The 115343-nt window shown below is 66.1% G+C and carries 103 protein-coding genes and 1 riboswitch (1 of these 104 running past the window's edge); of the genes, 48 read left to right on the top strand and 55 right to left on the bottom strand.

Annotated features, from left to right (window positions below; genetic code table 11):
• The 3 genes from AL3_RS06810 to AL3_RS18330 all read right to left on the bottom strand — a co-directional run.
• The coding region (locus AL3_RS06810; protein ID WP_157075243.1) for an alcohol dehydrogenase catalytic domain-containing protein at positions 1-250 on the bottom strand (250 nt) is incomplete at its 3' end.
• Positions 247-1740, bottom strand: coding sequence for a cytosine permease (locus tag AL3_RS06815; RefSeq protein WP_066298518.1), 1494 nt, complete (start codon positions 1738-1740; stop codon positions 247-249). The genes AL3_RS06810 and AL3_RS06815, both read right to left, overlap by 4 nt.
• The gene (locus AL3_RS18330) at positions 1737-1907 is read right to left on the bottom strand and encodes a hypothetical protein (protein ID WP_157075244.1); all 171 of its coding nucleotides are present in this window, start codon (positions 1905-1907) and stop codon (positions 1737-1739) included. The genes AL3_RS06815 and AL3_RS18330 overlap by 4 nt, the downstream gene beginning before the upstream one ends.
• A 143-nt stretch (positions 1908-2050) precedes the next feature.
• On the opposite strand from AL3_RS18330, the gene AL3_RS06820 reads away from it, so the two are divergent.
• The 4 genes from AL3_RS06820 to AL3_RS06835 all read left to right on the top strand — a co-directional run bounded on the left by AL3_RS06820 (position 2051) and on the right by AL3_RS06835 (position 6731).
• Positions 2051-2848, top strand: a complete 798-nt coding sequence (locus tag AL3_RS06820; RefSeq protein ID WP_066298520.1) for a nitrilase-related carbon-nitrogen hydrolase — start codon at positions 2051-2053, stop codon at positions 2846-2848.
• A gap of 739 nt (positions 2849-3587) precedes the next feature.
• Positions 3588-4043, top strand: coding sequence for a DUF3817 domain-containing protein (locus AL3_RS06825; RefSeq protein ID WP_066298522.1), 456 nt, complete (start codon positions 3588-3590; stop codon positions 4041-4043).
• A gap of 11 nt (positions 4044-4054) precedes the next feature.
• The gene (locus tag AL3_RS06830) at positions 4055-5137 is read left to right on the top strand and encodes an AraC-like ligand-binding domain-containing protein (RefSeq protein WP_066298524.1); all 1083 of its coding nucleotides are present in this window, start codon (positions 4055-4057) and stop codon (positions 5135-5137) included.
• Positions 5138-5351: 214 nt separating this feature from the next.
• The gene (locus AL3_RS06835; RefSeq protein WP_066298525.1) at positions 5352-6731 is read left to right on the top strand and encodes an amidase family protein; all 1380 of its coding nucleotides are present in this window, start codon (positions 5352-5354) and stop codon (positions 6729-6731) included.
• Between the two features lie 38 nt (positions 6732-6769).
• Here the strand turns inward: AL3_RS06835 and AL3_RS06840 are convergent, their stop codons facing one another.
• The 3 genes from AL3_RS06840 to AL3_RS06850 all read right to left on the bottom strand — a co-directional run bounded on the left by AL3_RS06840 (position 6770) and on the right by AL3_RS06850 (position 9563).
• Entirely contained in the window at positions 6770-7624 is an 855-nt protein-coding gene (locus AL3_RS06840; RefSeq protein WP_066298526.1) for an SDR family oxidoreductase, read from the bottom strand.
• A 268-nt stretch (positions 7625-7892) separates the two neighbouring features.
• Positions 7893-8594, bottom strand: coding sequence for a type 1 glutamine amidotransferase domain-containing protein (locus AL3_RS06845; RefSeq protein WP_066298528.1), 702 nt, complete (start codon positions 8592-8594; stop codon positions 7893-7895).
• Positions 8595-8678: 84 nt separating this feature from the next.
• Positions 8679-9563, bottom strand: coding sequence for an aldo/keto reductase (locus AL3_RS06850; protein ID WP_246168721.1), 885 nt, complete (start codon positions 9561-9563; stop codon positions 8679-8681).
• Between the two features lie 122 nt (positions 9564-9685).
• Between AL3_RS06850 and AL3_RS06855 the strand changes: the two genes are divergently transcribed.
• A complete protein-coding gene (locus tag AL3_RS06855) occupies positions 9686-10060 on the top strand; it encodes a VOC family protein (RefSeq protein WP_066298529.1) in 375 nt (124 codons plus the stop codon).
• On the opposite strand, the gene AL3_RS06860 is transcribed toward AL3_RS06855, so the two are convergent.
• The 13 genes from AL3_RS06860 to AL3_RS06920 form a co-directional block, all read right to left on the bottom strand.
• Positions 10050-10817: a glucosamine-6-phosphate deaminase gene (locus AL3_RS06860; protein ID WP_083521584.1), complete on the bottom strand. Its 768-nt coding sequence runs from the start codon at positions 10815-10817 to the stop codon at positions 10050-10052. The two genes, AL3_RS06855 and AL3_RS06860, sit on opposite strands and share 11 nt — an antisense overlap.
• A gap of 2 nt (positions 10818-10819) precedes the next feature.
• Entirely contained in the window at positions 10820-11899 is a 1080-nt protein-coding gene (locus tag AL3_RS06865; RefSeq protein WP_205054174.1) for an amidohydrolase family protein, read from the bottom strand.
• A 10-nt stretch (positions 11900-11909) separates the two neighbouring features.
• The gene (locus tag AL3_RS06870) at positions 11910-12845 is read right to left on the bottom strand and encodes a carbohydrate kinase family protein (RefSeq protein ID WP_066298530.1); all 936 of its coding nucleotides are present in this window, start codon (positions 12843-12845) and stop codon (positions 11910-11912) included.
• On the bottom strand, positions 12842-14332 hold the full coding sequence (locus tag AL3_RS06875) for a lyase family protein (protein WP_066298534.1): 1491 nt from the start codon (positions 14330-14332) through the stop codon (positions 12842-12844). Before AL3_RS06875 ends, AL3_RS06870 begins: the two co-directional genes overlap by 4 nt.
• 2 nt (positions 14333-14334) lie before the next feature.
• A complete protein-coding gene (locus AL3_RS06880) occupies positions 14335-16167 on the bottom strand; it encodes an ABC transporter permease (RefSeq protein WP_246168722.1) in 1833 nt (610 codons plus the stop codon).
• Complete coding sequence (locus tag AL3_RS06885; protein ID WP_066298536.1) at positions 16164-17258, bottom strand: ABC transporter ATP-binding protein; 1095 nt, start codon at positions 17256-17258, stop codon at positions 16164-16166. Before AL3_RS06885 ends, AL3_RS06880 begins: the two co-directional genes overlap by 4 nt.
• 78 nt (positions 17259-17336) lie before the next feature.
• A complete protein-coding gene (locus AL3_RS06890; RefSeq protein WP_151724079.1) occupies positions 17337-18410 on the bottom strand; it encodes an extracellular solute-binding protein in 1074 nt (357 codons plus the stop codon).
• A 67-nt stretch (positions 18411-18477) separates the two neighbouring features.
• Positions 18478-19683, bottom strand: a complete 1206-nt coding sequence (locus tag AL3_RS06895) for an ROK family transcriptional regulator (RefSeq protein ID WP_083521529.1) — start codon at positions 19681-19683, stop codon at positions 18478-18480.
• Between the two features lie 279 nt (positions 19684-19962).
• Complete coding sequence (locus AL3_RS06900) at positions 19963-22773, bottom strand: FAD-binding and (Fe-S)-binding domain-containing protein (protein ID WP_066298539.1); 2811 nt, start codon at positions 22771-22773, stop codon at positions 19963-19965.
• 47 nt (positions 22774-22820) lie between these two features.
• The gene (locus tag AL3_RS06905) at positions 22821-23510 is read right to left on the bottom strand and encodes a response regulator transcription factor (protein WP_066298542.1); all 690 of its coding nucleotides are present in this window, start codon (positions 23508-23510) and stop codon (positions 22821-22823) included.
• A gap of 53 nt (positions 23511-23563) precedes the next feature.
• Positions 23564-25240: a sensor histidine kinase gene (locus tag AL3_RS06910; protein WP_066298544.1), complete on the bottom strand. Its 1677-nt coding sequence runs from the start codon at positions 25238-25240 to the stop codon at positions 23564-23566.
• 91 nt (positions 25241-25331) lie between these two features.
• A complete protein-coding gene (locus AL3_RS06915; protein WP_083521530.1) occupies positions 25332-26117 on the bottom strand; it encodes a FadR/GntR family transcriptional regulator in 786 nt (261 codons plus the stop codon).
• Between the two features lie 272 nt (positions 26118-26389).
• Positions 26390-28114: an L-lactate permease gene (locus AL3_RS06920; RefSeq protein ID WP_066298546.1), complete on the bottom strand. Its 1725-nt coding sequence runs from the start codon at positions 28112-28114 to the stop codon at positions 26390-26392.
• Positions 28115-28312: 198 nt separating this feature from the next.
• On the opposite strand from AL3_RS06920, the gene AL3_RS06925 reads away from it, so the two are divergent.
• Genes AL3_RS06925 through AL3_RS06935 form a run of 3 tightly spaced genes read left to right on the top strand, consistent with a single transcriptional unit; the run spans position 28313 to position 31265 of the window.
• On the top strand, positions 28313-29113 hold the full coding sequence (locus AL3_RS06925) for a (Fe-S)-binding protein (protein WP_066298549.1): 801 nt from the start codon (positions 28313-28315) through the stop codon (positions 29111-29113).
• Complete coding sequence (locus AL3_RS06930; RefSeq protein ID WP_066298551.1) at positions 29110-30633, top strand: LutB/LldF family L-lactate oxidation iron-sulfur protein; 1524 nt, start codon at positions 29110-29112, stop codon at positions 30631-30633. Before AL3_RS06925 ends, AL3_RS06930 begins: the two co-directional genes overlap by 4 nt.
• Positions 30630-31265 (top strand): LutC/YkgG family protein, encoded by a 636-nt coding sequence (locus tag AL3_RS06935; RefSeq protein WP_066298554.1) that lies wholly within the window; start codon positions 30630-30632, stop codon positions 31263-31265. The genes AL3_RS06930 and AL3_RS06935 overlap by 4 nt, the downstream gene beginning before the upstream one ends.
• Before the next feature lie 157 nt (positions 31266-31422).
• Here the strand turns inward: AL3_RS06935 and ligM are convergent, their stop codons facing one another.
• Positions 31423-32832: a vanillate/3-O-methylgallate O-demethylase gene (gene ligM / locus AL3_RS06940; RefSeq protein WP_066298557.1), complete on the bottom strand. Its 1410-nt coding sequence runs from the start codon at positions 32830-32832 to the stop codon at positions 31423-31425.
• Positions 32833-33028: 196 nt separating this feature from the next.
• Between ligM and AL3_RS06945 the strand changes: the two genes are divergently transcribed.
• Positions 33029-34018, top strand: a complete 990-nt coding sequence (locus AL3_RS06945; protein ID WP_066298560.1) for an ABC transporter substrate-binding protein — start codon at positions 33029-33031, stop codon at positions 34016-34018.
• An 87-nt stretch (positions 34019-34105) separates the two neighbouring features.
• Here AL3_RS06945 and AL3_RS06950 read toward each other — a convergent pair whose 3' ends face one another.
• The 3 genes from AL3_RS06950 to AL3_RS06960 form a co-directional block, all read right to left on the bottom strand.
• Positions 34106-34957 carry a methylenetetrahydrofolate reductase gene (locus tag AL3_RS06950; protein ID WP_066298562.1) on the bottom strand — a complete coding sequence of 284 codons (852 nt, stop codon included), beginning with the start codon at positions 34955-34957 and terminating at the stop codon, positions 34106-34108.
• A gap of 205 nt (positions 34958-35162) precedes the next feature.
• Positions 35163-36638, bottom strand: coding sequence for a DUF5129 domain-containing protein (locus AL3_RS06955; protein WP_066298564.1), 1476 nt, complete (start codon positions 36636-36638; stop codon positions 35163-35165).
• Between the two features lie 28 nt (positions 36639-36666).
• The gene (locus AL3_RS06960; RefSeq protein ID WP_151724080.1) at positions 36667-37737 is read right to left on the bottom strand and encodes an alpha/beta hydrolase; all 1071 of its coding nucleotides are present in this window, start codon (positions 37735-37737) and stop codon (positions 36667-36669) included.
• Between the two features lie 126 nt (positions 37738-37863).
• On the opposite strand from AL3_RS06960, the gene hpaH reads away from it, so the two are divergent.
• Positions 37864-38649, top strand: coding sequence for a 2-oxo-hept-4-ene-1,7-dioate hydratase (hpaH, locus tag AL3_RS06965; protein ID WP_066298570.1), 786 nt, complete (start codon positions 37864-37866; stop codon positions 38647-38649).
• Positions 38634-39446 carry an aldolase/citrate lyase family protein gene (locus AL3_RS06970; RefSeq protein ID WP_174522123.1) on the top strand — a complete coding sequence of 271 codons (813 nt, stop codon included), beginning with the start codon at positions 38634-38636 and terminating at the stop codon, positions 39444-39446. The genes hpaH and AL3_RS06970 overlap by 16 nt, the downstream gene beginning before the upstream one ends.
• A gap of 48 nt (positions 39447-39494) precedes the next feature.
• On the opposite strand, the gene AL3_RS18900 is transcribed toward AL3_RS06970, so the two are convergent.
• The 5 genes from AL3_RS18900 to AL3_RS06995 all read right to left on the bottom strand — a co-directional run bounded on the left by AL3_RS18900 (position 39495) and on the right by AL3_RS06995 (position 45891).
• Positions 39495-40877 (bottom strand): L-lactate permease, encoded by a 1383-nt coding sequence (locus tag AL3_RS18900; RefSeq protein ID WP_066298576.1) that lies wholly within the window; start codon positions 40875-40877, stop codon positions 39495-39497.
• A complete protein-coding gene (locus AL3_RS06980; RefSeq protein WP_151724081.1) occupies positions 40832-41461 on the bottom strand; it encodes an L-lactate permease in 630 nt (209 codons plus the stop codon). The genes AL3_RS18900 and AL3_RS06980 overlap by 46 nt, the downstream gene beginning before the upstream one ends.
• 213 nt (positions 41462-41674) lie before the next feature.
• The gene (locus AL3_RS06985; RefSeq protein ID WP_066298584.1) at positions 41675-42214 is read right to left on the bottom strand and encodes a GNAT family N-acetyltransferase; all 540 of its coding nucleotides are present in this window, start codon (positions 42212-42214) and stop codon (positions 41675-41677) included.
• A gap of 459 nt (positions 42215-42673) precedes the next feature.
• Positions 42674-44536, bottom strand: coding sequence for an HNH endonuclease (locus tag AL3_RS06990; protein WP_066298585.1), 1863 nt, complete (start codon positions 44534-44536; stop codon positions 42674-42676).
• Between the two features lie 653 nt (positions 44537-45189).
• Entirely contained in the window at positions 45190-45891 is a 702-nt protein-coding gene (locus tag AL3_RS06995; RefSeq protein ID WP_066298587.1) for a YoaK family protein, read from the bottom strand.
• 225 nt (positions 45892-46116) lie between these two features.
• Between AL3_RS06995 and AL3_RS07000 the strand changes: the two genes are divergently transcribed.
• Complete coding sequence (locus tag AL3_RS07000; protein WP_066298588.1) at positions 46117-47079, top strand: L-lactate dehydrogenase; 963 nt, start codon at positions 46117-46119, stop codon at positions 47077-47079.
• Positions 47080-47127: 48 nt separating this feature from the next.
• On the opposite strand, the gene AL3_RS07005 is transcribed toward AL3_RS07000, so the two are convergent.
• The 6 genes from AL3_RS07005 to AL3_RS07030 form a co-directional block, all read right to left on the bottom strand.
• The gene (locus tag AL3_RS07005) at positions 47128-48276 is read right to left on the bottom strand and encodes a nitrilase-related carbon-nitrogen hydrolase (protein WP_083521531.1); all 1149 of its coding nucleotides are present in this window, start codon (positions 48274-48276) and stop codon (positions 47128-47130) included.
• A gap of 45 nt (positions 48277-48321) precedes the next feature.
• Positions 48322-49815: a gamma-aminobutyraldehyde dehydrogenase gene (locus tag AL3_RS07010; RefSeq protein WP_066298592.1), complete on the bottom strand. Its 1494-nt coding sequence runs from the start codon at positions 49813-49815 to the stop codon at positions 48322-48324.
• Between the two features lie 68 nt (positions 49816-49883).
• A complete protein-coding gene (locus AL3_RS07015) occupies positions 49884-50342 on the bottom strand; it encodes a cupin domain-containing protein (protein ID WP_083521532.1) in 459 nt (152 codons plus the stop codon).
• 93 nt (positions 50343-50435) lie between these two features.
• Positions 50436-52199, bottom strand: coding sequence for an amidohydrolase (locus AL3_RS07020; protein ID WP_246168655.1), 1764 nt, complete (start codon positions 52197-52199; stop codon positions 50436-50438).
• Positions 52200-52552: 353 nt separating this feature from the next.
• Positions 52553-53926, bottom strand: coding sequence for an aspartate aminotransferase family protein (locus AL3_RS07025; protein WP_066298594.1), 1374 nt, complete (start codon positions 53924-53926; stop codon positions 52553-52555).
• 20 nt (positions 53927-53946) lie between these two features.
• Entirely contained in the window at positions 53947-55437 is a 1491-nt protein-coding gene (locus tag AL3_RS07030; RefSeq protein WP_066298596.1) for a CoA-acylating methylmalonate-semialdehyde dehydrogenase, read from the bottom strand.
• A 157-nt stretch (positions 55438-55594) separates the two neighbouring features.
• Here AL3_RS07030 and AL3_RS07035 point away from each other — a divergent pair, with 157 nt between their 5' ends.
• Entirely contained in the window at positions 55595-57223 is a 1629-nt protein-coding gene (locus AL3_RS07035) for a PucR family transcriptional regulator (RefSeq protein ID WP_083521534.1), read from the top strand.
• A 31-nt stretch (positions 57224-57254) separates the two neighbouring features.
• Here the strand turns inward: AL3_RS07035 and AL3_RS07040 are convergent, their stop codons facing one another.
• The 3 genes from AL3_RS07040 to AL3_RS07050 are packed head-to-tail and all read right to left on the bottom strand — an operon-like array spanning position 57255 to position 60518.
• Positions 57255-58640, bottom strand: a complete 1386-nt coding sequence (locus AL3_RS07040; protein WP_066298599.1) for an NAD(P)/FAD-dependent oxidoreductase — start codon at positions 58638-58640, stop codon at positions 57255-57257.
• Position 58641: 1 nt separating this feature from the next.
• Positions 58642-60057 carry an aspartate aminotransferase family protein gene (locus AL3_RS07045; RefSeq protein WP_066298601.1) on the bottom strand — a complete coding sequence of 472 codons (1416 nt, stop codon included), beginning with the start codon at positions 60055-60057 and terminating at the stop codon, positions 58642-58644.
• Complete coding sequence (locus tag AL3_RS07050) at positions 60054-60518, bottom strand: Lrp/AsnC family transcriptional regulator (RefSeq protein WP_066299335.1); 465 nt, start codon at positions 60516-60518, stop codon at positions 60054-60056. The genes AL3_RS07045 and AL3_RS07050 overlap by 4 nt, the downstream gene beginning before the upstream one ends.
• Before the next feature lie 246 nt (positions 60519-60764).
• Here AL3_RS07050 and AL3_RS07055 point away from each other — a divergent pair, with 246 nt between their 5' ends.
• The 4 genes from AL3_RS07055 to AL3_RS07070 are packed head-to-tail and all read left to right on the top strand — an operon-like array spanning position 60765 to position 64863.
• Positions 60765-61976 carry an ABC transporter substrate-binding protein gene (locus tag AL3_RS07055; RefSeq protein WP_066298603.1) on the top strand — a complete coding sequence of 404 codons (1212 nt, stop codon included), beginning with the start codon at positions 60765-60767 and terminating at the stop codon, positions 61974-61976.
• A gap of 5 nt (positions 61977-61981) precedes the next feature.
• Positions 61982-63136 (top strand): ABC transporter ATP-binding protein, encoded by a 1155-nt coding sequence (locus AL3_RS07060; RefSeq protein ID WP_066298605.1) that lies wholly within the window; start codon positions 61982-61984, stop codon positions 63134-63136.
• Positions 63136-64056 carry an ABC transporter permease gene (locus tag AL3_RS07065; RefSeq protein ID WP_066298607.1) on the top strand — a complete coding sequence of 307 codons (921 nt, stop codon included), beginning with the start codon at positions 63136-63138 and terminating at the stop codon, positions 64054-64056. Before AL3_RS07060 ends, AL3_RS07065 begins: the two co-directional genes overlap by 1 nt.
• Positions 64057-64065: 9 nt before the next feature.
• Positions 64066-64863 carry an ABC transporter permease gene (locus tag AL3_RS07070; protein ID WP_066298609.1) on the top strand — a complete coding sequence of 266 codons (798 nt, stop codon included), beginning with the start codon at positions 64066-64068 and terminating at the stop codon, positions 64861-64863.
• Positions 64864-64870: 7 nt separating this feature from the next.
• Here the strand turns inward: AL3_RS07070 and AL3_RS19100 are convergent, their stop codons facing one another.
• Positions 64871-65092 carry a DUF72 domain-containing protein gene (locus tag AL3_RS19100; RefSeq protein WP_083521535.1) on the bottom strand — a complete coding sequence of 74 codons (222 nt, stop codon included), beginning with the start codon at positions 65090-65092 and terminating at the stop codon, positions 64871-64873.
• Here AL3_RS19100 and AL3_RS07075 point away from each other — a divergent pair.
• From AL3_RS07075 to AL3_RS07095, 5 genes are all read left to right on the top strand, one after another.
• Positions 65091-65573: an SRPBCC family protein gene (locus tag AL3_RS07075; RefSeq protein ID WP_066298611.1), complete on the top strand. Its 483-nt coding sequence runs from the start codon at positions 65091-65093 to the stop codon at positions 65571-65573. The genes AL3_RS19100 and AL3_RS07075 overlap by 2 nt on opposite strands.
• Positions 65574-65718: 145 nt before the next feature.
• Positions 65719-66708, top strand: coding sequence for an LLM class flavin-dependent oxidoreductase (locus AL3_RS07080; RefSeq protein ID WP_066298612.1), 990 nt, complete (start codon positions 65719-65721; stop codon positions 66706-66708).
• Positions 66709-66802: 94 nt separating this feature from the next.
• Positions 66803-67273: an acyl-CoA thioesterase gene (locus AL3_RS07085; RefSeq protein ID WP_246168657.1), complete on the top strand. Its 471-nt coding sequence runs from the start codon at positions 66803-66805 to the stop codon at positions 67271-67273.
• 140 nt (positions 67274-67413) lie between these two features.
• A complete protein-coding gene (locus AL3_RS07090) occupies positions 67414-67959 on the top strand; it encodes a DUF421 domain-containing protein (RefSeq protein WP_066298613.1) in 546 nt (181 codons plus the stop codon).
• A gap of 207 nt (positions 67960-68166) precedes the next feature.
• Complete coding sequence (locus AL3_RS07095) at positions 68167-68370, top strand: cold-shock protein (protein WP_055240158.1); 204 nt, start codon at positions 68167-68169, stop codon at positions 68368-68370.
• 86 nt (positions 68371-68456) lie between these two features.
• On the opposite strand, the gene glsA is transcribed toward AL3_RS07095, so the two are convergent.
• Positions 68457-70271 (bottom strand): glutaminase A, encoded by a 1815-nt coding sequence (gene glsA / locus AL3_RS07100; RefSeq protein WP_066298615.1) that lies wholly within the window; start codon positions 70269-70271, stop codon positions 68457-68459.
• Positions 70272-70481: 210 nt separating this feature from the next.
• Here glsA and AL3_RS07105 point away from each other — a divergent pair, with 210 nt between their 5' ends.
• From AL3_RS07105 to AL3_RS07155, 12 genes are all read left to right on the top strand, one after another.
• Positions 70482-70685: a cold-shock protein gene (locus tag AL3_RS07105; RefSeq protein WP_066298618.1), complete on the top strand. Its 204-nt coding sequence runs from the start codon at positions 70482-70484 to the stop codon at positions 70683-70685.
• Between the two features lie 195 nt (positions 70686-70880).
• Positions 70881-71309 carry an HhH-GDP family DNA glycosylase gene (locus tag AL3_RS07110; RefSeq protein WP_066298621.1) on the top strand — a complete coding sequence of 143 codons (429 nt, stop codon included), beginning with the start codon at positions 70881-70883 and terminating at the stop codon, positions 71307-71309.
• A gap of 81 nt (positions 71310-71390) precedes the next feature.
• A riboswitch (SAM riboswitch) is annotated at positions 71391-71517 on the top strand.
• Between the two features lie 28 nt (positions 71518-71545).
• Positions 71546-71671 (top strand): hypothetical protein, encoded by a 126-nt coding sequence (locus AL3_RS18910; RefSeq protein ID WP_255220890.1) that lies wholly within the window; start codon positions 71546-71548, stop codon positions 71669-71671.
• Positions 71668-72093, top strand: a complete 426-nt coding sequence (locus tag AL3_RS07115; protein WP_066298622.1) for a PIN domain-containing protein — start codon at positions 71668-71670, stop codon at positions 72091-72093. The genes AL3_RS18910 and AL3_RS07115 overlap by 4 nt, the downstream gene beginning before the upstream one ends.
• An 87-nt stretch (positions 72094-72180) precedes the next feature.
• Positions 72181-73485 carry an Nramp family divalent metal transporter gene (locus AL3_RS07120; protein ID WP_066298623.1) on the top strand — a complete coding sequence of 435 codons (1305 nt, stop codon included), beginning with the start codon at positions 72181-72183 and terminating at the stop codon, positions 73483-73485.
• Positions 73486-73686: 201 nt separating this feature from the next.
• Positions 73687-75171 (top strand): serine/threonine-protein kinase, encoded by a 1485-nt coding sequence (locus tag AL3_RS18785; protein ID WP_066298626.1) that lies wholly within the window; start codon positions 73687-73689, stop codon positions 75169-75171.
• 42 nt (positions 75172-75213) lie between these two features.
• Positions 75214-75609, top strand: coding sequence for a YchJ family protein (locus AL3_RS07130; protein ID WP_066298628.1), 396 nt, complete (start codon positions 75214-75216; stop codon positions 75607-75609).
• Between the two features lie 145 nt (positions 75610-75754).
• Entirely contained in the window at positions 75755-76810 is a 1056-nt protein-coding gene (locus tag AL3_RS07135; protein ID WP_066298634.1) for a zinc-dependent alcohol dehydrogenase family protein, read from the top strand.
• A 103-nt stretch (positions 76811-76913) separates the two neighbouring features.
• Positions 76914-77939: a zinc-binding dehydrogenase gene (locus AL3_RS07140; protein ID WP_246168659.1), complete on the top strand. Its 1026-nt coding sequence runs from the start codon at positions 76914-76916 to the stop codon at positions 77937-77939.
• 224 nt (positions 77940-78163) lie between these two features.
• Positions 78164-78577, top strand: coding sequence for a YybH family protein (locus AL3_RS07145; protein ID WP_066298641.1), 414 nt, complete (start codon positions 78164-78166; stop codon positions 78575-78577).
• Positions 78574-80121, top strand: coding sequence for a purine-cytosine permease family protein (locus AL3_RS07150; protein WP_066298644.1), 1548 nt, complete (start codon positions 78574-78576; stop codon positions 80119-80121). The genes AL3_RS07145 and AL3_RS07150 overlap by 4 nt, the downstream gene beginning before the upstream one ends.
• A gap of 179 nt (positions 80122-80300) precedes the next feature.
• Positions 80301-81359: a HoxN/HupN/NixA family nickel/cobalt transporter gene (locus AL3_RS07155; RefSeq protein ID WP_066298646.1), complete on the top strand. Its 1059-nt coding sequence runs from the start codon at positions 80301-80303 to the stop codon at positions 81357-81359.
• 212 nt (positions 81360-81571) lie between these two features.
• Here AL3_RS07155 and AL3_RS07160 read toward each other — a convergent pair whose 3' ends face one another.
• The 7 genes from AL3_RS07160 to AL3_RS07190 all read right to left on the bottom strand — a co-directional run bounded on the left by AL3_RS07160 (position 81572) and on the right by AL3_RS07190 (position 86926).
• Positions 81572-82393: an urease accessory protein UreD gene (locus AL3_RS07160; RefSeq protein WP_066298648.1), complete on the bottom strand. Its 822-nt coding sequence runs from the start codon at positions 82391-82393 to the stop codon at positions 81572-81574.
• A 49-nt stretch (positions 82394-82442) separates the two neighbouring features.
• Positions 82443-83189, bottom strand: a complete 747-nt coding sequence (gene ureG / locus AL3_RS07165; protein ID WP_066298650.1) for an urease accessory protein UreG — start codon at positions 83187-83189, stop codon at positions 82443-82445.
• A 7-nt stretch (positions 83190-83196) separates the two neighbouring features.
• Positions 83197-83967: an urease accessory protein UreF gene (locus tag AL3_RS07170; RefSeq protein ID WP_066298653.1), complete on the bottom strand. Its 771-nt coding sequence runs from the start codon at positions 83965-83967 to the stop codon at positions 83197-83199.
• Positions 83968-83978: 11 nt separating this feature from the next.
• Complete coding sequence (locus tag AL3_RS07175; protein WP_066298655.1) at positions 83979-85685, bottom strand: urease subunit alpha; 1707 nt, start codon at positions 85683-85685, stop codon at positions 83979-83981.
• A gap of 2 nt (positions 85686-85687) precedes the next feature.
• Positions 85688-86008, bottom strand: a complete 321-nt coding sequence (locus tag AL3_RS07180) for an urease subunit beta (protein ID WP_169795744.1) — start codon at positions 86006-86008, stop codon at positions 85688-85690.
• Entirely contained in the window at positions 86005-86307 is a 303-nt protein-coding gene (locus tag AL3_RS07185; protein WP_066298662.1) for an urease subunit gamma, read from the bottom strand. The genes AL3_RS07180 and AL3_RS07185 overlap by 4 nt, the downstream gene beginning before the upstream one ends.
• 94 nt (positions 86308-86401) lie before the next feature.
• Entirely contained in the window at positions 86402-86926 is a 525-nt protein-coding gene (locus AL3_RS07190; RefSeq protein ID WP_083521536.1) for a hypothetical protein, read from the bottom strand.
• 275 nt (positions 86927-87201) lie between these two features.
• On the opposite strand from AL3_RS07190, the gene AL3_RS07195 reads away from it, so the two are divergent.
• Positions 87202-88098 carry a phosphodiesterase gene (locus AL3_RS07195; RefSeq protein ID WP_066298666.1) on the top strand — a complete coding sequence of 299 codons (897 nt, stop codon included), beginning with the start codon at positions 87202-87204 and terminating at the stop codon, positions 88096-88098.
• Positions 88099-88234: 136 nt separating this feature from the next.
• Here the strand turns inward: AL3_RS07195 and AL3_RS07200 are convergent, their stop codons facing one another.
• A complete protein-coding gene (locus AL3_RS07200) occupies positions 88235-88660 on the bottom strand; it encodes a pyridoxamine 5'-phosphate oxidase family protein (RefSeq protein ID WP_066298668.1) in 426 nt (141 codons plus the stop codon).
• A 143-nt stretch (positions 88661-88803) separates the two neighbouring features.
• On the opposite strand from AL3_RS07200, the gene AL3_RS07205 reads away from it, so the two are divergent.
• Entirely contained in the window at positions 88804-90453 is a 1650-nt protein-coding gene (locus AL3_RS07205) for a catalase (RefSeq protein ID WP_066298671.1), read from the top strand.
• Between the two features lie 93 nt (positions 90454-90546).
• Here AL3_RS07205 and AL3_RS07210 read toward each other — a convergent pair whose 3' ends face one another.
• Entirely contained in the window at positions 90547-91992 is a 1446-nt protein-coding gene (locus tag AL3_RS07210; protein ID WP_083521593.1) for a stealth family protein, read from the bottom strand.
• A 343-nt stretch (positions 91993-92335) separates the two neighbouring features.
• Here AL3_RS07210 and AL3_RS18730 point away from each other — a divergent pair, with 343 nt between their 5' ends.
• The 3 genes from AL3_RS18730 (at position 92336) to AL3_RS07220 (ending at position 94834) form a co-directional block, all read left to right on the top strand.
• Positions 92336-93067 carry a hypothetical protein gene (locus AL3_RS18730; RefSeq protein WP_174522124.1) on the top strand — a complete coding sequence of 244 codons (732 nt, stop codon included), beginning with the start codon at positions 92336-92338 and terminating at the stop codon, positions 93065-93067.
• Positions 93068-93341: 274 nt separating this feature from the next.
• Positions 93342-93929: a DUF6318 family protein gene (locus AL3_RS18350; RefSeq protein WP_255220893.1), complete on the top strand. Its 588-nt coding sequence runs from the start codon at positions 93342-93344 to the stop codon at positions 93927-93929.
• Positions 93930-94483: 554 nt separating this feature from the next.
• The gene (locus AL3_RS07220) at positions 94484-94834 is read left to right on the top strand and encodes a hypothetical protein (RefSeq protein WP_255220891.1); all 351 of its coding nucleotides are present in this window, start codon (positions 94484-94486) and stop codon (positions 94832-94834) included.
• A gap of 26 nt (positions 94835-94860) precedes the next feature.
• Here AL3_RS07220 and AL3_RS07225 read toward each other — a convergent pair whose 3' ends face one another.
• Genes AL3_RS07225 through AL3_RS07235 form a run of 3 tightly spaced genes read right to left on the bottom strand, consistent with a single transcriptional unit; the run spans position 94861 to position 96790 of the window.
• Positions 94861-95649, bottom strand: a complete 789-nt coding sequence (locus tag AL3_RS07225; RefSeq protein WP_066298681.1) for an MSMEG_6728 family protein — start codon at positions 95647-95649, stop codon at positions 94861-94863.
• Positions 95650-95652: 3 nt separating this feature from the next.
• A complete protein-coding gene (locus AL3_RS07230) occupies positions 95653-96219 on the bottom strand; it encodes a GNAT family N-acetyltransferase (RefSeq protein ID WP_066298686.1) in 567 nt (188 codons plus the stop codon).
• Positions 96206-96790: a DUF1684 domain-containing protein gene (locus tag AL3_RS07235; RefSeq protein ID WP_246168661.1), complete on the bottom strand. Its 585-nt coding sequence runs from the start codon at positions 96788-96790 to the stop codon at positions 96206-96208. Before AL3_RS07235 ends, AL3_RS07230 begins: the two co-directional genes overlap by 14 nt.
• 71 nt (positions 96791-96861) lie before the next feature.
• Between AL3_RS07235 and AL3_RS07240 the strand changes: the two genes are divergently transcribed.
• From AL3_RS07240 to AL3_RS07250, 3 genes are all read left to right on the top strand, one after another.
• Complete coding sequence (locus AL3_RS07240) at positions 96862-97614, top strand: sulfite exporter TauE/SafE family protein (RefSeq protein ID WP_066298694.1); 753 nt, start codon at positions 96862-96864, stop codon at positions 97612-97614.
• 941 nt (positions 97615-98555) lie between these two features.
• A complete protein-coding gene (locus AL3_RS19170) occupies positions 98556-100325 on the top strand; it encodes an HNH endonuclease (protein WP_502685929.1) in 1770 nt (589 codons plus the stop codon).
• 444 nt (positions 100326-100769) lie between these two features.
• Positions 100770-102092, top strand: a complete 1323-nt coding sequence (locus tag AL3_RS07250; protein WP_066298698.1) for a cell division protein PerM — start codon at positions 100770-100772, stop codon at positions 102090-102092.
• Positions 102093-102395: 303 nt separating this feature from the next.
• Here the strand turns inward: AL3_RS07250 and AL3_RS07255 are convergent, their stop codons facing one another.
• Positions 102396-102839: a hypothetical protein gene (locus AL3_RS07255; RefSeq protein ID WP_066298702.1), complete on the bottom strand. Its 444-nt coding sequence runs from the start codon at positions 102837-102839 to the stop codon at positions 102396-102398.
• A 39-nt stretch (positions 102840-102878) separates the two neighbouring features.
• On the opposite strand from AL3_RS07255, the gene purN reads away from it, so the two are divergent.
• Positions 102879-103466 (top strand): phosphoribosylglycinamide formyltransferase, encoded by a 588-nt coding sequence (gene purN, locus AL3_RS07260; RefSeq protein ID WP_066298707.1) that lies wholly within the window; start codon positions 102879-102881, stop codon positions 103464-103466.
• A 73-nt stretch (positions 103467-103539) separates the two neighbouring features.
• Here purN and AL3_RS07265 read toward each other — a convergent pair whose 3' ends face one another.
• Positions 103540-104892, bottom strand: a complete 1353-nt coding sequence (locus tag AL3_RS07265; protein ID WP_066298710.1) for an MFS transporter — start codon at positions 104890-104892, stop codon at positions 103540-103542.
• Positions 104893-105560: 668 nt separating this feature from the next.
• Here AL3_RS07265 and purH point away from each other — a divergent pair.
• Positions 105561-107174, top strand: coding sequence for a bifunctional phosphoribosylaminoimidazolecarboxamide formyltransferase/IMP cyclohydrolase (gene purH, locus AL3_RS07270; protein WP_066298713.1), 1614 nt, complete (start codon positions 105561-105563; stop codon positions 107172-107174).
• A 175-nt stretch (positions 107175-107349) separates the two neighbouring features.
• A complete protein-coding gene (locus tag AL3_RS07275; RefSeq protein ID WP_083521538.1) occupies positions 107350-108570 on the top strand; it encodes an NADP-dependent isocitrate dehydrogenase in 1221 nt (406 codons plus the stop codon).
• Positions 108571-108649: 79 nt separating this feature from the next.
• Here the strand turns inward: AL3_RS07275 and AL3_RS07280 are convergent, their stop codons facing one another.
• The gene (locus tag AL3_RS07280; protein WP_161599354.1) at positions 108650-110125 is read right to left on the bottom strand and encodes a serine hydrolase domain-containing protein; all 1476 of its coding nucleotides are present in this window, start codon (positions 110123-110125) and stop codon (positions 108650-108652) included.
• Entirely contained in the window at positions 110118-111434 is a 1317-nt protein-coding gene (locus AL3_RS07285) for a M20/M25/M40 family metallo-hydrolase (RefSeq protein ID WP_066298718.1), read from the bottom strand. Before AL3_RS07285 ends, AL3_RS07280 begins: the two co-directional genes overlap by 8 nt.
• A gap of 245 nt (positions 111435-111679) precedes the next feature.
• Between AL3_RS07285 and AL3_RS07290 the strand changes: the two genes are divergently transcribed.
• The 3 genes in view from AL3_RS07290 to AL3_RS07300 are tightly spaced (at most 7 nt apart) and all read left to right on the top strand, a layout consistent with a single transcriptional unit that may run on beyond the window.
• Entirely contained in the window at positions 111680-113551 is a 1872-nt protein-coding gene (locus tag AL3_RS07290; protein WP_066298720.1) for an ABC transporter substrate-binding protein, read from the top strand.
• Positions 113552-113558: 7 nt separating this feature from the next.
• On the top strand, positions 113559-114593 hold the full coding sequence (locus AL3_RS07295) for an ABC transporter permease (RefSeq protein WP_066298723.1): 1035 nt from the start codon (positions 113559-113561) through the stop codon (positions 114591-114593).
• Positions 114590-115343, top strand: partial view of an ABC transporter permease gene (locus AL3_RS07300; protein WP_083521540.1) — the 5' portion only. Its footprint extends 188 nt past the window's final position; only the first 754 of its 942 coding nucleotides appear in the window; it begins with the start codon at positions 114590-114592; the stop codon falls past the right edge of the window. The genes AL3_RS07295 and AL3_RS07300 overlap by 4 nt, the downstream gene beginning before the upstream one ends.

The following is a 115343-nucleotide window of genomic DNA, read 5'->3' on the forward strand; positions in this document are numbered from 1 at the left end:
CGGCAACGTCCTCGACACCTTCGCCGATGGCTTCCACGGTGCCCGCACCCTCGTGGCCCATCACGGTGGGGGAGGGCAGCTGCCAGTCGCCGTCGAGCACATGGCGGTCGGAGCCGCAGACGCCGGAGGCGCCAAGGCGGACAAGGACCGTGCCCGGGCCGGGCGGGGCAACCTCAATGGTGCGGATGTCCAGGCCCGTGGAGGTGCCGTCGTGGATGGCGGCGCGGGCTTTGCGGGGAGCGGGGTTCATGCGGGATCCTTTACTGCGGTTTTTGCTGCGGTGGTGGCTTGGGAAGCAGATGCTTCCGGTACGTCCCGGAAACCGCCCATGTTCCGCCACTTATAGGCCAGCGACGCGAGCAGGTAGTAGACGGCGCCGGCGAGCAGGGCCGCCGGTAGGGACGCGGTGGTGTAGCTGAAGACCGGAAGGGTCTCCAGCGTGACCGGGTTGTAGATGCTGAGGTAGAACGCGGCACCGGCGGCGACGGCGGCCAGGCCGGCCCAGTTCAGCCCGCCGGAGAAGTGATAACGGCTCGCGGCACCGGGCTTGAAGATGTCCGGCAGGTTGATGTGCTGCCGGCGCAGGATGAAGTAGTCGGCGATGATCGCCCCGCACATGGCGGACAGGAACGCGCCGCTGATGGTCACGAAGACCATGAACTGGTCGTACATAAAACCGGGGAAGAAGGCAAGGATCGCCGGAAGGACAAAGAACCCGGCGCAGAGCAGCGGCCACGGAGCTTTGGCCAGCAGGCTGCCGCTGGCCTGGCGGAGCGCCAGCACGGTCGAGTAGACGATTGACGAGGTGCTGGTGATGTTCGCGAAGGCGATGAACAGCAGGATCGCCGCACCCAGGATCGGCCCGCCGAAGGGCAGCATCCACACCGTCGGATCGGAGTCGCCGAGGGTGAGCGCGGCGCCCATGCCCACGGCCTGGGCAATGATCGTGGCGACGAACAGGCCGCCGAACGCCGGCCAGAGGGCGGCCTTGGGCGACTTGGTCAGCCGGGCCAGGGAGCCCATGACCGGGTACCAGGAAACCCCCACGCCGGCGTTGAATTCCACGGCCAGCATGAAGTTCAGCCGGTCGTCTTCGAAGGGTGCCAGCGGAGAGGCGGTCAGCAGCGCGTCCCAGGAGGTGTTCAGGATCAGGAAGACCATCAGGCCTGCCGTGATGACCACCAGGCCGGGGGCGATGAACTTGTTGAACCGGCCGATCATGACCGGGCCGCGGGAGAGGATCCACCAGGCGGCGGCGATCGCGAGCAGCGCCACTACGGTGACCATGACCGATTCCGGACCGAAGTCCGTGCCGAACGCTTCGTTGGAGACCTGCGTGACCGCCCGGCCCACCATGATGGAAAGCAGTGAGGACCAGCCCATCTCGGTCACCAGGATGACGGTGAACACCAGGATGCCCACGCCAACCAGCCCGAACACGGGCCGCAGCATGGTGTACTGCTCGCCGCCGTGGCGCTGGCTCGACACGACGGAGGCCAGCACCATAAAGGACAGGCCGATCGCGTTGCCGATGACCATCGCGGCCAGGCCCTGCTGGAAACCGACCAGCAGCGCCGTGGATCCGCCGACCAGGAAGGCCCAGGTGGCGATGGCCAGGGAGACGTTCACCCAGGTGAACTCGGCGCCGCTCCAGATGCGTTCGCCCTTGAGGAGGGGGAAAGACCCAAGGGAGGCGCTTCGGGATTCAGCGGGCGCAGCCGTGCGCTTGCCGCCGCTCACAGCACCATCACCAGCAGTCCGACGAGGCAGAGCGCGACGGCGGTGCCCACGTAGGCGGCGAGTTCGCGGGTGGTCAGGGCCCGGCGGGACGGGTCCTGATGTTCATCTTCAGCTATTGTGCGCAGGCGGTCGGCCAGCTCGTCACCGCGCGTCGTTCTCGGGTCCACATGTCTCCTCAGTTCTGAAAACCAATAACCGAATCACATTCGGTTTGGAGATCATGCTTATGCCTATCATGTGAAGAGTCAACGGTTTTTGTGATTGTGACCACCACATGACGTGGCGGCGCATCCGCTGGACAGGAGTGGAAATGGTCCGCATAGCAGTGCTGCAGGCAGGCGCGGAGTTGAATGATCCGGCCGCGAACCTGGCGTTGATCCGTCGCTTTACGGCCCAGGCGGCCGACGCCGGCGCGCACCTGATTCTGACGCCGGAACTTTTTGCCACCGGTTATGCCCCCGCCCGGGTCCGCCAGTCCGACGGCGCCGCGATCCGGACGGAGCTGGCGGGGATCGCACGCGGGGCGGGCATCGGCGTCGTCGCCTCCACCGTGGAGGACGACGGCGGCACCGGGTACATTTCCGCCTCGCTGTTCGACGGCTCCGGCACGGAGCTGCTCCGCTACCGCAAGGCCCACCTGTTCGGGGACGAGGAACGCGGTTCCTTCGCTCCGGGTGATGGCGTGCCGCAGGTGGCGGAATTCCAGGGCCTGCGGATTGCCCTGGGAATCTGTTACGACATCGAGTTCCCGGAGTACGCCCGCTGCGCCGCCCGGGCGGGTGCTGATCTGCTGTGCATTCCCACCGCCGTGCCGGCCACCGGCGACGTCGGGGGGACGCAGCCGCTGCTCACGTACAACGCGGAACGGATCTCCACACTGCTGGTTCCGGCCCGCGCGCTGGAGAACGGCGTCTACATCGCCTACGCCAACCACACTGCACCGGACTTCACCGGCGCCAGTGTGATCGCCTCGCCGTACGGCACGCTGCTGGCGGCCGCCGGTGCGGAGGAGGACCTTCTGTTCGCCGACATCGAGGCCGGCGAGGTGCAGCGGGCCCGGGAAATCAACACCTACGAACACGATGCCCGGCCGGGACTCTACCGGTAGAGCTGGGGGTGGGCCGGGGGCGTGGCCGGTAGCCGGGAGGTGGCTGGGGCGGAACTGGTGCTGGGGCCGGGAGGTGGCTGGAACCGTGTCGCGCCGTCGGGACCCGGTGCTGGGCGATCGCTCTCCGGGTCGGATGTGGAACCGTCTCGCTGCGTCGGGGTCCGGAGTCAGGGCGCGGGTGGCGTGATTGCCGTTTCCGGGGCTGTTGCTCCGCTTTGGGAAAAATCCGCCGGGTTGTGATTGATTTCGCTCCGCTTTGGGAAAATCCTGCCGAACCGTGTCGTGATTTCGCTCCGGTTTGGGAAAACCCTGCCGGTTTGGGAAATCCCTCCGCTGCGCAGGGGAAGGGAATTCCCAAACTGGTCGATTTCACCCAATACGGAGGGTTTCGGCAGGGATGGCCAGGTCCGAATCCCGCAGGTAGGTCCGAAGCCGGACCTTCGAAGCCTTGAGTTGGGAACCTGGCCCCGGATCTTCGAAGCCCGGATCCGTGATCCTGCAGCCCCCCGAAGCAGGCCCCCCGGACCCCCCGGAGCCCGGACCTTCGAAGCCCTGACCCCGGACCCGCGAAGCCTGACCCCCGGCCCCCCCCGGAGCCTGGAATCTATCCCCCCCCCTGGAGCCCGGCTGGCGGGCCAGCGGGCGGGGCGGCAGCCGGCCAGGAAGGCACCGAGTTGAGCGCTCCCGGCCCATCCTGACATACTGTTGGCAAACCCCCGAGGGAAGGCTCCACACCCAGATGCAACCCCGTACCCTGTTCCGCGCCCTGGCTTTCGCGGAGGCCGTAACCTGGACGCTGCTGATCGCGGCGATGGTGATGAAGTACGGCTTCGGGCAGGACGCCCTGATGGGCCCGGCCGGCGGCACCCACGGCTTTATCTTCCTGTCCTATGCTGCCAGCACGGTCTTTGTCGGCGTGAATCAGAAGTGGAAGTTCGGCACGATCGTGCTGGGCCTCGTCACCGCCGTCATTCCCTACGCCACCATTCCGTTCGAGAAGTCCATGGACAAGCAGGGCAAGCTCGACGGCGGGTGGCGCCTGGCTCCCGGCGGAGACCAGCCCGCCGGCTTCGTGGAGCAGGTGCAGGCCTTCATCCTCCGCCGACCGGTGGTCTCCGTGGTGGGTGTGCTGATCGCGATCGTGGCGGTCTTCTCCGTGCTGCTTTACCTGGGCCCGCCGGTCGACTTCAGCTAAGTTCCACGCGGGTGCATCCTCCAACCTGGTTCTCGGCCCGGACCAGTCCCGCCGACGCCTCGGCTGATCGGTTCCGGGACTGGAGCCGGATCATCGGCCATGCCTTCGGCACACAGCAGGCGCTGCCGTTGAAGGACCCGGAAGGATTCTACGGGCACTTCCGCCACGCCAGCCTTGGTTCCTACGCGTTGTCCACGGTGGTTTCCGGGCCGGAGGAAGTATTCCACTCCGCCGGCAACGCGCCGGAAAGCGAACCGTACTTCCATCTCAACTTTCTCGCTTCGGGCAGCGGCGGGCAGGTACGGCAGGGCGGAACGCAAAGCGCCCTCGAGCCTGGCTCATTCGTGCTGACCGATGCCAACCAGGACTACTCCTTCCGGTTCGACGGACCCATGAAGCTGGTGGTTCTGCATCTGCCCCCGGCCCGGCTCAGGTCTGCCCTTACCGATCCCGGCCAGGCAACCGCCGTCGCCGCCGCAGGGGACACCCCGGAGTCTGCCCCGCTGCGCGCGCTGCTGGACAGCCTGGCCGCGTCCCCGGCCGGAGGAAACACCTCAACACAGTTCCTCGCCAGCGCCGCTGTGGACACAGCCCTGGCCGGGCTGATCCGGGTCCTGGGAACAGAAACAGCAGCAGAAACCACGCGCGAAGCCCACGTGGGCCGCATCAAGGCGCACATTGAGGGCAACCTGTCCGACCCGGCGATGACCCCGTCCTCCATCGCCAAGGCCGTGCATCTGTCCCTCCGGCAGCTCCACAGCGTCTTTGAACCGGAGGGAACCACCGTGGCCAAGTATGTCCTGCAGCGCCGGCTGGACCAGGCTGTGCTGCTCCTGGCTGAGCCACGGCTGCGCAACGTCAGCATCAGCGACATTGGCGGCCGGGTGGGATTCGTGGACGCCTCCCACTTCGGCCGGGCCTTCCGCCGCCAATTCGACGCGGCTCCCGGCTCCTTCCGTGCCGGCCAGTCCCACGCACCCGGCCAGTCCCGCATACCCGGCCAGTCCCGCGCCGGCCAGATCCGCGCCGGCCAGGAGCCCCTGCCCCCGGACCTCGGCACAAACCGCACTGAGGGGCCAGACGGACCGCACTGAATGCACACCGGGATGAGCCGCCGGTCACTAGGATTTCAGCAGGATCGATGCCGAAGCCGTGTCCGGGCCTGGACTGGATTGGCCCGGAGCGGCCTGGACCGGACTGGATTGGCCCGGGCCTGCCCGGACTGGATTGGACCCGCCTGGATTGGAACAGCCGGCGTCGATGCCTGCCCCCAACACCGGGGGATAAGGACCGGAAAGAGAATGGCTTATGAAAAACGGCTTCAGCACCCCCTCCATCTCCGCGGCGCGGACGGCCATCGATGCCGGTGAAACGTCAGCGGAGGAGTATGCGGACAAGGTCCTGTCGGCCATCGCCGGCGCCAACCGCGGCGCGCTGGTAGCGGTCCGGGATACGGCAGCTCCGCTGGCCGTTCAGCCGGATCATGAGCCCGGTCCGCTGCAGGGCATTCCAATTGTCGTCAAAGACAACATCCACGTGGCGCACCTGCCCAATACCGCCTGCACACCTGCCCTGGCTGGATTTGTTCCCGACGCCGATGCCCCGGTTGCTGCGCGCCTGCGGTCCGCGGGGGCCGGCCTTGTTGCCAAAGCCGGCATGCATGAACTCTCGCTGGGCGTGACCGGCATCGGGCACGGATTCGGTACGGTGCGCAATGCGGTTGATCCCGCTTTGATGGCAGGCGGCAGCAGCTCCGGCGTCGCCGTCGCGGTGGCACTGGGCGCCCCCGCCGGACTCGGGACCGACACCGGCGGCTCGGTCCGGATTCCTGCCTCACTGAACGGTGTGGTGGGCTTCCGCCCCAGCACCGGCCGCTATCCCAGCGGGGGCATCACCCCGCTCTCGGACACCCGCGACACCCCGGGGCCCATCACTCACAGCGTGGCCGATGCTGCCTTCCTGGATGCGGTCCTGAGCGGTGCGGCTCTGCCCGGTACCGAAACGGAACCGCAGCGGGACGCCGCCGGGCTGATCCTTGGCATTCCGGAGGACCTGGGGCCATTGGACGCCCGCACTGAAGCTGCCTTTGAGCTCGCCGTCCAGGTCCTGGAGACTGCCGGAGCCAAGCTGGTCGCCATCCCCTCCGGACAGCGCGTCGGTGCGGAGGCAACCTTCGGCGGCACTATCCTGATTCCGGAAATCCACCGGCTGCTCACCGCGTACCTGGAGCAGTACCGGCCCGGCCTTTCCCTGGCGGAACTGGCAGCGCAGATCCAGAACCCGCTGGTGCGCGGACTGATGCAGGACCACGTGGTTCCCGAACCCGGCGCCGAGGCCCTGGCAGCACGCCTGGATATGCTGGCGGAAGTATCGGTCCTGCGGGAGCAGGAGGCGGAGCTGTTCCGGGAACACCGGCTGGATGCGGTCATTTTCCCCACTACCCCGGCACCGGCAGCTCCGATTGACCCCGCCGAGACGGTGGAGATTGGCGGCACCAAGGTGTCCAGCTTCGACACCTACACCCGGTTCACCGCCTACGGCACGTTCCTGGGTAATCCCGGACTGACGATTCCCCTTCCGGTCGGAGCCGGCAAGCTGCCGGTGGGTCTGGGACTCGACGGTCTTTCCGGAGCGGATGCTCAGCTGCTCGCCGTCGGTGCGGCCGTTGAACGGCTCTTCCAGGCCTAAGCCACCGGCCCGGTGCGGGTGCCGGCGCTGCCGGCACCCTAGGCGTGCCGGACGCCGTCGCCGGCCAGGATGGCCCGGTATCCCTCACGGAAGGTCGGGTAGCTGAACTCGAATCCGGTGCTGCGGAGCCGGGCATTGGAAAGCCGCCGGTTGCCGCCGCGGCTGGCCCGGCGTTCCTCCTGGTCTTCCGGTGCGGGACCCAGCGGTACGTGCAGTTCACCGGCCAGGAATTCCAGCACTTCCGCCAGTTCCACTGGTTGGTTGTCCACACCGAGGTACAGCGGCGCGGGATCGGAAACCGCCGTTGTCAGGTGCACGATCGCGGCCGCGGCGTCGTCGCGGTGGATCCGGTTGGTGAGCTGTCCCTGTCCCGGATCTGTGGTTCCGCTCCGCACCTGGTCGATCAGCCGGGTCCGGCCCGGTCCGTAGATGCCGGCCAGCCGGAGCACGATGGCATCGGGACGGCGGGAATGCAGCAGGTCCTCCGCTTCGCGGATCACTGCCCCGGTTACCGACGCCGGCGCGGTGGGGGAGTCTTCATCCAGCCAGCCGCCGCCGGCGTCCCCGTACACCGCGGTGGAAGAGACGAACAGGATGCGCCCCGGCCGCACGCCGTCGCGCTCCAGGGCATCAAGCACATTCGCCGTGCCGTCCACATAGGCTGCCCGGTAGGCCGCTTCGGTGCGTTCGTCCGCGGCCACAGCAATGACGACGACGTCGGTGTCCCCCGGTACGCGGGGGAGGGCGCCGGAAAGATCGGCAGCCTGGGCTTGGAGAGGAGCGGGGATTTTCTCCGGGGAACGGCGCCAGCCCAGCACGGACAAGCCGGCCGCGGCGAACCGCAGGCCGGCTTCCGTACCAAGGTCGCCGCAGCCGGCAATCAGGACAGTCATGCTCCCAGTCTGCCAGCCCGCCGCGGTCCGCATTCAGTCTGGAGACGTCCGCCCTTGGCCGCCCGACGTCCGAACGGCGGGGAAGGTCCGGCAGCCCAAGCCCGACCCCCGGACGAGTCCGGCAGCCCAGGCCCGCCCCGGACGAGTCCCGACGTCCGAACGGCGGGGGGGGGGGGGAAGGCCCGGCAGCCCGGCCCGCCCCCGGACGAGTCCGGCAGCCCAGGCCCGCCCCCCGGATGAGCCCGGCAGCCCAAGCCCCTAACCCGGACTAGCCCGGAAGCGAGGCAGCAACCTGCCGGGCCACGTCCACACTCGACTGCGGGTTCTGGCCGGAAATGAGGTTTCCATCCGTCACGACGAAGCTCTCCCAGGCCGGCCCGGCTTCCACGATGGCGCCCTTGTCCCGCAGGGCATCAGCAACAAACCACGGCGTGTTGTCACCCGTGCCGCCGCCCAGCTCCTCCTCATTGGTGAACACCGCCATCCGGCGGCCGGAGAACGCGAACCCGCCTTCGGTGGTTTCGGCGCTGAGCAGCGCCGCGGGCCCATGGCAGAACGGTGCGATCAGCAGGCCGGCGTCGTTGGCCGCAATCAGGATCCGGCCCATGTCCCAGTCGGTGGCCAGATCCGCCATGGGGCCGTGGCCGCCCGGGATGACGACGGCGTCGTACTCCAGCGGAACCACATCGGCCAGCGGCAGCGGCGCGGCCAGCTCCGGACGCAGCTCCTCCAAATAGGCCCGCAGACTTTCGGCCTTTTCTTCGCCTCCGGCCTGCTCCGGTGCCAGGCTGACCTGGTCAACCGTGGGTGCCTTGCCGCCGGGCGTGGCGAAGGTGATCCGGTGACCGGCTTCGAGGAGGGTGCGGTGGGCTTCCACGAGTTCCTCGGCCCAGAATCCGGTGGGGTGCTTGGAACCGTCCTTCATGGTCAGCGAATCGGCGGCGGAAACGATCATCAGGATGTTGTTCATGGGTAATCCTTCCGGGGGCGTGCGTGTGTGGGGGGATGTGGGGATCAGCGATGGAGGTCTCAGGAATCGTCGGGGGAGGCGATCCTAACCGGCGGCGGCGTCGATCTCCGCGAAGGTCCCGGCATCCAGGGTCAGGTTGCCGGCACCCAGGTTCTCCTCCAGATGGGCAACCGAACCGGTGCCGGGAATCGGCATCATCACGGGCGAACGCTGCAGCAGCCACGCCAGGGCAACCTGGGATGTGGTGGCACCCAGCTTCTTCGCAGCGGCATCAAGGACGCCGCCGGGCTGGGCGAGTTCCCCCGCGGAAATCGGTGCCCACGGGATAAATCCAATGCCGTTGGCCGCCGCGTAGTCAAGAACGTCCTCGGACGAGCGGTCGGTGAGGTTGTAGCGGTTCTGCACGGTGGAGACGGTGAAGTACTTCTCCGCCGTCTTCAGCTGCTCCACACTGACCTGGGAGAGGCCCAGGGCCTTCACCTTGCCCTCCTGCTGGAGGTCCCGCAGCACCGCGAACTGTTCCTCGGCGTCGACAGTGGGATCGATGCGGTGCAGCTGGAACAGATCCAGGGAATCCACCTTGAGCCTGCGCAGGCTCAGCTCCGCCTGCTGGCGGAGGTATTCGGGGCGGCCCAGGGGAATCCACTCATCCGGCCCGGTGCGGACAAACCCGGCCTTCGTGGCGACCCGCACCCCGTCAGGGTAGGGATGGAGGGCTTCGGCAATGATCTCTTCGCTGATGTTCGGGCCGTACGAATCAGCCGTGTCAATGAAGTCAACGCCCAGTTCGACGGCGCGGCGGACCACCTCGACAGCGGTGCCGCGGCTTTCAGGTTCGCCCCAGACGCCTGCCCCGACAATACGCATGGCACCGAATCCGAGCCTGCGGACAGTTCCGAGGTCCTTCAGATCGAGGGTGGCCGGCAGGGTTTGTTCGGTCATTTTGGCTGGTTCAGTCTGCTCAGTCATACCCGGCGCAACCAAATGATCAGCAGGCTTATTCCTAACCGGTGCGGTCAATCCGCTTTTGCGGACTGAACCTGACCGCAGATCCCTTGGAGCGTGCAGCAGCCAGGCCTACGATCGCTGGCATGGACTGGAAAATCGAACTTGTGCCCGTGCCGGTGTCCGACGTCGACGCCGCCAAACACTTCTATGTGAACCAGGTGGGCTTCGCTGACGACTTCGACCAGCGGGTGGACGAGAACCTGCGCTTCGTCCAGCTGACGCCGCCCGGGTCTGCCTGCTCCGTGGTGATCGGGGAAGGCACCACGGACATGGTGCCGGGAAGCCAGCGCATCCAGATGGTGGTGCCGAGTGCCGCTGACGCCCGGCAGCAGCTGCTGAACGCGGGCGTCGAAACCAGCGAAGTCACGCCGCTGGACTGGGGTACGTTCGTGTACTTCAGTGATCCGGACGGCAACCAGTGGTCGCTGCAGGAGCTGCCGGCAATCGCTAAGGAGTAGGAAGCAGATTAGTCCGGCTGAGCAGATCAGCGCTGAGGCCAGCCCCGGCGCCGTCGGCCAGCAGGATGGTCACATCGGGATGCAGCTGCAGGATGGACGCGGGAACCTGCTCGGTCACCGGTCCCTGCAGTGCTGCGGCCAGGGCTTCGGCCTTGGCCGCGCCGCTGGCCAGCAATACCAGTGAACGCGCCGCACGGATGGTCCCCAGCCCCTGGGTCAGTGCCTGGGTGGGAACATCCTCCAGGGAGGAGAAGAACCGGGCGTTGGCCTGGCGGGTGCTCTCAGCGAGCTGGACAACCCGGGTGCGGGAGTCCAAGGGCGAGCCGGGTTCGTTGAAGGCAAGGTGCCCGTTGTTCCCGATCCCCAGGATCTGCACGTCCACTCCGCCGGCGGCGGAAATCGCGGCCTCATAGTCAGGGGCGGCCCGTTCCGGATCGGCAGCCGATCCATCCGGCACTGCCACCTGGCCGGCGTCGAGCCCCAGGGGCTCAACAACCTCCCGGCGGACCACTTCCGCATAGCTTTCGGGATGTCCCGGCGGCAGGCCCAGGTACTCGTCCAGGGCGAAGGCGCGCAGCGGCGGCAGGTCGTCCCGGCGTTGGGCCAGTGCCCGGTACAGGGACAGGGGGGAGGACCCGGTTGCCACTCCCAGCACCGGCAGGGCCCCCGGAAGGTGCGCTTTTCGAAGCCGGGACAGCACGGCGTCGGCAGCTGCCCCGCCCAGTTCGTCCAGGGTGGCAGCCAGATGAATCCGCAGGGTCACGCCGTTCTCTCCTTTTCCAGAATGCCATTGTTGAGGGCACCGTTGTTCAGGATACCCAGCGCACGGGCCAGTTCAGGATCGGCCGGGCTCCAGCCGGCAATATCCAGCAGCGCGGCAGCGTTGGCGCCGAAGATTTTCTGCACGTCCACGGGCGGCATACCCATCTCCCAGCAGATCCTCAGCTGGTCCACCAGGTACCGCCGCGCGTAGCCGCGGGGGAACCAGGAGGAATCCGTGCCGAAAATGATCCGGTCCGGGCCATGGGTTTCGTAGAACCGCCGGAAGACGTCCTCCAGGGTCAGCTTCTGCGCCATAAACCGCACCCACTGGTTGGAACCGGAGGTATCCACCAGGACGTTCGGGCAGGCCCACATCAGGAACAACACCTGCTGGACGTGCTGGATTCCGAAGTGGGGAATCACAAAAGTCACATCGGGATGCCGTTTGGCCACCGTTTCCAGCCACGCCGGTTCGATCATGGCGTTGTGCGCTATTCCGCCGGCAGATCCGCAGTGACCGAAGTGGATGAGGACCGGCACCTGGTGCTTGGCGGCGACCCGCCACACCGGATCGGCCCCCGGATCGTCGATGCGGGCGGACATCAGCGGAGCGAACAGCTTCAGTCCGCGCAGCCCGTGTTCCGTGACTGCCCGGTCGAAATCTGCTGCAGCGCCTGGCGCAAAGGGGTCAGCCATGGCAGCCATGCCCAGGAACCGCCCGTTGCCGCGGGCGGTCAGCCGGCCCATCGCCTCATCGCCGCCGGCAGTGACGAAGGCGGCGTACTCAACGTGGTGGTGGTCCAGCTCGTCCTGCCAGCGGTCGGCCTCCGCTTCCCAGCCCTGGTCCGCTTCAGCCGGTTCCGGATCGGCGAAGTCCCAGCTGCGCCGCCACGCGGCGGACATTCCGGCCACTTTGGCGGCCCGCCGGGCTGCTGCCGGGGAGGCGGCTTCGCAGGCGAACTGCCCGCCGGACAGGGCACGGGTCAGCGGGTCCTGGGGCATCCGGAAATGCAGGTGAAAGTCGACAATGGAGATGCCCTGGACCACGGGACGGTTCCCGATCCTGGAAACGTGCATAACTACCTTCCTAGAGCGGCAAAGCCTCGGCCAGCTGCACTGCGGAACGCTGTTCCGGTGCGGTGGCAACGAGTTCGGTGGCGTAGCGGACGGCGGTCCCGAGTGCCTCTACGGGGGCCGCACCCCGTGCCAGGCAGGTCAGGAACGCAGCGTTGAAACCGTCCCCGGCGCCGGTGCTGTCCACGGGCTCCACCGGCTGGGCGGGTGAATGGCTCCATTCCCCGCTGGGCAGGGCCAGTCCGGCACCGTCCGGTCCGAGTTTCGCCACCACCAGGGTGCCGGTGGCGGCGGCCAGTTCCAGGGCCGCTGCCCGCGGGTCCTCGATGCCCGTCAGCCCGGTGAGCTCGTCCGAGTTGGGCAGGAATACGTCCACGCTGCGCAGCACCCCGCGGACCTCGGCCTGGACGTCACGGGTCCAGCCCTCGGTGGGCCAGCCGGTGTCCAGCACCGTCAGTGCTCCGGCTGCACGGGCGCGGGTGAACAGGCCTTCCAGCGCGGCGCCGCGGAGCTTGGGCAGCAGGAAGTAGCCGGCGAGCACCACGCAGCGGGCCGCCACGGCCTCCTCCGGAACATCGCCGGCGCCGAGCACCGACATGGCGCCGAGGGAGGAGATGAACGCCCGGTCACGCCCGGGTGCCTCGACGGCGACTGTCACACCGCTGGGCAGCTGCGGATCCGTGACCAGCAGCGCCCGCAGGTGCGGCAGATCCAGCTCGGACCGGACCAGGGCGGTGGAGGCATCATTGCCGACCCGGCTGACCAGCGTGGTCGGCTGGCCCAGCCCGGCACACCGCAGGGCGAGGTTTCCGGCGGAGCCGCCCAGCCGGATGCGGATGTCCGGCACCAGCGCTTCCGTGCCGGGCTCCGGCAGGGACGTAACGCCGGAAACCATGATGTCCAGGTTGGTATTGCCGACGACCGTCAGATCGTTCCGGACTGCGCTCACGCCGCGCCCGCCAGCTGCCGGGCACGGCCGAGCAGAAGCGCCAGGGCAGTCTCCAGCCCGGTGCGCAGCTCCGCGAACCGGGTGGCCAGCTCCTGCGCGGCCGCCAGCGCGCCGTCGGCTGTCACCTCGACGGCCTTGGTACCCGGGCTGCCTGCCTGAGTGCGGTCCAGGACGCGTTCCGGCTCCCGGCCGGCCGCGAGCGTCAGGTCTGCCAGCTCGGCACGGATTCCGGCGGCAGCCAGCGCCGCCAGGACCTGTTCCCGGGTCCAGGAGGTCGGGTCGCCTGTCTTGAAGAGGCGGCCGACGACGTCGTGCGCACCGCGCCAGGGCACGCCGGCTACCGCCAGGGCCTCCGCGACCGACGTCGTCGTGGCACCGGAGCGGACGATCTCCGCCAGCTCCGGCAGCCGCTGGACCTCGAACTCGGTGAGCAGGCCGTCGAGCATCCGCACGAACCGCACCACCCGGTCTCCGGCACGCCACAGATGCTTCTGCACATCGGTGGTCGCATTGTTGGAGTCCTCGTACCAGCCTGAGTTGATATTGGCGTAGGTCGCGGACATGTCCGCGGCGGCGGCACCGGCCATGGAGACCATGTGTTCCAGGACCACCGGGTTCTTCTTCTGCGGCATGATCGAGGAGCCCTGGGTGTAGGCGTCGGGGGTGCGGACCCAGCCGAACGTCATCCATTCCAGCAGGACGCGGGAGAACCGGGCGCCGGTGGCGCAGATCCGGGCCTGCGCCGCGGCGAGGCGCATAAAGTGCTCGGCGCCGGCCACGGCTTCATAGCTGGAGGTAAAGGCAGAGTCGAAACCGAGCAGTTCCCGCAGCGTCTCCGGGTTGATCGGCACATCGGTTCCGGCGAACGCCGCGGAGCCCAGCGGGGAGACGTTCAGTTCCGCGTAGATGTCCAGGAGTTCGCGCCCCTGGCTGAGCAGCGCTTCGGAGAGGCCGCCGAGGACGTGGCCGATGGTGGTGGGCTGGGCGGGCCGCCGGTGGGTGAAACCGATGATCAGCTTGTCTGCATGGTCCTTCGCCAGGGCAGCGGCGTCGGCGGCTGCCTGGACCACCAGATCAGCCTGGTCCAGCAGCTGGCGCCGGAGCACCATCCGGAACGCACCGGCGTCGAGGTCGTTGCGGCTGCGGGCCAGCTGGACGTCCAGCTCCGAGGTGGAAATGCCGCAGGCCGCGGCCAGCTGCTGTTCCATGAAGTAGTACGGGTCCTCCACGGAGCCGTCGAAGACATAGTCCTGCTTGCCGTCGCTGATCCGCTCCCAGAGCGTGAGCAGTCCCTTTTCCAGCCGGGCGGAGCGTTCGCGCGGGAGGATGCCCTCGTCGTCGAGCATCCAGACGTGGGCCAGGGACGCCTCCACCATTGGCGGGTAGATGAAGGACGCGGCCTCTTCGAAGGCATCCCGCAGGTGGTTGTCCCAGTACACGGACAGCTCGGGCCGGTCCTGAAGGGCGGGGCGGGGGATGGCGGTCATAACTATTTCACCGGCTTCAAATCGGGGTTTACGGTTTCGGATGCTGGTCGGGTGCCGGGAAGCGGCAGCGGGACTGCGGCGGAAGGGATGGGGCCCACCAGCGGGGTTTCCACAGTGGGACGACGGCGGCGGCGCAGCATCGCGGCGATGCCGCCGCTGCCGGGGTTCTCGAGGCGCTGGGAAATGATCAGCACAATCAGGATCAGCCCCATCTGCAGGGTGCCGTAGGCCGCGGCGGTGCCGAACTCGTTGGAGTAGATCCGGTTGTAGATCTCCACGGACAGGGGTGCGAAGCGCGCGGGGTAGACAACCACCGAGGCCACGTATTCGCCGAAGCCCTGGATGAACGCCATCAGCGCGCCGGCCAGGATGCCGCGGTACATCAGCGGAACGGTCACGGTGCGCAGCACGCGCCACGGTCCGGCGCCCAGGTTACGGGCGGCTTCCTCGACGGACGGATCGATCTGCGCCAGGGCGGCGTTGGCTGACCGGAAGACCAGCGGCAGGAAGCGCACGAAGTAAGCGACGGGCAGGATCCACAGCGAACCGATCAGCACCTGGCCCAGGTTGAACGGCGTGGGGCTGGCGAACGCGGTGACCAGGTTGACGCCCACCACGGTGCCGGGCAGGGCCCACGGAATCATCACCATCACGTCCAGCAGTCCCTTGCCGGGGCCTTTCCACCGGGTGACGACCCAGGAGGCGAGCACACCGACGACGGTGCAGGCAATCATGGCGATGAACGCCATCTGGGAGCTGACCAGGATCGGCCGGAGGGTGGAGGGGTCGGTGAAGATGCGGGCGAAGTTCCCCAGCGTGTACTGGTTCGGTAGGATCTGCACCGTCCAGGAGCCGTCCACGGTGAAGGCCAGCAGCACGATCACGGCGGCGGGCGCCATGAGGATCAGCACCAGCAGGGTGGAACCGAGGCCGGCGCCGAGCCGGGGGAGCGTGCCGTGGATGACCTTGACGGCCTGCGGGGTGCCTTTCGAGGCGCTGCGGTGCACGCGCCGGTTCTGGTACCAGCGCATGGCCAGCAGGAAGAGGATGGAGACGATGGAGAGCACTGTGGACTGGGCCGCCGCCAGCTCGTACGCGCCGGAGGTCCGCGAGGCGACAATCTGCATGGTCAGGGTCTGCACGTTGTAGAACTGCGGCGCGGTGAAGGAAGCCATGGAGACCATAAAGGTCAGCAGCGCGCCGGAGACCAGGGCCGGGGTCAGCATGGGAAGCAGCACGGTGCGCCACATGGTGAACCGGCTGGCGCCGAGGTTCAGGGCTGCTTCTTCCATCGACGCATCGGATCCGGCGAGGCCGGAGGAGACCGCCAAATAGAAATAGGGGTACATGGTCATGGTGTGGACCAGCAGCACGCCGATGACGCCGTTCGCGGAGACCGCACCTGGATCTGCACCGAAGTACTGGGCCAGGAACCGGGGGAGGATGCCGCTTTCCGCGTACAGGAAGTAGAAGGACACCGCGCCGATCAGCGGCGGCAGGGCCATGGGCAGCATCGCGAAGAGCCGCAGTACGTTCCGGCCGGGAAAATCGAAGCGGGTCAGGAGCACGGCCAGCGCGGTGCCGATGACGCCGGTGGTGATCACCGAGACAACGGAGATGCCGACGGACAGGCCCAGGGCCCGGCCGGAGTTCCCGCCGAAGAAACCGCTGTAGTTGTCCACGCCGCCGTCAACGCTGGTCCGGGCCGTGGCGAACATCGGAATAACGATGTACATCAGCAGGATCAGGACCAGCGGAATGGCCAGCCAGTAGATGAACCGGTCGGAGGACGTGGTTCCGCTGCGCATCCGCAGCTTCTGCGCGAGGCCGGTCACGGTGCCACCAGCCAGACCCGGTCCGGGTGCGGCGCCAGGACTACCGGGTCGCCGGGGGAAACCCGGTCCTCGGAATCCGGCACAGAGACCACCAGGTTGTTGCCATTCCAGTCCACTTCATACACGTTGACCGCACCGGTGAACTCCGCGGTGCGGACCGTGCCCTTCAGCTCACCGGCACCGTTGGCGGCGGCCGTGCCCGCGTCCCGGAGTACGGCAAAGGACTCCGGCCGCAGGCTGACCGCTGCCGTGTCCCCGCGGGAAACATCAGCCGACGGAGTGCCGGAAACGCGGGGTGCACGCAGCACGGTGCCGTCCTCCAGCTGGACCTGGACGCTGTCTCCGCCGGCTTCCAGGATGGTGCAGGCCAGGACGTTGGAGCGGCCGATGAAGCGGGCCACGAAGGAGGTGGCCGGGCGGTGGTAGACCTCCCGGGGCGGTGCCACCTGGTGCAGCCGCCCGGATTCAAGGATCGCCACGCGGTCGCTCATGGCCATGGCCTCTGCCTGGTCGTGGGTGACGTAGATGCTGGTGATGCCCGCGGCTTTCTGGGTGCCGCGGATTTCGGCGCGGGTCTCTTCGCGCAGTTTGGCGTCCAGGTTGGAGAGCGGCTCATCGAGCAGCAGCACCGATGGCTGGATCACCAGGGCGCGGGCCAGGGCAACGCGCTGCTGCTGGCCGCCGGAGAGCATGTCGATCCGCCGGTCGGCGTATCCGTTCAGGCCAACCTGCTCCAGTGCGCGGTCCACGCGCTTGGTTTTTTCGGCACGGGAGGTGCGCCGCACGGAGAGTCCATAGCCGACGTTGGCGCGCACGCTCATGTGCGGGAACAGTGCGTAGTTCTGGAACACCATGCCGGTGTCACGGCGGTTCGGTGCCATGTTCGTGACGTCCTTGTCATCGAACAGGATGCGCCCGCGGGTGGGCTGGATGAAGCCGGCAACCATGCGCAAAGTCGTGGATTTACCGCATCCGGAGGGGCCCAGGAGGGTGAAGAACTCGCCGTCTTCAATGGTGAGGTCGAGGTCCGCGACCGATGGGGCTGCGCCCGGATAGCGCTTTTCGATTGATTCGAGAAGGACTCGTGTCATGGCTGCTCTCCGCAGAGGTAGGGGGTGAATAGAGAGGGGAGGGCGGGCGGCGTTTCGCCGCCCGCCCCGGGAGGCGTCTTAGCCCTTGCCCTTGATGTTCTCGGCCCAGTAGCCGATCCATTCGGTTTCGTTCGTGCCGATCCGGTCCCAGTCGACGTCCATTTCCTTCAGGTCGAGCTCGGCCAGCCAGGCGGGCTGCTCGGTCATCGCGATGGAGGGGATCTGGTAGTACGTCTCGGACAGTTCCTTCTGGGTGTCTTCGCTCAGCAGGAATTCCAGGAACGCGTCCGCCGCGTCGGAGGACGGACCGTTCTTGATCTTGGCGACGCCGTCAACCAGCATCGGTGCACCGGATTCCGGGACCACCGGGGTGTAGGGAGCGTTCTGGCCATCGATCTGCAGCATGACATCCTGCAGGTTCCACGCGCTGGCGGCTGCTTCCTGGCGGGTGACGCGCAGGTACAGGTCCGTCGGATTCGCGGCGTAGACCTTGGTGTTGGCGTCCAGCTGGCGCAGCCACTCGTAGCCGGCTTCCGGGGAACCGGACTCGTCGTACTTGCGGTCGATCATGGCCGAGTAGATGCTGCGCATGGTGCCGGAGGCCTCCACGTCGCGGATGGCGATCTTGTCTGCCATTTCCGGGGCAATCAGGTCGTCCCAGTCGGTGGGTGCCTGGTCGGCGGTGAGCATGTCGTGGTTGTAGAAGATCACCTCGGCCAGCTGCATTTCACCCACCCAGAGTCCGGCCGGATCGCGGAGCTCTTCCGGCACGGCGTCGACGACGGCGTCGGGGGCCGGGGCCAGGATGTCGTCTCCAGCGGCCTGCTTCATCTGCTGGCCGGTGCCGCCCCACCAGATGTCGCCCTGCGGGTTGGCCTTCTCGGCGCGGATACGTTCCAGTGCTTCCTGCGCGCCGAGGGTCAGGATTTCGACCTTGCCGGCGTACTCCGGGTTCGCTTCCTCGAAGTCGGCTACGACTGCTTCGGCCAATCCCTTGTCACGGGCGGTGTAAATGGTGAGGGTTCCGCCTTCGGAACCTTCAGCGCCGCCCGACGGCGATTCGTCCAGTCCACAGGACGAGAGCGCAAGCGCCAGGGCGAGTCCGCCGGCAACGGTGACGAGCGGGCCGCGGATTTTGCGGTTCAGAGCCATGTACTTCTCCTTGGTTGTGTAGTGCTGGTGGGTTGTGTAGTGCTGGTGCGGTGGAAAACGGGTGGGATCACCCGGCGGGGGTGATCAGGCTGGCGGGGTCCTCCAGGACGCGGGCGACGGCGCCGAAAAGGACGGCTTCGACGCCCAGGGAAGCGAAGGTGACCTCCGGTGCGGCCGGCGCTGCGGACCGGATCCGGTCAGCCAGCCCGGTGCGGGCGTCGTCGTCCAGGCCGATGGCATCACCGGAGAACAGGACCAGTGCCGGGTTCAGGACGCACGCGCAGACGACGGCAGCCCAGGCCCAGGCATCCAGCACCTCGGTCCGCAGTGCGGCGGCGGCGGGTTCGCTGCAGAGCCGGGGGATCACGTTGGCCTCGCTGACATCCAGGCCGGCGGTCCGTGCTGCGGCGGCAATGGCCGGGGTGCTCCAGCGTTCCTCGAAGCTGCCGCGGTTTCCGTGCGGCAGCGGGGTGAGGCCGATGGGGAGGAATCCGACTTCGCCCGCGGAGCGGGTGGAGCCGTGCAGCAGGCGCCCGCCGCTGAGGATGGTGGCGCCGATTCCCTCCGCGATGTGGATCAGGACCAGATCATCGACGCCGGCCGCGGCTCCGGCGCTGCGCTCGCCGAGGGCGATGAGGTTTACGTCGTTCTCCACGGTGACCGGTAGTCCGGTCCGCCGGGCCAGGGCCTGGGCCAGCTGGGGATCTCCGGCGGCGGCGAAGGCGGGCGCCAGGCTCACGGTGCCGTCCGCGGCGACCACACCGGGCAGCGCGAGGATCAGCCGGGAGGGGCGGTGGCCGGTAGGTTCACCGAGACCGGCCACGGCGAGGGCAGTGGCGCTGACCGGATCTGCCGGATCGAAGGGGGCGTCCTGGGTGGCCAGCACCCGGGCGTCGAGGTCAATGAGGCTGGCCCGGATGCGGCCACCGCTGACTTCGGCGACGATCAGCGCGATGGCCGTGCGGTCGAGTTCGACCAGCGTGCGGCGCCGTCCGCCGGTTGATTCCCGGTGCCCGACCTCGTGGAGGTAGCCCATGCCCTGGAGTTCCTGGACGATGCCGGTGACGGTGGAAGGGCTGTAGCCGGTGACTGCCGCGAGGTCCGTCCGGGAGATCGGGCCGGTGCTGAGCAGGGCTCCCATCACGGATTCCACCCGGATCCGGCGCAGTTCGCTGCGTCCGGTAGGCGCACTGTTCTGAGCTGCACTGCTCTGGGCTGCGCCGAACTGGGCTGCGCCGTACTGAGCAGCACTGCTCTGTGAGGTGGATGACATTCTTACTTTATACGGTGAAGAAAGTAAGAATGCAAGGAAAAGTTTTGCCGGACGGGCAGGTGTGGGTGCGGCAAGGGCCCGTTATGGCAGGGCCGATCCGCGCTGATCTGCGCTCATCCACGGTGATACGGCGGCGGCGGCGGGCGGTCCTGGTCCAGGCCAGTCCCCGGGTTCACTCCGGGATTAAGCCGGGTTCATGCCGGGAGCAGACGGGGGAACGGCCGAAGGGAGGAACCGGACGGCCCCTCCCTTCGGATTTTCCTGCTTCGGTGCGGTTTGTTACCGCGTGGCCTCGGCCAGGTACTCCAGGATGTGCCGGTAGGACTGGCCGGTGGCCTTGCTCATGCCGATCTCGCAGGTGCGGTTCAGGGACGCGTAGCCGTCGAACGTGCGGGCATTGATCTCAGCGGCCTGAGTGTCCGTCGCGGAGGCGGTGAGTTCGGGATGCAGCAGGCCGCGGTCGCCGGCGAAGGCGCAGCAGCCCCAGCTCGGCGGCACGAACACTTCGCCGCTGACCGCCGAGGCGATCGTATGCAGGGCGTCATTGGCGCCGAGCTGCGTCGAGGAGCAGGTCGGGTGCAGCGCCAGGGAGCCGAGTTTCGCCGTAACCTCCAGCCGGGGCAGCACCGTTTCGCTGACAAAGTCCACCGCATCAACGAACCTGAGCCCGGGGTAGACGGGGCTGGATCCGGCCAGCCGCTTCATCGTCTCCAGGCCTTCGGTGCAGGACGCCGCATCACAGACCACAGGCAGCTCCCCGCCGCCGCTGGCCACCCACAGGTTCGCCAGGACCTTCTCCGTCATGGCTTCGTAGCCGGCGGTGAATCCCTTGGACTTCCACGGCGTTCCGCAGCACAGGTCGCCGATCCCGTTGGGCACCCGGACTCCGACGCCGGCGCGTTCGCAGAGTTCCAGGAACGCGGTACTGGCTCCTTCGCCGCCCTCGGCGGGACCGAACATGGTTCCGATGCAGGCCGGGAAGAACACGGCGACCGGATCCGGGTCCTCCCGCGGGGTGCGGCGGGTACCGCCGGCCGGCAGCACTGTTTCATAGGACTGGACATTGTCCGCCCCCAGCAGTGCCCGTCCCACGGTGGTCGCCAGCTTGGGCAGGGGAGCCGGCACAGCCTTGGCCAGGCTCAGGGCCTTGCCGCCCAGGGTGGTCACGGTTCCCCAGTGCCCGGCGGCGGTTTTCCAGCCGGCCCCGGCCACCGGGTTGGCGTTTTCGGCGCGCAGCCGGCGGACCAGGTCCCCGGTGTTGATCAAAACCGGGCACGCGGTGACACACATACCGTCAGCGGCACAGGTCTGCACGCCGTCATAGTCGTAGTCGGTGCGCAGCTCTGCAGCCAGGGCGGCGTCCCCGCGGGCCTCGGCCGCCGCGAGTTCCCGCCGCAGCACAATCCGCTGGCGGGGTGTGGTGGTCAGGTCCTTGCTGGGGCAGACCGGCTCGCAGTAGCCGCATTCGACGCAGCGGTCCACTTCCTCCTCGACGGTGGGTGCGACCTTCAGGTTCTCGATGTAGGCGCGGGGATCGTCGTTGATGAGGACACCGGGATTGAGCAGGTTCGGCGGGTCGATCAGGGCCTTGACCTCGCACATGATCCCGTAGAGTTCGTCGCCGTACTGGCGGCGGACATAGGGAGCCATGATCCGGCCGGTGCCGTGTTCGGCCTTCAGCGAGCCGCCTTCACCCAGCACCAGGTCCACCATCTCCTCGGTGAACGCCTCATAGCGGGCCAATTCTGCCGGGTCGGAGAAGTTCTCATTGAGCATGAAGTGGATGTTGCCGTCCTTGGCATGCCCAAAGATCACCGAGTCCCGGTAGCGGTGCTCAGTGAAGAGCCGGGCCAGTTCGCCGCAGGTGCGGGCCAGTGACGGCACGGGAACCACGATGTCTTCCAGCAGGGCGTTGGTGCCGGAGGGACGGGCACCGGCGACCGTGGTGTACAGGCCCTTGCGCAGGTGCCACATCGCTGCCCGGTCCGCCGCCTTGGACGTCATGGCAAATGGAGCGGCCAGGTGCAGGGAGTCGAAAAGCGGGTGGGAGGCTTCGCGTTTGGCGTCCAGTTCCTCCGCGGTGGCTGCCTGGTGTTCCACCAGCAGGGCCGCGTGCGCCTGGACGTCAAGGTTGCGCAGTTCCTGGGGAGCATCGGCCGCGAGCTGCGCCACCCGCAGGGACGTGGCGTCCATCAGTTCGATCGTGGCCAGCCCGGAAGCGGTGAGCTCCGGCAGCGCGGTGGCCGCGGCGTCCAGGGTGTCGAAGAACATCAGGCCGGTGGCGACCTTCGGCAGTGCGGGGATGGTGCGGAACGTTGCCTGCGCCACGAACCCCAGGGTGCCCTCGCTGCCAATCATCAGGTGGGCCAGGATATCCACCGGGCTCTCGAAGTCCAGGAAGGAATTGAGTCCGTAGCCCATGGTGTTTTTCATGGAGAACAGCCGGGTGATGGTGGCAACCGAGTGCGGGTTGGCGACGATCCGTCCGCGGAGCCGCAGCAGGCCGTCGAACAGCTCCGGTTCCAGGGCGCGCAGCCGCTGCTCGGCATCCGGTGCCGCGGTGTCCAGTACGGTTCCGCCGGCAAGGACCAGCACCATGGACTCCAGCGTCCGGTAGGTGTTGAACTCGGTGCCGCAGGCCATGCCGGAGGAGTTGTTGGCGACTACACCGCCAATCGTGCAGGCGATCTCGCTGGCCGGGTCCGGCCCGAGTTTCCGGCCGAACGCCGCGAGGCGGGAATTGACTGCCCGCACCGTGGCGCCGGGTGCCACCCGGACCCGGGTGCCGCCGTCGAGCACCTCGATCTCCCGGAAGTGGTGCCGGGTGTCAATGAGCAGGCTGTCACTCAGTGCCTGGCCGGAGAGGGAGGTTCCGCCGGACCGGAAGGTGGCGGGGATACCGAGCTCCCGGCTGCGCCGCAGCAGGTCAGCCACCTCAGCGGTGTTCGTGGGTGTGGCCACTGCCTGGGGGATCAGCAGGTAGTGGGAGGCATCATGCGCCATTTTGCGGCGGTCGATTTCCCGGGTGCTGATTCCCCCGCTGCCAAGGGCGTTGATTGCTGGGGCTGAAGATTCTGCTGTGACTGACATACGATCCTGATCCGAGACATCGACGGGGCTTTGGCCCCGGTTCAAATCTAGGCCCGGGACCCGCCTTCAGTGAAATGGTCAGGCCACACGGGAGGCGCAGCCTGCAGATACTGCAGCACGGCCAGGACCCGCCGGTGGTCCCCGGCCGCTGGATGGAGGTTCAGCTTGCCGAATATTGAGGTGATGTTCTTCTCCACTGCTCCGGCGGAGAGGAACAGTTCAGCACAGATGCCGGCATTTGTCCGTCCCTGGGCCATGAGCGCCAGCACCTCGCGTTCGCGCGGGGTCAGGGATTCCAGCCCCGCGTGGCGTCCGGCGCCCATCAGCTGCCGCACCACCTCCGGGTCCAGCACCGTTTCGCCCGCACGGATGCGTTCTAAAGCGTGGAGGAAATCAGCGACATCCGCCACCCGGTCCTTGAGCAGATAGCCGGTGCCGCGGGGCTGGCCGGCGAAAAGCTGCGCGGCGTAGCGGGTTTCAACATACTGGGAGAGCAGCAGGACGCCGATCTCCGGGCGGGTATCCCGCAGCTGCAGTGCGGCGCGGATCCCTTCATGGGTATGGGTTGGCGGCATCCGGTTGTCCAGGATGACGACGTCGGGCTCGGCGGTTTCCAGCGCTGTGAACAGTTCTTCGGCGTCGCCGGCGGCCGCGAGCACCTGGTGCCCGCGGCCGTCCAGCAGTTCGACCAGCCCGGCGCGGAGCAGGGCGGAGTCCTCCGCGATGACGATCTTCATTCAAGTAGCTTGCCCCACCGGGGCTGCACTTCCGAAACCGGTCAGGAAACGGCTCAGGAAAGCGGCAGGAAGACCGTCACCACGGTCGGCCCTCCGGCCGGAGAGGAAATCCGCATTGTGCCGTCCACCGTCCGGACCCGTTCCGCCAGGCCTGCCAAGCCAGTTCCGGCCCCGGTGCCTGTGCCTTCACGTCCCGCACCTGCTGAGCCTGCTGCACCTGCTGCGCCGCCGGTGCCGTTGTCCTTGACGCTGAGCACCATGTCAGCTCCCTCCTCGACCACCAGGATGCTGACGCGTGAGCCCCCTGAGTGCTTGACAGCGTTGGTCACCAGCTCGGCTACCACGTAGTAGGCAATGGCTTCCACCGCGGGCGAGGGACGGACCTGCAACCGGTAGGAAAGGTCGACGGGCAGCGGGGCTGTGGCAGCCAGCGATTCCAGCGCGGTGTCCAGGCCGTCGTTGAGCACGGCCGGGCGGATCCCGCGGGCGAGGCCGCGCAGGTCTTCCAGGGCTTCCTTGGCCGTGCCGTGGGCGCTGTCCAGGAGATGCTGCAGTTCCGCGGACACTTCGGTGCCGGCCGCCCGGTCCCGGGCGTCGCCGAGCTTCATGGCGATGGCGACCAGCTGCGCCTGGGTCCCGTCATGCAGGTCCCGTTCAATCCGGGCCAGCCTGGCGTCAGCGGTAGTCACGGAGCTGCTCCGGCTGGCTTCCAGATCCCGGACACGGTACTGGCCGCCGGTGGGGCCCAGCAGTGCCGCGGCGAGCGATGCCTGCAGGCGGGCCATGCCGTTGTTGAGCGCTGGCCAGAGCAGGAAGGTGAACAGGACACCCACCGCGAAGTAGGCGGCCTGCCACCAGAAACTGTCAGCGAAGACCCCCGGGAGGATCTGGCTGCCACGGTGCCAGGTTCCGTCGGCCGCCTGCTGCGGGGGCAGCCACCGGGACCAGAACCAATGCGTCATGCTGCCCAGCCCGGCGACCAGGAAACTGATGCTCAGGCAGGCCGCGGTCACCGACGTGACGAAGCTGACGCCCATGTGGGCCAGGGCCCGCCAGCCCGCCGTGTCGCTGAGCCCGGAGCGGAGGAAGCCGAAGAATCCCGGCCGGGGGGTGAACGGCGGGGGTGCGTCGATCGGACGGCCAAGCAGTGTTGCCGCGAGGGAACGGTTGATGGTTCCCCAGTACCGGGCGGCAGCCACCATGGCCGCCGGGACGATCAGGCCCACAAAAGTGACCAGGAATGAGGCTCCCAGCGATACGGTGCTCACGGCGTAGGCCAGCGCGAAGGGCGCCAGCAGCAGCGACAGGCTGTGGTAGCCGAACGCCCGCCAGGTGCTGCTGCGGAAAAACGCCGGGCGGCGTCCTGCTGCCGGCCGGGGTGCCTGGGCACGCTGGGAATGCGGTGCGCGCTCGGAATGCGGGATGTGCCGGGGATGCCGCGGGTGCGGGGTGCGCTGAGGGTCCTGCATTGGCCCAGTGTTTTCGGGCTCAGAGTTTTCGGGCTCATTGTTCCCGGACTCAGCTTTTTCGATGGGCTGGGTCTGCTGGGTGGTGTGCGTGAACTGGGTGGCTTGAGCGACCTGGACGGACTGAGTGTACTGAGCGGCCTGCGTGTCCTGCGCGGACTGCTTGTCCTGGCCGGATTGTGTGTACTGAGCGGGCTGCGCCGGGTGGGGGGCGGCAGGCTCACCGGACGAGGCGCCGGGATCGGAGGCTTGGGTGGGTGTCATGGTTCCATCATTCTCCGCGCTCAAGACCGTTGACTATGGGGTTTTCCCCCGACCTGGCCGGGGGAGTGCCCTCGGGGCCGGGCACGTGCGCTCAGGCCGGGTACTGCGCCTTTTCCGACCGGGCGGTGTGGGACGGCGCCGCCTGGTGCGAGGGGATCTGGGCGTAGAACCATTCGATGTGGCCGCGGAGCAGGCGGGCAGCAAGGTCGCCGTCACCCGCCGCGACGGCGTCGTAAATCCCGTGGTGCTGTTCACGCAGCACAGCCAGGATGGCGGGCCAGTCTTCGAAATTGTCCATCGCCTCCTTGACGTAGCCGCGGATGGCGCCGCTGAGGGAATCCATCATGGTTTCGATCACGGCATTGCCGGCCAGCGAGCTGAGCTCAACGTGGAACCGCGCATCAAGGGTGTGGAAGGCATCCCGGTCCAGGTCGGGGCGGTCCATGGCCTCCAGCAGGCCGTGGGCCCGGTCCAGGGCCGCCGCCGTTTCGTCGGTGCGCGGTGCGTTAGCGGCGGCCTCGGCAGCCCAGGTTTCCAGCAGCACGCGGGTCTGCACAATGTCCGCCACCGGCAGCCGGCTGCTGGCCATATGCAGGCGCAGCGCCGAGGACAGTCCGGCGGACGGTTCGGAGACAATGATGGCGCCGGACTTCGGGCCGGAACCGGAGGAGGAACGCAGCACGCCCATGGCGTCCAGGATCCGGATGCCTTCGCGGACCGAAGCGCGGGAGATGCCGTAGGTTTCCGCCAGGGTGCGCTCGCCGGGGAGCTGGTCGCCGAGCTTGATCTCGCCGGACCGCAGGCCCGCTTCGATGTTCTCCAGGAGGAGGTCATAGCTGCGGCGCGGCGGCAGGGGCGCGGAATCCGTAAGAGTCACTGCAACATCCTTACACGGCAGGCTGGGGGATTCCCCGGCGCCCGCAACAAAGGCGTTCGGCGTCCGTCATGCAGAAAAGGCCGGCTGCCGGCACGCTCGAAACACCGCCGGCGCCAACCGTAAGTCCGGCGTCGTTCCACCTGTAAGTCCCAGCGGGAAACGGGAAAAGCACGCCAAAAAAACGGAGCGGCAGGGCCTGTATTCCCCCCAAGGAACACACCCCCTGCCGCTCCGGCCCAGCGCCGGTGGCGCCGGGAGAACGGGACCGGCCGCTACGGGAGCATCCAGCCAAGGATCGGCGTGGACTGCAGGTAAACCAGCGTGCAGAGGATCAGCAGCAGGGCCACGCTCCAGCCGACCACCTTGCGCAGCAGGACGGATTCCTGCCCGTCCAGCTTCACGGCGGTCACCGCGATGGCCAGGTTCTGCGGGCTGATCAGCTTGCCAACGACGCCGCCGGTGGTGTTGGCGGCCACCAGCAGGTTCGGGTCGATGCCCGCTTCGAGGCCAGCGGTCTGCTGCAGTCGGGCGAAGAGCGCGTTGGCCGAGGTGTCGGAGCCGGTCACGGCTGTGCCGATCCAGCCCAGGACGGGGGAGAGGAACGCGAAGAAGGCTCCGGTTCCGGCCAGCCAGGTGCCGATGGCCACGGTCTGGCCGGAGAAGTTCATCACGTAGGCCAGGGAGAGGACGGAGAGGATGGTCAGGCCGGCCCAGCGCATGTTCCACATGGTGCGGCCGATCTCCGCCACACCGTTGCCCACACTCATGCGGTAGCGGCCGCCGTCGTCGAACTTGGAGTAGACAAAGGAAACAATCAGGCCCGTGATCAGCAGCAGCGTGCCAGGGGTGGAAAGCCAGTTGAACGTGTAGATGGTGGAGGAAACGGCGTTGCCGGCCTCGTCCACCAGACGCTCGTGCAGGATCGGCCAGGGAATCTTGATGTCGGTGGAGGCCAGGAAGGCCGGGATATCCACACCCAGCTTCCAGAGCTTGGCGATGCCGAAGATCACGATGACCAGGAAATACGGGAACAGTGCCAGCCAGGTGCGGGACGGCGTCAGCGAGTCTTCGTCGCGCACGGCGGTGGCGGTGGAACCGCTGCCGGTGCCCGGGCGGTCAGTGCCGGCGGCGACGAGGGCGGTCAGGCCCATGCGCTCACGGGCGGCGTCGAGTCCGCGGGGCTGCCAGAAACGCAGGAAGACGACGGCGGCACCCAGGCCGGCGAGGGCGGCAACAATGTCCGTCAGTTCGTAGGAGAAGAAGGTGGAGCACAGGACCTGTGCCACGGAGAAGGCAACGCCGGTGACGACGGCGGCGGGCCAGGTGTCCTTGACGCCCTTGAATCCGTCGAGGATGAATACCAGGATCAGCGGAACAATAACGGCCAGCAGGGGTGCCTGGCGTCCCACGACGGCACCGATGTGGTCAGCGTCCAGGCCGGTGAGGTTGGCGGCCGTGGTGATCGGAATGGCCATGGCCCCAAAGGCGACCGGTGCGGTGTTCGCCACCAGCACGGCGGCTGCTGCCTTCATGGGCTTCAGCCCTAGGGCAACCAGCATGGTGGCCGTAATGGCCACCGGAGCGCCGAATCCGGCAAGGGCTTCGAGCAGCCCGCCGAAGCAGAACGCCACGAGGATCGCCTGGATGCGGACGTCCCCGCCGCCGATCACGTCGAAGACGCGGCGCAGGTCCTCGAACCGGCCGCTGACCACGGTGATCTGGTACAGCCAGATCGCCATAATCACGATCCAGACCACCGGGAAGGCACCGAAGACCGCCCCCTGGGTGGCGGAGAGCAGGGCCAGGCCAGCCGGCATCTTGAATGCCCAGATGGCGACGGCGATGGCCACCACCAGGGAAAGCGCACCCGCAACGTGGGCTTTCACCTTCACGAACGCCAGGAGGATGAAGAACGTGAGCAGGGGTACGAGAGCCACGATGGCTGACGCGGCGACGCTGCCGGACACCGGATCGGTGCTGGCGGTGAAGTGATCCACAGGGGACCTCCGGAAAGAGAAGAACTGGCGGGGGAAGTTGGTCAGACCACAATGGTCAGGCCATGGAAGTCTAGCGCACCCTTGACAAGCGTGTGATCATGGCCACCAGCCGGAGGCCCCCTTGGTGTGTTGCGAATAACGTGCCTAGTATTGGTCTGACCACACCGGCCCCGGGGACAAGCCCGCTGAGAGGCAGCCATGAGAATTGCACTATTCGCCACCTGCATCGTGGATGCGATGTATCCACGGACAGCACGTGCCACGGTATCCATCCTGGAGCGGCTGGGACACGAGGTCGTGTTCCCGTCCGGCCAGGCCTGCTGCGGCCAGATGCACGTGAACTCGGGGTACTTCCCGGAAGCGGTTCCCGTGGTCCGCAACCACGTCGCTGCATTCGACCCGGCCGGCTACGACGTCGCCGTCGCGCCGTCGGGTTCCTGCGTCGGTTCGGTCAAGCACCAGCACCCGATGATCGCCCGCTCCTGCGGCGACACCGTGCTGGAGGCCCAGGCCGAAGCCGTCGGTGCCAAGACCTACGAACTCTCCGAACTCCTGACCGACGTCCTGGGCATCACCAACGCTGCCGAACAGCTGGGCTCCTGGTTTCCGCACAAGGTCACCTACCACCCCAGCTGCCACGGCATGCGCCTGCTGCGGCTGGGCGACCGGCAGCTGAACCTGCTCTCCTCCGTGGGCGGGATCGAAATGGCCGACCTGCCGGAGGCTGACCAGTGCTGCGGCTTCGGCGGAACGTTCTCGATGAAGAATGCGGACGTTTCCTCCGCCATGCTGGCGGACAAAACCGCCAACATCACCTCCACCGGCGCCTCGCTGTGTTCCGGCGGAGACGCCTCCTGCCTGCTGCACATCGGCGGCGGGCTCTCCCGCGAAGGCGCCAGCGCCACCACCCTGCACTTCGCCGAAATCCTGGCCAGCACCAAGGAAAACCCGGTCTCCGTCACCGGAGAGATCCTCGTCAGCGGAAAGGCCGGACGATGAGCACCTACCTGGGCATGCCCACCCTGCCGGTCTTCGGGCGCGGCAACCTCAACGCCGTCGAGTCCTTCCCGTCTGCAGCCAAGCGGGAACTGGGCAACGCCCAGCTCCGCGCCAACCTCGGGCACGCCACCCACACCATCCGCGACAAGCGGCTGCGCGTGGTCGGCGAGCTGCCCGACTGGGAAGAGCTGCGCGACGCCGGCAGCGCCGTGAAGGAATCCGTCATGGCCCGGCTGCCGGAGCTGCTGGAGCAGTTCGAAGCCAACTTCACCGCCCGCGGCGGCATCATCCACTGGGCCCGCGACGCCGACGAAGCCAACGAAATTGTCCGCGACCTGATCCGCGCCGAAGGTGTGGACGAGGTGGTGAAGGTCAAGTCCATGGCCACCCAGGAAATCGGCCTGAATGAGTACCTCGAAGAGCAGGGCATCGCCGCCTACGAGACCGACCTCGCCGAGCTGATTGTCCAGCTGGACCATGACAAACCCAGCCACATCCTGGTTCCGGCCATCCACAAAAACCGTACCCAGGTCCGCGAGATCTTCCTGCGCGAAATGCCCGGCGTGGATCCGGAGCTCACCGATGACCCGGCCAAACTGGCCGAGGCCGCCCGCTCCCACCTGCGCCGCAAGTTCCTCTCCGCCAAGGTGGCCGTCTCCGGTGCGAACTTCGCGATCGCCGACGCCGGCACCCTCGCCGTCGTCGAATCCGAAGGCAACGGCCGGATGTGCCTGACCCTTCCCGAAACCCTGATCACCGTGATGGGGGTGGAAAAGCTGCTGCCGACCTGGCAGGACCTCGAAGTCTTTATGCAGCTGCTCCCGCGCTCCTCCACCGGCGAGCGGATGAACCCCTACACCTCCCTGTGGACCGGCGTCACCGAAGGCGACGGACCGCAGAACGTGCACCTGGTGCTGCTGGACAACGGCCGCAGCGCCGCCCTGGCGGACGAAATGGGCCGCTCTGCCCTGCACTGCATCCGCTGCAGCGCCTGCATGAACGTCTGCCCGGTGTACGAGCGCACCGGCGGCCACGCCTACGGTTCCACCTACCCGGGACCGATCGGGGCGATTCTCTCGCCGATGATGACCGGCATTAAGTCGGAGGAAAACAGCTCGCTGCCGTACGCTTCCTCGCTGTGCGGTGCCTGCTACGACGCCTGCCCGGTGAAGATCAACATCCCGGAAATCCTGGTGCACCTGCGCGCCGAGGACGTGGACTCCAAGCGCGGCACCAAAAAGCTGCCCACCCAGATGGATTTGATGATGAAGGGCGCCTCCTGGGCGTTCTCCCGCGGCCGGAACCTGGGCCTGCTGGAGAAGGGCCTGCCGCTCGGACGGCTGGCCGCCGGCCGGAAGAAGAAAATCACCAAGCTGCCCGGCATCGCCGCCGGCTGGACACAGAGCCGGGACATTCCCGCACCGCCTGCGCAGTCCTTCCGGGACTGGTGGGCCAAGGAATATCAGGCGGCGCCGGAACACCAGGGCGGCGCGGCAACGCAGGGGGAGACGAAGGCATGAGCGCACGCGAAGAGATCCTGGGCCGGCTGCGGGACGCGCTGCGCGATTCACCGGAGGTCCCGGAGATTCCCCGCGGCTACCGCAGTGCCGTTGAGGTCCCGGAAACTGAGCGGATCGCCATGCTCGTGGACCGGCTCGAGGACTACAAGGCCGGAGTCACGGTGCTGGACGAAGCCGGGATCGGCACCCGGATCGCGGAACTGCTCGACGCCGCAGCGAGCTATGTGGTGCCCGAGGGTATCGACGGCGCCTGGCTGGCAGCTGCCGACACCGCCGTCCCCGGCCGGCGCCGGACCGACTCGACCACGGCGCCGCTGAGCGTCGCCGAGCTGGATGCAACAACCGCCGTCGTGACCGGCAGCGCCGTCTCCGTCGCCGAAACCGGGACGATCATCCTGGACGGCAGCCCCAACCAAGGCCGCCGCGCCATCTCGCTGGTCCCGGACCACCACATCTGCGTGGTCCGGGCCGCGGACATCACGACCATCCTGCCCGAGGGGCTGCGCCGGCTGGACGGCACCCGGCCGCTGACCTGGATCAGCGGTCCGAGCGCCACCAGCGACATCGAACTCGAACGCGTCGAGGGAGTGCACGGTCCGCGGACGCTGGACGTGATTATCGTCCGGAGCTAGCCGGAGCTGGCCGGAGCTGGCCGGAGCTGGCCGGAGCTGGCCGGAGCTGGCCGGAGCTGGCCGGAGCTGGCCGGAGCTGGCCGGAGCTGGCCGGAGCTGGCCGGAGCTGACCGGAGCTGACCGGAGCTGACCGGAGCTGACCGGAGCTGACCGGAGCTTAGGCTCCGGTGTACCCGGTGCGCCAGCCGCCCTTGTAGTCCTTGCGCACGGTTTCGGAGTAGGGGATCGGGCTGACCACGGCCCGGACCTCGAGCTGCTGGTGCGGTTCCACGGTGGTTTTCGCCGTGCCGCCGCCGGGCTCGCCCCAGACCACGCGCAGTTCGGTGCCCTCGGGGACGTCCGGATCAACGGTGGCCAGGGACAGGCCGCGCCGTTCATTGGCGGAGTAGCCGGTGAACATGGACAGGCCCACGGTGTTGCCGGCGGCGTCGACCACCGCGTCGTAGTTCGAGGAGCCGTAGTTGGCCAGCGGCAGGTCGAAATACTTGTACGGTGTTCCGCCGGTGTCCAGCTGCGAGGTGAGGATCCGGCCCAGGTCTTCCTCGTTCCAGGCCAGGGTGACCTTGCGGCGCTGCGCCGCCGGGTCCATGGCTTCCAGCGCCTCGCGGCCGATGAAGTCGTGGTCGAATTTCACGAAGGAGCCGTAGCCCAGCTCCCACGGCGTCAGGTAGTAGTCCTCGATGTCTGCCGAAACGAAGCTGCCTGCGACGGCGTTGGTTGCCTCGTAGCTGTCCGCGCCGAGCCATTCGCGGTACGGACGCAGCCGCTCATCGGTGTAGATGGCGGGCAGCGGCGAAGGGATCCAGCCTGACTCCAGGGTGTTGGAGGGGTAGGCCCGGGACCCGACGGCGGCCATGCCGAACTCCGTGCCCGCCGCCAGGATGGCATCCCGCACCTTGTCGTAGGAGCCGTAGTCTCCCCAGATTTCCAGGCCCGGTGCGCCGGCCATGCCGTGCCGCAGGGTGCGCACGCGTTCCCCGGCGATGGTCATGGTGTCCATATTGAAGAACTTCAGCTGTTCCAGCGTGCCGCCGTTGAGGCTCTCGATGATCTGCCAGGCGTTGGGACCCTGGATCTGGAACCGCCAGTAGCGCCGGCTGACCGGCTGGCCCATGGGGCGCGACGGCGACCGCCGGTCCACCTCGATCTCCAGGTCATACCCGCCGGTCTCGGCGTTGAACAGCAGCCAGTTGGCCGCCGGTGCCCGCCCGACGTACACGTATTCGTCCTGTTCCTGGTGGAAGAGGATGCCGTCGCCGATCACATGGCCGGACGGCGTCGTGGGGACGTACTGCTTGGCTTTGTTGACCGGAAAGTTCGCAACGCTGTTCACCGCGGTGTCCGAGATGAGCTTCAGTGCGTCGGGGCCCTTGATGAAAACGTTGTCCATGTGATGGGACTGGTCAAAAAGGACGGCGGTTTCCCGCCAGGCCCGCTGTTCGCTGCGCCAGTTGGTGAATTCCGGAGCGACGACCGGATAGATGTACGCCCCGATCTGCGAATTGCGGAGCAGATCGACCGTTCCCTGGGACGCATCCAGGACTTCCTGCAGATTCTTTGGTGCCACGATGAACCTCTGTTTCTGTCGGATGGGGAACCGGGCAAAGCCGGTGCGCCGACCATATATCTATGTCGATAGACATGTCGAGGGTCCGGGCCGCCGGTTAGGGGCCCTAGTCAATATCTATCTTGGTAGATAGTGTGTGTGATGCAGAACACATACTGAGCCGCGGGTCTGCCCGCGACGAAACGAGGAGACACCCATGAGGAAACTGGTTGCAGCAGCGGCAACGGCGGCGCTGCTTGGCCTGACGGCATGCGGATCGGGGTCGCTGTCGTCCTCAGAGGAGACGGCGGCGCCGGCTTCGGCAGCGGCAGCGGAAGGGCTGACGGCCATCGAGGTGGGGGTGATTCCCATCATCGACGTTGCACCGATTTACCTGGGCGTCGAAGAAGGTCTCTTCGAAGCGGAGGGCCTGGACGTCACCCTCACTTTGGCCCAGGGCGGGGCCGCCATTGTGCCGGCAGTGACTTCCGGCCAGATGGACTTCGGCTTCTCCAACATCACGTCCATGATCGTGGGACGTTCCAAGGGCCTGCCGGTCCAGATGGTCGCACCCGGCGGCAGCTCCACCGGCGATCCCGATGCGGACTTTGCCGCCGTGATGACCAAACCGGACAGCGGCATTGAAACCACCAAGGATCTTGAAGGCAAGAAGATCGGCGTTAACACGCTGAACAATATTTCCGACTCCACCATCTCAGAGGCAGTGAAGCAGGCCGGAGGGGATTACGAGAGCATCGAGTACGTCGAAATTCCGTTCCCGGATTTGTCCGCCCAGCTGGCTGCCGGGACCGTGGACGCGATTGCCGCCGTCGAACCGTTTGTGACCATTGCCAAGGCAGACGGCGCGGTTCCGGTCTTTTCCAACTACGCGGAACCGGTGGATGATCTGACGGTGGCGGTCTACTTCGCCTCGGACCAGTACGTTCAGGAGAACCCTGAAACCGTGGAGAAGTTTGTCCGCGCGATCAAGGCATCGCAGGAATTCGCCGAGCAGAACCCGGACAAGGTCCGTGCCGTACTGCCCAGCTACACCTCGCTGAAGCCCGAGGTCATCGAGCAGCTGACCCTGCCCAGGTACAGCACCGAGGTGAACAGTGCCTCGGTTGAGGAGGTTGCCCGGATCTCGCTGGACCGCGGGCTGGTCGAGGAGATTCCGGATATGAAAGCACTGCTTCCGGCGTACTAAACCGGCAAGTGCTGAACCAACCCGGGTGGGGCCTGCTCGATCCGGGTTGGTTCGGGGACGTTCCGTGGGTCCGGGATGTGCGGGAGCCTAGTGCTCCTGGAAATCCCGGACCCATTCCGCTGTGGCCCGCAGCCCGCCGAACGTGTAGAAGTGCAGCTGGACCGTGCCGTGGCGGCCGGGATCGTGGGCTGCCGCGAGGTCCCGGAGAAAGCGGTCCGGGCCGGCCGTGCCGAGGAGATTCGTCAGCGAGAACCCGTACTTCTGCGCGATCCCTGCTGAGGAGCTGACTCCGAACCGGCGGGCGTAGCCGAGCAGCCGCTTGATGCCCGCCGGTCCGGGGACGCCAATGCGGACCGGGATAGTGACCCCGCGCCCGCGCAGTTCTTCGAGCCAGGCCAGGACCGGGGCGGTGTCGAAGCCGAACTGGGTGATGATGGACGCCTCGAGCCCCTGCTCCTGGAGGGCATCGGCTTTGGCCAGCAGGGCAGTCCAGAGGGTCCCGCTGCTGATGTCCGGATGCCCCTCCGGGTAACCGGCGATGCTGATGTGCCGGGCACCGTACGCAGCGGGCAGCCCGGAGCGGATGACGGCGAGCGAGTCTTCATAGGGCCCCATCGGTTCCGACGGGTCACCGCCCACCACGAACAGGTCCTCCACGGCACCGGCATCGGCCAGGGTGCCGAGGAACTTCTCAAGTTCAGCGGCGGACCCCAGCCGGCGGGCGGAGATGTGCGGCACCGGCACCAGTCCTGCGGATTTCACGGCCGACGCCGCCGCCAGGCGCATCGGCAGGTCTTCGTTGCCCAGGAAGGTTACGTTCACGCGGGTTCCTGCAGGCAGCACATCCTGCGCCGCCTGCAGCGCCTCAACATCCTTGCCGGTCATTTCGAGGGAAAAACCGGACAGCAGACTGCCGCCGTCGGGCATGTGTGGGCTCATGCCTGCCACCCTAGCCAGCCTGGCCGGGGGTGTCCACGAACGGTGTCCACGACCGGTGTCCACGAAACAGTGTCCAGGAAACGTGGCCCTGAATAGCCGTGAACGGTGGCCGCCTGCCGTATCCACGTCCCGTGCCCACGAACGGCATCCTGGTACACCCGGCGAGCAGCCGCCACCCCTCCGGCCCGGGCGGTGGACTGGCCCGCTAGAAGCGTGAGGAGCTGCCCGATCCGCTGAAGCTCCCGCCGCCGGCACCGTAGCCGCTGGAGGCACCGGAGGAACTCGACGCGGCACTGCGGGCACTGTCGATGCTGCTGTTGCCGGAATGGACACCGGCGCTGAACGCGCTGACCGTCCAGATGTAGTTCGGGTAGACGGTGTCCAGGATGCTGGGCCGGTATCCGTCCCGGTAGGTGCGGCGGTGGTTCCGGGTTTCCTCCAGCGCCTTGCGCATCAGGTCGCGTTCCGCCTGATCCTTGGCTGCCAAGGCGATCACGGTCTCCGAATGGTCCTTGGGCAGTCCGGCCAGTTCCCCGCCAATGTCCCGGAGCAGGTCCAGGGCAGCTTCCGGCGTGGTGGTGCCGTCCGCGAGGCCAGCGGCCGCCGCCTGGATCCGCTGCCGGCACCCGGCCCGGAAGGCGAGCAGTGCTGAGGCAGTGGCAGAGTCCTTTCCGGTTTTGCCGGCTTCAAAAACGCCCTCGAGTTTGTCCAGTTCGGCCTGCAGGGGTGCTGCCTGCCGGTCCCATGCGGCCGGCCAGCCGGGTGCCAGGTTAAGCAGCGTGTTGGTGTCCGCGATGACGTCGTCAATGCCGTCCAGCGCGGCGGCCAGTTCAGCGAATTCCTCGATGGGCTTCGTGCTGCGCCGCCGCCGGAGGTCCTTGTCCGTAAATACCCGGACCTGGTTTCCCAGTTCTGTCGCGCGGTTGTACCGCGTCCGGAAGGTCCGGTGCTCTTCCAGCACCTTCGCACCGTAGGAGGAACCTTCGGGAATGGTCCGGGCATTGAGTTCCGTGGCGTCCAGGTCCAGGCTGACGCTGGCATATGAGCGTTCCGCGTCCGCGATCAGCTCCCGGTTCTTCCGCAGCCGGCTCCGGCGCACCAGGATCACTGCGATCCAGACGCCGGCGGCGGCAGCCAGGACCAGCACGCCCAGGAAGATCACCGCAGGATTGAGGTACCAGGGCCGGTTGATGAGTTTCGCAGCCTCTGCGACGGCGGCAATGGTTCCATCGGTCCACTGCGCGTCGACGAAGTAGCTGGCTGCCTCATCGCGGATGTCCTGGGCGTACTCCCGGTCCAGGTTCCGGTCTTCGCCGAAGTAGGTGCCGATCCAGCGCCCCTCCGGATCCAGGGTGAAGATGAACATACCGTCGGCCCATTTCTGGCCGTCAGGGCTGATCCATTCGGGATGTTCAGCGCGGGCGAAGCGGAGCGTCTCCGCATTCGTGACCGTATCGCCGTCGGAATACTCGGCACCCGGGTCGCCGCGGTAGGTGTAAACAGCCACGGTGGTGGGTTCACGGAACTTGATGTCCGCCAGCGCCGGAAGCAGCGTGTTCTGGTCGAGCACGCCGGCGGTGTCTTCGACGATGATCTCTTCCGGCCCGACGGCGGCTGCCGGCAGGGCGGGCAGCGCCACCCCTAAGAACACGGTTATGAGAAGCAGTAGAACACGGCGCATATTTCGGATCCCCTGGGGTGGTCGGCGGCTACGAAGCCGGAGCTGGCGGGACGGTCGGATGTTGGGCGGTTTCCTCCACGCCTGTGTCCGCGGCGAACACATCCGTGAGGAACTTCTGCGTCTCTTCGAGCACCTCGAAGGCTTCGGGCCGCGGGAACTGGAACTGCGCTTCATGCGGCAGGGCAGGGGAGTGCCCGGCGGGCCAGAACCTGCGGGTCACGGGAACACCCAGGGCTTCCAAACGGTCGGCGAACGGCTCGGACTGCTGAGCGGTGAGGCCATCGCCGTTGCCGCCGCAGATGAACGCCGGCGGGAAACCGGATGTGGCAGCGGTGAGGACGGACATCTGCTGGGCCGCTGCTGTCTCGGCGAAGCGCCGGGTTCCGGTGTAGCTCCACAGCGCTGTCCGGAACCCCCAGCCCAGAATCCCGGTCAGCCCGGACAGCGCAGCGAGGTCATAGACGCCGCAGTGCAGCACCACACCGCGGAGCTGTTCCGGCGGGAGGGAAGGTGTCAGCCCCAGCGCCGCAGCGTACTCCGGCGACGTCACCGCCGCCGCGAACTGGGCCGCGAGCTGGGCGCCGGCTGAGTCTCCGGCCAGGACTATCCGGCCGGCGTCGAGGCCGTACCGGTCTGCGTTGTGCTGCAGGTACCGCAGGGCCGCACTGAGCTGGTGCAGCGCTCCGGGATACCGGGTGCCCGGTGCCACGGAGTAATCGACGCCGACGGCGGCAGACCCCTGCGCTGCCAGCATCCGCAGGTACGGCGCAACGTCCCGGCGCGAGCCCGAGATCCAGGCACCGCCGTGAATCCAGAAGACCACGGGCACCGGCCCGGAGCGTTCCGGCGGGAGGTAGATATCCAGGCGCCGGGTGCCGCCGTCGTCCTGGTATTTCAATCCCCGGTGTCCGGTGACCTCCGGTGCCTCCAGGGCCATCCGGGCTGCGAGCTGCCGTGCGCCGCGGTAAAAAACACCGCGGATGAGCAGAGCCGCAGGCCAGGGGCTGGCAACGCAGGCCATGCCAAGGCCTGCGGCTCCGGCCGCGGCACAGGCGGCAATCATGGTTGTCCGCACTCTGCGGCCGGGGGAGGGAGGCACGTCCTCAGCCTAGTGGAGCAGGGCCCGGGCCTTCGGTTGCCGTAGAAATGTGTCGTGAATCATATACAATCCTGTTTTAGCCGTTATGGAGCGGACCAGCGTTTCCCCGGAAAGTGGTGCAGTTAGGTGCTCGAGAAGCAGACCATTGAAAAGATTGCCGATGAACTGGTGGCGGCGGGCGCTAACCGCATCCCGGTTCAGCGGCTGACATCCCGGTACCCGGAGATGACGGTGGAGGACTCCTACGCCGTGCAGAACGTGTGGAGCCAGCGGATGCAGGACAGCGGGCGGAAGCTGGTGGGCCGCAAGATCGGCCTGACGTCCAAGGCGATGCAGGCCGCTACCGGAATCACCGAGCCGGACTACGGGGTCATCTTCGACAATATGGTGCTGGAAAACGGCTGCACCGTGCAGTGGGATGCGTATACCCACCCGCGGATCGAGGTGGAGCTCGCGTTTGTGCTGGGCAAGCCGCTTTCGGGCCCGAACTGCAGCATCTTCGACGTCCTGGACGCCACCGAATATGTGGTTCCCGCCCTGGAAATCCTGGACTCCCGCATCGAGATGGAAGGCCGCACCATTGTGGACACCATCTCCGACAACGCGGCCATGGGCGCCATGGTGGTGGGCGGGCGCCCGGTCAAGGTGTCCGACGTCGACCTCCGCTGGGTCGCGGCGCTGCTGTACAAAAACCAGACCATTGAGGAAACCGGTGTCGCGGCCGGCGTCCTGAACCATCCGGCCGCCGGGGTCTACTGGCTGGCCAACAAGCTGGCCGCCCACGGCACCACCCTGGGCGCCGGCGAAATTATCCTGGCGGGATCCTTCACCCGGCCCATGTGGGTGCACAAGGGAGATACTGTCCACGCAGACTACGGACAGCTGGGATCAGTGACATGCCGTTTCGAGTAGACCCGCACACACCGTTCAAGGCCGATCTGGTCCCTGGCAACCGTGCCCGGGTGGGGATGTGGGCGTGCACCGGTAATCCGCTGGTCACCGAGATCTGCGCCGGTTCCGGCCTGGACTGGCTGCTGATCGACGGCGAGCACAGCATCAACAGCCTGGAATCGATCAGCGTGCAGCTGCAGGTGGCAGCCGGGTATCCGATCCAGCCGGTGGTCCGGCTGCCGGTCAATGACCAGGTGCTGATCAAGCAGTACCTCGACCTCGGTGCGCAGAACCTGCTGGTCCCCATGGTGGACACTGCGGAGCAGGCTGCTGCCGCGGTTGCCGCCGTCCGCTACCCGCCGCACGGTATCCGCGGGGTGGGCAGTGCACTGGCCCGGGCCTCGCGCTGGAACCGGATCGACAACTACCTGGGGCGGGCCGGCGAAACGGTGACCCTGCTGGTGCAGGTCGAAACCGCAGCGGCCGTGGCCAACATGGCGGAGATCGCCGCAACGGATGGAGTGGACGGGGTTTTCATCGGCCCGTCGGACCTGGCGGCGTCGATGGGTCACCTCGGCCAGCAGGATCATCCCGAGGTGGTTGCCGCCGTCGAGCAGTGCATCCGCACGGCCAAGGAGCTGGGGGTTCCGGTAGGCGTCAACGCATTCGCTGAGGCCACCGCGCGGCGTTACCTGGACGCCGGGGTGGACTTCATCCTGGTGGGTGCGGACGTTGCTCTGCTGGCCCGCGCGTCTGAGGCGCTCGCGGCCAGGTATCTGCCGCAGGCGGCTGCCGAAGAAGAGCGCACCAGCTACTGAGCCAAGCCGCTGGATGATCCCCGGCCAGGCCTCTGGATGATCCCCGGCCTAGCTGGGGATCATCCAGCTCAGCACGGGCGTGGACTGCAGGAAGACGATCACGCACAGCGCCAGCAGGAGGGCGACACTCCAGCCAAAGACCTTCCGGAACAGGACGGACTCCTGCCCGCTCATATTCACTGCGGCTGCCGCGATGGCCAGGTTCTGCGGGGAAATCAGCTTGCCCATCACACCACCGCCGGTGTTGGCAGCAACCATCAGCTTGGGATCCAGGCCGGCTGCCTGGCCTGCGGTCTCCTGCAGCTTGGCGAACAGGGCGTTTGCGGAGGTGTCGGATCCGGTGACGGCCGTTCCGATCCACCCGAGAACCGGGGAAAGGAACGCGAAGAACGCTCCCGTTGCTGCCAGCCAGGTGCCGATGGAGATGGTCTGGCCCGAAAAGTTCATGACGTACGCCAGCGCCAGGACGCCCAGGATGGTCAGCGTTGCGGACTTCATCCGCTTGGCAGTGAGCCACATTTCCTGCATGGTGCCGCCCATGGTCAGGGGATAGCGGCCGTGGTCGTCAAACCGTGAGTAGACCAGCGCCACGATCAGCCCGCTGATGAGCAGCAGGGTGCCGGGGCTGACCAGCCACTCGAAGCTGTAGATCGTGGAGGACTGGGTCTGGCCGTTGGCATCCAGCAGGGCCTCATGCAGCCACGGCCAGGGAATTTCGATGGTGGTTTTGGCGAGGGCTTCGGGGATGTCCACACCGAGGGTCCAGAGGTTGGCGATGCCGAAGATGACAATCACCAGGACGTAGGGGAACAGGGCCATCCAACCGCGCGACGGCGTGAGCCGGTCCGCGGACTGGCCGCCCAGTCCGCCGGTGCCGGCGGTTTTCCCGGTTTCCCGTTCCGCGGCGTGTCCGGCTGCGTGTGCGCCGCGCTGGCCGCCGACATAGTCCGGCGGCCCTGCGGATTCCCGGCTGCCGGGTCCTCCGCTGCCGGGTCCTCCGGTTTGTCCTGGGCTGCCGCGCGTGCCTGGACTGTCGGGCGCTGCCGACTGGCCGCCGTCGTGCCCTGAAGCGTGGTCCGGGGAGTACCCTTCCTGCCCGGTCCCGCCGCTTCCCGTGGCGCCCGCCGGCGTCCAGCCGCCGGTCCGGGCCGCTTCCAGCTCGCCGTGCATCCGGTCCGAAGCCTGCGTCCCGCCGCGCGGCTGCCAGAACCGCAGGAATGCCACGGCAGCAGCCATCGCGACCAGGGACGCGACGATGTCTGTGAGCTCGTAGGAGAAGTAGTTGGAGCACAGGAACTGGAAAATGGAGAAGACGACGCCGGTGAACAGGGCTACCGGCCAGCACTCCCTCAGTCCGCGCCTGCCGTCGAGGATAAACAGCAGGATCAGCGGAACGATGAAGGCCAGGAGCGGGGTCTGCCGTCCGACCACGGCGCCGATTTCATCGCCGGTGTAGCTGGGAGGTTTGCCGCCGTCGTGATGGGGATGGCCAGTGCGCCGAACGCGACGGGAGCCGTGTTGGCGACCAGCACGGCTGTGGCGGCGCGGATCGGGGCGATGCCGATGGCCAGCAGCATGGTGACTGTGATTGCGACAGGAGCGCCGAATCCGGCCAGGGCCTCCAGCAGGCCGCCGAAGCAGAAGGCCACCAGGAGGGCCTGGATGCGGAGGTCTCCGCCTCCGACGGTGTCGAACACCCGGCGGAGATCCTCGAACCGTCCGCTGCGCACCGTGACCTGGTAGAGCCAGACCGCCATCACAATGATCCACACGACGGGGAACAGACCGAAGGCAGCGCCCTGGGTTGCCGAAAGCAGCGCCAGTCCGACGGGCATGCCAAAGCCCAGGACAGCGATGACTAGGGCTGCCACGAGTGCGCAGGCACCGGCTATGTAGGCTTTGGTTTTCGCGAAGGCCAGCAGCAGGAAAAACACCAGCAGCGGGACCAGGGCCAGAAGTGCGGAAAGGGTAATACTCCCGCCGACTGGGTCTGTAGTTGGGGTGAAGCTCTCCATAAAACCCTCCATGCCGGTTCCAGCGAGGGGCTGTGCCGAACCAGCGAAGAGCTGGTCTTGGCGGGCCGGTGCCTGACCGTGGGAGTGGGTGGGAAAAGCGGTATCTGCAGTATTTACAGGGTATGCCGAACGGCCCTCACGGTGGATCCCTGCGCGGGATTTGCGGGTGTGGACGGGCTGGAACGTTTTGTGCTGGGCCGGATGGGGGCGTTCTTACCAGCCTTTGGCCAGATAGATGTCCAGGTAGGTGCCGCGGTCGACGTCGAGATCCTCGCGGCGTTCCAGGCCCGCGGCCAGGGCTGTCCGCTGGGAGCCGATGTTGTCCACGGAGGTGTAGGCGACGATGGGCAGCCCTGGAAGAAGTTCTTCGGACAGACGCACAGCCTCCAGGGCACCCTCCGTTGCCAACCCCTGACCCCAGTATTCAGGGGAGTACCGGTAGTACAGGTTCAGGGCCGGCCTGCCGCGGATAATCCGGTGGGAGACTCCGGTGAAGCCGATGAGGGTCTGGGGATCCTCCGGGTCGACGACGGTCCAGACTCCGAATCCGTGGCGGTACCAGTGCTGCCGGATCTCGTGAAACGTCCGTGCGGATGAGGCCCGCGTGATGGTTGACGGGGCGGGGTGGTGGACGTTGGTCCGGGGATCGGTATGGAGGTCGATTGCTGCGCTTTCGTCCCTGGCGAGCGGCCGGCGCAGCAGCAGGCGATCTGTACTGACTGGCGACCAGTCTCTGGCATTCTGCTCCAGCATGGGACCACTCTATCCATGTCTCCTTTTAAGGTGCCCTCCTTTGAACAGAACTTTAGGTGTCCTCCTTTGAGCAGAACGACATTTTTTTTGGGGGGGGGAGGGATGGGGATGGGGAGGAAGGAGGGGGGGGCAGGGGAGATCGGGGAGCGAGGGGGGCAAGTTTCGTGGCGGGTGGCTGGCTTGGCACGCTTGCCGTGCCCTGTAGCGTCGTGCCCCTTCGTCAAGCTGTGACCCGGGCGATGGCGCGGTCTCCGGGGACCCAACTCCACTCGCTTGAGTCTCTTCCTGAACCCCTTGTCTGGGTCTTTCGCCTGACGCCTTCGCCTGATGCCTTCGCATGACGCCTTCGCTTGACGCCGTCGCTTGACGCCTTCGCCTGGCGTCTTCGCCTGACGCCTGACTCCTTCGCCTGACTCCTTTCTGGGCTTCTCGCCTGAGCGTCTCGGCTGAAACTCTCGCCTAGAACGGCGGCGGATCTGCGGACGCCTCCGGGCGGGAAGGACTATCGCCCCACAGAGCGCTGGTCGGCCGCGGAGAGTAGCTGCCCGTCCGAGACTCGTCTGGCGTGAGCGGGAAGCCGGAGCCGGGCGGACCGTTCAATTCGAGGACAGGTTGGGTGGAGTAGTTTCGTCCGGCAGGGGAGGTCCAGTCGAGTGTTCCGGGTTCGGGTTGGCGAGCTCTCCAGTAGCCGAGGGACTTGAACCGGTGGTGCTTGGGGCAGAGATGTTCCAGGTTTGAATGTTCGGTGGGACCACCCCGGGACCAGGGCCTGGTGTGGTCGATCTCAGAACGGGTGACGTTCACCGCGCAGCCGGGGAACCGGCAGGTCCCGTCCCTGGCTTGGAGCCAGCGTTTGAGGCCGGCGGGGATCCGCCGCCTCCTTCCCACGGCTAGGATTTCGCCGGAAGCCGGATCCTGCAGCAGTGGTGTCCAGCTCAGGGCCTGCAGGATCATGGTCCGTCCGGCTTCAGCGCTGATCGGTCCGTATCCGTTCAGCTCTGCGGGTGCCTGGTCCACACCTGCGAGGGTGTCAGCATTGATCAGCACCATCACCTCTGTCCTTATGCGTGTCCGGGACGGGGACCTCTGGCGGGAACGGGACTGTTCTGTCCGGGTGGCATCCCTTTTCGCACGGGGAGATGGCTCTGCAAGCGCGTCACTGCGTGCAGGTTCTGCGCCGCGGGGCCGCGGGGAGTTACCCGCCCGTGGACCGCCGTCGAGCAGGACCGAGGCCAGAGTATCGGCGCGCAACTGGTCTGCGGTCCGGGGGTCGCCGGCGGTCTTCCCTGCCTTCGCTGCGCCGGACAGCGCCGTGAAGATGGCCTGGCCCTGCTCCGCGGCCAGGAACGCGGTCAAACAGGACATCCCGTCCGGCAGTGCCTCGAAACATACCCTCCGTTTCTCCACCGCATCCCGGTGCCGGACCGGAACCGTCTGCGGGAAAAGGGATTCCCGCAGCCGGCGGGCTCTCTTACCGAAACCTGCCGCCGTCCGGCCTTCCGCCGAGCTGAGCAGATCTGCCTCGAACCGCTGCCTCACACTGCGGCGGGGCTGATCCATGCCGGCCGGAGTGCCGTCTGTCATCAGCCCGGTATACCCGGAACCCGGGTCATCCGGGCTCAGCAGATTCCGGTCCAATAAGGCCGACTGTGTGTCCCCGTCGGTGCCGGACTCGGTTCCACCGGGAGGCTGCCGGTCATCGCAGGATCCTCCGTCCTCATCGGTGCCCGCGCCAGTGACTACAAGGGAAGAGGAGTCTGAGCCTGATCCCGTCCTCAAACCTGTGCCCTCATCGGGGACGTCGAGCAGGTGCTGGGTCTCGTCCAGGATGATCCGCGCGTGCTGGTACCCGATCCGTCCCTCCGCCAGCCGGGCCAGGGTCTGGGGATGCTCCCGGTTCAACCGGGACGACTCGCTGACCAAACGCATCGCACTCATGTGCGGCAGGTTCAACGCGGCCCCTGCCTCCGCGGCCGCGAGGGACAGTGCCAAGGACGGATCTTCCCGACCGGCGGCCCGGGCTATGTCACGGGCGAAGAGCTCCTCCAACCTGGCAGCGACTCTGGCCTGCTGGGCCTGCGCCCAGCAAATCAACACTCCGAACCGCTCCAGAGCGCCAACCGTCTCGGCAAAGCCGAGGACTTCCACCGACCGCAGCGATAACCGCCCATCAAAACCCTCCGGAACCCCCGCCGCCGAGGAAACCGCCGCCTGCGGATCAGCACAAAACACCGCAGCCTTGGAACTGTCTAATGCACCGGAGACATCCTCGTTTTCCCGGCGCGACGGCCGGGAAAACGGTGTGCTTGACGAGCTGTTCATACCCCAACACTTTCAGCTGCCACCGACATTCCAGGCCCAAAAACGGCCCTTTTTTGCCCCTGCCATTACTGGTATTCCAGCCATACATACTCGTCTTTCGTGAGGTGCCTTTGGGAACAGAGTCTTTGGGAACAGATAGGAAGCGCCGCGGGCGGCGCTTCGGTTAAATCGCCACCGTTTTCAGCTGGTCGCCGGCAGAATGCGCGACGGCGGTTGGTCCGGTGATGGGCAGCTCACCCGCACGCTCTCGCTGCAGCCGATATCACCACTTCGGCGCTCGTGGACGAACGTGCTGTCCGGCTGTCCGGCTCCCCGGCTCCCCGGCTGCACGATCGGCTGCCGTCGTCCCACGGGCCCCGGCCCCGTCCACCGCCCGACTATCTGTCCGGCCGCTGCGCCCGTCCGCCCGACTATCTGTCCGGCCGCTGCGCCCGTCCGCCCGTCTGGCCCCCGGCCGCTCCGCACGTCCGGCCGCCTGGCCTCCGGCCGCTCTGCTCGGCTGCGCCCCGGCGCTCCGCCCGGCCGCGCACCCCGCCCCACCGGCCCAGACCCGGCCCAGGCCCCACCGGCCCGCCGCCGCTCCGCCCGCCGCCGCTCCGCCCGGCCGCACGCCCCGCCGCCCCACCGGCCCAACGTCCCCCGCCGGCCCAGACCTACACCTCCACGGCTGGCCGGCGGTCCCGGTGGTACCGGACGGATCCCAGAACAGCGACCGTCGTGGAGATCAGCGCCGAAACCGTAAACCCGAGCCACAACCCCACATTCAGCAGGGCAGCACCAGCAACCGCACCCATCAGAATGAGCGAGATAGCCAAAACCCGCCTGGCCCAAAAGTGGCCGTTTCCGCCGGCCAAGCGGGAATCCGAAGCCAAGCCGGTGATGGTGGACGTGACGACAACCGTGGAGATCTCCGCGACTTTGAGGTGCCGCGCCGTCGCGGCCTGAATCCCCATCGCCGCTGCCATGGACGACGTCGTGACGCTGCCAAGAACGTCAACCGTCTGCACATCAACCAGCGCCGTAAACACGGCCAGCAGCGCTATCCAGCCGGCCACAACCCCCAGTGATACGGACACCTGCGCGGACCAACCCTCGGCTCCGCGCCGCAGGACCCGGCCTGCCAGGGCCGCCCCGAGCATAAAACACACCAAGGCCAGCGCAGGCCGAAGGGTTGGGAGGTCTGCCCCGCCGGCAAACGCCATCCCCAGAAGCAGCACATTGCCGGTCATGTTCCCGGTAAAGACCTGATCCAGGCCCAGATAGCCCAAGGCATCGATCACGCCGGTGGAAAACGTCGACGCCAGCATCAACCAAAGATGGAAGCGTTCCGTGGGTACGGCATTAAGGCGTCGCATGCGGATTCCCTCCGTCGGCATGGTGGCCCAATGTATCTGAGGCAGGCCCGATGAAGGGGAAGGGGACCAGGATTTGGCACGCGCCGGAGCGGATGGGTGAAAGACGCGTGGCCGCCCGTTTCCGTTCCTCCGGATGGCGCCCGCCGCTGACCCGTTCCCTCGCTGCCGGGCCCGCCCTATAGTGCCTTAAGGGGAACCCTCCAAGGATGAGCGAGGCTCACAGTCATGGCCAACATCACCACCAGACCAGTCACCAAACTCGGAATCGTCGGAGCAGGAAGTGTGGGGACCGCGCTGGCCTACGCCGCCCTCATCCGGGAAGCCGCCCGGGAAATCGTCATTTACGACATCGACGCCGCGCGGGCGGAAGCCGAAGCGCTGGACCTCTCCCACGGCACCCAATTCACCGGCGCCAACACGGTCACCGGCGGCGGGCAGATTGAGGCGATGGCCGGATCCGACGTCATAGTGATCACGGCCGGTGCGCGCCAGAAGCCCGGCCAAACCCGGCTGGACCTGGCAGCAGCCAATGTGCGGATCATGGAATCGCTGATGCCGCTGCTTATGGAACAGGCGCCCGAGGCCGTCTATGTCCTGGTGACAAATCCCTGTGACGTCCTGACCGTAGCCGCCCAAAAGATCACCGGCCTGCCGTCCAACCGGATCTTCTCCTCCGGAACCGTGCTGGACACCTCCCGCCTCCGCCTGCTGGTGGCCCGGTCTGCCCACGTCCTGATGACCAGCGTGCACGCAACGATCATCGGCGAACATGGTGACAGCGAATTCCCGGTCTGGTCCAGTGCGACCATTGGGCCCGTGCCCATCCGCGAGTGGCAGATCAGCGGCCGCCAGGTCTTCACCGACGAGCTGCTGGCAGCCATTACAGACGACGTCGTGAACGCGGCTTACAAGGTCATCGAAGGCAAGGGTGCCACGAACTACGCGATCGGGCTCGCCGGCGTGAGGATCGTGGAGGCCGTCTTCGAGGCCCAAAACGCAGTTCTTCCCGTCTCGGCGCTTCTGCGGGGACAGCACGGCATCTCCGGGGTGGCACTGTCGCTGCCCAGCATCGTTGGCTCCGGCGGCGTCTATAAGATGCTGGAAATGCCGCTCGACGACGGCGAGACACAGGCCCTGCAGGACTCTGCCGAAACTCTGCGCAACAGCCTGCAGACCCTCGGAATCTAGGTTCGGGGGGGGGGGGGAGAGGGCACTGCGCCACCCGCAGTGCAGGGACTAACCGCCCGTGTAGGCGTAACCCGACGGCACCACCCCGCCCGGCGGCACCACCCCACTCGGCTGCACCCCGGCGGGTCCGGCGGGCGCCCCGGAGGCTCCGCCAGGCACGGCTGCCGTCCCCGGCACGCCACTCGGCACCGGCCCCACCGCGCCCGTCCCCGGCACCTCACCCGGCAACCCATCCGGCCCCACCCCACCCGGCACCCCAGCGGCCGGCTCAACCAGCGCACCATAGGTATCCGGGCGCCGGGTATCGAGGAACGGGAAGAGCGTGCGCCAATGGGCACACTGGTCCAGATCGAGGTCGGCAATCAGCACCGCCGATTCGTCCCGCGGAGCCTGCACCAGGACCCGGCCGTACGGATCGCAGATAAACGAGGACCCGTAGAACGTGACGTTGCCTTCGTTGCCCCACCGGTTCGGGACCACCATAAACAGCCCGTTGGCAACGGCATTGCCCAGGATCACCTTCTGCCAGATCGGCTGCGTATCGAAGTCCGGGAAATCCGGTTCCGATCCAATCGCCGTCGGATACACCAGTACCTCCGCCCCGCCCAGTGCATACAGCCGGGCCAGCTCAGGAAACCACTGGTCCCAGCAGCTGGGCAGGCCCAGCCTCGCGCCGTCGAGCTCCGCAGGGGCATGGACCCGGTAGGCATCCGCGGCTGCCGGGCCGGGCCGAAAATACCTGTCCTCGTAGTACCCGGTGGCAGCCGGTATGTGCAGTTTGTGCGTGCGGGCCAGCAGGCCGCCGTCCGGTGACACCAGGATCGCTGTGTTCAGCCCGCGTCCGTCCGGCCCGTCGGCCCGTTCGTACAGCGATGCCTGCACACAGACGTCGTGGCGCCGCGCGGCCGCCGCAGCGAAAGCGAAGGTTGGGCCGGCGGTGAGGTCCTCGGCAAGGTCCGCCGGACAGCCGTCGGGCAGGGTGTCCGCGGGGTAGCGGGACAGCGTGAGCTCGGGCAGGAAAACGACGCCGGCTCCCTGGTCAGCGGCCCGGGCTATTCCGTCGTTGAGCTCTGCTTTCACAGCTTCCGGATCCGGCTGCCAGCGGTGCTGGACCACCCCCACCCGCAGTGCCGGCCGGGTACTGGGACCGGTTGCCGCGGGAGAGCGCAGGGCGCCGGTGCGGGTGACCTCGATCATGCAAAACCTCCAGAAGGTGAAGCAGCGGGTGGGGGAGGGCCGGAATTACCGGGCCCGGAAGACCGTGTCCTGCCAGTCCTTGTGGGCGGCAGCATCGCGGCTCATCATCACGTGCTTGACGTTGGTGTATTCCTCGAAGGAGTACATGGACATGTCCTTGCCGAAGCCGGAGGCCTTGTAACCGCCGTGCGGCATTTCGGAAACGATCGGAATGTGGTCGTTGACCCAGACGCAGCCAGCCGCGATTTCTTCGCTGGCCCGCAGGGAGCGGGAGAGGTCCCGGGTCCAAGCGGAGGCCGCCAGGCCGTAGGGGGTGTCATTGGCCAGGGCGATGCCTTCCGCATCCGGGCCGAAGGGCAGGGCGGTCAGCACCGGGCCGAAGATTTCCTCCTGCACAATCTCCGAACTCTGGGCGGCGCCGGCGACCAGGGTGGGCCGGTAGAACGCTCCGGCTGCCAGCTCCCCGCCCGGAGCCTCGCCGCCGGCCAGGATCTGTGCCCCTGATTCCCGGGCACGGTTCACAAAGCCGGCAACCTTGTCCCGGTGCGCGTGGCTGATCAGGGAACCAAGGTCCGTGTCCGGGTCGGTGGGATCTCCCACCACAACGGCGTCCATCAGTTCCGCCACCCGTGCGGTGAAGGCCTCGAACAGCGGGGCCTGGATGTAGGCGCGGGTCGCTGCGGTGCAGTCCTGGCCGCCGTTGATGATGGATCCGGCAACCGCCCCGTGCGCGGCGGCCTCGAGGTCGGCGTCGTCGAAGACCACAAACGGAGCCTTGCCGCCGAGTTCCAGATGCACCCGCTTCGCCGTGCGGGCTGCCATGGCCATAATGTGGCGGCCGACGGCGGTGGATCCGGTGAAGGAGGTCATGGCCACATCCGGGTGGGTCACCAGGGCCTCACCGGCCACGGGACCGGACCCGGTAACAATGTTGATCACGCCGTCGGGAATACCAGCTGCGGCCGCGGCTTCAGCGAAGATCAGGGACGTACCGGGTGTCAGCTCCGAGGGCTTGAGCACAATCGTGTTGCCGGCGGCGATGGCGGGGAGGATCTTCCAGCCCGCCATCTGCAGCGGGTAGTTCCATGGGGAGATGGAGCCGATGACACCGATCGGCTCCCGCCGGACCATGGAGGTTCCGCCGGCACCGTACTCGCCTGCAGCCAGGCCGTGCAGCTGCCGGGCTGCTCCCGCAAAGAAGGATGCGTTGTCCACCGTTCCCGGCACATCGAATTCCGTGGACATCCGGATGGACTTGCCGGTCTGGGCGGTCTCGAGTTCGGCCAGCACCCCGGCCCGGGCATCGAGTTCGGCGGCCAGCTTCAGCAGCGCCTCGGCACGTTCGCCGGGGGTCCGCTTGGACCATCCTGCATACGCCTGTTTGGCGGCGGCGACGGCGTCGTTAACGTCTGCGGTGTCCGCGTAGCGCAGGATCTCGGCAACCGCGCCGGTGGCCGGGTTGATGCGTTTGGCCTCCTCGCCGCTGCCCTGCTGGTAGCGGCCGTTGATGAACTGGTGGCCTTCGGTGAACTGCTGCATGGTTTCTTACTCCGTGGATCGTGGGGATTCTGGGGTGAAGGTAAACGCTGCCTGGGAGGGCAGGGTGTTTAGGACGGCAGGGTCAGGTAAATCTTGCGGAGGGTGCTGGTGACGGTCCAGCGGGTGCGGGTCCCTGCGGCGAACCGCATCAATGTGTGGGGAGCGAGGTGATGGGTTGAGGCCACGGACCCGTCCGCATCGAGGAACTCCACGGTTGCCGTACCGGAGAGCACCACGAAGACTTCTTCGGCTTCGGTGTCATACATCCCGCCCTCGGACATCTCCCAGACGCCCAGCTCCACGCCGCCGAACAGGCCAAGTTCCTGCAGCCCGGTGGTTGGTGTTCCGGACGCGGTGGCGGAGGCAGCCACCGGTTCGTGGACCAGGCCAAAGCTGTCCGGGTGGAGAGGGAGGCCGGCGGGAAGAACCGCGCCGGACGCAGGAACTGCGCCGGCGGCATCCCCGGTCTCGGCAAGCCCGGTCTCTGCAGGCTTCAGGGGAGCGGGGACAGGGGAGGTGTTATGCATGTGAAGCTGGGTCCGTTCGGTTGGAAGGGTTGATAACGGGTGGGCCTGGCCGGGCCGGAAGCTCCAGACCAGGAGGCGCCGGGCTAACGAGCCTCATACGCTGGTCCTTTGCAGGCGGGAAGCAACGGCGCCGCTGCGGAGGTAAACGGGTTCCCCGGCCACCATGGCCAGATCCACTCCAACTGCGGCCAGTTCCGGGGCGGGCAGGTCGAAGGGGTTGGCTGAATGGATGGCCAGGTCCGCCGGAGCGCCGGAAACCAGGGATCCGCCTGGTGCCCGGTTCAGCCAGGCCGAACCGCCGGTGTAGGCGGCCAGCGCACTTTGCAGTGTCAGCGCCTGGTCCGGCTGCAGTGCCGGAGCTCCGGGATGGTCCGGGTGGGTCCGGTTGACCGCCACATGGATGGCCTGCCAGGGATCCGGACTGGAAACCGGCCAGTCAGAGCCCATGGCCAGCCGGGCTCCGGCGGCTTCCAGTCCAGCGAAGGGATACTGCCAGGCTGCCCGTTCGGCGCCGAGCAGTGGAACGGTCAGGTCCCGCATCTGGTCGTCGTTGCAGGCCCAGAGCGCCTGGGCGTTTACGGTAACGTCCAGTGCGGCAAAACGGGCGACGTCGCCGGGATGGATGATCTGCAGGTGCGCCATGTGATGCCGGTTGCCTGACGGATGCCGGTTGTCCTTCTGCTGCCTTCCTGCCCCGGAATGTCCGCCGGGGGAATCCGGCCGGGCGGCGCGGGCCGCGGCGATGGCATCGAGCCCGGTCCGGACCGCGCGGTCGCCGATCACATGCAGATGCAGGTCGAAGCCGGCAGCGTCCAGCGCCACCGCGGCGGCCTGCAGCACGTCGGGGGACAGATACAGCAGTCCGCGCCCGCCGGTGGGCTCCGGCCCGGCGCAGGGGCAAGGTTTCAGGTACGGGTCCAGCATGGCCGCGGTCTGGTTCTCCGGCACACCGTCGACCATGATCTTGGCGCTGACAGTTTGGAAGCCGGCGTCGGCGTTCTCCGCCCGGCGGTCCCGGAAGGAGTCCACCAGCTCCGGGACCGAAGCCACGGACGTGTCCCGCGGAACCCACAGCGCACCGGTGGCCCGGGCCTTCAGTTTTCCGGACCTGCTCAGGGAACGGTAGGCAGCGGAGGCGTCCGGGTAGCCGCCGTAGCTGCCCAGGATGGCTTCCTGCCAGCCGGTGACGCCCAGGGAGAACAGGTGCTCCTGCGCGTCCAGGATGCCGGCTTCGAGCAGCCCGTCCGTCACGGGCGGCAGGAGATGCGCCACCAGGACCATCGCACCTTCGTGCAGGATGCCGCTGGGCTGCCCGCCGGCGCCGCGTTCTATGCGTCCGTCCGCGGGATCGGGGGTGGAAGCGGTAATACCGGCCAGCTCAAGGGCGCGCGAATTGACCCAGGCGCTGTGGTGGTCGCGGTTGAGCAGGTACACGGGGCGGTGAGGGACGACGGCGTCCAGCACGGTGCGGCTCGGGTAGCCGCCGGGAAAATCGCCTTTATACCAGCCGCCTCCGGTGATCCACCCGGCGTCGTTCCCGGCAGTGGGAGGCAGAGCGGCATATTCGGCGATCCGGTCCAGGCAGGCCCGGGCACCGCTGAGCTCCGCCAGGTCGCAGCCCAGCCGCTCCACCCCGGCGTAGGCGGCGTGGATATGCGCATCGGTGAAACCGGGGGAGATGAGCCGGCCGCCGAGGTCGACGGTCTGGGTGGCGGGGCCGCCCAGCTCCCGGATTTCCGAATCGGTGCCCACCGCGGAAATCCGGCCGCCGGAGACCGCCACGGAGCTGGCCCCGCGGACCAGCCGCCGGCCGTCGAAGACTGCTCCGGAATGGAAAATCCATTCTGCGTGTGGCACAGGTACCTCGTATTTCACTCTGGGGTCTATTCCGGTTTGGCCCAGCGCCTTTTCCGGTCCATTTGTGCAGCCAGCGGCACAAAATGAATGGCAATCAAAGGATCGGTAAATAATGAATGGCATTCATGCGGTCAGACTGCTCCTATAAAACGGGAGCTAAGTGACCTTGTCAACGGTGCTGACCAAGTTGCCGGAATGTTTACATCCGGGAAACGCAAGGTGGCAGGAAGCCGCCGGATCACTGTCAGCTGCATCCAGCCAGGCGCGTGCCGGAGAGCGGGAAGCAGAACCTGCTCCCCGCTCTCCGGCACGCCGGGAATCCGCGCAGCTGGTGCGCAGCCCGGACGGAAGGGCTACTCCTCGGTGTGGCCGTCCGCGATGTCCAGGACCTCATCCAGGATGCCCAGACCGGTCCGGGCTTCCTCGTCGGTGACGTTCAGCGGCGGAACCACATGGATGCGGTTGAAGTTGGCGAACGGCAGCAGCCCGCGTTCCTTGCAGGCGGCGATCAGCTCGTTCATGGCCGGGCTGGAGCCTCCGTAGGGGGCCAGCGGTTCGCGGGTTCCGCGGTTCTTCACCAGTTCGATGGCCCAGAAGGCTCCGGTGCCGCGGACCTCGCCCACACTGGGGTGCTTCTCCGCCAGCTGCGCGAGCCCCGGACCAAAAACGTCCGAGCCCAACCGTGCGGCGTTCTCCACCATGCCTTCGTCCCGCATGGCGCCGATGGTTGCCACGGCGGCCGCGCAGGCCAGCGGGTGGCCGGAGTAGGTCAGGCCGCCCGGATAGGCGCGGTCGGCAAACCCCGCGGCGATTTCGTCGGAAATCGCCACACCGCCCAGCGGTACGTACCCGGAGTTGACGCCCTTGGCGAAGGTGATCAGATCAGGTTCAACACCTTCGGCATGCTCAATCGCGAACCACTTGCCGGAGCGCCCGAAACCGGCCATTACCTCGTCGGCGATGAACACGATGCCGTGTTTACGGGTCAGTTCGCGGACTCCGGCCAGGTACCCGGGCGGCGGAACCATGATCCCGGCGGTACCGGGAATGGATTCCAGGACGACGGCGGCAAAGGCAGCCGGGCCCTCAAGCAGGATCAGCTGCTCCAGGTGTTCCAGCGCCCGCTGGCATTCCTCTTCCTCGGTGGTGGAGTGGAACTGGGTGCGGTAAAGGAACGGTGCGTGGAAATGCACGGTTCCGGCGTTGCCGTAATCGTTGGCCAGGCGGCGGGGATCCCCGGTGACGTTGATCGCCAGGGCGGTTCCGCCGTGGTACGAGCGGTAGGCAGAGAGCACCTTGTAGCGCCCGGTGTGCAGCCGGGCCATCCGGACGGCATGCTCAATGGCGTCAGCGCCGCCGTTGGTGAAGAAGATCGTGTCCAGGTTCCCCGGGGTCAGCTCGGAGACCAGCCGGGCTGCCTCTGAACGTGCGTCATTCACATACTGCGGAGCGATGGTGCACAGCTTCCCGGCCTGCTCCTGGATAGCCGCAACCACCTTGGGGTGCTGGTGGCCGATGTTGGTATTGACCAGCTGGGAGGAGAAGTCCAGCAGCTTCCGGCCCCTGCCGTCCCAGACGTAGGAGCCTTCGGCCTTGGTGACCGTCATGGGGTTGATCTGCTTCTGCGCGGACCAGGAGTGGAAAACGTGCCTGCGGTCCAGCTCATAGGCCCGGCGCCCGGCGGCGAGTTCCTCTTCCGTAACCGTGGTTTCGGTGGTGGTGCTCATAGTCGGTACTCCTTCGTGTCCTAGGCGTTCTGGGGGAATCCGAGGTTCAGGCCGCCGTGGCTCGGGTCGAGCCAGCGGCTGGTGACCACTTTGCCACGGGTGAAGAAGTGCACACCCTCGGTGCCGTGGGCGTGCGAGTCGCCGAAGAGCGAGTTCTTCCAGCCGCCGAAGGAGTAGTACGCCATGGGGACCGGGATCGGCACGTTGATCCCGACCATCCCCACTTCCACCTCGTTCTCGAAGCGCCGGGCTGCGCCGCCGTCGTTGGTGAAGATCGCGGTGCCGTTGCCGTACTGGTTGGCGTTGATCAGCGCCAGGGCATCGTCGTAGCTGTCGGCGCGGACCACGGAGAGCACCGGGCCAAAGATCTCGTCGGTGTAGATGGACATGTCCGGGGTGACGTTGTCGAAGAGGGTCGGGCCGAGGAAGAAGCCTTCACCTTCGGCGTCCGGCTCCACCTGGCGGCCGTCCAGCACCACGGTGGCACCGGCCGCAACGCCGGCGTCGATGTAGCCTGCCACCTTGTCACGGTGGGCTGCGGTCACCAGCGGGCCCATGTCCGTGCCGCGCAGGCCGTCACCGATGCGCAGGGTGCGGGTGCGTTCGGCGATCTTGGCGACCAGCTCGTCGGCGATGGGCTCGACGGCGACCAGGGCGGAAATGGCCATGCAGCGCTCGCCGGCCGAGCCGAAGCCGGCGTTGACGGCGGCGTCGGCCGCCAGGTCCAGATCGGCGTCGGGCAGGACGATCATGTGGTTTTTGGCGCCGCCCAGGGCCTGGACCCGCTTGCCGGCGGCAGTGCCTTCGCGGTAAACGTACTGCGCGATCGGGGTCGAGCCCACAAAGGAGACGGACTTGATGTCCGGGTGCTGCAGCAGGGTGTCCACGGCCACCTTGTCACCGTGGAGCACGTTGAACACACCGTCCGGCAGGCCGGCTTCCTTCCACAGTTCCGCCATCCAGTTGGCGGCCGTGGGGTCCTTCTCGCTCGGCTTGATAACGACGGTGTTTCCGGCGGCGATGGCGACGGGGAAGAACCACATGGGAACCATGGCCGGGAAGTTGAACGGGCTGATGATCGCAGCGGGTCCCACCGGCTGGCGGAGGGAGTGCACGTCCACCTTGGTGGAGGCATTCTCGGTGTAGCCGCCCTTGAGCAGGTGCGGGATGCCGCAGGCAAACTCCACGACTTCCTGGCCGCGGCTGATTTCGCCGAGGGCGTCGTCGAGGACCTTGCCGTGTTCAGCGGTGATGATGGCGGCCAGTTCGGGCTTGCGTGCGTTCAGCAGTTCGCGGAAGGCAAAGAGGATCTGAACCCGGCGGGCCAGCGACGTGTCGCGCCAGAGCGGGAAGGCAGCGGTGGCGGCGGCGACGGCGTCATTCACTGTTTCGGCCGAGGCCAGGGCCACCTGGGAGGTGACCTTGCCCGTGGCCGGGTTGGTGACGTCGGCGAGGCGGGTGTCCGAGGGGGCGGTGAAAGCGCCGTTGATCCAGTGCTGTGTGGTCTGCACGAAGGGCTCCTTGGGATGCGGATTGTGGGGTGTCGCGGTTCTGGCTCCATCCTGCCCAAAGGTGTGACCCGAGGAACATTGGCAGTCTGACAGGAAATACTAGGAAATCTTTACGATGTGTAAGACGCCGCCGCGGGGAGAGGCCTAGACTCGCGGCATGAGCCTGACCCTGGAAGACGTGCTGCAGCTGGAGGTTGTCGCTGCCGGAGCACCGGAGGTGCTCTCCGGACAGGAGCTTCTGAGCGCTCCCGTGCGCTGGGTGCACGTGGCCGAACTTCGCAGCCTGGCAGACCTGCTCGAAGGCGGTGAGCTGGTCCTGACCACCGGTCTGGCGTTCGGAAGTTCAGCCGGGGAAGCCCGGGACTATCTGGCCGGGCTGCAGGCTGCCGGAGCTGCCGGGGTCATTGTGGAGATCCCCGCCGGGCGTCCGGCGGACGCTGCAGCCCTGACCGCTGCCGCCGGGGAAACTGACCTGCCCGTGGTCCGGCTGCACCGCCGGATCAGATTCGTGGAAGTCACCGAAGTGGTGCACCGGCGCATCGTCGCCCGGCAGCTGGAGCAGGTGGAGAAGGCCAGGGAAGTCCACGAGGTCTTTACGATGCTGAGCCTCCAGAGCGCCGGGGTGCAGGAGATCGTTGACCGCGCCGGGCAGCTGCTGGGGTCCCCGGTGGTGCTGGAGGACAGTTCCCACCTGGTGGTGGCGTTTGCCCCCGGCCCGGTTCCGCCGCAGGAGCTCCTGCAGGACTGGCAGCGCCGGTCCCGGGCGGTGCACCGCAGCGGGGAAACCGCCCAGGCGGGGGACGGGAACTGGCTGCAGACCCCGGTGGGCCTCGGCAACCAGTACTGGGGAAGGCTGGTGGTGCCTCAGGCCCCGCATGCTCCGGAGGCCGCAGCGGAAGCGTCGATGGTCCTGGAACGGGCCGGTCAGGCTCTGTCCATCAACCGGCTTGCCGAGCGGGACCAGGCGGGCCTGGCCCAGCAGGCCCAGGCCGGCCTGATCCACGAGCTGCGTTCGCCCCGGGGGCCGGAGGACAGCGAGGCACTGACCCGTGCTGCCGCGCTGGGGCTGCAGCCTTCTCCGGTGTACCTGCCGCTGGTCCTGCAGCTGGACGCCGGTGCCGGCAAGGACCCGATGTCGATGCAGCGCAAGGAACGAGCCCTGCTGGAAATCCTGGACGGTGTGCTCGCCTCTACCCGCAATTCCGCCCTGGCGGCGGCCCTGCAGACCGGTCAGGTGGCGGTGCTGCTGGCCCTGCCGGCCCGGATGCTGGAAGACAGTGTGCTGGAACGGCTCTGCGGAGACCTGGCTGAGCGCTCTGCTGCCGCCGCGGAACCGCTGCGGTGGACGGCGGGAGTGGGCCGGGCGCGGTCCGCACTGGCGGATGCAGCCGCCGGGCTGGATGAAGCGGCCCATGTGGCGCAGACCGCCGGAACCATGCCCGGCAGCGGAAAACGGTATTTCCGTTCCACCGATGTGCGGCTGCGCGGGTTGCTGGCCCTGCTGCGCGAAGATTCCCGTGCCGTGTCCTTCGCCGCGGCGGAGCTGCGTGGAATCCTGGCGGAAGGCGCGGAGGAGGACCTGGCGCTGCTGCAGCGCTTCCTGGACTGCGGCGGCAACAAAACAGAGCTGGCCCGCAGCGGCTTCCTGAGCCGGCCCACGCTTTACTCCCGGCTGGAAAGGCTGGAGGCAAAGCTGGGGGTGTCCCTGAACGATCCGGAGTCCCGGACCTCGCTGCACGTCGCCCTTCTGCTGCGCCAGCTGCAGTCGCTGCCGGCGGCGGGGTGACGGTGGAAGGTTCGCAGCGCGTCAGTCCGAGCTAGCGGCCCGAGATGAGGTCCGCTGCCTTGGCGATGGGCGACGTCGTCCGCCGTCCGCGGTTCTCGGCCCGGTCCGCCGCGTAATACGCCGCGTACATTGTTTTCACCCCAAGCCAGCGCAGCGGCTCGGGCTCCCAGCGGCGGACCTTCCGGTTGACCCACGGCATCCGGGTCAGTTCGCTGCCGGGGTCCAGGATCAGGTCGCGCAGGGTGCGGGCGGCCAGGTTCGTGGCCGCGACCCCGGTGCCCACGTAGCCGCCGGCCCAGCCCAGTCCGGTCGCGGAATCCAGGCCAACGGTGGCCTTCCAGTCGCGGGGGACTCCCAGCACGCCGGCCCAGGCATGCTCGATCCGGGCCTCCGCCGCTGCCGGGAACATATCCCGGAGGAGATGGGTGAGGTTGGTGATGGTCTCCGGCTGGGTGGCGCCGTCGGTGTCGGTGCGGGAGCCGAACCGGTAGGGCACACCGCGTCCGCCCAAGGCGATCCGGCCATCGGCGGTGCGCTGGGCGTACATGTACGCGTGCGCCATGTCTGCCACGGTGTCCATGGAGTTCCAGCCGATGTCATCCCACACCGCTGCAGGCAGCGGCTCGGTGGCGATCATGGAGGAGTTCATCGGCAGCCATTCGCGGTGGTGTCCCCGCAGATTGGCGGTGAACCCTTCGGTGGCGCGGAGGATGTACTTCGCGCTGACGGTGCCTCGCGGGGTGACGGCGCGTCCGGGCAGGATCCCGGTGACGGTTGTGTTCTCGAAAATGGGCACGCCAAGTGCCTCGACGGCGCGGGCCAGGCCCCGGACCAGGCGCGCCGGATGGATCCGGGCACAGTGCGGGTGGTGGATGCTGCCCAGTGCGCCGGACACGTTGAGCCGCTGTGCGGTTTCACCGGCGTCGAGCAGCCGGGCTCCCGCCTCCGGCCACTGGGATTCCCCGGCGGCAAACCCCTGGAGCCGGCCGAGCTGCGCCTGGTTGCGGGCAACGTTCAGTTCCCCGCCCTTGGCGATGCCGGCGTCGATCCCTTCCGCAGCTGCCACCCGGATGACCTCATTCACGGTGTCATTGAGCAGTTCCTGGAACCTGCCGACCAGGGCACGGCCGTGGGACTTGACGTATTGTCCGCGGCCGCCGGTGATGGAGTTGGTGAGCCAGCCGCCGTTTCGCCCGGATGCCCCGAACCCGGCGAACCGGGATTCCAGGACCACCACGGACAGGTCCGGGCGGGCCTGTTTCAGGTAATAGGCGCTCCACAGCCCCGTGTAACCGGCACCGACGACGGCGACGTCCGCTTCCAGATCCCCGTCCAGGCCGGGACGCGGATCCGGAAGGCCGGTTTCGGCAAACCAGAAGGAGACGTTGCCGTTCACGGGAGCTGTGGAGAGAGCCATATCAGAGGTGGTTCAGGCCTTCTGTGAGTACCGAACGCAGGATCGATTCGATCTGGTCGAACTCCGGCTGGCCGATGGTCAGCGGCGGTGCGAGCTGGATGACGGGGTCTCCCCGGTCATCGGCACGGCAGTAGAGGCCGGCGTCGTAGAGCGCGGTGGAAATGTAGCCGCGCAGCAGCCGCTCGGACTCGTCGTCGGAGAAGGTCTCCTTGGTGGTTTTGTCCTTGACCAGTTCAATGCCGTAGAAGTAGCCCTCGCCGCGCACATCGCCGACGATCGGAAGATCCTTCAGCTTCTCCAGCGTGGCGCGGAAGGCAGGAGCATTTGTCTTCACACGGTTGTTGAGGTCCTCACTGTCGAAGAGGTCCAGGTTGGCCATGGCGACGGCGGCGGAGACCGGATGCCCGCCGAAGGTGTAGCCGTGGTAGAACGTGGTGTCGCCCTTGGAGAACGGCTCAAACAGGCGGTCCGAGGCGATCATGGCACCGAGCGGGGCATAGCCGCTGGTGATGCCCTTGGCACAGGTGATGATGTCCGGCACGTAATCAAAGTCGGTCGAGGCGAACATCGAACCAATCCGGCCGAAGGCGCAGATGGTCTCATCGGAGACCAGCAGGACGTCGTACTGGTCGCAGATTTCCCGGACCCGTTTGAAGTAGCCCGGGGGCGGCGGGAAGCAGCCGCCGGAGTTCTGCACCGGCTCCAGGAAAACGGCCGCCACGGTGTCCGGACCCTCGAACTCGATGGCCTCACCGATCCGGTCCGCAGCCCAGCGGCCGAAGGCCTCCGGGTCCTCCAGGCCGGCGGGGGCCCGGTACTGATTGGTGTTCGGCACCCGGAACGCTCCGGGAACCAGCGGCTCGAACGGGGCTTTCATATCCGGAATGCCCGTGATGGAAAGGGCACCCTGCGGAGTGCCGTGGTAGGCGACCGCACGGGAGATCACTTTGTGCTTGGTGGGCTTGCCCGTGAGCTTGAAGAACTGCTTGGCCAGTTTCCACGCGGACTCGACGGCGTCACCGCCGCCGGTGGTGAAGAAGACCCGGTTCAGGTCACCGGGCGCTCCGGCTGCGAGGCGTTCGGCCAGGTCGATGGCCGGGGGATGGGCGTAGGACCACAGGGGCATAAAGCTCAGTTCGCGGGACTGCCGGGCGGCTGCCTCGGCCAGTTCTTCCCGGCCGTGGCCCACCTGCACGGTGAACAGTCCGGCCAGGCCGTCAATCAGTTCGTGGCCCCGGTCGTCGTAGATCAGGTGGCCCTTGCCACGGGTGATGATGGGAACGTTGCCGCCGGATACCGGCCCCGAATGGCGGGCCATGTGCATCCACAGGTGGTCGCGGGCCGCCTGCTGGCGGTCCGTTCCACGGGGTGTGGTCGACGGCGAGAGGGAGGATGGCTGGACTGTTGTATCGGTCATCTGGTGCCCCAGTTGTAGGCCTGCTTCCGCAGGGAGAGGTACATAAAGGTTTCAGTGCTGGAAACGCCGGGAATGCTGCGGAACCGGTTTACCAGCAGCAGCAGATCCTGGTCGTTTTCGCACACGACTTCGGCCAGCAGATCGAACGAGCCGGCCGTGACGACGCAATAGTCCACCTGGTCAATGGCTGACACCAGGTCGGCCACCACCAGAACATCTCCGTGGACCTTGATGCCCAGCATCGCCTGCCGTGGGAAACCCAGCTGCAGGGGATCCGTCACGGCCACAATCTGCATCACGCCGCTGTCTGTCAGTTTCTGGACCCGCTGCCGAACCGCGGCTTCGGAGAGGCCCACTGCCTTCCCGATCGCGGCATAGGACCGGCGTCCGTCTTCCTGCAGCTGCTCGATGATCGACTTGGAGATGTCGTCGACAGAATGGCTTCCGGCTGCGGATTCCATGGCGTTCTTCACCTCCAGGTGCGGATTCACGAGCTCGCGGCGTGCGAGTGGTTGCAATTCAATCTTTTATTTCGTTCGAAATCAAGGCTTTTCGGAACTGAAAACGTGGCTTCAGTGAGGATATTTTTAGGAAACCGTGGTGTAACAAAACTTTTACAACGAAAAGCTTGTAGGCGCGGAATTCCGTCTGGCACTATCGATCATCAACACCCGTCCGCAGTGAAGTTGTGCCAGCAAGGAGCCCCTATGTCTAAGCGTCCCGTGACAGATCCAATGCTCAGGAGCATCATCAACTCCCAGCTGTCCCGCCGCAGGCTGCTGATGGGGGCGGGAGGACTTTCTGTCGCAGGCATGCTGGCCGCCTGCGGGACCGGGGGAGGAACGGGCGATTCGTCGTCGAAGCCCAGCCCGGCTGCGGACGTCTCCGATTCCGAGAAGACCGTGAGCTGGGCCAACTGGACGCTGTACCTGGACTACGACGACTCCACGCAGAAGTACCCCTCGCTGGAAGCCTTTTCGGCGGCCAGCGGCATCAAGGCCAGCTATTCCGAGGATGTGGACGGCAACGATACCTACTTCGGCAAGGTCCAGGGCCAGCTTGCGGCCGGCCAGGACATCGGCCAGGACATCGTGACCCTCACGGACTGGATGGCGGCCCGCCTGATCCGCCTCGGCTACACGCAGGAACTGGACCTGGCGAACATCCCCAACTCCAAGAACCTGCTCGCCACCCTGCAGAACGTGGACTTCGATCCGGGCCGCAAACACTCCCTGACCTGGCAGTCCGGTTTCGCCGGAATCGCCTGGAACAAAGAGGCCTTCCCCAAGGGACTGAAGAGCGTTTCCGACCTCTGGGCTCCGGAGCTCAAGGGCAGGGTGGAGGTCCTGGACGAAATGCGGGACACCATGGGCCTGCTGATGCTGGAGAACGGAGTGGACATCACCGGCGACTGGGGAGACGAGGAATTCGATAACGCCCTGGACGTCCTCTCCAAGCAGATCTCGGACGGACAAATCCGCCAGGTGAAGGGCAACTCCTATAAGGAGGACCTCATTTCCGGTGATGCCCTGGCCGTCATCGGCTGGTCCGGCGATATTACCCAGCTGAATTTCGAAGAAGGCGACAAATGGGAGTTTGCCATCCCCGACGCCGGCGGAACCCTCTGGTCCGATAACCTGCTGGTGCCGATCGGCGCCACGCACAAGGCCAACGCCGAAAAGCTCATGGACTACTACTTTGACCCGGTCAACGCAGCCACGGTGGCTGCCTACGTCAACTTCATCTGCCCCGTGGAAGGCGCACGGGAGGCCATGGAGGCCATCGATCCGGAACTGGTCGAGAACCCGCTGATCTTCCCCACGGACGACTTCCTCGCCAACGCCCATGTCGTGCGCACGCTGACCGCCGATGAAGAGACTGACTACAGCGGCCGCTTCCAGACCGCGATCGGAAACTAACGGCGATGAGCACCACAGAACTCTCCCGGGAATCCGGGGCGGCGGACAAGGGCAGCGGCGCGGACCTGGTCCTGTCCGGAATCACCAAACGCTTCAGCGACTTCACCGCCGTCGACAACCTGGACCTGGTGATCCCCTCAGGTTCCTTCTTCGCCCTGCTGGGCCCCTCCGGCTGCGGAAAAACGACGACGCTGCGTATGGTCGCCGGGCTGGAACAGCCCACCGCCGGCAGCATCAGCCTCGGCGGCAAGGACATTACGGGCACCAGTTCGTACCAGCGGCCGGTCAATACTGTCTTCCAGAACTACGCGCTCTTCCCACACATGAGCGTGCTGGACAATGTGGCCTTCGGGCTCAAGCGGCGCAAGGTCCGCGACGCCGATGCCCAGGCCAAGGCTGCCCTTGAACTGGTGGAGCTGAGCCACCTGGCAACGCGGCGTCCGGCCCAGCTTTCCGGCGGGCAGCAGCAGCGGGTCGCCCTGGCCCGCGCCGTCGTGAACCAGCCGGCGGTCCTGCTCCTGGACGAACCGCTCGGCGCCCTGGACATGAAACTGCGCCGCCAGATGCAGGTGGAACTGAAGAAGATCCAGACCGAGGTCGGCCTGACCTTCGTCCATGTCACCCACGACCAGGAAGAGGCCATGACCATGGCCGACACCGTGGCTGTGATGAACCACGGCCAGGTTGAGCAGATGGGCCCGCCGCAGGAACTGTACGACCTTCCGCGAACAGCATTTGTCGCGAACTTCCTGGGCAAGTCCAACCTCATGCCGGCCACGGTGACCGGAGAAGCCGGTGAGTTCCTCCAGCTGGATGTGGCGGGCAATGCCCTGACCCTGCTGAAGGACCGGGCCACGGACCACAGCGGCCGGATCCTGGTAGGGATCCGGCCGGAGAAACTGCGGATGGAAGCGGATCTGGCCACCTCGGCGCAGGACTCCATCCGGGGCGTGGTCCTGGATGCTTCCTTCACCGGAGCCAGCACGGAGTACCTGGTCGAGGCAGAGGGGATCGGCACGGTTGGCGTTTTTGCGCAGAACCACGGCGGTGCCCTGTTCGCTGACGGGGACCGGGTCCGCCTGGCCTGGGATCCCACGCACGCCTTCGGGCTCAGCGGAAGCGAGGACCGGGAGGCCGGAGCCGGAGAGGACGGCCTCTGATGGCGCTGCTGACCGCGGGGAAAGCCACCGGTCCCAGTGCCGCCGAGGAGGAAGCGAGTAAACGGCGCGGACGGGTCGGTTACCTGCTGATCCTTCCGGGTTTCATTTTCCTGCTCCTGTTCTTCGCACTGCCGGTGGTTTCGCTGCTGGCGACCTCGCTCTACGTCAAGCCGGAGGGCGCCGACGTCGGGCAGTTTGTTCCGGCGCTGGAGTTCGGCAACTACCTGGTGGTCCTGCGGGACTACTGGCCGGCGCTGCTGCGATCCTTCGGGTTCGCGCTGATTGCCACCGTGGCCGCCCTGATCATCGGTTACCCGATGGCCTACCTGGTGGCTGTCCGGCTGCGGGAGCGGAAGCTGCTCAAGGGCATCCTGCTGGTGCTGATCATCGCCCCCTTCTTCACCAGCTTCATCCTGCGCACGCAGGCCTGGAAGCAGATCCTGGCGGATGAGGGGCCGGTGGTGTCGGTGCTCCGGTCGCTGGCCCTGCTGCCGGAGGACGGGCGTCTCACCGCCACGGCGTTCGCCGTGATCTGCGGCCTGACCTACAACTTCCTGCCGTTTATGACGCTGCCGATCTACGCCAACCTGGAACGGCTGGATACCCGGCTGATCGAGGCCGGCGGGGATCTGTACGCGAACGGCTTCACCACTTTCCGCAAGGTCACCTTTCCGCTTTCCCTGCCCGGCGTAATGGCCGGGACCCTGCTGACCTTTATCCCGGCCACGGGCGACTACGTGAACGCGGCGCTGCTGGGCAACAACCAGAACACCACCATGATCGGCCAGGTCATCGACTCCCGTTTCTTCCGGGTGGTGGACTACCCGGGCGCCTCCGCCCTGTCCTTCCTCCTCATGCTGGCGATCCTGTTCCTGGTGATCCTGTACGTGCGGCGTTTCGGCACCAAAGAACTGATGTAAGGACAAGCCATGAAACAGAAAATAGGCCGCTGGCTGGTGCCGGTATTCGGGGGACTGGCGTTCCTGTTCCTGCTGGTTCCGATCGCCTACGTGTTCGCCTTCTCCTTTAACGACGCCGGCCGCACCAACCTGACCTGGCGGGGCTTCACGCTGGAGAACTGGAAAAACCCCTGCGGCGCACCGGATGTGTGCCAGGCACTGGGCAACAGCCTCCAAATCGGGTTCATAGCCACGGTCCTGGCCACTACGCTTGGCACGGCCATCGCCATTGGGCTGGTGCGCTACCGGTTCAAGTTCAATGCGACGGCGAACATGCTCATCTTCCTGCCGCTGGCCACACCGGAAGTGGTCCTGGGTGCTTCCCTGCTGGCACAGTTCCTCAACCTTGGCGCCGAACTGGGCATGGGCACCGTGATCATCGCCCACACCATGTTCTGCATCTCCTTCGTGGTGGTGACGGTCAAGGCCCGGGTGGCGAGCCTGGATCCGAAACTCGAGGAGGCCGCCGGAGACCTGTATGCCTCCCCGGTCCAGGCCTTCTGGAGGGTCACCTTCCCGCTGCTGCTGCCCGGAATCGTCGCGGCCGCGCTGCTGGCCTTCGCCATGAGCTTCGACGACTTCATCATCACCAACTTCAACTCCGGCAACGTTGATACGTTCCCGAAGTTCATCTACGTCGCCGCAACCCGCGGAATCCCGGCGCAGGCCAATGTGATCGGCTCGGCCATGTTCATCCTCGCCCTGCTGGTGGTCATCGGCGGACAGGTCCTCTCGCACCGGCGGGCGAAAATGCTCGCCGCCCGCTGATCCAAAATTAGTCCGTCCCGGCCAGCAGTTCCCGAAGGCGCCGCGCGTTATGCACCGCGGCGCCGTCGCCGTCGTTAGTGAAGTAAGCAGAGGCATCCCGGCCGGAACCCTGCCATTCCCGGATCCGGCCCGCCCACGGGCTGAAAACCGGTGGAGCGCCGTGCCTGCTGCCGCCGACGGACGCACACTTAAAGGGACCACTGCGGTTCCTCGAGGAAGGGCACACCATGGCACAGCCAGCAGAATCCGGTTCCCGCCGGGGAATCTACCTGGAAATGGTGCGGAGCTTCGCTGCCCAGCCGGAGGCCGTTTATAACGCCTGGGCAGACCTGGCCCACGCCACCGACTGGTGGGGGCCCGAAGGCTTCATCGTCCCGGCAGACCGGGTCAGTGTGGATGACCGGGAGGGCGGAAAATACAAGGCCTGCATGGTCAACACCATCACCGGCGACGAGCTGTGGTGGGGCGGCACACTCGAACGCCTGGACCCGCCGGACCATCTGTCGATGACCCAGCAGTGGGAAGGGCCGGACGGCACCCCGGCCAGCAACCTCACCCTGATCACGGTGGACCTGGAACCGCACAACGGCGGAACACAGATGACTTTCCGGCAGGGGCCGTTTCCGAAAGCCGAGGACCGCGACAGCCATGAAACCGGCTGGAGCCAGTCCTTCCACCGGCTTTCGAACTTCCTGGCGCGCCACCGGTGACCTGCCGCCGGCCGGGGAAGGAACCCGGTTGAAATAAGCCGGACATCTTTGCGGTTGAACCAAGAGTCCCGTCCTGCACCGCCTGCCCACAGCGGCGCTGCAGCGAAGGGACAGGACAAACCCCGCAACGAAAGGCCAGCATTCCATGCCGTACCCGCTCTCCATCCTCGACTTCGCATCCATTGAAGAGGGCGGAACCGCAACGGATTCCTTCCGGGACAGCCTGGCCCTGGCACAGCACGCAGAGAAGCTGGGCTACCGGCGGATCTGGTATGCCGAGCACCACAACATGCCGACCATCGCATCGTCCGCCACCAGCGTGCTCATCTCCTACATCGGTGCCCATACCTCCTCGATCCGGCTCGGCGCCGGCGGCATCATGCTGCCGAACCACGCTCCGCTGACCATCGCTGAGCAGTTCGGCACCCTGGAATCCCTCTACCCCGGACGTATCGACCTGGGTCTCGGCCGGGCACCGGGCAGCGACCAGAAGACCATGCGGGCGCTGCGGCGGGACCCGATGTCCGCTGACAGCTTCCCGCGGGACGTCCAGGAGCTGCAGGGGTACCTGACCGGCAACAGCCTGATCCCGGGCATCGACGCAATCCCCGGCAAGGGGACCAACGTCCCGCTCTACATTCTGGGCTCCTCCTTGTTCGGTGCCCGCCTGGCCGCTGCACTGGGCCTGCCGTACTCCTTCGCCTCGCATTTCGCCCCGCAGGCCCTGCAGGACGCCGTCGCCCTGTACCGCCGGGAGTTCCAGCCCTCCGCGCAGCTCGCGGAGCCGTATGTCATTGCCGGCGTGAATGTGCTCGCCGCCAACACCACCGAAGAAGCCCAGGCCATCTTTACGCAGTCCCAGCGCCGCCGGGTCACCCAGCTGCTGGGCAAGGACCGGACCTACACGGACGAAGAAGCGGACCTGGTGCTCGAGTCACCCGCCGGCCAGCACATCAAGATGATGGGCCACTACTCCGGTGTGGGAACCACCGCCCAGGTACGGGAGTACCTGGACTGGTTCGCTGAGCATGCCCAGGCGGACGAGCTGATCGTCGCCACGCACGCTGCCACGCTGGAGCAGCGGCTGCGGTCCTTCACCCTCCTGGCCCAGGTGATGCAGCCCGCCGGAGCGTAGCCGCGGATCCCGGGGCAGCCGCAGGGGCTGCTCCGGGCGTAACGCCGGCAGCCGCAGCAGGGGTGCAATGCAGCCCTGTGCCAAAATCGGATTCATGACGAATTCTTCCCATGTCATCCGTGTGAACGTGCCCATGCGGTGGTCGGACATGGACGCCTACGGCCACATCAACAACGTGGAGATCCTCCGCATGCTGGAAGAAGCCCGCATCCTGGCCTTCGGTCCGCCCGGCGGCACCGGGGCACCGGGCACGGAACCGCCCATCGCACTCTTCAACTCGGTCCCGGCGAACACACAGTCCCTGATTTCCGAGCATCGGGTGAAGTACCTGGCTCCGCTGGAGTACCGCAACATCCCGGCGGACGTCGATATCTGGATCAGCTCGGTGAAAGCAGCGAGCCTGGGCATCTCCTATCTGGTGTCCGATCCGGTGACCGGAGCGCCGTGCGTCAAGGCGGAGACCGTCCTGGCTTTTGTCGATGGCGCATCCGGCCGCCTGCTGAGGGTGAGTGCGGAACAGCGGGAGCTGATCCGTCCCTGGGCCGGGGAATCGGTTTTCGCCTGAGCCTGAGCCTGAGCCTGACCCGGGACCTGAACCTGACCTGGAACCTGAGGCGGGAATGCGGGCGGAAGCGCTGACCGGGATAAGGGCGGCGGGCTAGTCTGGGCTGACGGGGGACCAGGCGCACCCGTTAGGAGACCACCGTGTGGCACAGCCTTGGAATTTCGCCTCTTGAAGCGCTCTGGGTCGTTATTTCGGCCCTGGGCATCTATCTCGCCTTTTTCCTGCTGGTCCGGGGTTTTGGCCAGCGCGCGCTGGCCAGCTGGTCGACTATGGACAAGGCGATAGTCATTGCCCTGGGTTCTGTCCTGGGCCGGGTGGTGCTCGGCTACACCCCAACGCTGGCGGCAGGCATCATCGGGCTGGCCACGATGTTCGGGATGCTGCGGCTGGAAGCCTACCTGCGGCAGACCAGGCACGGAACGTACCTAAGCAGCAGGCCAATTCTGCTGATGGCCGGAGAACAGGTCCTGGCCCAGGGGCTGAAGCGGGCCCGGATTCAGGAAGACGAGCTGTACTTCAAACTGCGGCAGGCAGGGATCAGGAACTTCTCTGAAATCGCCCTGGTGATCCTGGAACCAACCGGGGATGTCAGTGTGCTCCGGCGGGGGCTTCCGATCGACCGGGTCCTGCTTCGCCGGATCGCCGACCGGGGCCGGATTCCGGCGGAACTCCTGGAGCCGGAGTGAGGTCCAGGCACCCTGTTGGCGGAGGGATGTAGCACTCTCGGGAAAACTCGTGTATAGTCATTTTCAGTTGTTGTGTTGCGCGTTTTGTATTTCAAGCGGCGAAACCCATACGGGCTAGCCGCTTTTTCTGTAGAAGCGGTAAAAACGGACACCGCGACTGAAACCCCCGAAAGTCGGAGCGGTTTCGAGCAGAAAGAAGTATTAAAAATGGCTACAGGTACCGTGAAGTGGTTCAACTCCGAAAAGGGCTTCGGCTTCATTGAGCCGGACGACGGCAGCGCCGACGTCTTCGCTCACTACTCCGCTATCAACTCCAGCGGCTACAAGTCCCTCGAAGAGAACCAGAAGGTCTCCTTCGACACCGAGCAGGGCCCCAAGGGTCCGCAGGCCACGAACATCCAGGGCCTCTAATTCCAGAAGCCTAGACACCGCCGTAAAGGCAGGTATCTAAAAAGAAGAGCAGGACGGTTGCCCGTCCTGCTCTTCTTGTTTAACCGCTAGTCCTGCACCCGCACTGCCGTTTCACGCAGGTACTGCTCCACCCGTGTGTAGGCGTCCTGGGTCAGGGCCCGCCAGAACTGCATGGCCAACCTCGGTTCGTCCGCCTCCATCCGGGCGATCTCCTCGGCCGGGAGCCGCCATACCTGGACCTCGCCGTCGGCCTTGACCGTGGTTTCCTGGCGCTTGTCGTCGCCGAGCGCCATTTCGCCGAAGGTCATGCCGGCGCCCAGCCGGTTCAGCTTCACCCGGTGCCCGTCAGGCCCGGGCATCAGAGTCTGCACATACCCGGAGGAAATAAAGTACACGCCGCTGAACCGTTGTCCGATGCGCCGGATCACATCACCGTCGGCGTAGGAGAGTTCCTCCATCCGTCCGGCCAGATCCCCGGCGGCCTCCTGCCCCAGCGGGGCCAGGGCAGGGGAGTCCGCGGGGAGGATCCGCTCCGGCTGGACCAGATCCGCGCCGTAGCGCCCCAGCAGCTCGTCTTCGCACCATTCCACTGCAGCCGAGCGGGTGGTAAACGCGGGCACGGGGTGGCCGTGCTGTGTCAGATCGGCGGAGACGGTGCCGGCGGTATCCACCAGGGCCAGCTGCCGGCCGGAGTCCTTCAGCATCTGCGCCGCCTCACCGAACATCCGAAGGGCTACGCCGGAGACTTCGTCCACGCTCCGCAGGTCCAGGACCACCAGTTCGACGTCGTCATGAAGCGAGGAGAGCTCGCGGACCATCGCCTCGGCCCCGGCAAAAAGCAGATCCCCATTTAGTTCGAGGACGTGCGCGCGGTGCGCGTTGGCGCGGAGCACGGCGGCGGCTTCCTCGCTTCGGCGGATGCCGGACGGCGTGGTTCCGATGTCATAGGCAGCCCGGAGCGCTGACCGTCCGGTCCGTCCGGCCCGGACAAAGTGCAGTTCCAGGTCGTGGGACAGCCGCTGGCTGACCGCGACCCCGCGGACGCTGCTCCCATGGGCATCCAGCGGCGGAGAATAAACAGCCAGCCCGATCTGGCCGGGCAGCACTGCGATCGTTCCGCCGCCCACACCGGACTTAGCGGGCATCCCGACGCTGCTCATCCACGCGCCGGCATCGTCGTACATGCCGCAGGTCGCCATAACCGAGAGCACACGTTCCACCGAAGCGATGTCCAGCACCTGCTCATTGCTCAGGGGATTGCGGCCGCTGTTGGCCAGCGTTGCAGCCATCATCGCCAGGTCGAGGGCAGTCACCATAACGGAGCACTGCCGGAAGTAGTCCTCGATCACCGGCGTCGGGTCGGATTCGATGATGCCGAAGCTGCGCAGCAGGTAGGCCAGGGCGTGGTTGCGGTGTCCGTGTTTCAACTCGGACTGGTAGATGCGTTCGCTGACGGATAGCTGGCGGCCCGCGAACGCCGAATAGGTATTCAGGATCCGCTTGAAACGGGAGTTGCCGCCGGAACCGCGCACCAGGGAAGTGGCCGTCAGCGCACCCGCATTGATCATCGCGTTGGCTGGCCGTCCCGTCCCTTCGGCGAGGGAGATTTCGTTGAAGGAATCTCCGGAGGGCTCGACGTCGACTTTGGCATCGACGTCATCCATCCCGCGGTCGGCCAGCGCCAGCCCGTAAGTGAACGGCTTGGAGATCGACTGGATGCTGAATTCCTCGCGGGTGTCACCCACCTCGTATACGTAGCCGTCGGCGGTGGCGAGGACGATTCCGAAACGGTCCGGATCAACGTTCGCCATGGCCGGAATGGAGCTGTAGGGTTTTCCGTCCTTAAGGTCGGAAATCTCGGCGTGGATGCGCTGCAGGTAGTGCTCGATCGGGGAGTCCATCTTTCCAGCCTAGGGGAGTCAAAAGACCCGTGACGCTGCCCTGGCCGCTGTGTATACTAGCCGCAGTTGTTGTGTTGAGCATTTTGTATCCAAGCGGCCGAAACCCAGATCCAGGGCAAAGCCGCTTTTTTTGTAGAACGCCGTAGACGGCACAGCAACTGGAAGCTCCCCGACGGTCGGGGATGTTTCGCCTCAGAAGGATGATTAAAAATGGCAACTGGCACCGTGAAATGGTTCAACTCTGAAAAGGGCTTCGGCTTCATCGAGCCCGACGACGGCAGCGCCGATGTTTTCGCCCACTACTCCGCCATCAATGCGAGCGGCTACCGCTCCCTCGAAGAGAACCAGAAGGTTAGCTTCGATACCGAACAGGGACCCAAGGGCCCCCAGGCGGTAAACATCCAGGCTGTCTAACTAAGACTTCCGGCCCCTTTCACGGGCCAGCTGGACGCAGATGCAGGACGGATTTCCGTCCTGCATCTGTTGTTTAAACAGCTCTGCCGAACCTGCGGCCGTTTCGCCGGCGGTGTTTCCTGGGCGGGACGGGATACCTTCCAAAGCCCTCCAGCCGCGCGTACGTTGGCATCCATGGCGACAAACGAGCGGAAAATGACTCCTGCCGACCTGGGCATCGACCTCGCCGGCGGCGACCCCAGCCAGCTGTACCGCTGGTTCCTGGCCAGCCTGCTGTTCGGCAAGCGCATTCAGCAGGACCTCGCTGCCAGCACCTGGCACGTGCTGATGGACAACGGGCTGACGAGTCCAGAGAGCTTCGCCTCCGTCAGCCGGGAACGCCTGATGGAGCTCCTGACCGAAGGCGGCTACGTGCATTACCGCTGGAAAGAGGACGACGAACTGCACACCGTGATGGCCGGAGTCATTCAGCGCTACGGGTCACTGGAGCAGATGGTCAAAGGCGCCGGCTCCGCCGAGGAGCTGAAGCGGCGCCTGGAAGAATTCAAGGGCATCGGCCCGGTCACAGCGGGCATCTTCATGGAGTGGATTCCGCAGCAGTACAACGGGACGTATCCGGGCTAGCCCTGCGTGGGCTCCGGCGCAGATGACGCGGGCTGTAACAGAACACACATTGGGTCCGGCGTAAGGCTATACTTCCAACAGCTTCAAGAACTGCGGCCGCCAAGCTCCGACTTGGCCGCATACCAACCCCACGCTCGTTGGGTGGTTCGGATGAAGAAGCGGCCTGCACTCGCCCCAAGGGGCAACCGGTGCCAGGCAAGAGCACGCCGAAAGGACCGGCGCACGGCGCCGCACCCATGGACACATTTGTTCCCGCACGACCCTCCCTTCACGCAGTCAGCCTCCAGGAGTATGAAGCCGTGGTCAGCGGGCGGGAAGCCTTTATCAGCTTCCTGCTCGGCGACCCGGCTGCCGCAGTATGAGCGCTCCGGCAGGGCTGCTCCTCGATACGCCGGTCGTCGCGGAGGTGCGCGGCGCGGCCCCGGATCCCGGCGTCGTGGCCTTTCTGCGCAGCCGGAGCCATCTGCGCATATTTGTCTCCGCCCTCACCCTTGCGGAGCTGGACGCGCAGGAAAGCCCCGACGGATGGCTCGAGGAGTTCATCAACCGGTTTTCCGGGAACATCCTGCCGGTCAGCCACCACGTGGCGGTGGCGTGGCGGTCGCTGCCCTCCGTCCCGGCGGCGGAGACCGGCGACGCGCGGGAGGCGTTCCGCTCCCTCATCGCGGCCACTGCCATAGAGGCAGGCCTGACCGTCGTGACGCACGAAACCGGGGCCTATGAGGCCTATGGTGCACCTGCGGTGAGCCCGTTCAGAAAATTCGGTGCGGCACAAGGGGTGTGAGAGAATTCATTGTCCCGGGTGAGCCCCGGCACATTGCCGCGGCTGCTGTCCCGCCGTGGCCTCCCGCACGATAGGAATCCCAGGCCGATGGCTGAGAACAACGCCCGCGCGGGTGCCGTCCCGCACTCCGAGCGCGTCGATGACGACGGCGGCGCACCCGCCAAATGGAAGATAGTCGGCCCCGGGCTGGTGGTCGCGGCAACCGGTGTCGGCGCGGCTGACATGGTCGCGACCCTGGTCGCCGGGTCCCGGTACGGCTACGGGCTGCTGTGGGCTGTCATCCTCGGTGTGATCCTGAAGATCATCCTGGTCGAAGGCGCCGGCCGCTTCACGCTGGCCACCGGAAAAACCATCTTCGAAGGCTGGCGTTCCCTCGGACGCTGGACCACCTGGTACTTCGGCCCCTACATCATGATCTGGGGCTTCGTCTACGGAGCGACGGCGATGTCCTCCGCGGCCCTCCCGCTTGCCGCGGTGTTCCCTGTCCTCCCGCTCTGGGCCTGGGCCATCTGCATGGGACTGGCCGGTTTCGTCATGGTCTGGTTCGGCAAGTACGCCACCTTTGAGAAGATCACCGCCGTTCTGGTGGGCCTGATGTTCGTTTCCGTCGTGGGCCTGGCCATCATCGCTGTGCCGAACATCCCGGAAATGTTCAAGGGCCTCGTCCCGGTCATTCCGGAAGGCGGCGTCGTTTACACCCTGGCGCTTGCCGGCGGTGTGGGCGGCACGATCACGCTCGCTGCTTACGGTTACTGGCTCCGCGAAAAGGGCTGGTACACGCCCAAGTGGATGAAGGTCATGCGGATCGACAACTCCATGGCCTACGTCATGACCGGCATCTTTGTGGTGGCCATGCTGATCGTCGGGGCCGAGGTGGTCCGGACCGCCGGCATCTCGCTCAGCGCCGGCGATGAGGGCCTGCTGGACCTCTATGACGTGCTGAAGGTGGAGTACGGAGACTTCGTCGGCACCGGCTTCCTCGTGGGCTTCTGGGCTGCCTCCTTCTCCTCGATCATCGGTGTGTGGAACGGCGTCTCGCTGATGTTCGCCGATTTCTGGGGCAACATGCGCGGCAAGGAATCCGGGCACCCGGACACCCGGGTCGGCGGCAAGTACTTCAAGTTCTACGTCCTCTGGCTGACCTTCCCGCCGATGATCCTGTTCGCGCTGGGCCAGCCGATCGGCCTGATCCTGGCCTACGGTGTCCTTGGTTCGCTGTTTATGCCGTTCCTTGCCCTGACCCTGCTGGGCCTGCTCAACGGCAAGCGGATTCCGAAGGCCTACGCCAACCGCCTGCACACAAACATCGCGCTGGGAATCACCGCCCTGCTGTTCATCATCCTGGGACTGCAGCAGGCCTGGAAGGCGCTGGCCCCGGTCTTCGGCGGCTAAAAACACCCTTCCCCCGTCCGGCCGCAGGCCGGGCGGGGGACGACTGTCCAACTGCCCTGCCGGGGTCAAACGCGGCAGGGCAGTTTAGCGTATTCGACGCACTTCCACGAGGGAAAAACCCGGTTCGAAAATAAGTACCCGGACCCCATCTACGTGCTGCAAACCACCCGTTACTCTTAAGTGGCGAGAGAAGGTTGCAGCATGGAAATCAGCGCAGCGGGTGGCCTGAATCGTCTGATTGCGGGCCGTTACCGACTCACCGAACCCATAGGCCACGGTGGCATGGCCACCGTCTATCGAGGACAGGATGAAGCTCTCGGCCGCGATATTGCGGTGAAGCTCTTCCGAGCCAGTGCTGTGGATCCCGACGACGTCGAGCGCCAGGACACGGAAATGCACCTGCTGGCCTCCCTCACCCACCCCGGGCTGGTCACCCTGTTTGATGCCGGCAAGGATGATGCCGGCCGCGACGACGGCGCCGCCGGCGAACCGCGTGCCTTCCTGGTCATGGAACTCATTGATGGTCCGGACCTTCGGAAACGGCTGCGGGACAAACCCGTGCCGGCTGCCGACGTCGCGTATATCGGAGCCGAACTTGCCGGAGCGCTGGCCTATATCCATGCCCGTGGTGTTGTACACCGGGACGTGAAGCCGGCCAATATCCTGCTGCCGCCGGCAATCGCGGGAACTGCCCCGCGGGCCAAGCTCACCGATTTCGGTATAGCGCGGATGGTGGATGGTGCCCGCATCACGGCAACCGGCGCGACCCTGGGAACCGCCAACTATCTGAGCCCCGAGCAGGCGTCCGGCAGTTCCGCCTGTGCGTCGTCAGATATCTATTCGCTCGGGCTGGTCCTGCTGGAGAGCGTCACGGGCCGGATCGAATTCGGGGGCAGTGCCGTGGAGGCCGCCGTCGCGAGGTTGAGCCGTGACCCGGAGATACCAGCAACCCTGGGGCCGATGTGGCGGTCGCTGCTGAGTGCCATGACGGCACGGACCCCGGAGGACAGGCCCACGGCAGGAGAAGTATCTGCGTCCCTGCTGGATTTCCGCTGGGCGGGCGCGTCCGCTGCGTTCCGGCCTGCAGATGATGCCGGAGTTCCCGGGCCGGCACAGGACGCCGCAGCATCGATTGTGTCCGGGGCGGTCGCCGGAACAGCGGGAATGAGTGGAACGGGAGGGACAGCCGGAACCGGTGGCACGGGAACAGCGGGCCCGGAGCCGGATCAGGAAGCGGCGGACTTTCCAGTACCCGCGGCGCCTGTCCCCGCTGTGGAACAGGCGGCAGCCGCTTATCTATCGGGCGGTGATGGGCCCGGCCATCCGGATGTCCACACGCCCGCAGCCCCGCCGACACCCCCCTCGATTGGCCTGTTGCCGGTTTCCGCGCCCGTTGGGCGGCGGAACGGCGGGCGGTGGCGGACCGGCGGGTCACGCCGAAGCAGCGGATCACGGCGGATCAGCGGGTCACGCAGTGCCGTCCAGGGCTACGCGGGGTCCGTCCGCGTGGCTCCCAGCCGTGCGGTGATTACCGGCCGGGCGCTGCTTGCTGTCCTCGCCATGACGGTGCTGACCGTCGCCGTCGTCCTGGCAGCGGGGCGGGTGGGCGCCGCCGGCCAAGACCGCTACCCGGTTAATCCCGGGCACATCAGTGGAACAACACCCCAGCCGATCAGCCCGCCGTAGCCCTGTTTATGCATGGGACCCGGAGTCTCGCATACTTGTAGAATGACTTTTCCGGTGCTGAACACCTCCGACCGCTGCCCCTGCCTCAGCGGGGACACCTACGGCGGATGCTGCCACCGCTTCCACGCAGGCAGTGTGCCCGCCCCGACGGCGGAAGCACTGATGCGGTCCCGCTATTCCGCCTTCGTGACCGGAGACAGCAACTATCTGCTCCGCACCTGGCATCCGAGTGCGCGTCCCGCCCGGCTGGACCTGGATCCGGCACGCGTCTGGCGGCGGCTGGACATCCTGTCCACCCAGGCCGGCGGCCCCCTGGACTCCACCGGCGTCGTCGCTTTCGCCGCACATTACCGGGAGGATGATGCTCCCGGCGTCCAGAGCGAACGCAGCAGTTTCCTCCGGGAAGCAGGCCGTTGGCTGTATGTGGATGGTGAGTAGCCGTTGAACCTTCCGCGGAGTGCGGCTCCGGCCTAGGGTTAGGGGCAGCCCGGCGGAAGGCTGGCGAAACCGGCACGTGCCGGGAAAGCCGGCAGCAGCGCTCAGCCGGGCCTGCCCCAGGCCAGACCGAGCGGACGAGGACACCATGAAAGCACTCGTTTACGAAGGACCCGGACAGAAATCCTGGAAGGATGTGCCGGACCCGCGCATCCAGGAACCGCGTGATGCGATCGTCCGGATCGACACAACCACCATCTGCGGAACGGACCTCCACATCCTCAAAGGTGATGTTCCTGCTGTCACTCCCGGGCGGATATTAGGGCACGAGGGCGTCGGCACCGTCACCGAAACCGGAACCGGGGTGAATTCCTTCAAAGCCGGAGACAAGGTCATTCTCGCCTGCGTTTCAGCCGATGGCTCCTGCACGTTCTGCAAGGAGGGACTCTATTCCCACTGCCTCGGCGATGAGGGGCAATCCGGGATTGGCTGGATTTTCGGGCACCTCATTGACGGCACACAGGCGGAGTACGTCCGGGTGCCCTACGCGGACACTTCGATGTATCTCCTGCCGGAGGGTGTTTCCGAGGAACACGGTGTTCTGCTCAGCGACATTTTTCCGACCGGCTTCGAAATCGGCGTGCAGTATGGCCGGACCAAACCGGGCGACGTCGTAGCCGTCGTCGGCGCCGGGCCGGTTGGCCTTGCTGTCATTGCGACCGCCGGACTCTACGGAGCGGCAAAGATCATCGCCGTTGACCTGGACGCCAACCGGGTGCAGCAGGCGCGGCGCTTTGGCGCCACACACGGCGTCAATTCGGGGGACCAGGACTGGAAGGAACAGATCCTGGCCCAGACCGATGGCCTGGGCGTGGACGTTGCCGTGGAAGCTGTCGGCATCCCCGCAACCTTCGACATGTGCACGCAGATCGTGCGGCCGGGCGGCAACGTGGCAAACGTGGGTGTCCACGGCAAACCGGTCAGCTTGGCCCTGGACCAGCTGTGGATCAGGAACATCGGCATCAGCACCGGTCTGGTCAACACAAATACCCTGTCCATGCTGCTGAAGCTGGTCGCCGAAGGAAAGCTGCCGGCCGATCAGTTCATCAGCCACCGGTACCCCCTGCAGGACATCATGACCGCCTATGACACCTTCTCCCGGGCAGCGGAAACCGATGCCCTCAAGGTGATTCTGCAGGCCTGACGGCACGCGCCGGCTGTTTTTGGCGCAATTGTTACCCGGGCAGATAATGGGGTTCTGCGGCCGCACCCGCAGCCGCAGTTTCCACTGTTATAAGAGGTTTGCAATGTCTAACGGCACTACCCGGATGATGATCGCCGGACGCCTGAATGTCGAAACCGGAAAGTTCTCCATGCAGGAAGTTCCGGTGCCGGACCCAGGCCCCGGTTTCGTCCGTATCAAGGTGGGCGCGGCAGGCGTCTGCCTTTCAGATGTCCACCTGATCCAGGGCCTGCTCCGCCCCAAATTCCTTCAGGGCGATGAAGTCACGCTTGGCCACGAAGTAGCGGGGACGGTGGATCTCGCCGGACCCGGCGTCACCTCGGTGGCGGCGGGGGACCGCGTAGTGGTCCAGGCGGGCTACGAGCACAATGGCAGGACTCTCACCATGGGAGTGGATTACGACGGCGGTTGGGCTGAGTATTTGGTAGTCCCGGCCGGTGTGCTGGTCCCGCTGGGTGACCAAATACCGTTCGACCAGGCATCGATCATTCCGGACGCCGTCTCCACTCCGTGGGGTGCCATTGCCTCCACCGCAGATGTGCGCGCCGGCGAATCCGTCGGCGTTTGGGGTATCGGCGGGCTGGGCGCCCACGGCGTGCAGCTGCTCCGGCTCATCGGGGCCGCGCCGATTATTGCCGTTGACCCGATTCCGGAAGCCCGGGAGCGGGCCCTCGCCTTCGGCGCCGACTACGCCCTGGATCCAATGGCAGGGAACTTTGCGGAGGCCATGGCGGCCGCGACCGGTGGACGGGGGCTGGACGCGGCGCTGGATTTCGCCGGCGTCGACGCGGTCCGGTCCCAGGCACTCGACTGCCTGGGACTGCGCGGGCGGCTGGTGCTCGTGGGCCTCAGCGGCAAGCCGATGACCATCAGCGACAGCACCGAGTTCTCCTACGCGCGCAAGCAGATCCGCGGGCACTATGGATCCGAGGCCCATCATGTGCCCCAGCTGGTGTCCCTGGCCCGGCTGGGACGCCTGGACTTTGCCAAGTCCGTCAGTGCGCGGATTCCGCTCGCAGACGCCGAGCAGGCCGTGAAATCCCTGGACGCCAAGGAAGGTAATCCGATCCGGCTGGTTTTGATTCCCTAACTACACAAGCCGCAGTACTGAAGGGACCTTCCGCGCGCCTCCGGAAGGCCCCTTCTGTTATCCGGGTTGCGTTTCATGACGCGTGGGTGCCGGATTTGCGGGACCGGCGGGTATAGGAGTTGCCTAATAAGCAACTCTTGATGTTTAGTAGTCACACTCGTGTTGCATTGGTGATGCGACCCACAGCCCTGCCCGCCGTTCCGGGCACAGTAAGGATGTCCGCCATGAATCTGACCCGCGATGAGGTCCAAGCCGCTGCCGAGCGTCTTGTTGCCGCGTTTGCCGCCACCGATACCGAGGCCTACTTCGGTGCCTTCGCCGAAGATGCCACGTTCGTGTTCCACACCGAGCCGGCGCGGCTGGAGTCACGGAGCGAATACCGTGCCCTCTGGGAGGGCTGGACCGCCGGGGGCTGGGCCATTGAGTCCTGCACCAGCACTAATGCCCGGATCCAGCTCGCCGGCCCGTCCGCCGTCTTCACCCATGACGTGCACACCGTCGCCGGCACTCCCGGCGCACTGGAAGAGACCCGGGAACGCGAGACCATTGTGTTCGCGCGCTCCACAGACGGCGCTGTCCTGGCTGTCCATGAACACCTGTCGCCGGCACCCGCGGCCAATGAGAACGAGGCAGCATGAGTACAACAACCGCGCCGGTAGCCCGGGTGGAACAACACGGCATTGAACCGATTCCCGCCCCGGAACGGACATCCCGGCCCCTGGACCTCTTCCGCCTCTCTTTTGGCGGTGCCAACACCTTTGCCACGGTAGTGCTGGGATCCTTCCCGATTATCTTCGGCCTGTCCTTCCGCGATGCCTTGCTGGCCACAGTCCTGGGCCTGGTGGCCGGGGCCCTGGTCCTGGCGCCGATGGCGGTCTTCGGGCCGACCAACGGCACTAACAACGCTGTCTCCTCCTCGGCGCACCTGGGCGTGCACGGCCGCATCGTCGGCTCCTTCCTGTCCCTGCTGACTGCTTTCGCCTTCTTCTCCATCTCTGTCTGGAGCTCCGGCGACGCGCTGGTGGGCGGGGCCAACCGGCTGGTCGGCCTGCCGAACAACGTTTTCACGCTGAGTGTTGCCTACGCGGTGTTCGCCATCCTGATCCTCACCGTGTGCATCTACGGGTACCGGTTTATGCTGTGGGTCAACAAAATCGCAGTGGTTGCCGCTTCCGCGCTCTTCCTGCTGGGCATCGTCGCCTTCGCGGGTGCGTTCGATCCGTCCTACGCCGGAATTTTCGGGCCCGGTGCAGATGCCGAAACCGCTGCCCTGTACTGGCCTTCGTTTATCGGCGCAGCGCTGATCGTGATGTCCAACCCGGTGTCCTTCGGTGCCTTCCTGGGTGACTGGTCCCGCTACATCCCGGCAGAAACTCCTAAGGTCCGGATTCTGGGTGCGGCTTTCCTGGCCCAGATGGCCACCATGGTGCCGTTCCTCTTCGGCCTGGTCACCGCCACGATTATCGCCATCCAGGCACCGGCATTCCTGGAAAGCTCGGACTACGTTGGCGGCCTGCTGGAGATCGCCCCGGCCTGGTACTTCCTGCCGGTGTGCCTGATCGCGCTGATCGGCGGTATGTCCACGGGCACCACCGCCCTCTACGGAACCGGCCTGGACTTCTCCTCCGTGTTCCCCCGGTTCTCCCGGATCCAGGCCACCATCTTCATCGGCACCGTTGCGATCATCTTCATCTTCGTTGGCCGGTTTGCCTTCAACATCGTCCAGAGCATCTCAACCTTCGCCGTGCTGATCATCACCTGCACCGCCCCCTGGATGATCATCATGATGGTTGGTTTCGTGACCCGCCGCGGCTGGTACGACTCCGATTCGCTGCAGGTCTTCAACCGCCGCCAGGTGGGAGGCCGCTACTGGTTCAACAACGGCTGGAACTGGCGGGCCATGGGCGTCTGGGGCGTCTCTGCCGTCACGGGCCTGATGTTCGTCAACCTCCCGGGCCAGTTCGTTGGTCCGCTGGGCAACCTCGCGGCAGGCGTGGATCTGAGCATCCCGGTATCGATCGGCCTGGCCGCGGTGCTCTACCCGCTGGTACTGGTGCTGTTCCCTGAACCTGCCGACGCCTACGGACCCGCCGGTCCGCGGTTCGTCCGGGCCGCAGCACCTAAGAACACTCCGATCACGTCGGAGGACGCGGCAGCTGCGGATCCGGTAACCGCCGGCTAGGCCGTTGGCCGAGGCCCACTTTTCGCTGTCCCTGCCCGCCCGGAGCTTTGTTCCGGAGGGGCAGGGACAGCGCTGTTTCCGGCCGCGTTAACACGGGGTGACCTTCCGTTTACGTCACCGCAATGCAGGGTTCGTACGATCAGGGTCTGCCCCCGCCGGTTCAACGCCTTGAGGTCCCCATGCAAACTGCGCCCAATCCGTCTGCCCCCTCCGTCCGCAGTGCCCTGTGGGGCATGGGCCTGGCCGTCGGCGCGCTGCATCTGCTCGCCTGGGGCGGGTTCGCGCTGCTGGTCCTGCCGCACAGCTACCGGACGGGAGACGGCGGCGCGGTCTTCGGTGCAGGCCTGGCCATTACTGCCTACCTCCTGGGGGTACGGCACGCCTTCGACGCCGACCACATATCTGCCATCGACAACACCACCCGGCGGCTTGCCGTGGGGTCGGAACGGCCGGTCTCCACGGGGTTCTGGTTCGCTCTGGGCCACTCGACGATTGTGGTGGGGGCAGTGGCGCTGCTGGCTGCGGGGGTGGACGCCCTGGCCGGGCAGCTTTCGGACGACGGTTCAGCGCTGAAGCAGATTTCCGGCATCTGGGGCCCAGCGGTTTCCGGTACCTTCCTGCTGCTGATCGGGACAATCAACCTGGTTGCCCTCGCCGGTATTGTGCGGGTCTTCCGCCAGCTGCGTTCTGGCAGTTTCCTTGAGGAAGAGCTTGAGGCAGCTTTGGAACAGCGAGGGTTTGTCAGCCGGCTGCTGGGGCCCGTTGCCCGGCGTGTGGACCGGCCGTGGAAAATGTACCCGCTCGGTTTCCTGTTCGGCCTGGGCCTGGATACCGCGACCACCATCGGCCTGTTTGTGGTCGCCGGCGGCGCGGTGGTCCTCTTGCCCTGGTATGTGGTGATGATCCTGCCGCTGCTCTTCACCTCCGGCATGGTGCTCTTTGACTCCCTGGACGGGGTGCTGATGGCGGGGGTTTACAAGTGGGCCTACGATGCTCCGGCGCGCAAGGTGTTCTACAACCTCGTCATCACCGGTGTTTCAGTGGCCGTGGCGTTCCTAGTGGGTGCGGCGGTGCTGGGCGGCCTGTTCACCGACATCCTGGGTCTCCAGACGGGGCCGGTGGCCTGGCTCGGCGGGCTGGACCTGGAGTACTTCGGGTTCGCCGTCGTTGGGATCTTCCTGGCCGCCTGGGCCGCTGCGGCAGCCTACTGGAAGACATCGGACGGGCTGACCCGCTGACCTGCTGACCTGCTGACCCGCTGACCGGGCGGCCGGGAGGCCCGCTGACCGGGCGCCGGGGCCGAAGGGACAGCTTCCCCGTCCGCGGGGCCTCCCGGCGGACGCCTTGCCGCAGCCGGACGGCAGCACCAAGCCGCGCGGTTCAGCTAGCGCGCGGTTCAGCTAGCGCACGGTTCAGTTATCGCACGGTTCAGTTATCGCGCACGGTTCAGCTAGTCCGTAACGCGGTTCAGCTGGTCCGTAAGCTGAACCTTCCACCGGTCGTACTCCGGCTGCACCAGCCGGTCGGCCTGATGGGCCGAATCGGCCAGGGCGCGGAGGACAGCACCGTCGGCGGCAAGCTCGAACCGGTGTGCCGCGGGACCGGCCGTTCCCGGGCCTGCGTTTCCCGGGCCGGTGATTCGGTCCGGACCAGCGCCCGGGTCCTCGCCGGTCTCCGGCCCCTGCCCCGGTGACGGCCGCCAGCCGGCCGCCGTCGCACTGGAGAGCACCTTGGAGGTGCCCAGCACGCCGATGGCCTGCCGCCGGACGCCGGTAAGATCCAGATCCTCGTACAGGAAGTCACCGCCGGGGCCGGTCAGCCGGGTCACGCTGCGCAGTGCGCCGCCGGCTTCCCCGGAGCGTCCCAGCACCAGGGTTTCCCGGATCAGCACCCGGGCTCCGGCGCCCATCCGCACACGGGTCTGCCGGAGGACATTCGCACCGCCGGCAATCACAAACGGTGCACCGTCCCACACCAGTGCCGAACCCTCACCCAGGACGGCGTCCAGCGTCCAGCGGGAGGCGACCCCTTCGGCGTCGTAGGCCACCATCCCGGCCGGTTCGATCACCTCCAGCGTGACCCCGGGACCAACGTTGAGCTCAATCCGGATGTCGTCCCCGCCCAGCAGCATCATGTGGATCCCAATCAGGGCAACGCGCAGATGCGGGGTCCCGCCGTCCGGCGCGCGCAGCGGGGCACTGACCGGCCGCGGCGCCAGATAGAGTCCCTGGTCCAGCACGGAGAACCGGGCACCGGCCCCCGATCGTTCCACACAAATCCGGGTGGGCCGGGAGCCGGTATCCACGGCGCCGCAGACAGGATCAGTGACGGTGGACAGCGCCGGGCTCCTCGTCGTGGCTGTGGATAAACCCGCCGTCCTCGTCAGCGTGGAAGTGCGGTGCCATGGGCCCAGGGTCCTGCGGGGTGTGCGAACCGGCGCGGTGCTGGGCGACCATCCAGCGCACCCAGGCACTGAGCTGGTCGATGGTTTCCTGGCGTTTGCGGGACAGTGCCAGGACCGGTCCGCCCTCGCGTGCAGCGGTGGCATCAGCGACCATCTGGTCCACATCCACGTCCACGTGCGGGGCCAGATCGATCTTGTTAATCACCAGCAGGTCCGCGCGGGCGATGCCGGGCCCGCCCTTGCGCGCGACGTCGCCGCCGCCCGCGACGTCGAGTACGAAGATCTGGGCGTCCACCAGGGCGGGGGAGAAGGTCGCGGTGAGGTTGTCGCCGCCGCTTTCCACGAGGACCAGGTCCAGGGGAGCGAAGTCCGCTTCGAGGTCCTCGACGGCCAGCAGATTGGTCGTGACGTCGTCGCGGATGGCGGTGTGCGGGCAGGCCCCGGTCTCAACTGCCCGGATCCGCTCAGCGGGCAGGACACCGGCCGAGCGAAGGAACCGGGCATCCTCATCCGTGTAGATGTCATTGGTGATCACCCCGATGCTCAGTTCCCCGGACATCGCCCGGCAGACCGTGGCGATCAGTGAGCTTTTTCCCGTCCCCACGGGTCCTGCGACTCCGAGACGCAGGGAACGGGTGGACGGGGGTGTGGCGGACGGGTGCATGGGGTTTTCAGGCAACGAACAGTCTCCTTGTTCTGGTGGTGTGGTCTTCGGCCCAGTGCTCCATCCACGGGGCACTGAGGGCGGGCAGGTCTTCGAGTCCGCGGGCGGCCACCGCGGATTCTGCGACGTCGTTGATCTCGCCCTCAGCGGCGAGGATCCAGCCGGCCGCGGTCATGGGGTCGATCGGCAGCAGCTTCAGGGCCGCGGATACGACGGACTGGGCATCGTCGTAGCAGCAGAGCCGGGCCAGCGGACCCTCCGTCATACCGAGTGCGGCTGCGGTCACCCCGAGGGCTACGGGCCGGGTGGGTTTCGGCACGGTCTGTTTCAGGAGCGCGACGGCGGGATCCCCGGCCTTCAGGGTGGCCGCCAGGCGCAGCATGCCGCGGCCGAGCCGGCGGGATGCGTCGCGCTGGGCGGCGGACGGGGTGCGGGCGTCGAGTGCGGCTTCCAGCTCCACGAAGCCGGGAGGGACCGTTTCCTGTCCGGTATCCGGACGCGGCTCCGAACCGGTTCCTGAACCGGGCTGCGGGACCGGACCGGCGGTGCGGATCGCCTGAGCTGCCCGGAAGGCCAGCACAGCGGCGCATGCCTCCATCCGCACCACGGTGGAAAGCCGCGCCAGTAAGTAGGGGTACACACCCTCGACGCCCAGCCCGGCGAGCACCGCGGGTTCCATGCCCGCGGGTTCCATGCCCGCGGAGTGTGAATAGGCGCCGGACGGCAGCCGGGAATCGGCGAGCAGGAACCCTGCCAGGGCAGAGCCGGTGTCAGACATGGTGCCCCGGCCTAGAAGAGGGTGTAGCGCTGGGTCAGCGGGAGCTCGGAAACCGGTGCCGGTTCAATGACCTGGCCGTCGATGCTGACCAGGAATGTTTCCGGATTCACCTGGATGTCCGGCAGTGCAGTGTTATTCGGCAGGGACGCTTTGGTGACGTTGCGGGTGGAGGTGATTGCGGTCAGGGGACGGGTGAGTCCCAGCTTCTCCGCCAGGCCGTCCTCCAGTGCCGCCGGGGCAACGAACGACGTCGAGAGGTGTGGTGCCGAGGAAGCGCGGCCGGCGAGGGCCTCGCGCATCCAGACCGGCTGCGGAGTGGGCAGCGAAGCGTTCGGGTCGCCCATCTGCCCGGCCACGATTGCCCCGCCCTTGATCACGATTGCGGGACGGATGCCGAAGAACGCCGGATTCCACAGCACCAGGTCCGCCATTTTGCCGACCTCGATGGACCCGACCTCGCCGTCAATGCCGTGGGCCACAGCGGGACAGATCGTGTACTTGGCGATGTAGCGCCGGACCCGTTCGTTGTCCGCGGGCAGGGAGGATTCCGTGGTGCCCATGTAATCCTTCATCACGTGGGCCACCTGCCAGGTGCGGGTGATGGTTTCGCCGATCCGGCCCATGGCCTGGGCATCCGAAGAAGTGATGGACATGGCGCCGAGGTCCTGGAGGACGTCCTCGGCCATCATGGTGTTGGCCCGGATCCGGGATTCGGCGAAGGCCAGGTCCTCCGGGATCCGCGGGTTGAGGTGATGGCAGACCATCAGCATGTCCAGGTGCTCGGCCACCGTGTTCACGGTGAAGGGCAGGGTGGGATTGGTCGACGCCGGCAGTACGTTGGCGGCCGCCGCCACGGTAATGATGTCCGGGGCATGGCCGCCGCCGGCGCCTTCGGCGTGGAACACATGGATACCGCGGCCCTTGATGGCGGCCAGGGTGTCCTGGACGTAGCCGGCCTCGTTCAGCGAGTCGGCGTGCAGGGCCACCTGGACACCCCAGCTCTCCGCCGCCGTGAGTGCGGCGTCGATGGCGGCGGGGGTGGAGCCCCAGTCCTCGTGCACCTTGTAGCCGGCGGCGCCGGCAAGGGCCTGCTCTTCGAGGGCCGCCTGGCTGACAGTGTTGCCCTTGCCGTAGAGCAGGAAGTTCATCGGCAGCGTATCGAGGGCCCGGTGCATGACCTGCAGGTTCCAGGCTCCCGGGGTTGCGGTGGTGGCCTTGGATCCCTCGGCCGGCCCGGTGCCGCCGCCTCCCACCGTGGTGATCCCGGAGGCCAGGGCTTCGCGCAGGGCGTCAGTGCCGAGCAGGTGCACGTGCGTGTCGATTCCTCCGGCGGTGAGGATCCTGCCCTCCCCGGCGACCACCTCGGTTCCCGGTCCGATCACCAGTGCCGGGTCGATTCCGTCCATGATGTCCGGGTTGCCGGACTTGCCGATTCCGGCGATCCGGCCGTTTTTCACCCCGACGTCGGCGCGGACGATTCCCCAATGGTCCACGATCACCACGTTCGTGATGATCAGGTCCGGTGCGCCCTCGGCTGAGGTCCGGGTGGACTGGGCCATGGACTCACGGATGTTCTTCCCGCCGCCGAAAACCGATTCGTCCCCTCCGAAGGTGTAGTCCTTTTCCGGGGAAATCCAGAGGTCCGTGTCCGCGAGCCGGATCTGGTCCCCGACGGTGGGTCCGTACAGCTGGGCGTAGTCGTGCCGGCTGACCTGCATTACTAGGCTCCTTTGGGGGCGGTGCGAATCTGGAGCCCGGGCACAGTCGCGCTTCCGGCGAACCTCACCAGCAGCACTTCGCGGGAGGCCCCGGGCTCAAAGCGCACGGCAGTTCCAGCCGGAACTCCCAGCCGGAATCCGGCTGCTGCGGCCCGGTCGAAGGAGAGGGCTGAGTTCACGTCCGCGAAGTGGAAGTGCGAACCCACCTGGATGGGCCGGTCGCCGTCGTTCATCACCACCAGCGTCCGGGACTCGCGGCCCGCATTGATCTCCAGGAAGCCCGTGGCGGTGCGGACTTCACCGGGAACCAGGGGCCCGCTCATGAGATGGGATCCGTGATGGTGACGAGTTTGCGCCCATCCGGGAAGGTGGCTTCGATCTGCAGGTCCGGGATCATCTCCGGAACGCCTTCCATGACGTCAGTGCGGGAGAGCACACTGCGCCCGTCACTCATCAGATCGGCCACCAGGCCGCCTTCGCGGGCGCGTTCCATCACCCAGCAGGAGAGCAGGGCAACGGCTTCGGGGTAGTTGAGCCTTAACCCGCGTGTCCGACGGTCGCGCGCGACCATCCCGGCAACACTGAGCAGCAGCTTGTCCGTATCGGCAGGCGTAAGAAACATGGGGAAAGTCTTCCACCGGCATGTTTCAGGTTGTCGCCACTGTGTTTCCGGGACGTTGCGGGCTTACTGGAAGGCTGCCTTCCGGGGCCGGGAGTTACTTGCCCTTGCCCTTATGCGAATGGGCGTGCGCATCCTTGGCGTCCTTAGCCGCCTTCACTGCGGCGGCTGCTGCGGCGGTCTTCACCGGGGTGGGAACCTTAACGACCTTGACCTTTTTCTTGTTCTTGGTATCCAGAATCAGTGCCGCAGCGATCCCCGCCAGCCAGATGTCCTTCGCGAACGGCACACCGGCGTTGCTCGGCCGGAAGCCGTCGTCCTCCGTAAACTCCGGAGTCTTCAGGTACATGGTGACCATTCCGCCGGAAAACGCGCCCAGCGCCAGGCCAGCCAGCTTACTGGGCACAAACGGTGTCAGGAGGAACAGCCCAAGCGTGATTTCCGCGGCGCAGAGGAGTTTGCCGAACCGCACGGGTTCCAGGTCCAGGACCTGGGGGAAGGCATTTCCGGCCAGATGCTGCAGCCCGGCCGCTGATTCGGCGTCCAGATTGCGCTTGTTCAGGCCGGAATTGAGGATATAGGCGCCGGTGGTGAGCCGCAGCGGAATATGGCTGAGTTTCATAGTGGTTCCTTACGGGGGTCGGCGGTTTCACGCACGAGCCTACGGCCGGGCAGGGGCCGGCACCAGAGCGGGCCACAAAAACCGGACTGGCCGGCGGGTTCCGGACCGGCACTTCATGAACACCGGATGGCTGGCAGGTGCACATCGGGTGCCGGGGCCAACACACGGCCGTAAAGTTACCCCGATCACCTTATTTCTGCTTTGATTAAGCCGGTACCGAGCTTCCGAATCCCCGACGACACTAGACGACACCGGACGACACTAGAAGGTCAACAATGGATTACCTCCCGGCCGAACATCCCCGGCCGCGACACTTCATCCTTCATCTGAGCGACACCCATCTGCTGGCCGGCCCCGGTCCGCTTTACGGGACGGTGGACAGCCGGGCGAAGCTGCTCTCCCTCTTTGCGCGGCTGGAGGCGGCGGAGCGCCGGCCCGAAGCGATAGTTTTCACCGGAGACCTCGCAGACAAGGGTGAGGCGGCAGCCTACGACTCCCTGCGGGCAATCGTGGAACCTGCAGCGCAGCGGATGGGCGCCCGGGTGATCTGGGTTATGGGCAACCACGACCGGCGGGACACGTTCAAGGAACGCCTGCTGGACGAGGCGCCGGACATGGCACCGATGGACCGGGTCTACGAGGTCAACGGCCTGCGCGTCATCACCCTGGACTCCACCGTTCCCGGCTACCACCACGGCGAGCTCAGCGGAGCCCAACTGGTGTGGCTGCGCTCCGTCCTGGCGGATCCGGCACCGGACGGGACCATCCTGGCCCTGCACCATCCGCCGGTTCCCAGCGTCCAGGACCTCAGTGTCCTGGTGGAACTTCGGGATCAGCGCGCCCTGGCGTCTGCCCTGGAGGGAACGGATGTCCGGGCCATCATCGCCGGCCATCTGCACTATTCCACCTTCGCCACCTTCGCCGGCATCCCGGTGTCCGTTGCCTCGGCCACCTGTTACACGCAGGACCTTGCGACGCCGGGAACCCGGGGGCAGGACGCCGGGCAGGGCTTCAACATGATCCATGTGTATGAGGACTCCGTGGTCCACTCGGTCGTGCCCTTGGAGGAGCAGGAAACCGTGGGAGAGCGGGTCGATGAGACGGAGACCCGGCGCCGGCTTGAAGCTGCCGGAATCCGCATCCTCGAGGCCCGGAGCATGAGCCACGCCTGAGGGCATCGGCCACGCCTGGGGCGCGGAGGTTTACTGCCGGTCCTTCCGGGACCCGGTCAGTCCTTCCGGGACCCGGTCAGTCCTGCCCGGACCCGGTCAGTCCTGCCCGGACCCGGTCAGTCCTCCGCGGACCCGGTCAGTCCTGCCCGGGTTCCGGACCGAGGTTGAAGAACCGCCCTGAGATACTCGTGGGCGTCAGCTCAACATACCGGTGTTTTTCGGTGCGGACCCACGGCCGCAGGGGGAGCTCCTCGGCAGCCTCGATCTCAGCAGCGCGCTCGAGCTCCCGGGTGGTTCCATGGATGACGACGGACCAGGCTTCGTCGCTGTAGACCCCATCCACCTCGAAGGCGACCTGGGAGTTCACAGTCAGCTCCGCCAGTTTTGTGCCGGGCGCAGTCCGGAACAGGATCACGCCGTCGTGCGCGTAATAATTCACTGGGAAGATGTCCGGCCGGTTGCCGACGCTCAGCGCCAGCCGGCCGTGGAAGGTTTTTTCGACGAACTTCCAGGATTCTTCGGCCGTGAGTTCGACAACGGGCGGCTTCTCATCGCTTGTCATGCCCCAAGTGTGCCAAGCGGACCGCGCGGCCGCCACCGCCGGGCCGGCAGCGGGGTCTTGACCCGGGCGGAAGAGGTTAGAAGAGTGGCAGGGGAACCTTTGAATTTTTCCCGGAACACCTCAGCCAATGCTAGGGGAAGACGATGACGGATGATGAGAAGTCCTATGAAGCCCAGGTGCCGCTGACCACGCGGCAGGGTCACCCGGTCTACGACAACCAGAACTCGCGCACGGTCGGCCCCCGCGGGCCCGCGACGCTGGAGAATTACCACTTTCTGGAGAAGATCAGCCATTTTGACCGGGAACGGATACCCGAGCGGGTGGTCCACGCCCGGGGTTTTGTAGCCTTTGGCGATTTCGAAGCCACCGGCAAATGGGGTGGGGAACCGATCGGGACTTATACCCGGGCAGCGCCCTTCGCAGCCCCGGGCAAAAAGACCGACGTCGCCATCCGGTTCTCCACCGTGATCGGCGGGCGGGACTCTTCCGAGGCGGCGAGGGACCCGCGCGGCTTCGCGGTGAAGTTCTATACCGAGGAGGGTAACTGGGACCTGGTGGGCAACAACCTGGGTGTTTTCTTCATCCGGGACGCCATCAAGTTCCCGGACGTGATCCATTCGCTGAAACCCGATCCGCTGACGTTCCGGCAGGACCCGGCCCGGATTTTCGACTTTATGTCCCAGACCCCGGAGTCCATGCACATGCTGGTAAACCTGTTCAGTCCCCGCGGCATCCCTGCGGACTACCGCCACATGCAGGGTTTTGGGGTGAACACCTACAAATGGGTGAACGAGGAGGGTGAGACCAAGCTGGTGAAATACCACTGGCAGCCCAGGCAGGGGGTGAAGTCACTGACCGAAGCCGATGCAGCCAACATCCAGTCGGGAGACCTCGGCCATGCGTCCAAGGACCTGTACGAAGCGATCGAGTCGGGCGAGTATCCGCAGTGGGATCTCTACGTGCAGATGATGGAGGACAACGATCATCCGGAACTGGACTTCGACCCGCTTGATGACACCAAGACCTGGCCGGAGCAGGACTTTGTGCCCCGGCTGGTGGGCACCATGACGCTGAACCGCAACGTCTCCGACCATCATGAGGAAAACGAGCAGATCGCGTTCGGAACCGGCGTGCTGGTGGATGGCCTGGACTTCTCCGACGACAAGATGCTGGTGGGCCGGACCTTTAGCTACTCGGATACCCAGCGGCACCGTGTTGGGCCAAATTACCTGCAGCTGCCGGTGAACTCGCCGAAGCATGCCCGTCATGCGACCAACCAGCGCGGCGGGCAGATGTCCTATGGTGTGGACCTGGCGCCTGGCCAGAACCCGCATGTGAACTACGAGCCGAACATTACCGGCGGACTGCAGGAGGCGCCCAAGCCCGCCCACGAGGAACAGGGGCCGGACCTTACGGGCAAGCTGACCCGCAAACGGATCCCGCGCACCAATGATTATCTGCAGGCCGGGCAGCGCTACCAGCTGCTGGAGCAGTGGGAGCAGGATGACCTGGTGAAGAACCTCTCCGACAACATTTCCGAAGCCAGCCGCCCGGTGCAGGAACGCATGCTCTGGCACTTCTACATGTGCGACGACGAACTGGGCTCACGGGTCGGCGAGGGCCTCGGTATTGGCCTGGACGAGGTCAGGGACCTGGGCCCGCTCGCCACGCAGACCCTGAACGGCGAGGAAACCGCGCGGATGCAGAACCTGGGAAACAACGGTCCGCGCAGCGTCGAAGGGCTGACCATGACCCACTGTGTCCCGGACGAGCACGTGGTTATCGGCCGCTGAGTCCTGCTTGGCCCAAAGGCGGCGGCGGCCGGGCACCTGCCCGGCCGCCGCCGTCGTTCTGTTTAGATTTCCCAGCTTCTAGATTTGGCTGGTTTAGATTTCCCAGGGTGCTTTGATCGGGAAGTACTTTTCCAGGAAGCCGGTCACCCGGGCGGTGCGTTCTTCGGTGGGGACCTCGGGGAAGGAACCGTCATTGAGGCAGAACAGGTCCTTGTTGCGCTTCTCCAGGAGCCGGTCCATGGACTTGAGCCCACGGTAGGACGTGGTGTCCACGTACTTCACCTTGGCCGTTTCCTGGGTGACAGCGCGCCCGGTCAGCAGGGCGTAGTAATGGTAGAGCGAGTTGGTGACGGAGATGTTGTCCTTCGCCCGGAACCTGCTGGCGGCCGTGGCAGCGAATTCCTCCGGGAATACGGCTTCCATCTCCACCAGGACACTCTTGCGCAGCGGTGCGGCAGTGTGTTCCAGATGCCGGGTGGTGATGCGGCCGAAACGCTCCCACAGGAGGTGCCGGTTGACCCGGGCGGCGTTCTCGAAGCCGCTGCGCTCGGGGTCGTTGGCGCCGAGCCCGATCCGCGTGCTGGCCTCAATGAACTTGGTGATCCCGCCGGGGGAGAAAAACAGATCCGGGCCCACGGGACGGCCGAAGAACATGTCGTCATTGGAATAGAGGAAGTGTTCGGACAAACCCGGAATGTGCTGGAGCTGGGATTCCACGGCCTGCGAGTTGAACGTCGGCAGCACCGACGGATCGCGGAAATGTTCCACGGCCGGCACGAAGGTCACCGAGGGATGGTCGGCCAGCCAGTCCGGGCGCGGGGAATCGGAGGCGATGAAGATGCGCCGGATCCAGGGCGCGAACATATAGACGGAACGCAGCGCGTATTTCAGTTCGTTGATCTGCCGGTAGCGGGCTTCGTGGTCGTCACCTTCGCCGACGACGGCGTCCTGCATCAGGGCAGCACGGCGGGCGCGGTATTCCGGGGAACTGCCGTCCACCCAGGAGAAAACGAGGTCCACGTCGAAGCGGATGTCCGTGGCGTGGTCAGCGAACATGTTCTCGATGGTCGGCCAGGTCAGGCCATGCTTATCCACGCTGCCGCGGACCACCTCAGAGGCGGGCAGGGTGCGGCGGGTCAGGGAGTTCTCCACCGGGAGGGTGATTTCGGTGTCGCCGAGGTCCCAGAGCTCCACCTGGACACCCGCAGAGGGGCCGAAAACCAGGTTGGTGCCGCTGGTCCCGCGGGGCCGGAACAGCCGGATGATGCGGGTTTTTTCGTATGGGGAGAGCTCGCCGTCGGCAATCAGCAGGGTGCGGGACTTCTCGGTGTCCACGCTGCGGGAGTAGAACGGCTCGTCCCGGCAGGCGTCAACCAGGGCGCTGCGCAGCTGTTCGCGCAGCCGGATGTCGATCGCGATGACCGGGCGTTCGTCGTTTCCGCGGACCAGCAGGTAGTCGATGCCCGCGCCGTCCAGCACACGCCGGACGAAGAGCAGGTCCTCCACCATCGCCTGGTGCGGGGTGAGGCCGGTGTCCATCAGGGTCAGGCGGCCCTTTATTTTCTGGACGTTGGGGCGGTGCTCCACCCGTTGGATAACGGCCAGGGAAGCGGTCTGCAGATCTTCGGGCTCGCTCCCGTCTTCGGGAGTTCCAAAGTAAACGTCGTGTTCGGCGGAGATATCGGTAATGGGAGCCTCCAAAAGGGGTCGGGCGCAAGGCAGGTGTTTGTGGAAATGTGCGACGCTGCACGGGTACTGGACTCCCGCAGGCGCACCGGGCCGGTTTGGCCGAACGGGTGCGTGGAACTGCGGAAGCTATGGGTGGCACGGCCGGGGCTGCGTAGCATGGTTGCTGAGCACGCGGAAACCTCCGGGAGCCGATGTGAGATACCGTAACACCCTGATTGCGGCGGGAATAATGGGCGGCCTCTGCCTGCCGTCCTGTGCGGTGTCTCCGGCGCCGGATGCCGCACCGGAGAGTGCTTCTCCCGGCTGGGCAACCTATGCCGTTGAGCGCTCTGACCTGGAGTTTGAGTACCGTACCGACTGGTCGGTGGAGGAAGTGGCGGCCCTGGCCAACGATCCGGCCGGCGGGGTGTCGCTGCGGGTGCACGACGCCGGCGGAAGAGTGATTGCCTGGCTGGACACCGGGATCATCACCGACCAGATCTGCGCGCCGTTGCCGGAGCCGGTGGCGTACACCGAATACGATGCTGCGCCCATGCCGGGGCTGATATCTGCCCAGGGGACGGTGCAGCGGTTTGTCTACCGGTCAGTCGTCCCGGCCGGTGGCGGAGAAGCTCAGGTGACCTACGCTGTCGTCAGCGCTCCGACGCCGTCTGCGGAGGAGGCTGCCTGTGGGCTTTTCGATTTCTTTACGCTGACGGAGTCCAGCGGCGGGCGGTTCGCCGGGGCGGTTCCTGCGGACGGCGGGGCTGCTGGTGGGGGTGCCGGTGGGGCTGAGGCTGGAGGCGGAGCTGGAGCCGAGGCTGGAGCGGGGCCTGGGGATCATCTGGAGAAGACGGATCATCTGGAGAAGGCAGCGGCGTTTGAGGAATCTCAGGAGTTCCGTGATGTGAAGCGGATGCTGGCTTCCCTGCACAATGCGGGTTGATGTGTCCCTGGCAGCGGACCGGCGGGTCGCTGGTAACGGAATTTCTGCTTTTTGGACGGCTGTTTCGGTGGCGCCCTGTGGATAAGTCAGTATGCTTTGCGGCAGTTTGAGTAGCATCTACCGCACTGGTCCTGATGGCTTACCCCGGGGGTCTTACATGTTTAGTCTCGTTGAGCGTCGTCGTGCTGCTGCTGGCGCTGGTGCTTCTGCCGCCGGCGCCGGTGCAGGATTCACGGGTGGCGGGTGGCTTGCTGTTGCAGTCGCGGGGGCTTTGATGCTGTCCGGGTGTTCCGGTTCGGGGGACCGGGATGCGGATGCTGCCGAGACCCCAAGCGTGAGCTCCTCTTCGAGTTCTCCGGAAGCTCCGAGCCCCTCTCCGTCTCCCTCTGCTGTGTATAAGCCGGCGTCGGCTGAGGGTCCTGCGGAGAACGTGCCGCTGCCGGTGATGCCGGAGGAAGCGAAAGTCGAATCCAAGGAGGGGCTGATCGCTTTCGCAAGGCATTGGTACGACCTGGCGAACTATGGATATGAAACCGGGGATGTCGAGCCGGTCAAAGCTACAAGTGGAACAAGCTGTTCTGGATGCACACGGTATTTAAGTGTCGTGGAACGGGGATTCAGTGCGAACGATTGGATGGCAGGATCTCTGATCGATTTTCGGAGTGTCCACAGCGACTATGTCCTTACGCCAGAAGGACGCTACCAAGTGCTGATTCAATTTACGCAGGAACCGATTGAGTTTTACGGACCAAGCGGAGAATCCTATGGCACCGATCCGGGGAGCGAGATGCCGGTCGTCCAAATGCTGGAAGCGCGTTTCGAGTCCGGAAAGTGGACCGTCGAGCAGTTGTCGAGCATGTAATGGAGACAGCAGCCGTGTCATTGCGAATCGGGACCGTGGGCACAACTTTCCTTGTCATGATGTCACTTTTGTGGCTCGGCTCGGCCCATGCCGACACCGACAAGACCGGAGATTCATCGTTTTATGACGACACAGTGGTGACTCGATGGCAGCAACATCAGAGTGGAGTGTGGACGCAGGTCCCAATCGGCGTTCCCGAGAGTCCAAACGGGTTCCGATACGAACCGGCGTGCTTCGACGATCAAAACTCAGGGGACGTTCAGTGCCTAGTTCAATCTGACAGCTGTTCAGCAGGGCCGGATGGGCGCCTAGTGTGGTGGTACTCAGGGCTTCGGGTTGTTGATCCAGCGACTTGGCCTCGGTACGGTTCAGCCCCCACCTGCATCTACTCCGAAGACCCCGCAGCTTTTGAAGAGCGGCTCCGCGCAGCTGTGCTCTCCGCATTCCAGGAAAGTCCGATTGCGCCCGGTCAATTGTCAGTACAGCCGAGTCCGCACACGCTTATCGGAGCGCACACGAATGTGTATGTCGAAGCCGGTGAGCAGGTGTTCGAGATGAATCTGCTTGGCCAGTCGATCCGGATAGTCGCCAGTCCCACGGAATACACCTTCGATTATGGTGACGGAACGGCTTACGGCCCGGCTCGGGTTCCCGGCGGGCCGCTTCCGGAATCCCGCTGGGGCGAACAGACCGCAACGAGCCATGCCTATGAAGCCACCGGAGATTTCCCGGTGACCGTGACGACGTTCTTTTCCGGCGAGTATTCGGTCAACGGGGGCCCGATGGTTCCGATCGATGGCCGGGCCCAGGTGACCTCGCCCGTTCAGCTGCTCAGCGTATGGCGTTCAGAATCCCGAAATGTGGCGGATGACTGCCTGGTCAACCCGGCGGGAGTTGGCTGCTGACCCGGCTGGGCCACCCGCGAGCCACTTCAGCCCTCCGGGACGGGCACTGTGAACAGTGTCCGGGGATCCTGCAGGAGCGCTGGATAGGTGAAGGCAGCCCGGTTCAAGACCTCGCCGGTCAGCGACACCCGCCGCCGGGCAGTGTCATTCGTCAACGTGACCGGTCCAACCTCTCCCAGTTCCAGCCGGGAACGGTCAGATCCGAGCAGCGCGACGGGATCGCCGTCGTTCATTACCTCCAGGAAACGCTCCAGCTGGCGGCCTTTCTTGCCGGTGATCGGAGTCCCGCGGGCAGAGAGCATGGGCAGCTCAATGACCGGCCCGTCCGGGTTCCGGACCGGGCGGGCAATCCACAGCCAGCGGTCAGCGGGTTCGGTAGGCGCTGTCGGCATGGCCGGCTCCGGCCAGACGTAGGGCAGGCCGGCCGGTGTTCCGGGGAACAGCTCTGCATAGAAATCCGGATCCTTCACCAGGAGGTTGGAGCGGTGGCCCTCATGAAACGCCCCGCCGCCCAGCCACGGCGGCCGGGGAACGACGTCGGACGCGGCCTCCGGTGCGAACTCCAGCAGCTGCTCCCGGACCGTGTCGGCAAAACCCCGGGCCACCCACTCATCGGTCATCGCGAGTCCGTAGGCGGCCAGCGCGGGTACATACCCCATCCACATCCGGGTCGCAGGATGGCTCTGCCAACCGTAGTCCGGGACCACGAGGGCGCGCAGAATCTGCAGGGTTTCAACCCGCTGTTTGCCCAGCCGGGGTGAATCCAGGACCCGGGCGCTGCGTGAAAAACTCTCGTAGGGGAGGAAGGTCTGCACGAATCAGCCTGCGGAGATGAGAGAACGGGCGAACACTAGATCGTCGAAAAGATGCGGTCCCAATGAAAACTGTTTACGGCCCACGACGGAGAATCCGGACTTCCGGTAGAAAGCCTGCGCCCGCAGGTTCATACCGTTCACCCCGAGCCACACCGTGCCGATCCCTGCCTCCTCCGCAGTTTCGAGGACAGCAGTCATCAGCCCGGACGCTACACCCCGCCCGTGCGCTGCCGGATGCGTGTAGAACTTGGAGAGCTCCGCTGTCGGACCGGGGAGGCCCTCCAATGCAGCGGCGATCTGCGGATCTGCAGGCGGTTCCAGGACCAGCAAGGCGTAGCCGACCAGCCCCGGATCAGCCCGTGCCACGAGGACCCGGCGGGCAGGATTGGCGGCGAAACCCGCGAAAGCATCCTCCGACAGCATTCGGGCAGCGAATTCAGCCGCTTCTTCCTCCGTCACAGCAGGCGGGCAGGCAAGCGGGAAGGTCAGGGCGGCCAGCGAAGCCAGCGCAGCAGTATCTGTGTCCCGCGCCGGACCGACGGCAAACACCGCGCGATCAGTATTCGGCATACAGCTCACCTGCCATCAAAGGAACATCCAGCCGGTTATCCGGTCCGGGCAGCGGGCAGGCCCAACGCTCGTCATATGCACAAGAAGGGTTATACAGGAAGTTGAAGTCCAGGACGAGCGAATCATCGCCACCGGCGCCGAGATGCGCGCCCTTAATGGTGTCGAGCAGGTATCGGCCGCCGCCGTAGGTTCCGCCGTTCCGGCCGGCGAGGGCATCGCGCACCGGCAGGAAGAGCCCGCCGCCGTACGTGGCCAGCCGCCACAGCGCCAGGCCGCCGACGTCGGGGAGCTGCACTGTCCCCAGGCGCTCAAAATACACCGTCCCGTCCGTACCCGTGGCGGCCTCGAAGCGCTGCCCGGCGCCGTCGTCGTCAATCACCGCCTCGAAACGCAATGCAGGATCATAAGGCGCGAGGGCGAGGCCCGTGAAACGCGCCTTCGCCGCCTCACTCAGCGGCGAGGCAGGATGGGTACCGAACATTAAGTCCCGTTCGCGGCGCCACAGATCATGGGCGGACGACGGCGATTCGTCCGCAGCTGCGCGCCGAACCTGGGCATATATCTCGAACATGCGTCTGCGCCAGTCAGCCGTCCGGAGTGCCGAAGCAGGAGAAACCATAGGCCCAGCGTAGTGTGTTTGGCGTGACTACCGGACTTCTCATTGTGGTGCTGACCTCGATTTTTATCGGCGCGGTCGCCCAGCGAATCGCCGGTCTCGGCTTCGCGCTGCTCATTTCCCCCTTCCTGGTCATCATTCTTGGAGCCCACGGCGGCGTCCTGATGGTGAACGTGTGCGGATTGATTTCCTCCCTCCTGATCATGTTCCGCGTCTGGAAGGAAGTGGATTGGAGCATGTACCGCTGGCTGGCGATACCGGCGGTCATCGGCAGCATCCCTGCTTCGATGGCAGCCGTTTACCTGCCGGCCGCGCCAATGGCCGTCATTGTGGGCGGGATTGTGCTTGTTGCCCTGGGCGCCTCGTTGGTGCTGGCACGGAATTCGGTGGTGGTGACCGGCAACAAAGCCAAGGCAATTGCGGGGTTCGCATCCGGCATCACGAATGCTGTGGCCGGCGTCGGCGGTCCCGCAGTAAGCGCCTACGCCGTGATGGCGCGGTGGCCGCAGCGCCCGTTCGCGGCGACGCTTCAGCCGTTTTTCGTGACCATTGCTGTCGTCACCCTGAGCGTGAAGCTCACGATGGACCCGGGGCAGATGCCTCCTTTCAGCACACTGGCGTGGATTCTGATCGGTGTCCTGATTGTGGCAGGCATCTATGCGGGGGAGCAGCTTCAGAAGCACATCAGTGACGAACATGTACGGTTCGGCGTTATTGTCATTGCCTTCCTTGGCGCTGCGGCGGCCATGGCCAAGGGGCTGTTCGACCTCTACGCGTAACCTCGGCCGATGCACGTACATCCGGTTCGACGGCGTGGGCTGGGACCGGGGCTGGAGTTCCGCACCGTCCGTGAGGCAGCGGACTCGGCCCGCCCGAAACCACCGGAAATAAGCAGGTAATTGGGGCTGAAAGTCCCGTACCTGGTGAACGCGTGATTCGTCGATTTTGGGCCTCGAATGTCAGTGGCGGCTGAAAGTGTTGGGGTATGAAGAGCTCCCCGAGCACACCGTTCTTCCGGTCCGCAGATCGGGAAGATTGCGGTGTGCCTGGAGCTTCCGATCGTGGACAGTGCGAAGGTTCCGCCGGGGCCGGGGCCGGGGCTGGCGCCGAGGCTCGGGCTGGGGCTGGGGCTGGGGCTCGGGAACGGGATCAGGCTCGGGCTGGGGCTCGGGCTGGGGCCGGCACTGGGGATGGTGCTCGGGATCGGGCTGGGGCCGGGTCCGAGACTCGGGCTAGGGCCGGGGGTTCCTCGGGTCCTGCCGGGGAGAAGAACCGGGCCCCCGACGCTTCGAATACCGGCGCTTCAAATACCAGCGCTTCGGGTGCCGGCATGAGGCGGGACGTAGGCGCGGCAAGCGGCCCTGAGTCGGCCGATTCAGGGGCGGCCCCGGGCGGCATCTGTGGATCTGTGGCTGTGTTTTGGGCTGCCCCGGCGGCTGCTCCGGCGGAGGACATCGCGGGGATCCCGGAGGGTTTCGACGGGCGGCTGTCCCTGCGTTCGGCGGAGCTGCTGGGATTCGCGGAAACCGTGGAGGCATTAGAGCGGCTGGGCGTGCTGATCTGCTGGGCCCAGGCGCAGCAGGCCAGGACCGCGGCGCGGCTGGAGGAGCTTTTCGCGCGGGACATTGCTCGGGCTGCCGGCCGGGAGGATCCGGGATTGGCACTGTCCCTCGCGGCAGCTGAGGCTGGTGCGGTGCTGAATCTGCCGCATATGAGCGCGATGCGGTTGGTGAGTGAGTCCTCCCGGCTGAACCGGGAACACGCTCAGACACTCGCGAGGCTGGCCGAGGGACGGATCGGGTACCAGCACGCACGGATCATCCTGGACGAAACCCAGTTCGTCCCCGACGGACCTGACCCCGATGCCAGCGCAGATGCCGGTCCGGCTGGCGGTGCAGGCAACGGAACGGACAGCCCAAACCCAGGGGAAGACTCCCAGCCCGAATTGGATCTGCTGGGCACAGCAGGTTCTGACGACGATGGGAGTAATCCGGAATCTGTGAATGCGAAGCCGGTGAACGCGCGGCAGCGTTTCGAAGCGGACCTCCTGAGTAACGCCGAGGGCCGGACAGCGGCGGGATTCGGGAAGAAGGCCCGCCGGCTCCGGGAGTCCCGGTTTCCAGAGACGATCCCGGTCCGGCACCGGGACGCTTTTGAGAAGCGGCGCGTGTGTTTCGACGCGCTTCCCGATGGAATGTCCTGTTTGACGGCATTCCTGGCTGCGGAGCAGGGGCAGGCTATCTATGCAGCCCTGTCGGGTGCGGCCCGTGCCGGAAAAGCCGCCGGTGACCCTCGAACCATGGACCAACTGCGCGCTGACACCTTGGCTACGGTATTGCTCGACGGCGGCAGGCCGGCGGAGGCGGCCCCACCGGCCGTGCTGCAGGACGGAAGAACGCGGTCTCCGGGCCCTGTGGCCCCGGCTCGGGCCGCACCGGCAGCTCCTGCAGACCCGGCAGCTCCTGCAGACCCGGAAACTCCCGAGGGCCCGGAGGCACCGGAGGCGCCGGTAACTCCCGCACCGTCTGTGGCTCCCGCAGGTCCGGTAACTCCGTGGGCGCCTGGTGCCCACGGGGCTTCGGCAAGGCCCGTGGCTCCGGTAGCTCCGGCACCGTCTGTGGCTCCCGAGGTTCCAGTAACCCCGTCAGTGCCTGTGGCTCCCGCCTCTCCAGGGGATGCGGTGGGGAGACCGGCGTCTGCAGCTCGAAAGCGGAGCGGGGCGCCGAAACGGGTTCGGCGGGCGGAGCGGCACCGGAATCAAACCCGGACGAAGACTGAGGTGATGGTACTGATCAACGTTGACACCCTCGCGGGTTTGGACGATGCCCCAGTCGAATTGAACGGATACGGCCCGATCAGTCCTGAGGCGGGTCGGCGAATGGTTCTGCAGGCACTGAGCTGGACACCACTGGTACAGGACCCAACGACGGGGGAGATTCTCGGGGTGGGACGAAGGCGGCGGATACCTGCCGGTCTGAAACGTTGGCTCCAAGCACGGGACGGAACCTGCCGGTTCCCCGGCTGCGCCGTTAGCATGACCCGCTCCGAAATCGACCACACCACGCCCTGGGCCCGGGGTGGCCCCACCGAGCATTCGAACCTGGAGCACCTCTGCCCCAAACACCACCGGTTCAAGACACTCGGCCACTGGAAAGCCCGTCAGCCCGAACCCGGCAGCATCGAGTGGACCTCTCCAACAGGACGGGCTTACCGCACCGAAGCCGCTCTCGACTACCTTGGCCATCTACCCCCGGGCTTGGGCATGGGCATGGGAAAGGGCTTGGGAATGGACCCGGGAATGGACCCGGACACAAATGCGGATGTGGATGCAGACGCGGATACAAATACGGATACCGGGACGGGGGCCGGGACTGTCTCCGGCCGGGGGAACGGCAACCGTGAACCAGGGGCACCTGCTGCTGCGGATACAGCTCCCATGGCGCCTGTGAGGCCCGATCTGCAGCAGGAAAACGAAGCGCCACCCTTCTAAGGACAGCTGGCGTCCCTAGGAACGGCTTTGTTGATTCGTCCCGCCCCGCCTTGGCCACGTTTATCCCCTCGGTCCCCGCGCCGCCTTGGCCACGTTTATCCCGTCGCACCCCACCCCGCCTTGGCCACGATAATCTCTCGTACCCCGCGCCGTCCGGGTCACGATAATCCCCTCGGTCCCCGCGCCGCCTTGGCCACGATAATCTCTCGTACCTCGCGCCGTCCGGGTCACGATAATCTCTCGCACCCCGCCCGGGTCGCCCTGATCCCTCCATGCCCCCTCCACCGCTCCGTCCACAGATCCCCCTGCCGCCATCACCTCCGCTGGCCCCGCAGCGATGGCCCCGCAGCGCCCGGGAGAGTGCCTCGAGCCGCGACACTATGCGCCGACTCACACCCGGTACCTGAAGGGCGCGCAGGGTCCCCAATGGCACGATAGAAAGCGATGAAACTCTTTAAACGCCCGAAGAAACCGGGTGTGGTGCCCATGCCGCTGTGGCTGCAGGGAATGTTCGAACTGGGGCAGGCAGCAGTGCTGTCGGCCCTGGTAGTCATCCTGCCGCTGACCGGTGTCTGGGCCGCGAACGGGTTCTCGGACCGCGACTACGCCTCCCTTGCCCGGCTGAGCGGTCAGGCCTGGCTGCTCCTCCACGGAGTGCCGCTGTCCCTGACGTTCCCGGCGGGCACGGTTGGGCCGGAAGAGACGGGAGGGCTCCTCTCCCTCATCCCACTGGGCCTGACCCTCATCCCGTTCTTCCTCGCCTGGCGAGCAGGCCGCCGACTGGCCCGGGCGTCGTACACGGACCAGCTGTGGCAGGCCCTGCTGGGCGCGGTTGGAATCTATGCCCTGGTTGGAACAGCGGCAGCTTACTTTTCGGCAAACGACGACGTCCGAATCTCACTCGTCGCAGGTGGGCTGGTGCCCCTTATCCCGGCAGGCCTGGGCCTCATCATTGGTGCCCGCAGGGAAGCCGGTTCCTGGGTGCGGCTCATCGGCGTGGACCTCACCGACTGGATCGCCCGGACCAGCCAGCATTCCCGCTGGGCGGGTTCCTACCTGTGGGCCGCGGTACGCGCCGGGGTTGTGGGAATCAGTGCGGCGCTGGGGCTTTCGGCACTGCTTCTGGTCGTGGCGCTGGCACTGAACTGGGCACAGATGGTAGCCATCTACGAGCGGCTCGACGCCGGAATTATCGGCGGAGTGGTGCTCACCGTGGCTCAGCTGGGACTGATCCCCAACTTCGTCGGCTGGACCCTGTCCTGGGCCTCAGGTGCGGGGTTCGCGCTTGGTGCCGGCAGCACGATCAGCCCGCTGGAAACAACAGTCGGACCTCTGCCGGCCCTGCCCGTGCTGGCTGCGCTCCCCAGCGGACACATGGACTTCGCCTACGCAGCGCTGCTGATCCCGGTTGCGGCGGGGGTCCTCGCCGGCTGGTGGTTCCTGCGCGAAGGAGAGAACCATTTCGATGAGTGGCTGGCTATCAAGATCCATGCCCGCTGGTTCACCGCCCCGGTTTCGACCATCGCGCTGGGCGCAATCATCGGAATTGTCTCCGGACTGTTCGCAATGGCAGCTGCCTGGATATCCAGGGGCTCCCTCGGCATCGGACGCTTCACGGAGATCGGCCCGGACCCCCTGTGGACCGGCATCTGGATAGCTGCGGAAGTCGCCGTCGGCGCCGTCATCGGCTTTGCGGCCGGTCCTTGGCTGGAACACGAAAAGCGGCGCCGTCCGGCTGTTTCGGAAGAGGTTCTGGACAACGTTTAGGCGCACCCGGACTGGCCGCCCGCTGGCCTGACGCCGAGCCGGCTGACGCCGGCCCCGCTGACGCCGAGCCGGCTGACGCCGGCCCCGCTGACGCCGAGCCGGCTGACGCCGGCCTCCGCCCGCTGACGCCGCTCCGCCCGCTGACGCCGGCCTCCGCCCGCTGACGCCGCTCAGCCCGCGGACGCCGGCCTGACGCCGGCGTCCGTCCACTGGCGCCGGCCCGGCTGACGCCGGCCTCAGCCCGCCAGCCTCAGCCCGCTGACGCCGGCCTGACGCCGAGCCGGCTGACGCCGGACCCGCTGGCTACGGTTCGGGGATCATTCCGCCGAAGGTCATGTAGTCCTGCACACAGTTCTCGGTCGCCTGGACCGTCAAGGCCGACTGCATGCAGGTCTCGTACTTGGCTGTCAGCGGCCACAATGCCACCATGGCGGCGAGCCCCAGAGTCATAAACGCGGTAGCTGCCAGGCCCATGGAAACGATGACCCGGAGCATCCGGTGCATACCGAAACGGATGATCTTGACCATCGCCATGATGCCAACCACCAGGGCGGCAACGCCCAATGCCAGCGGCAGCAGCTTCCAGGGCAGGGCCAGTTCGGAGCTGATCAGCATACCGGCGAGTAAAGCGATAAACACCCAGAGGAAGGACCGGGCTTCTTTGGTCTGCGCCTCGGTCGGCTCGGGCTTGCGGGTAGCCGGAGGAAACGGCGGTCGCGCATTCAGTGGAGGGCCGTCGTTGTTCATGGATTAAGCCTAGGCGACGCTTGGACTTAAGGTTGACACATGCGAATTGTTGTTCTGGTCTCCGGCACCGGCTCTAACCTCCAGGCCGTCATCGACGCCGTAGCCGCGGGGGATCTGGACCTTGAGATCGCCGCGGTGGGGGCCGACCGCCCGGGCACCTACGGCGTCGAGCGGGCTGCAGCGGCGGGATATGAAACGTTCCTGGTGAATTTCCGGGACTACGCCGTCCGGGCTGACTGGAACCGCGCGCTGACGGAGAAGGTCGCGTCCTACGCGCCCGACGTCGTTCTGTCCTCGGGTTTTATGCGGATTGTGGACGAGCACTTTATCGACACCTTTGCCGGCCGCTACATCAACACCCACCCGGCGCTGCTGCCCTCTTTCCCCGGTGCGCACGGCGTCCGCGATGCCCTGGCCTACGGGGTGAAGATCACCGGCTGCACGGTTCATATTGCCGACGCCGGTGTGGACACTGGTCCGATCCTCGCTCAGACGGCAGTGGAGGTGCTCGACGGCGACACCGAGGAATCGCTGCACGAACGAATTAAGGTCCAGGAACGCCGGCTGCTGATTGAAACGCTGCGGCAGCTAAGCACCATGGGTGTTCCCTCGCTTCCCCAGCGCTGACCGCCGGCGCTGACCTGAGGCAGTGCGGGACCGGCCGGAAATCTGCATGCTCCCGGCCGATCCCACAAAACTCCTAGTCCAGTGCGGTGCCCCGGGTCTCCGGTGAAAAGCGGGCCATCCACAGCACCGCGGCCAGAACCAGGACGCCGGCAACCGCAAAGGACAGCGGCAGGCCCAGATACGGCCACAGCACGGAGACAAACAGCAGCGGGCCAAACCCGGCCCCCACCCGCGACGCCGTTGACGCCCACCCGAAACCGCTGGCACGCAGCCTGGTCGGGTACAGCTCGGAGACATAGGTGTACAGCACGGGGATGGCTATCTGCACCACGAACCCGTAGATCAGCAGCCAGGTGGTTGCTGCAGCCGGAACATCCACCACCAGTGCCACCACCACAAGAGACGCTGCGGCAGCGGGCCCGGTGACCGCGAGCAGCCACTTGCGGCCCACACGTTCGACGAGCAGGGCGGCTGCCACCACACCCAAGAGGCCGACGGCGGCCATGCCGGACGTTGTCAGGAACGCTTTGTATTCGGCGAAGCCGGCGTCAACCAGGATTTTCGGCATCCACTGCAGGGCCAGGTAGTAGACCAGCAGGATCGTCACGAACAGGGACCACGCGGTGACGGTCGATTTCGGGTTGGAACGCCAGACTTCCGTCAGCTGGCTGCCCATGGTCTTCAGCGTGAACTTCGGTGCCGGCTCGGGTTCGGGCAGCCGCCATTCGGTCTGGGTCCCGCCGGTGCGGGCAATGAGGTCATTGATCACGGCCTTGGCTTCTTCGGTGCGCCCCGTGCGGACCAGGAAGAGCGGCGATTCCGGAACTGAGCGGCGCACCCAGAACACCAGCAGGGCCGGCGCCACCATGATCAGCATGGTCCAGCGCCAATCCGCGACGGTTGCCATAATCACCGCGGAGGTGACGCCGCACAGGGCAGCGCCCACCGGCCACCAGCCGTCCATGGCCGTGAGTACCCGGCCGCGCTGCTTCCGCGGAGTGAACTCTCCGACCAGTGCGTAGTCCACCGGTACACAACCGCCAAGCCCGATTCCCGCGAAGAACCTGAAGACGCAGAACCAGGCGATGTCAGGTGCGAACGCACCGAGAACAGTGAAGATCGAGAAGATCAGCAGGGTGGCGGTGAAAGCCCGCTTGCGGCCGATCGCATCGGCGATAGACCCCCACACGAAGGCGCCGATCGCCATACCGAGCAGGTTGGCGGTGCCAATCCAAGCTGCCTGGGCGGGGACCAGGCCCCACTCCTTCGAGAGCAGCGGAATCAGGACGCCGTTCAGCGTGACGTCCCAGGCGTCGAACATAAAACCGAGCCCGCCGATGAGGAAAATCCTGCCTTGGACCCGCCAGCGCCAAGGCAGATTCTGGACTACCTCGTCACCCGCCGGGAGGGTGTGGGTTGTGGTCATGAGTGGCCTTCCGGGGGAGTTATAGTCAAATTCGTCGAAACTCGTAAAACTGTACAACGAAATTCCCGGAACCGCTCCCGACGCTGGCAAACGGTGACTTTTTCGGCTCACCGCAAGGTTTGTCCCCGGCACCGGTGCCCAGCCCCCAGTGTCCGGCCCAGCCCCGCGGCCAGTTCCCGGCGCTCCGGCCCACAGTGTCCGGCCCAGCCCCGCGGCCAGTTCCCAGCGCTCCGGCCCACAGTGTCCGGCCCAGCCCTGCGGCCGGCTCCAGTGTCCGTCCCAGCCCCCAGCGCCCGTCCCGGCCCCGGGGCCAGTTCCCAGCGCCCCGTCCAACTGTCAGGCGGAGCCTGTGAAGTGTGCACTGGGAGCTTCTGGAGGACTAGGAGGGTGAAGCAGGGTGCGAGGAATGGGCGCCGTCGAGGGCGAGCGATGTTTGAGCCAGCCAGCGGGCTCACGCTGCCAGCTGCCAGCTGGCAGCCCTAACAGTCAGACCATGGATGGCTCCCAGGAGGGATATCGGGGCGAATGAGTCCGCAGGCTCCGGCTCTGTTACCCGCAGTCGGTAAAGCTCAGTGCGCCGGGCATAAACTGGTCCCGGGCCCGCCCGGCCGCAATCCGCGGCGGTCGCGGCTCGATCTGCCGAAACCACGTCACCTGGAGTGCCTTCCGTGAAACACACCCCCCTCGACCGTGTCCCCATCCGCCGGGCCCTGATCTCGGTTTATGACAAGACCGGACTGACGGAACTGGCCCAGGGCCTCTCCGCTGCCGGCGTCAGCATCGTCTCCACCGGCTCGACCGCCAAGCAGATCGCTGCGGCCGGCGTGCCGGTCACCGAGGTTGCCGAAGTCACCGGCTTCGCTGAATGTCTGGACGGCCGGGTGAAAACGCTGCACCCGCGCGTACACGCCGGTATCCTCGCTGACCGCCGCCGCCAGGACCACAGGGACCAGCTGGAGGAACTTGGCATCGAGGCCTTCGACCTGGTGGTCGTCAACCTGTACCCGTTCGTCGAAACCGTGAAGTCCGGCGCTGCCCAGGACGACGTCGTGGAGCAGATCGACATCGGCGGACCCTCCATGGTCCGCGCCGCGGCTAAGAACCACCCGTCGGTCGCCGTTGTCGTTGACCCGGCAAAGTACAGCGCCGTCACTACTGCTGCCGCTGAAGGCGGCTTTGACCTCAACGAACGACGCCGGCTGGCCGCCGAAGCGTTCGCGCACACCGCTGCGTACGACACTGCTGTAGCAACCTGGACCGCCCAGCAGTTCGGCGACGGCACCGAAGCCGGCGCCGCCTGGCCCGCTTACACCGGCATGGCGCTGGAACGCTCCGAGGTGCTGCGCTACGGCGAAAACCCGCACCAGGCCGCCGCGCTTTACGCTGATCAGGAGGCGCTGCCCGGCGTCGCCCAGGCTGACCAGCTGCACGGCAAGGCGATGTCCTACAACAACTACGTCGACGCTGATGCCGCCCTGCGCGCCGCCTTCGACTTCGACGAACCGGCAGTCGCCGTCGTCAAGCACGCCAACCCCTGCGGTGTGGCTGTGGCCTCTCCGGGTGCCGCGGACCCGATCGCCAACGCCCACCTGAAGGCGCACGCCTGCGATCCGGTCTCCGCCTACGGTGGAGTCATCGCGGCGAACCGGACTGTTACCGCGGGCATGGCCGAAACCGTGAAGGACATCTTCACCGAAGTTGTCATCGCTCCGGACTTCGAGCCCGAGGCCGTGGAAATCCTGACCCGCAAGAAGAACATCCGCCTGCTGACCCTGCCCGACGGCTACGGCCGCAACCCGGTGGAGTTCCGCCAGGTCTCCGGCGGTGTGCTGATGCAGCAGCCGGACACCGTGCAGGCCGAAGGGGACGACCCAGCCAACTGGACGCTGGCCGCCGGCGAAGCCGCGGACGAAAAGACGCTGGCTGATCTGGTCTTCGCCTGGACCGCGGTCCGCGCCGCCAAGTCCAACGCGATCCTGCTGGCCCGTGACGGAGCCTCCGTCGGCGTCGGCATGGGCCAGGTCAACCGGGTGGACTCCTGCAAGCTCGCCGTGGAACGCGCCAACACCCTCGCCGGGGACGACGACGAGCGCGCCCGCGGCGCGGTGGCCGCCTCCGACGCGTTCTTCCCGTTCGCCGACGGCCTTCAGATCCTGCTGAACGCCGGTGTCCGCGCCGTCGTCCAGCCCGGGGGTTCAGTCCGTGATGAAGAGGTAATTGCAGCAGCCAATGCTGCCGGCGTCACCATGTACTTCACCGGCGCCCGCCACTTCTTCCACTAGGAAGCGTCCTCCGGCCCTCCGGTCTGCAGGCTGCGCGTGTGACGAATGCGCGCAGCCTGCAGTTTATGGAGCGCAAGGGCGCTGTGGCATAGTTGGACTCAGATACCAGACCCAAAAAGCCGGGTCCCTGCATGTCAAAAGCCATGTCCGGACCCCCATCACACTAGGAGACCGTGTGGCTGACAAAATCAAGGTTGTGGGCTCTGTCGTAGAGCTCGACGGCGACGAGATGACACGGATCATCTGGCAGTTCATCAAGGACCGCCTGATCAATCCGTACCTGGACGTTGACCTCAAGTACTACGACCTGTCGATCCAGAACCGCGACGCCACGGATGACCAGGTCACCATCGACGCCGCCAACGCCATCAAGGAACACGGTGTGGGCGTCAAGTGCGCCACCATCACTCCGGACGAGGCCCGCGTCGAAGAATTCGGCCTGAAGAAGATGTGGGTTTCCCCCAACGGGACCATCCGTAACATCCTCGGCGGCGTCGTCTTCCGTGAACCGATCATCATCTCCAACATCCCGCGCCTGGTTCCGGGCTGGAACAAGCCGATCATCATCGGCCGCCACGCCCACGGCGACCAGTACAAGGCCACTAACTTCAAGGTGCCCGGTGCCGGTACCCTGACGCTGACGTACACCCCCAAGGACGGCGGGGAAGAAATCAAGACCCAGGTTGTCACCTACGGTGACGACGGCGGCGTGGCCATGGGTATGTACAACTTCAACGACTCCATCCGCGACTTCGCCCGGGCCTCCTTCGCCTACGGCCTGCAGCGGAACTACCCGGTGTACCTCTCCACGAAGAACACGATCCTGAAGGCCTACGACGGCCAGTTCAAGGACCTCTTCCAGGAAGTCTTCGACGCCGAGTTCAAGGACCAGTTCGAAGCAGCCGGCCTCACCTACGAGCACCGCCTGATCGATGACATGGTTGCCTCCGCGATGAAGTGGGAAGGCGGCTACGTCTGGGCCTGCAAGAACTACGACGGCGACGTCCAGTCCGACACTGTGGCGCAGGGCTTCGGCTCGCTGGGCCTGATGACCTCCGTGCTGATGACCCCGGACGGCAAGACCGTCGAGGCTGAAGCAGCTCACGGTACGGTTACCCGTCACTACCGCCAGCACCAGCAGGGCAAGCCCACCTCCACGAACCCGATCGCCTCGATCTTCGCGTGGACCCGTGGCCTGATGCACCGCGGCAAGCTGGACAACACCCCCGAGGTCATCAACTTCGCCGAGACCCTTGAAGACGTCGTCATCAAGACGGTCGAATCCGGCAAGATGACCAAGGACCTTGCAGCCCTGGTCGGACCCGACCAGGCTTACCTGACCACCGAAGAGTTCCTCGCCGCACTGGACGAGAACCTGAAGGTGCGCCTGGGCTAAAACCCGGCATCCAGTACTAAAACTGCAGCCAGCCCCGGTCCGATTGGACCGGGGCTGGCTGCGTTATCCCGGAAAGCGGTTAGGCGCGGATCAGACCGAGCGCCCCTTCTGGTTTTACCGAGAACTCCAGTTCCTGAATGAGCTCCGGCCGCACCGGGGTGATGCTAAGCGAACAGTGCAGATCTGCATACCGGCCTGGGACGCGCCAGCTGATCTTCGAGGAGCTCTCCGGGACAGCTGGCGTTGCCCGAGCCGGGCTGAGGCCACCTGTCTCCTTCATGAGTCTGGTCAGTTCCGCCCGGCGGTGCTCCATTGGAAGATCCTTCACCATATTGTCAGCGAAAACCGCGCATGCGTGTGCGTCATCCCATTGGGTCAGCAGCTCGTTGATCCGCTCTCGGGCGTGGAGGGTTGAGGCCCAAGGCTCCGGCCGCGGCGGTACGGGGCAGGGAAGCGCGGATTCCCGCGCGCCCTGGCCATGGACCGGCGGCGCGTTGTCCTCCAACAGCCGGGCAAAAATCCGCCTGACCGGCACCGCCGCCTCAGCATAGGTGGCGTTCTCCACTCCGATGCCGAAGAGCCCGGTTTCAGGATGCCAGCGCATATGTGAGCTGAAACCCGGATAGCCGCCGGAGTGGGAAACCACGGTTCCGTAACCGGGCACCTCCTCAATAAAGAGGCCGAAGCCGTAGGCACGCGGCAGCTCCGCCACCTGCCCGTTCTGAGCGGGCATAAGCAGGCGCTGTCTCTGCTGCATCTCGCGTCGGGACGCAGGGGCCAGGACATCCGGCCGTTCCGGTTCCGGGGCAAAAGCCGAAGCGAGCCATCCGGCCCATCTGGCCATGTCCGCTGCCGAGCTGAAAAGCCCTCCGATCGGCGAAAATGCCCCGGGGCTGGTGAAGGGCTCAACTTGCCAGGCGCCGTCCAGACGGCGGAAACCCGGGGCCGGGGGAGCGTTGAGGGCTCCGGCGGAGAACGCAGTTTCGGTCAGGCCAAGCGGCTGCAGCAGCCGTTCGGCGATCAGGTCCGTATACGGTGTGCCCGTAATTTCCTCCACGATGCGGCCCAGAATGGCGTAGCTCAGATTGGAGTAGGCGAACCCGGTCCCCGGATCGGCAGCGAGAGGCAGCCCAAGGGCCAGCAGCCGGTCCAGTGCGGCTGCCGGCATTGACTCCTGGCGGTCGGCCCAGTGGTTGTCTGTTGCCAGGCCCGCGGACATGGTCAGGAGCATTTCAGCAGTCGGATGGATACGTTCGTGGAAGGCACTGCGGAGCACTGGCAGGTAGTCTTCCGCCGGACGGCTCAGATCCAGCAGCCCTTCGTCGCGGAGGATAAGGACCAGTGCAGCAGTGAAGCTCTTGGTACAGGAGGCGACCCGGTATGGCGTGTGTGTATCCGGCGTGTTGTCTCCTCCCGGGTCCACACTGCCGTAACCACCCGAGGCAATCACCTTTCCGTGCCGGCCGAAGGTATATGCACCCCCTGGCACGATTCCGGCCAGGACACGCGTGGAAAACTCCTCCGCAGCGGAACCGGGCAGTCCTGGGTCACACATGAATGAGGAAATCGCCCAGTACAGCAGCGCCGGACCGGACGGATGCCACGGGAACCCGCTCATCGACGCCGTGTACCCCGGCAACGGTGCGGCCGTCCGGGTCTGCACCCAACGGGGAGAACCCGTAGCAATTGATGCCGAGTGCGCTGAACGCCTTTGCATCGGTGCCGCCGCCCATGCAGACAGGGACCACCACGCCTTCCGGATCGTGCCGCACAAGCGCGGCCCTCATAGCTTCGAACCAGGATGAATCCACCGGTGAGGACACTGCCGGCTGGTTGGAAAGGAACTCGCGGCTGACCTGGGGGCCCAGCATGGCGTCTATCGTGGCAAGGACATCGTCCTCCGTTCCCGGCAGGCACCGCACGTCCACCTCGGCCTCGGCCAGGCCGGGAATAACATTGACTTTGTAACCCGCGCGCAGGACTGTCGTTGTCGATGAACACCGAATCGTAGCCCGTGCCACATTGCCGGCATCACCGAGTGTGTCAATGGCCGCCAGGATCCCCTCGTCGCTGCAAAGATCGGGTTCGTAACCCAAGGCCCTTGAGACACCGTCGATATAGCTGCGGACCGTCTCGGTCAGGACGATCGGCCACGTATGGTGGTTGATCCTGTGGACCGCGTCAAGCAAAGCGGTGACGGCACTGTCCGGGACTGGCCGGGACCCGTGGCCTGACGTTCCGGTTGCACTCAAGCGAAGGTGCAGCGTGCCGCGCTCCGCCGCTGCCACCGGATACACCGTCACCGTGGAGCCGTCGGCGGCCAGCAGTGGAGTCGCGTTGCCGCCGGATTCTCCGATCGCGGCTTCCACACCTGCGAAAAGCCCAGGGTGCTCGCGGACCAGCCACAACGCGCCGTACTCGCCCTTGTCTTCCTCGTCGGCTACAAAAACGACAACGATGTCCCGGCGCGGCTGAAGACCACGTTCAGCCCAGTCCAGCAGCGTGGCCAGAGTCATCGCGGCCATGTCCTTCATGTCGCTGGCGCCGCGGCCGTAGATGTAGCCGTCCTGGATAATCCCGGCAAACGGATCAAAGCTCCACTGCTCCGGTTCTGCCGGGACCACATCGATGTGGGCATGAACCAGCAGCCCCGGAAGATCCCTGTCCTTCCCGGGGACCCGCACGACCACGGAAGCGCGGTCGGGGGAGGGGCCCAGTATCTGGGCGTCATAGTGGGCCGCCTTAAGTAAATTCTGGATAAATTCTGCGCACTCTTTCTCGCCTTTCCCATACCCGTTGCCAAGGTTGGTGGTGTCAAAACGGATCAGATCGGCGCAGAGTGCCGCGGGGTCAGTCGTGCTCAAAGAAGCTCTCCTAGGCGTAGTACAACACAGGTTCCGTGGGAAGTGGAGCGTTTCGGGAATGTTTCAAACTGTTGGATTTTGACAACTATAGGACAGTTGCGGGATTAGTTTGCCGTTCTATATGTTGTACTCAATCGTTCGTGATTTTGGGTTTTATTGCGGGTAAATGTGCATCGAAAACGATGTATCTGCATGCAATATGCGTCTTCAGCATTATCAGTTTCACAACAGAAAAGAGCCTCCACATGGTGTTCCAACGCTGGTCCATACGCTCGAAGTCTCTCCCGGAACCCGGCGCAGGGGAGGTCCGGCGGCACCGCGGCCGCACGGCGGCGGCGGTTCTGGGGGCCGGGGCCATCGTTGTCTCCCCGCTGGCCTTGGCAGTACCGGCGCAGGGAACCGCATCCACAGCTCCGATGCTCAAGGCGGCGCTGATCGGTGACATCGATACTCTCAATCCGTTCCTTTCGGTCCTGGCTACCGGGTCGGACATCCTGACGTTCCAGTATGAGAACCTGGTTCAGTTCGGGGCGGAAAACAATGAAATCGTGCCCGGGATCGCGGACAGCTGGGAGACGTCGGAGGACGGTACGGTCTGGACCTACACGCTTCCGGGCGATGCACTGTGGTCCGACGGCGAACCGCTGACGGCCGAGGACGTGGCCTGGACGTACAACGCCATCATGGAGATCGACGAGCTTAAACAGGCCAACGGCTCGCTGGTGGAGAACTTCGTGTCGGTTGAGGCGCCCGATGACACAACGGTCGAAATCACACTCTCCGAAGCCCAGGCACCCAATCCGGGTGCTGACATCCCGGTTGTGCCGGAACATATCTGGGGCGCTCTTGAGGACCCGGCCACCTTCGAAAACGCAGCTGACACCGTTGGAAGCGGACCGTTTGTCATCACCAGCTATGACCAGGCAGCCGGTGTGCAGCTCGCTTCCAACCCGAACTACCGTCACGGGGAGGCCAAGGTCAGCGGCCTCACCTACGTTCCGTACAAGAACACTGATGCAGCTGTCCAGGCGCTAAAGACCGGTGAAGTGGACATTGTCAGCGGCCTGACCCCGGCCCAGTTCCAGGCGCTGGAATCCGAACCCACCATCACAGTCAACGAAGGGACAGGCCGCCGCTACACTGCACTGGCCGTCAACCCCGGTGCCTTGGACTCGGACGGTAAACCGCTGGGCAACGGAAACCCTGCCCTGCAGGACCAAGTGCTCCGCCAGGCCATTGCACGTGCTGTCGACAACGCAACCCTGCTGTCCAAGGTTCGCCAGGGGCTTGGAATTCTCGGTACCGGAGAGGTGCCCACCACCTATCCGCTGTATCACTGGGATGCGGCACCCGAGGAGCTCGTGCTGTCCTTTGATCCGGAAGCCGCCAACAAAATGCTGGACGACGCCGGATATACCGCCGGCCCCGACGGCATCCGTGCGGACAAATCGGGAAATCCGCTCTCCCTGCGCCTGATGGGGCGCAGCACGGACCCAACCCACCAGCAGATGGCTGACTACATCAAACCCTGGCTGCGGGACATCGGAATCGACGTCACCACAGAGATGAAGGCTCCAGCCCAGGTAAATGACGATTCCACGGTAGGCAACTACGACATGTACTTCACCGGATGGGGCATGGGGCCGGATCCGGACTTCCAGCTCTCCATCAACCAGTGCTCCTCGAGGCCTAACGCGGACGGCACCGGAGCCACCAGCGAATCGAACTGGTGCTCCCCGGAATTCGACGAACTTTACCTTGCGCAGCACACGGAACTCGACCAGGAAAAGCGCAGTGAACTTGTTATTCAGGCGCAGAAGGAAATCTACAACGCTGCCGTAAACAACGTAATCTATTACGGCAGTGCGTTGGAAGCGTATCGTTCGGACCGCTTTACCGGATTCGTGACGCAACCATCCGAATCAGGTGTTATTTCCTCGCAGAACGGTCCGTGGGGACTCTATAGCGCAACGCCGGTTTCCGCCATAGACACCGCATCTGAAACCTCGCCGTCACCGGCACCGTGGATTGTGGGCGGTGCAGTTGTCCTGGTGCTCGTCGCAGGGGCGGTCGTCCTCCTTCGGCGCCGGGCCGCTACTGCCGACGACCGGGAGTAACCCCGCCATGTCCGGAGTGCTGAGCTCCGAAATTGAAGCAGTAACCGACCATGACGAACCAGCAAGAGGGATGTCCTGGCTCCGGTACGCCGGCAGGAAAGCAGGCGGAGCCGGGATCTCCCTGATTATGGTCGTCATCCTGGGGTTCTTCGCCTTCCGGATTCTGCCCGGTGATCCTGTCAGGTCCATGTCGGACGGGCGGCGGGTCAGCGCGGAGCAGATGGAAATCCTGCGCAGTCAACTGGGACTGGACCAGCCGCTGCTGGTCCAGTTCTGGACCTACCTCACGAACCTCCTGACCGGAGACCTGGGGTACTCCTACACCTACAATCAGCCGGTGGTTCAGCTGATCGGAGACCGGATGGGAGCCACCCTGCTCCTCACCGGATCCGCAGCGGTCATCTCCGTCCTGCTTGGACTATGGCTCGGGCAGAAGGCGGCCTGGCGGCGGAATTCACTGTTCGACAAGCTGCAGACCGGACTGGCGCTGGTGTTCTGGTCCGTGCCGACGTTCTGGCTCGGCTTGCTCCTGTTGCTCCTGTTTGGAGGAACTCTGCGCTGGTTCCCTACCGGCGGCATGGTCACGGCCGGAAGCTCACTGACCGGGCCTGCGTACATCTGGGATGTTGCCATGCATATGGTGCTGCCTGTCCTGACTATGGTCGCCGTGGTTTACGCACAGTACCTGCTGGTCATGCGTGCGTCTTTGCTGGAGGAAATGACGTCCGACTACCTGACCACCGCCCGCGCCAAGGGCCTGAAGGAGGATCTGGTCCGGCGCCGGCACGCGGTGCCCAACGCCCTGCTGCCCACCGTAACGCTGATCTTCCTCACTCTGGGCGGCCTGGTCGGCGGCGCGGTCACGGTCGAAACAGTTTTCTCCTGGCCCGGGCTGGGGTACCTGACCTTCCAGGCACTCAGTGCGCCTGACTTTCCTGTTCTTCAGGGCACATTCGTGGTGTTCTCCTCCATTGTGATCCTGATGAATTTCCTGGCGGACCTGCTGTACAGGGTCCTCGATCCAAGGCTGCGTACGTCATGACCAATCAATCGACCCGTAATCCGGGAGACACCGCACCACCCGCCGGCCAGAACGGCCGCAGCAGCGTCGCCGCCCAGCGCCGCCGGCAGCGCGTGGCAGAGGTGTGGCGCGAATTCCGTTCCAGCGGAACCGGTATGACGGGGCTCGTGTTCCTCCTGGCGGTCATCGCATTGGCTGTACTCGCGCCCGTCCTGGTCCCGGCCGAAACGCTCGACGTCACACGCATCGACACACCCCAGAACCAGCCGCCCACCCTCGCCAACCCGCTGGGTACCGATCCGGCTGGCAGGTCCATCCTGGGCATGCTGTTGTGGGGGGCCCGGATCTCGCTCCTCGTCGGCTTCGCCGCCACGATTGTCTCCGTGGTTATCGGAACCGTGATGGGCATGGCTGCGGGACACTTCAAGGGGATGACCCAGGGAGTCCTCATGCGCATCATCGACTTCTTCCTGGTGGTCCCGTCCCTGGTACTGGCCATTGTGCTTTCATCGGTCATCGGCCCCGGAGTACTCACGATCATCGTGGCCATTGGGGTGACTTCCTGGGCCAGTACGGCCCGTCTGGTCCGGTCCCAGACCCTCACTGTCGAATCCCGTCCGTACATTGAACGGTCCTGGGCGCTGGGTGCTTCCGACAGCCACGTCATTTCCCGGCATGTACTCCCCGCAGTGATGCCCCTCGTGATGGCCAACACCACGCTCACCGTCGGATCCGCCATCATCGCGGAGTCAACGCTGGCCTTCCTTGGCC

The sequence above is a fragment of the Arthrobacter luteolus NBRC 107841 genome, from assembly GCF_001552075.1.
Taxonomy (GTDB): domain Bacteria; phylum Actinomycetota; class Actinomycetes; order Actinomycetales; family Micrococcaceae; genus Arthrobacter_B; species Arthrobacter_B luteolus.

What these genes read in the sequence shown, in the direction of transcription:
- AL3_RS06820 (WP_066298520.1), top strand. Translation starts at nt 2,051, where the DNA reads ATGGTCCGCATAGCAGTGCTGCAGGCAGGCGCGGAGTTGAATGATCCG.
- AL3_RS06825 (WP_066298522.1), top strand. Translation starts at nt 3,588, where the DNA reads ATGCAACCCCGTACCCTGTTCCGCGCCCTGGCTTTCGCGGAGGCCGTA.
- AL3_RS06835 (WP_066298525.1), top strand. Translation starts at nt 5,352, where the DNA reads ATGAAAAACGGCTTCAGCACCCCCTCCATCTCCGCGGCGCGGACGGCC.
- AL3_RS06840 (WP_066298526.1), bottom strand. Translation starts at nt 7,624, where the DNA reads ATGACTGTCCTGATTGCCGGCTGCGGCGACCTTGGTACGGAAGCCGGC.
- AL3_RS06845 (WP_066298528.1), bottom strand. Translation starts at nt 8,594, where the DNA reads ATGAACAACATCCTGATGATCGTTTCCGCCGCCGATTCGCTGACCATG.
- AL3_RS06850 (WP_246168721.1), bottom strand. Translation starts at nt 9,563, where the DNA reads ATGACTGAGCAGACTGAACCAGCCAAAATGACCGAACAAACCCTGCCG.
- AL3_RS06855 (WP_066298529.1), top strand. Translation starts at nt 9,686, where the DNA reads ATGGACTGGAAAATCGAACTTGTGCCCGTGCCGGTGTCCGACGTCGAC.
- AL3_RS06865 (WP_205054174.1), bottom strand. Translation starts at nt 11,899, where the DNA reads ATGCACGTTTCCAGGATCGGGAACCGTCCCGTGGTCCAGGGCATCTCC.
- AL3_RS06875 (WP_066298534.1), bottom strand. Translation starts at nt 14,332, where the DNA reads ATGACCGCCATCCCCCGCCCCGCCCTTCAGGACCGGCCCGAGCTGTCC.
- AL3_RS06885 (WP_066298536.1), bottom strand. Translation starts at nt 17,258, where the DNA reads ATGACACGAGTCCTTCTCGAATCAATCGAAAAGCGCTATCCGGGCGCA.
- AL3_RS06890 (WP_151724079.1), bottom strand. Translation starts at nt 18,410, where the DNA reads ATGGCTCTGAACCGCAAAATCCGCGGCCCGCTCGTCACCGTTGCCGGC.
- AL3_RS06895 (WP_083521529.1), bottom strand. Translation starts at nt 19,683, where the DNA reads ATGTCATCCACCTCACAGAGCAGTGCTGCTCAGTACGGCGCAGCCCAG.
- AL3_RS06900 (WP_066298539.1), bottom strand. Translation starts at nt 22,773, where the DNA reads ATGTCAGTCACAGCAGAATCTTCAGCCCCAGCAATCAACGCCCTTGGC.
- AL3_RS06905 (WP_066298542.1), bottom strand. Translation starts at nt 23,510, where the DNA reads ATGAAGATCGTCATCGCGGAGGACTCCGCCCTGCTCCGCGCCGGGCTG.
- AL3_RS06910 (WP_066298544.1), bottom strand. Translation starts at nt 25,240, where the DNA reads ATGACACCCACCCAAGCCTCCGATCCCGGCGCCTCGTCCGGTGAGCCT.
- AL3_RS06925 (WP_066298549.1), top strand. Translation starts at nt 28,313, where the DNA reads ATGAGAATTGCACTATTCGCCACCTGCATCGTGGATGCGATGTATCCA.
- AL3_RS06930 (WP_066298551.1), top strand. Translation starts at nt 29,110, where the DNA reads ATGAGCACCTACCTGGGCATGCCCACCCTGCCGGTCTTCGGGCGCGGC.
- AL3_RS06935 (WP_066298554.1), top strand. Translation starts at nt 30,630, where the DNA reads ATGAGCGCACGCGAAGAGATCCTGGGCCGGCTGCGGGACGCGCTGCGC.
- AL3_RS06945 (WP_066298560.1), top strand. Translation starts at nt 33,029, where the DNA reads ATGAGGAAACTGGTTGCAGCAGCGGCAACGGCGGCGCTGCTTGGCCTG.
- AL3_RS06950 (WP_066298562.1), bottom strand. Translation starts at nt 34,957, where the DNA reads ATGAGCCCACACATGCCCGACGGCGGCAGTCTGCTGTCCGGTTTTTCC.
- AL3_RS06955 (WP_066298564.1), bottom strand. Translation starts at nt 36,638, where the DNA reads ATGCGCCGTGTTCTACTGCTTCTCATAACCGTGTTCTTAGGGGTGGCG.
- AL3_RS06970 (WP_174522123.1), top strand. Translation starts at nt 38,634, where the DNA reads ATGCCGTTTCGAGTAGACCCGCACACACCGTTCAAGGCCGATCTGGTC.
- AL3_RS06980 (WP_151724081.1), bottom strand. Translation starts at nt 41,461, where the DNA reads ATGGAGAGCTTCACCCCAACTACAGACCCAGTCGGCGGGAGTATTACC.
- AL3_RS06985 (WP_066298584.1), bottom strand. Translation starts at nt 42,214, where the DNA reads ATGCTGGAGCAGAATGCCAGAGACTGGTCGCCAGTCAGTACAGATCGC.
- AL3_RS06990 (WP_066298585.1), bottom strand. Translation starts at nt 44,536, where the DNA reads ATGAACAGCTCGTCAAGCACACCGTTTTCCCGGCCGTCGCGCCGGGAA.
- AL3_RS06995 (WP_066298587.1), bottom strand. Translation starts at nt 45,891, where the DNA reads ATGCGACGCCTTAATGCCGTACCCACGGAACGCTTCCATCTTTGGTTG.
- AL3_RS07000 (WP_066298588.1), top strand. Translation starts at nt 46,117, where the DNA reads ATGGCCAACATCACCACCAGACCAGTCACCAAACTCGGAATCGTCGGA.
- AL3_RS07005 (WP_083521531.1), bottom strand. Translation starts at nt 48,276, where the DNA reads ATGATCGAGGTCACCCGCACCGGCGCCCTGCGCTCTCCCGCGGCAACC.
- AL3_RS07010 (WP_066298592.1), bottom strand. Translation starts at nt 49,815, where the DNA reads ATGCAGCAGTTCACCGAAGGCCACCAGTTCATCAACGGCCGCTACCAG.
- AL3_RS07015 (WP_083521532.1), bottom strand. Translation starts at nt 50,342, where the DNA reads ATGCATAACACCTCCCCTGTCCCCGCTCCCCTGAAGCCTGCAGAGACC.
- AL3_RS07025 (WP_066298594.1), bottom strand. Translation starts at nt 53,926, where the DNA reads ATGAGCACCACCACCGAAACCACGGTTACGGAAGAGGAACTCGCCGCC.
- AL3_RS07035 (WP_083521534.1), top strand. Translation starts at nt 55,595, where the DNA reads ATGAGCCTGACCCTGGAAGACGTGCTGCAGCTGGAGGTTGTCGCTGCC.
- AL3_RS07040 (WP_066298599.1), bottom strand. Translation starts at nt 58,640, where the DNA reads ATGGCTCTCTCCACAGCTCCCGTGAACGGCAACGTCTCCTTCTGGTTT.
- AL3_RS07045 (WP_066298601.1), bottom strand. Translation starts at nt 60,057, where the DNA reads ATGACCGATACAACAGTCCAGCCATCCTCCCTCTCGCCGTCGACCACA.
- AL3_RS07050 (WP_066299335.1), bottom strand. Translation starts at nt 60,518, where the DNA reads ATGGAATCCGCAGCCGGAAGCCATTCTGTCGACGACATCTCCAAGTCG.
- AL3_RS07055 (WP_066298603.1), top strand. Translation starts at nt 60,765, where the DNA reads ATGTCTAAGCGTCCCGTGACAGATCCAATGCTCAGGAGCATCATCAAC.
- AL3_RS07060 (WP_066298605.1), top strand. Translation starts at nt 61,982, where the DNA reads ATGAGCACCACAGAACTCTCCCGGGAATCCGGGGCGGCGGACAAGGGC.
- AL3_RS07065 (WP_066298607.1), top strand. Translation starts at nt 63,136, where the DNA reads ATGGCGCTGCTGACCGCGGGGAAAGCCACCGGTCCCAGTGCCGCCGAG.
- AL3_RS07070 (WP_066298609.1), top strand. Translation starts at nt 64,066, where the DNA reads ATGAAACAGAAAATAGGCCGCTGGCTGGTGCCGGTATTCGGGGGACTG.
- AL3_RS07075 (WP_066298611.1), top strand. Translation starts at nt 65,091, where the DNA reads ATGGCACAGCCAGCAGAATCCGGTTCCCGCCGGGGAATCTACCTGGAA.
- AL3_RS19100 (WP_083521535.1), bottom strand. Translation starts at nt 65,092, where the DNA reads ATGGTGTGCCCTTCCTCGAGGAACCGCAGTGGTCCCTTTAAGTGTGCG.
- AL3_RS07080 (WP_066298612.1), top strand. Translation starts at nt 65,719, where the DNA reads ATGCCGTACCCGCTCTCCATCCTCGACTTCGCATCCATTGAAGAGGGC.
- AL3_RS07085 (WP_246168657.1), top strand. Translation starts at nt 66,803, where the DNA reads ATGACGAATTCTTCCCATGTCATCCGTGTGAACGTGCCCATGCGGTGG.
- AL3_RS07095 (WP_055240158.1), top strand. Translation starts at nt 68,167, where the DNA reads ATGGCTACAGGTACCGTGAAGTGGTTCAACTCCGAAAAGGGCTTCGGC.
- glsA (WP_066298615.1), bottom strand. Translation starts at nt 70,271, where the DNA reads ATGGACTCCCCGATCGAGCACTACCTGCAGCGCATCCACGCCGAGATT.
- AL3_RS07105 (WP_066298618.1), top strand. Translation starts at nt 70,482, where the DNA reads ATGGCAACTGGCACCGTGAAATGGTTCAACTCTGAAAAGGGCTTCGGC.
- AL3_RS07110 (WP_066298621.1), top strand. Translation starts at nt 70,881, where the DNA reads ATGACTCCTGCCGACCTGGGCATCGACCTCGCCGGCGGCGACCCCAGC.
- AL3_RS18910 (WP_255220890.1), top strand. Translation starts at nt 71,546, where the DNA reads ATGGACACATTTGTTCCCGCACGACCCTCCCTTCACGCAGTCAGCCTC.
- AL3_RS07115 (WP_066298622.1), top strand. Translation starts at nt 71,668, where the DNA reads ATGAGCGCTCCGGCAGGGCTGCTCCTCGATACGCCGGTCGTCGCGGAG.
- AL3_RS07120 (WP_066298623.1), top strand. Translation starts at nt 72,181, where the DNA reads ATGGCTGAGAACAACGCCCGCGCGGGTGCCGTCCCGCACTCCGAGCGC.
- AL3_RS18785 (WP_066298626.1), top strand. Translation starts at nt 73,687, where the DNA reads ATGGAAATCAGCGCAGCGGGTGGCCTGAATCGTCTGATTGCGGGCCGT.
- AL3_RS07130 (WP_066298628.1), top strand. Translation starts at nt 75,214, where the DNA reads ATGACTTTTCCGGTGCTGAACACCTCCGACCGCTGCCCCTGCCTCAGC.
- AL3_RS07135 (WP_066298634.1), top strand. Translation starts at nt 75,755, where the DNA reads ATGAAAGCACTCGTTTACGAAGGACCCGGACAGAAATCCTGGAAGGAT.
- AL3_RS07140 (WP_246168659.1), top strand. Translation starts at nt 76,914, where the DNA reads ATGTCTAACGGCACTACCCGGATGATGATCGCCGGACGCCTGAATGTC.
- AL3_RS07145 (WP_066298641.1), top strand. Translation starts at nt 78,164, where the DNA reads ATGAATCTGACCCGCGATGAGGTCCAAGCCGCTGCCGAGCGTCTTGTT.
- AL3_RS07150 (WP_066298644.1), top strand. Translation starts at nt 78,574, where the DNA reads ATGAGTACAACAACCGCGCCGGTAGCCCGGGTGGAACAACACGGCATT.
- AL3_RS07155 (WP_066298646.1), top strand. Translation starts at nt 80,301, where the DNA reads ATGCAAACTGCGCCCAATCCGTCTGCCCCCTCCGTCCGCAGTGCCCTG.
- ureG (WP_066298650.1), bottom strand. Translation starts at nt 83,189, where the DNA reads ATGCACCCGTCCGCCACACCCCCGTCCACCCGTTCCCTGCGTCTCGGA.
- AL3_RS07170 (WP_066298653.1), bottom strand. Translation starts at nt 83,967, where the DNA reads ATGTCTGACACCGGCTCTGCCCTGGCAGGGTTCCTGCTCGCCGATTCC.
- AL3_RS07175 (WP_066298655.1), bottom strand. Translation starts at nt 85,685, where the DNA reads ATGCAGGTCAGCCGGCACGACTACGCCCAGCTGTACGGACCCACCGTC.
- AL3_RS07180 (WP_169795744.1), bottom strand. Translation starts at nt 86,008, where the DNA reads ATGAGCGGGCCCCTGGTTCCCGGTGAAGTCCGCACCGCCACGGGCTTC.
- AL3_RS07185 (WP_066298662.1), bottom strand. Translation starts at nt 86,307, where the DNA reads ATGTTTCTTACGCCTGCCGATACGGACAAGCTGCTGCTCAGTGTTGCC.
- AL3_RS07190 (WP_083521536.1), bottom strand. Translation starts at nt 86,926, where the DNA reads ATGAAACTCAGCCATATTCCGCTGCGGCTCACCACCGGCGCCTATATC.
- AL3_RS07195 (WP_066298666.1), top strand. Translation starts at nt 87,202, where the DNA reads ATGGATTACCTCCCGGCCGAACATCCCCGGCCGCGACACTTCATCCTT.
- AL3_RS07200 (WP_066298668.1), bottom strand. Translation starts at nt 88,660, where the DNA reads ATGACAAGCGATGAGAAGCCGCCCGTTGTCGAACTCACGGCCGAAGAA.
- AL3_RS07205 (WP_066298671.1), top strand. Translation starts at nt 88,804, where the DNA reads ATGACGGATGATGAGAAGTCCTATGAAGCCCAGGTGCCGCTGACCACG.
- AL3_RS07210 (WP_083521593.1), bottom strand. Translation starts at nt 91,992, where the DNA reads ATGGACACCGGCCTCACCCCGCACCAGGCGATGGTGGAGGACCTGCTC.
- AL3_RS18350 (WP_255220893.1), top strand. Translation starts at nt 93,342, where the DNA reads ATGCTGTCCGGGTGTTCCGGTTCGGGGGACCGGGATGCGGATGCTGCC.
- AL3_RS07220 (WP_255220891.1), top strand. Translation starts at nt 94,484, where the DNA reads ATGAATCTGCTTGGCCAGTCGATCCGGATAGTCGCCAGTCCCACGGAA.
- AL3_RS07230 (WP_066298686.1), bottom strand. Translation starts at nt 96,219, where the DNA reads ATGCCGAATACTGATCGCGCGGTGTTTGCCGTCGGTCCGGCGCGGGAC.
- AL3_RS07235 (WP_246168661.1), bottom strand. Translation starts at nt 96,790, where the DNA reads ATGTTCGAGATATATGCCCAGGTTCGGCGCGCAGCTGCGGACGAATCG.
- AL3_RS19170 (WP_502685929.1), top strand. Translation starts at nt 98,556, where the DNA reads ATGCGGTTGGTGAGTGAGTCCTCCCGGCTGAACCGGGAACACGCTCAG.
- AL3_RS07250 (WP_066298698.1), top strand. Translation starts at nt 100,770, where the DNA reads ATGAAACTCTTTAAACGCCCGAAGAAACCGGGTGTGGTGCCCATGCCG.
- AL3_RS07255 (WP_066298702.1), bottom strand. Translation starts at nt 102,839, where the DNA reads ATGAACAACGACGGCCCTCCACTGAATGCGCGACCGCCGTTTCCTCCG.
- purN (WP_066298707.1), top strand. Translation starts at nt 102,879, where the DNA reads ATGCGAATTGTTGTTCTGGTCTCCGGCACCGGCTCTAACCTCCAGGCC.
- AL3_RS07265 (WP_066298710.1), bottom strand. Translation starts at nt 104,892, where the DNA reads ATGACCACAACCCACACCCTCCCGGCGGGTGACGAGGTAGTCCAGAAT.
- AL3_RS07280 (WP_161599354.1), bottom strand. Translation starts at nt 110,125, where the DNA reads ATGTGTGACCCAGGACTGCCCGGTTCCGCTGCGGAGGAGTTTTCCACG.
- AL3_RS07290 (WP_066298720.1), top strand. Translation starts at nt 111,680, where the DNA reads ATGGTGTTCCAACGCTGGTCCATACGCTCGAAGTCTCTCCCGGAACCC.
- AL3_RS07295 (WP_066298723.1), top strand. Translation starts at nt 113,559, where the DNA reads ATGTCCGGAGTGCTGAGCTCCGAAATTGAAGCAGTAACCGACCATGAC.